The organism is Bradyrhizobium sp. SZCCHNGR1005 (genome assembly GCF_032489995.1).
GTDB lineage: Bacteria > Pseudomonadota > Alphaproteobacteria > Rhizobiales > Xanthobacteraceae > Bradyrhizobium.
Genome location: NZ_JAUEZC010000004.1, coordinates 623374 through 738716, shown reverse-complemented (window position 1 = coordinate 738716; position 115343 = coordinate 623374). Strand labels below are relative to the sequence as shown.

The 115343-nt window shown below is 64.5% G+C and carries 94 protein-coding genes and 4 pseudogenes; 50 read left to right on the top strand and 48 right to left on the bottom strand.

Annotated features, from left to right (window positions below):
- The first annotated feature begins 119 nt into the window (after window positions 1–119).
- The 3 genes and pseudogenes from QXZ85_RS21190 to QXZ85_RS21180 all read left to right on the top strand — a co-directional run.
- The gene (locus QXZ85_RS21190) at window positions 120–1013 is read left to right on the top strand and encodes a glycosyltransferase family 9 protein (RefSeq protein ID WP_315744790.1); all 894 of its coding nucleotides are present in this window, start codon (window positions 120–122) and stop codon (window positions 1011–1013) included.
- A 31-nt stretch (window positions 1014–1044) separates the two neighbouring features.
- Window positions 1045–2424, top strand: coding sequence for a glycosyltransferase family 9 protein (locus tag QXZ85_RS21185; RefSeq protein WP_315744788.1), 1380 nt, complete (start codon window positions 1045–1047; stop codon window positions 2422–2424).
- A 182-nt stretch (window positions 2425–2606) separates the two neighbouring features.
- A pseudogene (locus tag QXZ85_RS21180) lies at window positions 2607–2788 on the top strand (TrbI/VirB10 family protein); the annotation flags it as partial.
- 235 nt (window positions 2789–3023) lie between these two features.
- Here the strand turns inward: QXZ85_RS21180 and QXZ85_RS21175 are convergent.
- The 3 genes from QXZ85_RS21175 to QXZ85_RS21165 form a co-directional block, all read right to left on the bottom strand.
- Window positions 3024–6797 carry a vitamin B12-dependent ribonucleotide reductase gene (locus tag QXZ85_RS21175; protein WP_315767910.1) on the bottom strand — a complete coding sequence of 1258 codons (3774 nt, stop codon included), beginning with the start codon at window positions 6795–6797 and terminating at the stop codon, window positions 3024–3026.
- 569 nt (window positions 6798–7366) lie between these two features.
- Complete coding sequence (locus tag QXZ85_RS21170) at window positions 7367–9634, bottom strand: CHASE3 domain-containing protein (RefSeq protein ID WP_315703704.1); 2268 nt, start codon at window positions 9632–9634, stop codon at window positions 7367–7369.
- A gap of 272 nt (window positions 9635–9906) precedes the next feature.
- The gene (locus tag QXZ85_RS21165; protein WP_315703705.1) at window positions 9907–10536 is read right to left on the bottom strand and encodes a BA14K family protein; all 630 of its coding nucleotides are present in this window, start codon (window positions 10534–10536) and stop codon (window positions 9907–9909) included.
- A 181-nt stretch (window positions 10537–10717) separates the two neighbouring features.
- On the opposite strand from QXZ85_RS21165, the gene QXZ85_RS21160 reads away from it, so the two are divergent.
- Entirely contained in the window at window positions 10718–11128 is a 411-nt protein-coding gene (locus QXZ85_RS21160; protein WP_315703706.1) for an NADH:ubiquinone oxidoreductase subunit NDUFA12, read from the top strand.
- 380 nt (window positions 11129–11508) lie between these two features.
- Here QXZ85_RS21160 and QXZ85_RS21155 read toward each other — a convergent pair whose 3' ends face one another.
- A complete protein-coding gene (locus QXZ85_RS21155) occupies window positions 11509–12210 on the bottom strand; it encodes a DJ-1/PfpI family protein (RefSeq protein WP_315703707.1) in 702 nt (233 codons plus the stop codon).
- 116 nt (window positions 12211–12326) lie between these two features.
- Here QXZ85_RS21155 and QXZ85_RS21150 point away from each other — a divergent pair, with 116 nt between their 5' ends.
- From QXZ85_RS21150 to QXZ85_RS21130, 5 genes and pseudogenes are all read left to right on the top strand, one after another.
- On the top strand, window positions 12327–13265 hold the full coding sequence (locus QXZ85_RS21150) for a GlxA family transcriptional regulator (protein ID WP_315703708.1): 939 nt from the start codon (window positions 12327–12329) through the stop codon (window positions 13263–13265).
- Between the two features lie 39 nt (window positions 13266–13304).
- A complete protein-coding gene (locus QXZ85_RS21145) occupies window positions 13305–13574 on the top strand; it encodes a hypothetical protein (RefSeq protein WP_315764898.1) in 270 nt (89 codons plus the stop codon).
- A 212-nt stretch (window positions 13575–13786) separates the two neighbouring features.
- Complete coding sequence (locus tag QXZ85_RS21140; protein ID WP_315744783.1) at window positions 13787–14545, top strand: SDR family NAD(P)-dependent oxidoreductase; 759 nt, start codon at window positions 13787–13789, stop codon at window positions 14543–14545.
- Window positions 14546–14558: 13 nt separating this feature from the next.
- Window positions 14559–15815: an FAD-dependent oxidoreductase gene (locus QXZ85_RS21135; protein ID WP_315744782.1), complete on the top strand. Its 1257-nt coding sequence runs from the start codon at window positions 14559–14561 to the stop codon at window positions 15813–15815.
- Between the two features lie 46 nt (window positions 15816–15861).
- A pseudogene (locus tag QXZ85_RS21130) lies at window positions 15862–16509 on the top strand (amino acid ABC transporter permease); the annotation flags it as partial.
- A 6-nt stretch (window positions 16510–16515) separates the two neighbouring features.
- Here QXZ85_RS21130 and QXZ85_RS21125 read toward each other — a convergent pair.
- The 4 genes and pseudogenes from QXZ85_RS21125 to QXZ85_RS21110 all read right to left on the bottom strand — a co-directional run.
- A pseudogene (locus tag QXZ85_RS21125) lies at window positions 16516–17478 on the bottom strand (Na+-dependent transporter); the annotation flags it as partial.
- A 157-nt stretch (window positions 17479–17635) separates the two neighbouring features.
- Window positions 17636–18700 (bottom strand): hypothetical protein, encoded by a 1065-nt coding sequence (locus tag QXZ85_RS21120; RefSeq protein WP_315703715.1) that lies wholly within the window; start codon window positions 18698–18700, stop codon window positions 17636–17638.
- Between the two features lie 143 nt (window positions 18701–18843).
- Complete coding sequence (locus QXZ85_RS21115) at window positions 18844–19821, bottom strand: alpha/beta hydrolase (protein WP_315764884.1); 978 nt, start codon at window positions 19819–19821, stop codon at window positions 18844–18846.
- Window positions 19822–19850: 29 nt separating this feature from the next.
- A complete protein-coding gene (locus tag QXZ85_RS21110) occupies window positions 19851–20624 on the bottom strand; it encodes an SDR family oxidoreductase (protein WP_315703717.1) in 774 nt (257 codons plus the stop codon).
- Between the two features lie 237 nt (window positions 20625–20861).
- Here QXZ85_RS21110 and QXZ85_RS21105 point away from each other — a divergent pair, with 237 nt between their 5' ends.
- The gene (locus tag QXZ85_RS21105; RefSeq protein WP_315764882.1) at window positions 20862–21911 is read left to right on the top strand and encodes a DUF2155 domain-containing protein; all 1050 of its coding nucleotides are present in this window, start codon (window positions 20862–20864) and stop codon (window positions 21909–21911) included.
- 69 nt (window positions 21912–21980) lie between these two features.
- Here QXZ85_RS21105 and aat read toward each other — a convergent pair whose 3' ends face one another.
- From aat to QXZ85_RS21055, 10 genes are all read right to left on the bottom strand, one after another.
- The gene (gene aat / locus QXZ85_RS21100) at window positions 21981–22661 is read right to left on the bottom strand and encodes a leucyl/phenylalanyl-tRNA--protein transferase (RefSeq protein WP_315703719.1); all 681 of its coding nucleotides are present in this window, start codon (window positions 22659–22661) and stop codon (window positions 21981–21983) included.
- A 70-nt stretch (window positions 22662–22731) separates the two neighbouring features.
- On the bottom strand, window positions 22732–23823 hold the full coding sequence (locus QXZ85_RS21095; RefSeq protein ID WP_315703720.1) for a sensor histidine kinase: 1092 nt from the start codon (window positions 23821–23823) through the stop codon (window positions 22732–22734).
- Window positions 23820–24257, bottom strand: coding sequence for a response regulator (locus QXZ85_RS21090; protein WP_315703721.1), 438 nt, complete (start codon window positions 24255–24257; stop codon window positions 23820–23822). Before QXZ85_RS21090 ends, QXZ85_RS21095 begins: the two co-directional genes overlap by 4 nt.
- A complete protein-coding gene (locus QXZ85_RS21085; RefSeq protein ID WP_315703722.1) occupies window positions 24254–25774 on the bottom strand; it encodes a sensor histidine kinase in 1521 nt (506 codons plus the stop codon). Before QXZ85_RS21085 ends, QXZ85_RS21090 begins: the two co-directional genes overlap by 4 nt.
- Window positions 25775–25891: 117 nt before the next feature.
- On the bottom strand, window positions 25892–27241 hold the full coding sequence (accC, locus tag QXZ85_RS21080; protein WP_315703723.1) for an acetyl-CoA carboxylase biotin carboxylase subunit: 1350 nt from the start codon (window positions 27239–27241) through the stop codon (window positions 25892–25894).
- A 76-nt stretch (window positions 27242–27317) separates the two neighbouring features.
- A complete protein-coding gene (gene accB / locus QXZ85_RS21075; RefSeq protein ID WP_315703724.1) occupies window positions 27318–27797 on the bottom strand; it encodes an acetyl-CoA carboxylase biotin carboxyl carrier protein in 480 nt (159 codons plus the stop codon).
- 47 nt (window positions 27798–27844) lie between these two features.
- A complete protein-coding gene (gene aroQ / locus QXZ85_RS21070; protein ID WP_316174831.1) occupies window positions 27845–28324 on the bottom strand; it encodes a type II 3-dehydroquinate dehydratase in 480 nt (159 codons plus the stop codon).
- 246 nt (window positions 28325–28570) lie between these two features.
- Window positions 28571–29383 carry a DUF1236 domain-containing protein gene (locus QXZ85_RS21065; RefSeq protein WP_315703725.1) on the bottom strand — a complete coding sequence of 271 codons (813 nt, stop codon included), beginning with the start codon at window positions 29381–29383 and terminating at the stop codon, window positions 28571–28573.
- Window positions 29384–29625: 242 nt separating this feature from the next.
- Window positions 29626–30387, bottom strand: coding sequence for a DsbA family protein (locus QXZ85_RS21060; protein WP_315703726.1), 762 nt, complete (start codon window positions 30385–30387; stop codon window positions 29626–29628).
- Window positions 30388–30483: 96 nt separating this feature from the next.
- Window positions 30484–31890, bottom strand: coding sequence for a M48 family metalloprotease (locus QXZ85_RS21055; protein ID WP_315703727.1), 1407 nt, complete (start codon window positions 31888–31890; stop codon window positions 30484–30486).
- Window positions 31891–32044: 154 nt separating this feature from the next.
- On the opposite strand from QXZ85_RS21055, the gene QXZ85_RS21050 reads away from it, so the two are divergent.
- Together QXZ85_RS21050 and dctA are read left to right on the top strand one after the other, a co-directional pair.
- A complete protein-coding gene (locus tag QXZ85_RS21050) occupies window positions 32045–33244 on the top strand; it encodes a pyridoxal phosphate-dependent aminotransferase (protein WP_315703728.1) in 1200 nt (399 codons plus the stop codon).
- A 132-nt stretch (window positions 33245–33376) separates the two neighbouring features.
- The gene (dctA, locus tag QXZ85_RS21045; RefSeq protein WP_315703729.1) at window positions 33377–34714 is read left to right on the top strand and encodes a C4-dicarboxylate transporter DctA; all 1338 of its coding nucleotides are present in this window, start codon (window positions 33377–33379) and stop codon (window positions 34712–34714) included.
- A gap of 88 nt (window positions 34715–34802) precedes the next feature.
- Here the strand turns inward: dctA and QXZ85_RS21040 are convergent, their stop codons facing one another.
- The gene (locus tag QXZ85_RS21040) at window positions 34803–37997 is read right to left on the bottom strand and encodes an Rne/Rng family ribonuclease (protein ID WP_315764874.1); all 3195 of its coding nucleotides are present in this window, start codon (window positions 37995–37997) and stop codon (window positions 34803–34805) included.
- Window positions 37998–38732: 735 nt separating this feature from the next.
- Between QXZ85_RS21040 and QXZ85_RS21035 the strand changes: the two genes are divergently transcribed.
- The 4 genes from QXZ85_RS21035 (at window position 38733) to QXZ85_RS21020 (ending at window position 45019) form a co-directional block, all read left to right on the top strand.
- Window positions 38733–40121, top strand: a complete 1389-nt coding sequence (locus QXZ85_RS21035) for an N-acetylmuramoyl-L-alanine amidase (protein ID WP_316174795.1) — start codon at window positions 38733–38735, stop codon at window positions 40119–40121.
- Window positions 40122–40372: 251 nt separating this feature from the next.
- The gene (locus QXZ85_RS21030; protein ID WP_316174829.1) at window positions 40373–42877 is read left to right on the top strand and encodes a penicillin-binding protein 1A; all 2505 of its coding nucleotides are present in this window, start codon (window positions 40373–40375) and stop codon (window positions 42875–42877) included.
- Window positions 42878–43005: 128 nt separating this feature from the next.
- A protein-coding gene (gene prfB / locus QXZ85_RS21025) for a peptide chain release factor 2 (RefSeq protein WP_315703732.1) occupies window positions 43006–44140 on the top strand; the annotation gives its coding sequence in 2 pieces (ribosomal slippage) (window positions 43006–43074 and window positions 43076–44140; 1134 coding nt in all).
- A gap of 3 nt (window positions 44141–44143) precedes the next feature.
- Complete coding sequence (locus QXZ85_RS21020) at window positions 44144–45019, top strand: NAD(P)-dependent oxidoreductase (RefSeq protein WP_316174793.1); 876 nt, start codon at window positions 44144–44146, stop codon at window positions 45017–45019.
- Here QXZ85_RS21020 and QXZ85_RS21015 read toward each other — a convergent pair.
- From QXZ85_RS21015 to QXZ85_RS21005, 3 genes are all read right to left on the bottom strand, one after another.
- Window positions 45016–47163, bottom strand: coding sequence for a carbamoyltransferase C-terminal domain-containing protein (locus tag QXZ85_RS21015; RefSeq protein WP_315764925.1), 2148 nt, complete (start codon window positions 47161–47163; stop codon window positions 45016–45018). The genes QXZ85_RS21020 and QXZ85_RS21015 overlap by 4 nt on opposite strands.
- Window positions 47164–47182: 19 nt before the next feature.
- Window positions 47183–47818: a uracil phosphoribosyltransferase gene (gene upp, locus QXZ85_RS21010; RefSeq protein ID WP_315703734.1), complete on the bottom strand. Its 636-nt coding sequence runs from the start codon at window positions 47816–47818 to the stop codon at window positions 47183–47185.
- Between the two features lie 96 nt (window positions 47819–47914).
- Window positions 47915–49642 (bottom strand): cation:proton antiporter, encoded by a 1728-nt coding sequence (locus tag QXZ85_RS21005; RefSeq protein ID WP_316174791.1) that lies wholly within the window; start codon window positions 49640–49642, stop codon window positions 47915–47917.
- A 64-nt stretch (window positions 49643–49706) separates the two neighbouring features.
- Here QXZ85_RS21005 and QXZ85_RS21000 point away from each other — a divergent pair, with 64 nt between their 5' ends.
- The gene (locus QXZ85_RS21000) at window positions 49707–50225 is read left to right on the top strand and encodes a DUF3124 domain-containing protein (protein ID WP_315703736.1); all 519 of its coding nucleotides are present in this window, start codon (window positions 49707–49709) and stop codon (window positions 50223–50225) included.
- A gap of 23 nt (window positions 50226–50248) precedes the next feature.
- Here QXZ85_RS21000 and QXZ85_RS20995 read toward each other — a convergent pair whose 3' ends face one another.
- On the bottom strand, window positions 50249–50443 hold the full coding sequence (locus QXZ85_RS20995) for an SRPBCC domain-containing protein (RefSeq protein WP_316174789.1): 195 nt from the start codon (window positions 50441–50443) through the stop codon (window positions 50249–50251).
- Window positions 50444–51258: 815 nt separating this feature from the next.
- Between QXZ85_RS20995 and QXZ85_RS20990 the strand changes: the two genes are divergently transcribed.
- The 8 genes from QXZ85_RS20990 to QXZ85_RS20955 all read left to right on the top strand — a co-directional run bounded on the left by QXZ85_RS20990 (window position 51259) and on the right by QXZ85_RS20955 (window position 57173).
- The gene (locus QXZ85_RS20990) at window positions 51259–51543 is read left to right on the top strand and encodes a hypothetical protein (protein WP_315703738.1); all 285 of its coding nucleotides are present in this window, start codon (window positions 51259–51261) and stop codon (window positions 51541–51543) included.
- 141 nt (window positions 51544–51684) lie between these two features.
- Entirely contained in the window at window positions 51685–52032 is a 348-nt protein-coding gene (locus QXZ85_RS20985) for a DUF2946 family protein (RefSeq protein ID WP_315703739.1), read from the top strand.
- Between the two features lie 208 nt (window positions 52033–52240).
- The gene (locus tag QXZ85_RS20980; RefSeq protein ID WP_315703740.1) at window positions 52241–52441 is read left to right on the top strand and encodes a hypothetical protein; all 201 of its coding nucleotides are present in this window, start codon (window positions 52241–52243) and stop codon (window positions 52439–52441) included.
- Between the two features lie 14 nt (window positions 52442–52455).
- Window positions 52456–54039 carry a cytochrome ubiquinol oxidase subunit I gene (locus tag QXZ85_RS20975; protein ID WP_315704273.1) on the top strand — a complete coding sequence of 528 codons (1584 nt, stop codon included), beginning with the start codon at window positions 52456–52458 and terminating at the stop codon, window positions 54037–54039.
- 10 nt (window positions 54040–54049) lie between these two features.
- Entirely contained in the window at window positions 54050–55201 is a 1152-nt protein-coding gene (gene cydB / locus QXZ85_RS20970; protein ID WP_315767901.1) for a cytochrome d ubiquinol oxidase subunit II, read from the top strand.
- Window positions 55201–55323: a cytochrome bd-I oxidase subunit CydX gene (gene cydX / locus QXZ85_RS20965; protein WP_409977487.1), complete on the top strand. Its 123-nt coding sequence runs from the start codon at window positions 55201–55203 to the stop codon at window positions 55321–55323. The genes cydB and cydX overlap by 1 nt, the downstream gene beginning before the upstream one ends.
- Window positions 55324–55599: 276 nt before the next feature.
- Window positions 55600–56301: a glutamine amidotransferase-related protein gene (locus QXZ85_RS20960; RefSeq protein WP_315703742.1), complete on the top strand. Its 702-nt coding sequence runs from the start codon at window positions 55600–55602 to the stop codon at window positions 56299–56301.
- Window positions 56302–56417: 116 nt separating this feature from the next.
- Entirely contained in the window at window positions 56418–57173 is a 756-nt protein-coding gene (locus tag QXZ85_RS20955; RefSeq protein WP_315742008.1) for a class II aldolase/adducin family protein, read from the top strand.
- A gap of 76 nt (window positions 57174–57249) precedes the next feature.
- Here the strand turns inward: QXZ85_RS20955 and QXZ85_RS20950 are convergent, their stop codons facing one another.
- The 4 genes from QXZ85_RS20950 to QXZ85_RS20935 form a co-directional block, all read right to left on the bottom strand.
- On the bottom strand, window positions 57250–59559 hold the full coding sequence (locus QXZ85_RS20950) for a TonB-dependent receptor (protein ID WP_315767900.1): 2310 nt from the start codon (window positions 59557–59559) through the stop codon (window positions 57250–57252).
- 196 nt (window positions 59560–59755) lie between these two features.
- Window positions 59756–60154 carry a DUF2946 family protein gene (locus QXZ85_RS20945; protein WP_315767899.1) on the bottom strand — a complete coding sequence of 133 codons (399 nt, stop codon included), beginning with the start codon at window positions 60152–60154 and terminating at the stop codon, window positions 59756–59758.
- A gap of 196 nt (window positions 60155–60350) precedes the next feature.
- Window positions 60351–61715 (bottom strand): M23 family metallopeptidase, encoded by a 1365-nt coding sequence (locus tag QXZ85_RS20940; RefSeq protein ID WP_315742010.1) that lies wholly within the window; start codon window positions 61713–61715, stop codon window positions 60351–60353.
- Window positions 61716–61815: 100 nt separating this feature from the next.
- Window positions 61816–62532 carry a redoxin domain-containing protein gene (locus QXZ85_RS20935; protein ID WP_316174785.1) on the bottom strand — a complete coding sequence of 239 codons (717 nt, stop codon included), beginning with the start codon at window positions 62530–62532 and terminating at the stop codon, window positions 61816–61818.
- A 592-nt stretch (window positions 62533–63124) separates the two neighbouring features.
- Here QXZ85_RS20935 and QXZ85_RS20930 point away from each other — a divergent pair.
- Window positions 63125–66850 (top strand): DUF3971 domain-containing protein, encoded by a 3726-nt coding sequence (locus QXZ85_RS20930; RefSeq protein WP_316174783.1) that lies wholly within the window; start codon window positions 63125–63127, stop codon window positions 66848–66850.
- Between the two features lie 8 nt (window positions 66851–66858).
- Here the strand turns inward: QXZ85_RS20930 and QXZ85_RS20925 are convergent.
- The 3 genes and pseudogenes from QXZ85_RS20925 to tyrS all read right to left on the bottom strand — a co-directional run.
- Window positions 66859–67158: pseudogene (locus QXZ85_RS20925) on the bottom strand (chemotaxis protein); the annotation flags it as partial.
- A gap of 306 nt (window positions 67159–67464) precedes the next feature.
- Window positions 67465–68712 carry an MFS transporter gene (locus tag QXZ85_RS20920; RefSeq protein WP_315703749.1) on the bottom strand — a complete coding sequence of 416 codons (1248 nt, stop codon included), beginning with the start codon at window positions 68710–68712 and terminating at the stop codon, window positions 67465–67467.
- A gap of 56 nt (window positions 68713–68768) precedes the next feature.
- Window positions 68769–70022, bottom strand: coding sequence for a tyrosine--tRNA ligase (gene tyrS / locus QXZ85_RS20915; RefSeq protein WP_316174781.1), 1254 nt, complete (start codon window positions 70020–70022; stop codon window positions 68769–68771).
- Between the two features lie 170 nt (window positions 70023–70192).
- Between tyrS and QXZ85_RS20910 the strand changes: the two genes are divergently transcribed.
- A complete protein-coding gene (locus QXZ85_RS20910; RefSeq protein WP_315704275.1) occupies window positions 70193–71296 on the top strand; it encodes an anhydro-N-acetylmuramic acid kinase in 1104 nt (367 codons plus the stop codon).
- Window positions 71297–71378: 82 nt separating this feature from the next.
- Window positions 71379–72056 (top strand): glutathione S-transferase family protein, encoded by a 678-nt coding sequence (locus tag QXZ85_RS20905; RefSeq protein WP_315742014.1) that lies wholly within the window; start codon window positions 71379–71381, stop codon window positions 72054–72056.
- Window positions 72057–72238: 182 nt separating this feature from the next.
- On the opposite strand, the gene QXZ85_RS20900 is transcribed toward QXZ85_RS20905, so the two are convergent.
- Entirely contained in the window at window positions 72239–72886 is a 648-nt protein-coding gene (locus QXZ85_RS20900; protein ID WP_315703752.1) for an alpha/beta hydrolase, read from the bottom strand.
- A 301-nt stretch (window positions 72887–73187) separates the two neighbouring features.
- Here QXZ85_RS20900 and QXZ85_RS20895 point away from each other — a divergent pair, with 301 nt between their 5' ends.
- The 8 genes from QXZ85_RS20895 to QXZ85_RS20860 all read left to right on the top strand — a co-directional run bounded on the left by QXZ85_RS20895 (window position 73188) and on the right by QXZ85_RS20860 (window position 80860).
- Entirely contained in the window at window positions 73188–74348 is a 1161-nt protein-coding gene (locus QXZ85_RS20895) for a cysteine desulfurase family protein (RefSeq protein WP_315742015.1), read from the top strand.
- 84 nt (window positions 74349–74432) lie between these two features.
- Window positions 74433–75929, top strand: a complete 1497-nt coding sequence (gene sufB / locus QXZ85_RS20890; protein ID WP_315703754.1) for a Fe-S cluster assembly protein SufB — start codon at window positions 74433–74435, stop codon at window positions 75927–75929.
- Window positions 75930–76045: 116 nt separating this feature from the next.
- Window positions 76046–76798, top strand: coding sequence for a Fe-S cluster assembly ATPase SufC (sufC, locus tag QXZ85_RS20885; RefSeq protein WP_315703755.1), 753 nt, complete (start codon window positions 76046–76048; stop codon window positions 76796–76798).
- Between the two features lie 20 nt (window positions 76799–76818).
- Window positions 76819–78135 carry a Fe-S cluster assembly protein SufD gene (gene sufD / locus QXZ85_RS20880; protein ID WP_316174779.1) on the top strand — a complete coding sequence of 439 codons (1317 nt, stop codon included), beginning with the start codon at window positions 76819–76821 and terminating at the stop codon, window positions 78133–78135.
- Window positions 78132–79379 (top strand): cysteine desulfurase, encoded by a 1248-nt coding sequence (locus QXZ85_RS20875; protein WP_315730014.1) that lies wholly within the window; start codon window positions 78132–78134, stop codon window positions 79377–79379. The genes sufD and QXZ85_RS20875 overlap by 4 nt, the downstream gene beginning before the upstream one ends.
- On the top strand, window positions 79376–79747 hold the full coding sequence (locus QXZ85_RS20870; RefSeq protein WP_315703758.1) for an SUF system Fe-S cluster assembly protein: 372 nt from the start codon (window positions 79376–79378) through the stop codon (window positions 79745–79747). Before QXZ85_RS20875 ends, QXZ85_RS20870 begins: the two co-directional genes overlap by 4 nt.
- A 63-nt stretch (window positions 79748–79810) precedes the next feature.
- Window positions 79811–80215, top strand: coding sequence for a HesB/IscA family protein (locus QXZ85_RS20865; RefSeq protein ID WP_409977488.1), 405 nt, complete (start codon window positions 79811–79813; stop codon window positions 80213–80215).
- A gap of 120 nt (window positions 80216–80335) precedes the next feature.
- Complete coding sequence (locus tag QXZ85_RS20860; protein ID WP_315703759.1) at window positions 80336–80860, top strand: TfoX/Sxy family protein; 525 nt, start codon at window positions 80336–80338, stop codon at window positions 80858–80860.
- Between the two features lie 13 nt (window positions 80861–80873).
- On the opposite strand, the gene QXZ85_RS20855 is transcribed toward QXZ85_RS20860, so the two are convergent.
- Window positions 80874–81944: a diguanylate cyclase gene (locus tag QXZ85_RS20855; protein WP_315703760.1), complete on the bottom strand. Its 1071-nt coding sequence runs from the start codon at window positions 81942–81944 to the stop codon at window positions 80874–80876.
- Between the two features lie 360 nt (window positions 81945–82304).
- A complete protein-coding gene (locus QXZ85_RS20850) occupies window positions 82305–83729 on the bottom strand; it encodes a DEAD/DEAH box helicase (RefSeq protein ID WP_315703761.1) in 1425 nt (474 codons plus the stop codon).
- A gap of 531 nt (window positions 83730–84260) precedes the next feature.
- On the opposite strand from QXZ85_RS20850, the gene QXZ85_RS20845 reads away from it, so the two are divergent.
- Complete coding sequence (locus tag QXZ85_RS20845; RefSeq protein ID WP_316174776.1) at window positions 84261–85757, top strand: caspase family protein; 1497 nt, start codon at window positions 84261–84263, stop codon at window positions 85755–85757.
- Window positions 85758–85778: 21 nt separating this feature from the next.
- Here QXZ85_RS20845 and QXZ85_RS20840 read toward each other — a convergent pair whose 3' ends face one another.
- The 4 genes from QXZ85_RS20840 to parE form a co-directional block, all read right to left on the bottom strand.
- A complete protein-coding gene (locus QXZ85_RS20840; RefSeq protein WP_316174774.1) occupies window positions 85779–86546 on the bottom strand; it encodes a glucose 1-dehydrogenase in 768 nt (255 codons plus the stop codon).
- A gap of 17 nt (window positions 86547–86563) precedes the next feature.
- Entirely contained in the window at window positions 86564–86749 is a 186-nt protein-coding gene (locus QXZ85_RS20835; protein WP_315703764.1) for a hypothetical protein, read from the bottom strand.
- Between the two features lie 184 nt (window positions 86750–86933).
- Window positions 86934–87713, bottom strand: a complete 780-nt coding sequence (locus QXZ85_RS20830) for an outer membrane protein (RefSeq protein WP_316174772.1) — start codon at window positions 87711–87713, stop codon at window positions 86934–86936.
- A gap of 239 nt (window positions 87714–87952) precedes the next feature.
- Window positions 87953–90028: a DNA topoisomerase IV subunit B gene (gene parE, locus QXZ85_RS20825; protein ID WP_315703766.1), complete on the bottom strand. Its 2076-nt coding sequence runs from the start codon at window positions 90026–90028 to the stop codon at window positions 87953–87955.
- A gap of 257 nt (window positions 90029–90285) precedes the next feature.
- On the opposite strand from parE, the gene QXZ85_RS20820 reads away from it, so the two are divergent.
- From QXZ85_RS20820 to QXZ85_RS20805, 4 genes are all read left to right on the top strand, one after another.
- A complete protein-coding gene (locus QXZ85_RS20820) occupies window positions 90286–90816 on the top strand; it encodes a DedA family protein (protein ID WP_315703767.1) in 531 nt (176 codons plus the stop codon).
- A 255-nt stretch (window positions 90817–91071) separates the two neighbouring features.
- Window positions 91072–91740, top strand: coding sequence for an FMN-binding negative transcriptional regulator (locus QXZ85_RS20815; protein WP_316174770.1), 669 nt, complete (start codon window positions 91072–91074; stop codon window positions 91738–91740).
- Complete coding sequence (gene argC / locus QXZ85_RS20810) at window positions 91737–92726, top strand: N-acetyl-gamma-glutamyl-phosphate reductase (RefSeq protein WP_315742021.1); 990 nt, start codon at window positions 91737–91739, stop codon at window positions 92724–92726. The genes QXZ85_RS20815 and argC overlap by 4 nt, the downstream gene beginning before the upstream one ends.
- 110 nt (window positions 92727–92836) lie before the next feature.
- Window positions 92837–94075, top strand: a complete 1239-nt coding sequence (locus tag QXZ85_RS20805; protein ID WP_316174767.1) for a threonine ammonia-lyase — start codon at window positions 92837–92839, stop codon at window positions 94073–94075.
- Between the two features lie 15 nt (window positions 94076–94090).
- Here QXZ85_RS20805 and QXZ85_RS20800 read toward each other — a convergent pair whose 3' ends face one another.
- Together QXZ85_RS20800 and QXZ85_RS20795 are read right to left on the bottom strand one after the other, a co-directional pair.
- On the bottom strand, window positions 94091–94489 hold the full coding sequence (locus QXZ85_RS20800; protein ID WP_315703771.1) for an MAPEG family protein: 399 nt from the start codon (window positions 94487–94489) through the stop codon (window positions 94091–94093).
- Window positions 94490–94562: 73 nt separating this feature from the next.
- Complete coding sequence (locus QXZ85_RS20795; protein WP_315742022.1) at window positions 94563–96368, bottom strand: class I poly(R)-hydroxyalkanoic acid synthase; 1806 nt, start codon at window positions 96366–96368, stop codon at window positions 94563–94565.
- Between the two features lie 295 nt (window positions 96369–96663).
- Between QXZ85_RS20795 and QXZ85_RS20790 the strand changes: the two genes are divergently transcribed.
- The 5 genes from QXZ85_RS20790 to QXZ85_RS20770 all read left to right on the top strand — a co-directional run bounded on the left by QXZ85_RS20790 (window position 96664) and on the right by QXZ85_RS20770 (window position 101622).
- Window positions 96664–96924 (top strand): hypothetical protein, encoded by a 261-nt coding sequence (locus tag QXZ85_RS20790; protein WP_315703773.1) that lies wholly within the window; start codon window positions 96664–96666, stop codon window positions 96922–96924.
- Window positions 96925–97137: 213 nt separating this feature from the next.
- Window positions 97138–98358 carry an LL-diaminopimelate aminotransferase gene (locus tag QXZ85_RS20785; protein ID WP_315703774.1) on the top strand — a complete coding sequence of 407 codons (1221 nt, stop codon included), beginning with the start codon at window positions 97138–97140 and terminating at the stop codon, window positions 98356–98358.
- 24 nt (window positions 98359–98382) lie between these two features.
- Window positions 98383–99699 (top strand): homoserine dehydrogenase, encoded by a 1317-nt coding sequence (locus QXZ85_RS20780; protein ID WP_315703775.1) that lies wholly within the window; start codon window positions 98383–98385, stop codon window positions 99697–99699.
- 186 nt (window positions 99700–99885) lie between these two features.
- A complete protein-coding gene (gene glpX, locus QXZ85_RS20775; RefSeq protein ID WP_315703776.1) occupies window positions 99886–100887 on the top strand; it encodes a class II fructose-bisphosphatase in 1002 nt (333 codons plus the stop codon).
- Between the two features lie 15 nt (window positions 100888–100902).
- Complete coding sequence (locus tag QXZ85_RS20770) at window positions 100903–101622, top strand: haloacid dehalogenase type II (RefSeq protein ID WP_315806134.1); 720 nt, start codon at window positions 100903–100905, stop codon at window positions 101620–101622.
- Window positions 101623–101630: 8 nt separating this feature from the next.
- Here the strand turns inward: QXZ85_RS20770 and QXZ85_RS20765 are convergent, their stop codons facing one another.
- Window positions 101631–102719: a methyl-accepting chemotaxis protein gene (locus QXZ85_RS20765; protein ID WP_316174765.1), complete on the bottom strand. Its 1089-nt coding sequence runs from the start codon at window positions 102717–102719 to the stop codon at window positions 101631–101633.
- 267 nt (window positions 102720–102986) lie between these two features.
- Between QXZ85_RS20765 and recJ the strand changes: the two genes are divergently transcribed.
- Window positions 102987–104828 (top strand): single-stranded-DNA-specific exonuclease RecJ, encoded by a 1842-nt coding sequence (gene recJ, locus QXZ85_RS20760; RefSeq protein ID WP_315767895.1) that lies wholly within the window; start codon window positions 102987–102989, stop codon window positions 104826–104828.
- Window positions 104829–105641: 813 nt separating this feature from the next.
- On the opposite strand, the gene QXZ85_RS20755 is transcribed toward recJ, so the two are convergent.
- A complete protein-coding gene (locus QXZ85_RS20755) occupies window positions 105642–106949 on the bottom strand; it encodes a hypothetical protein (protein ID WP_315767893.1) in 1308 nt (435 codons plus the stop codon).
- A 121-nt stretch (window positions 106950–107070) separates the two neighbouring features.
- Complete coding sequence (locus tag QXZ85_RS20750; protein ID WP_315764844.1) at window positions 107071–107736, bottom strand: O-methyltransferase; 666 nt, start codon at window positions 107734–107736, stop codon at window positions 107071–107073.
- 93 nt (window positions 107737–107829) lie between these two features.
- Between QXZ85_RS20750 and QXZ85_RS20745 the strand changes: the two genes are divergently transcribed.
- Window positions 107830–108459, top strand: a complete 630-nt coding sequence (locus QXZ85_RS20745; RefSeq protein WP_315703782.1) for a TetR family transcriptional regulator — start codon at window positions 107830–107832, stop codon at window positions 108457–108459.
- 63 nt (window positions 108460–108522) lie between these two features.
- Here the strand turns inward: QXZ85_RS20745 and QXZ85_RS20740 are convergent, their stop codons facing one another.
- From QXZ85_RS20740 to QXZ85_RS20730, 3 genes are read right to left on the bottom strand one after another with little or no spacing between them, the layout of a single operon-like run.
- Window positions 108523–109530 (bottom strand): hydrolase, encoded by a 1008-nt coding sequence (locus QXZ85_RS20740; protein WP_315767892.1) that lies wholly within the window; start codon window positions 109528–109530, stop codon window positions 108523–108525.
- On the bottom strand, window positions 109530–110750 hold the full coding sequence (locus QXZ85_RS20735; protein ID WP_315703784.1) for a lytic murein transglycosylase: 1221 nt from the start codon (window positions 110748–110750) through the stop codon (window positions 109530–109532). The genes QXZ85_RS20740 and QXZ85_RS20735 overlap by 1 nt, the downstream gene beginning before the upstream one ends.
- Before the next feature lie 50 nt (window positions 110751–110800).
- Window positions 110801–111346, bottom strand: a complete 546-nt coding sequence (locus QXZ85_RS20730; protein WP_315703785.1) for a MarR family winged helix-turn-helix transcriptional regulator — start codon at window positions 111344–111346, stop codon at window positions 110801–110803.
- Between the two features lie 53 nt (window positions 111347–111399).
- Between QXZ85_RS20730 and QXZ85_RS20725 the strand changes: the two genes are divergently transcribed.
- Together QXZ85_RS20725 and QXZ85_RS20720 are read left to right on the top strand one after the other, a co-directional pair.
- Window positions 111400–111876, top strand: a complete 477-nt coding sequence (locus QXZ85_RS20725; protein WP_315703786.1) for a carboxymuconolactone decarboxylase family protein — start codon at window positions 111400–111402, stop codon at window positions 111874–111876.
- Between the two features lie 36 nt (window positions 111877–111912).
- Complete coding sequence (locus QXZ85_RS20720; protein ID WP_315764838.1) at window positions 111913–112425, top strand: cupin domain-containing protein; 513 nt, start codon at window positions 111913–111915, stop codon at window positions 112423–112425.
- A gap of 31 nt (window positions 112426–112456) precedes the next feature.
- Here the strand turns inward: QXZ85_RS20720 and QXZ85_RS20715 are convergent, their stop codons facing one another.
- From QXZ85_RS20715 to QXZ85_RS20705, 3 genes are read right to left on the bottom strand one after another with little or no spacing between them, the layout of a single operon-like run.
- Window positions 112457–113251 carry an amidohydrolase family protein gene (locus tag QXZ85_RS20715; RefSeq protein WP_315703788.1) on the bottom strand — a complete coding sequence of 265 codons (795 nt, stop codon included), beginning with the start codon at window positions 113249–113251 and terminating at the stop codon, window positions 112457–112459.
- A gap of 7 nt (window positions 113252–113258) precedes the next feature.
- Window positions 113259–114506 (bottom strand): MFS transporter, encoded by a 1248-nt coding sequence (locus QXZ85_RS20710; RefSeq protein ID WP_315703789.1) that lies wholly within the window; start codon window positions 114504–114506, stop codon window positions 113259–113261.
- Window positions 114507–114565: 59 nt separating this feature from the next.
- Window positions 114566–115297 (bottom strand): GntR family transcriptional regulator, encoded by a 732-nt coding sequence (locus tag QXZ85_RS20705; RefSeq protein ID WP_315730021.1) that lies wholly within the window; start codon window positions 115295–115297, stop codon window positions 114566–114568.
- Window positions 115298–115343: the final 46 nt, after the last annotated feature.

Genomic DNA, 115343 nt, shown 5'->3' with positions numbered 1-115343 from the left:
GCGGTGCGTTCCAATTCGTCATCGCCTGCAATGACGAGGCGAGATCGTCCTGGATATACGAAGCTGTGCCCGGGTTTCGGGGGTGCTTGAGTGCGAGTCTGTTTGGCAAGAGCGTCGATATGTTCTCGCATGCGCTCAGGGTTGATCAGATGGTCCAGGTGATGGGGGAGACTGCTTCAAATGTGGGTTGCGGGCAGTTCGAGGAGAAGTTCGGAAAAGTCCGTGCCAACATTGCCGCGTCGTTGACGCGGAATGAATTGCTCTTGAAAGGAGTTCCCTACACGTGGGGAGATCTCGCCAGGCGTGCAGTGTTCGTCAACGCGACGCGTGCCACTTATCTGCATGCACAGGCGGGCATCGATTACGGCGGCGATCAGTTGAGGTTGCGGACCGAGCCCGATGCCATCACGCGTTTTGGCCTCCGTGGAATCAATTTCGTAACGGTGCACAACGGGTTCGATCCGGCCTTCATCGTCAGCGGCAACTCGTCCACAAAATGTTACGGCAGCTTCGATCGCGTCGTTTCGCGCCTGACCGAAATCTGCCAAGGAATCAGGTTCGTTCAGCTCGGATCGCCGCGCACCAGCAGAGCAATTGCGAGCGCTCAGGTTGACCTGATCGGAAAGACCAGTCTGGCCGAGGCAGCGGCGATCATCTCCGCCTCTCGGCTGCACATCGACGTAGATAGCGGCCTGGTGCACGTCGCCGCTTGTTTTGGAGTTCAGTCGCTTGTCCTATTCGGACCGACGGATGCCGACTATTTCGGCTACAGGAGTAACATCAATCTTCGCCCGCGCTTCTGTGGCGGATGCTGGTGGATCAGTGAGGCCTGGATGGATCAGTGTGTCAGGTCCTTCGAAGAAGCTCGATGCATGAGCTCCCACGCGGTGGAAGACGTCGTGGCTCACGTTGTGGAGGCACTTGAGCGGCCTCCCGCTGGCGGTAGGGCACTCGGGCCGGAGCGCAAGGCTATGCGCGCGAGGTCCGGCTCGGCAATGGGGACGGATCGTTGAGGTCATGATGCCAATGCGGCTGAGGAGGTACATGCCGGGGGCGCGCCTCATCGGAGAGGTTGTCCGCGTAGTACAGCAGATCGGCATTTTTCACCGGCAGAACGGAAGCATGCCGCGCACGGGCAGATTTGCGATGCAGTTGCTCAAGCGGGCGTACGGGCGCCTCCGCGCGAGCGCGTCAGCGAAAGTGGAAGCACCCGAGATAGCTCCGCACATCTCGGCGGATTTGAGCGCCTTTGCTCCGAGGCCGCTCATCGCAGTCCTGGTTACAGGCGGTCTGGGCGACTATATCGTGGTGGCGCGCTTCATGCGCGATCTTGCGGCGGCGGTTGAGGACTTTCGATTTGACCTCTATTGCCCGAACCCTGAGATTGGCCGCTGGGCGTTCGCTCCGCTGACAGGCTTGAACAAGGTCTATCACGAGCTTCTGTTTCATCGTCTTTTTTCGCACTATCCCCTGGCCCTGCGGGCGAACCAGATCGTTTGGATCCACGATTCGGTCGCTCGTTGGGACTTGCTGGCCGCCAACGATCGATTGATAAAGGCATGCGCACATCTGATGAAAACGCGTGCGGAGTTCGAGATTTGCATCGATCGCCATCCCTACATGGACCATCATCTTGCCAACAGAGTCGTGTTCATGGGGCGTCGGCGCGATAACTTCCTTCATAGCCTTGCGAGAATTCCCTATCGCGGTGCGCTCTATCCGTTGCCGATGGAGCCGGACGCCTTGAGCCGCTACGGTCTGCCCGCACGTTTTGTCACGATCAACAACGGCTTCGACACCGGCTTTATCGTCACCGGGCGATCTGCCACCAAGTGCTATCCTCATGGAGACGAGTTGGTCCGGTTGTTCAAACTCCGCTTTCCGGATATCGCCGTCGTGCAGCTTGGCTCGAAGAACTCGGTTCCAATTGCTGGATCAGACCACGACCTGATCGAGAAAACGACGCTTCCGGAAGCTGTGGCCATTCTGCAGCGGGCGCTTCTGCACATCGATAACGAAGGCGGGCTCGTGCACATCGCCGCAAGCGTGGGGACTGCCTCCGCCGTGCTGTTTGGGCCGACTCCGATCGACTATTTTGGCTACCCCGAGAATATCAACATCGCGCCCGCTGGGTGTGGCAATTGTTGGTGGATCAACAAGACCTGGATGGACATCTGCCCGCTGGGACATCAACAACCGCCTTGCTTGTATGGACGATCGCCCGAAAGCGTAGTTGATCGCATCGCTCTGTCGCTGGCGGATGTGTCGTCGAGCGACAAGAGCGGTGCGGACGCGGTGCAGATTCAGAGCGAGCCTGCTGATCGCGCCGGTCGCACGCGGTCCGTCGACAACAGCGGTGCCCCGCGGCCGGCTTGCACTACCGATACCCCGCGCTCCCTGACCAGCTTGACCGGTCGACCTTGAACTCGCGACTAAACGTCCGTCTCTTCATCCCCGACCTCCGGCTTTATGAAAAACCTAATCTCGGTGTTCATCAAACCAGCAGCAGCTCATCTTGGCATTTTGAATTTGAGTCCTGACCTGCCACCGAAGTTTCATCCAGCCGCAGTTAGAGTCCTGTTGGGTTGTACGCCGACGGCGCGGGTGTGCTTCTGGTCTGGACCCGTCTGATCATGCCAAATGGCCGCTTGATCGTGCTCGAACGGCAGCCGGGCGCCGATGCCGGCGGCCATTCGGGGCTATCGGACGAGGTCGACAATCATTGGAGGCAGAGGGCGCAGCCTTGCTGTCAACGCTGCTCTCGGTCGGCAGCGAGGTGAATGCCGGTGTCGTCGCCTTCGCTACCGCCGTCGACCGGTAAGCGACGTACGCGGTCCACAATAAACGAAAACCCCGCCGTCGCCGGCGGGGTTTTGGGGGGCTACGAAAGTAGAGGTTTTAGTAGGGGGCGTTTTATGCCCGTCGTGGCAGGGGCTAAGTCATTGAAATCTCGACACCTAGTTCGGAACTTTGGCTCATAAGTACAGAACTTTGGGTTTCCCACCAGCTAAGTCGTCAGCCTCTCACGAACACCCCGTCGTGCTTCCGCACGTATCGCACTTCATGCACGTGCCATTCCGTACCAGCGTGAAGTTGCCGCACTCGCTGCACATCTCGCCTTCGTAGCCTTTGGCCTTGGCTTCGGCGCGGCGCTCGGCCTTGGTGGCGGTCTGCTGCGCGGCGGTGCCGGGCTTGCTCCATTGCAGGGCTTCCAGCTTCTCCGTGGGGGAGAGGTCGTGCTGCGCGTCCTGCTTCAGGGCGACGGCGCCTTCGAGGGCGTCGCCGGTCCTTGAAGAGGAGAGCGAGGTGACCTTGGACCCCCCTCCCTGACCATCAAGGGGGGAGGGGACGGAGGCAGCGTGGCCGCCTGACGAAGTGCCGCCGCGCATGACGACGAGATTGTCGGTGCGCGAGCGGGTGAGGCCGCGCGAGAGATACTTCGCCGCCTGCTGGCTCGGGCCGTCTTCCGACATCTTGCCTTCGTCGACGCCGCGGCCGAGCGCGTCGAAGTTGCTTTCGCTGGGATCGACATGCGCGAGGTCGAAGCGGGACAGGTAGCTCACCGCGAGCTCGCGGAATACGTAGTCCAGGATCGAGGTGGCGTACTTGATGCTGTCGTTGCCCTGCACGGGGCCCGCCGGCTCGAAGCGGGTGAAGGTGAAGGCGTCGACATATTCCTCCAGCGGCACGCCGTACTGGAGGCCCAGCGACACCGCGATGGCGAAGTTGTTGATGAAGGAGCGCAGCGCCGCGCCCTCCTTGTGCATGTCGATGAAGATCTCGCCGAGCCGGCCGTCGTCATATTCGCCGGTGCGCAAGTAGACCTTGTGGCCGCCGACCACAGCCTTCTGGGTGTAGCCCTTGCGGCGGTCCGGCATCTTCTCGCGCTCGCGCATCACCACGATGCGCTCGACCAGTTTCTCGACCACGCGCTCGGAGATCTGCGCCGCGCGCGCCGCCATCGGCTTCTCGTAGAGCGCCTCGACCGCATCGTCCTCGTCCTCATCGTCGCTGATGAGCTGCGAGTTCAGCGGCTGCGACAGCTTGGAGCCGTCGCGATAGAGCGCGTTGGCCTTCAGCGCCAGCTTCCAGGACAGCATGTAGGCCGCCTTGCAGTCCTCGACCGTGGCGTCGTTCGGCATGTTGATGGTCTTGGAGATCGCCCCGGAGATGAAGGGCTGCGCCGCCGCCATCATGCGGATGTGGCTCTCGACCGAGAGATAGCGCTTGCCGACCTTGCCGCAGGGATTGGCGCAGTCGAACACCGGATAGTGCTCCGGCTTCAGGTGCGGCGCGCCTTCCACGGTCATCGCGCCGCAGATGTGGACGTTGGCCGCCTCAATCTCGCGCTTGGTGAAGCCGATGGCTGCGAGCAGGTCGAAGCCGGGGGCTGCGATCGCTTCCGCCGTCACGCCGAGCTGCTTCAGGATGAAGTCCTCGCCCAGCGTCCACTTGTTGAAGACGAACTTGATGTCGAAGGCGGTGGGCAGCGCCTTCTCGACTTTTGCAGTGGCTTCGTCGGTGAAGCCCTTGGCCTTCAAGGTGGAGGCGTTGATGCCGGGCGCGTTCGACAGCGAGCCGTGGCCGACCGCATAGGCCTCGATCTCCGCGATCTCGCTTTCGCGATAGCCGAGCGCGCGCAGCGCCTCCGGCACGGCGCGGTTGATGATCTTGAAGTAGCCGCCGCCGGCGAGCTTCTTGAACTTCACCAGCGCGAAATCGGGCTCGATGCCGGTGGTGTCGCAATCCATCACGAGGCCGATGGTGCCGGTCGGCGCCACCACCGTGACCTGCGCGTTGCGGAAGCCGTTCTTCTCGCCGAGCTCGAGCGCATCGTCCCAGGCCTTTGTGGCATGGGCGATGATCGATCCTTGCGGGCAGGAGGCGTGGTCGAGCGGCACCGGGTTGACCGAGAGCGCCTCATAGCCGGTCGCCTGGCCATGCGCGGCGCGGCGATGGTTGCGGATGACGCGCAGCATGTGCGCGGTGTTCTTCTTGTAGCCGGGGAAGGTGCCGAGCTCGCCCGCCATCTCCGCCGAGGTCTTGTAGGCGATGCCGGTCATGATGGCCGACAGCGCGCCGCACAGCGCGCGGCCTTCCTTGGAGTCGTAGGGCAGGCCCATGGTCATCAAGAGACCGCCGATATTGGCGTAGCCGAGGCCGAGGGTGCGGAACTCGTAGGACAATTCCGCGATCGCCTTGGACGGGAACTGCGCCATCAGCACGGAGATCTCGAGCACCAGCGTCCAGAGCCGGCACAGATGCTCGTAAGCGCCGACGTCGAAATGCTTGGTGGTGGTGTTGTAGAACGTCAGCAGGTTGGCCGAGGCCAGGTTGCACGCCGTGTCGTCCAGGAACATGTATTCCGAGCACGGATTGGACGCGCGGATGTCGCCGGACGCCTTGCAGGTGTGCCAGTCGTTCATCGTGGTGTTGAAGTGCAGGCCGGGATCGGCCGACGCCCAGGCGGCGTAGCCGATCTTCTCCCAGAGGTCGCGCGCCTTCAGCGTCTTGGTGATCTTCTTGGTGGTGCGGCCCACGAGGTTCCAGTCGCCGTCGGTCTCCACCGCGCGCAGGAAGTCATCCTTCAGCGACACCGAGTTGTTGGAGTTCTGGCCGGAGACGGTGAGGTACGCCTCCGAGTCCCAGTCGGTGTCGTAGACCGGGAAGTCGATGTCCTTGTAGCCCTGCTTGGCGAACTGGATGACGCGCTTGATGAAGTTGTCGGGCACCAGCGCACGGCGTGCCAGCTTGATCTCGCGGCGCAGGGCAGGGTTCTTCTCGGGGTCGAAGCAGTCGTCGCCCGAGCCCTCGCAATTGACGCAGGCCTTCAGCACCGCCTTGAGGTGCTTCTGGTTGATCTTGGAGCCGGTGACGAGGGCGGCGACCTTCTGCTCCTCCTTCACCTTCCAGTCGATATAGGCCTCGATGTCCGGATGGTCGGCGTCGACCACGACCATCTTGGCGGCGCGGCGGGTGGTGCCGCCCGACTTGATCGCGCCGGCGGCGCGGTCGCCGATCTTGAGGAAGCTCATCAGGCCGCTCGAGCGGCCGCCGCCCGACAGCCTCTCGCCTTCGCCGCGCAGGCGCGAGAAGTTGGAGCCGGTGCCGGAGCCGTATTTGAACAGGCGGGCCTCGCGCACCCACAGGTCCATGATGCCGCCGTCGTTGACGAGGTCGTCATCGACGCCCTGGATGAAGCAGGCATGCGGCTGCGGGTGCTCATAGGAGGATTTCGAGCGGGTCAGCTTGCCGGTCTTGTAGTCGACGTAATAGTGGCCCTGGCCGGGGCCATCGATGCCGTAAGCCCAGTGCAGGCCGGTGTTGAACCATTGCGGCGAGTTCGGCGCCACCATCTGCCTGGCGAGCATGAAGCGCAGCTCGTCATAGAACGCCTGCGCGTCCTCCTCGGCGGTGAAGTAGCCGCCCTTCCAGCCCCAATAGGTCCAGCAGCCGGCGAGGCGGTCGAACACCTGCTTGGCGGACCGCTCGCTGCCATAGCGCTCGTTCTCGGGGACCGCATTGAGGGCGTCGGTGTCGGGCACGGCGCGCCACAGCCAGGACGGCACGCTCTCTTCCTCGACCTTCTTCAGCCGCGCGGCGACGCCGGCTTTACGGAAATATTTCTGCGCCAGCACATCGGAGGCGACCTGCGACCAGAACTCGGGCACTTCGACATTCTCGAGCCGGAACACCACCGACCCGTCGGGATTCTTGATCTCCGACGTGGTCAGCCGGAAATCGATCCCGGCATAGGGTGACTGGCCTTCAGTGGTGTGTCGCCGTTCAATCCGCATCGGTCGTGCCCCAATCAAGTTCCCGGGCTGCCGCTTGCGCGAGACCCGGATCATTTTCCTTTGCCGCGCCGCTGTCCACCCCGCCGGGCCGGACGCGAACGCAACCGTGAGAACCGGTGAACCCGGTCCGCTCTCTTCAACGCTCCAACTGCCCCATGGACCCTGTGCCGGGCCCCTCATCAGCGCGTTCCAGATCCGTCCCGAAAACAGGGCAGACAAGCCCTTCACCCGGAGCCCAATGGCCGGCGGAGTATCATCTCGGAACGCGTCGGGAGGTGCCGGCGGGACCCGAACAGAACTCGCGCCGACGGGATGGAAGCTAGGACGACTCCGTCGCGCCCGTCAAGAACTAGTGCGAGTTCCTGAATCAAACACTAAATATGGGGGAAAGTGCGGGAAAACCAGGCCGCGTGCCGGCTTTGTGAACAGGGTAAGTATCGGTGAGTCCGAGCGGATTCCAAACCTGAAAATATTTCGAGGGGCGCCGTCCACAGCCCTTCATCCCGCTGTTCACAGGGCAGCCATCCGCACCCGTCCGACTACGGCATTTGCCCTTGCATCGGCGAGACTCACGGAGCGGTCCTGCCCGCGCCGTCCTCGGGCCCGCGCAGCGCCTGCCGCACCACCTGCGCCAGTTCCGATTTGCGGTAGGGCTTGCTCAGGAGCAGGGCGCCATGCTCGAGGCGGCCGTGTTCGGCCATGACGTTGTCGGTGTAACCGGAGGTGTAGAGCACCTTGGTGTCCGGCCGGCGGGCGCAGACCGCCTCGGCGAGCTCCTTGCCGTTCATGCCGCCGGGCATGATGATATCGGTGAACAGCAGGTCGAACTGCGCGCCGGAATCGATTTTCGCCAGCGCCTCGGCCCCGGTCGAGGCCGTGATCGTGGTATAGCCGAGCGTCTTCAGCTGGACGACGACGAAGTCCTGCACCAGCTGGTCGTCCTCGACCACGAGGATGGTCTCGCTCCCGCCCGGCACCGGCGGCTCGATCGCGTCGCTGAGCGCCGCGCTGCCCTTGGCCGGCGGCAGATACATCCGCACAGTCGTGCCGCGTCCTTCCTCGCTGTAGATATTGATGTGGCCGCCGGACTGCTTGACGAAGCCGTAGACCATGCTGAGGCCCAGTCCCGAGCCTTCGCCGGCCTTCTTGGTGGTGAAGAAGGGCTCGAAGGCGCGGTCGCGCACCTCGGGCGGCATGCCGGTCCCGGTATCGCTCACGGCCACCATGATGTAGGGCCCGGCGGTGACGCCGGCATTAGCGGCCGCATAGGCCGCGTCGAGCACCGCCTTTCGCGTCTCCAACAGCAGCTTGCCGCCGTTCGGCATCGCGTCGCGGGCATTGATCGCGAGATTCACCAGCGCATTGGCCAGCTGGGCGGAATCGATGTGCGCCAGCAGCACGTCGTCTTCGATGATGGAGTTGATCTCGATCTGCTCGCCGAGCGTCGGACGCAACAGCTTGGCGATGTCGAGCACGGTCACGTTCACGTCGCTGTCGCGCGGATGCAGGGGCTGCTTGCGCGCGAAGGCGAGGAGGTGGCGGATCAGCTCCGTGCAGCGATCGGCCGCCTGGCTGATCAGCCCGGCCGTCGCTGCCGCGGCCGGCCGATCCTTGGTCTCGTCGATCAACAATTCGATCGTGCCGGTGATGATGGTCAGCATGTTGTTGAAGTCATGCGCGACGCCGCCGGTCAGCTTGCCGATCGCGTCCAGCTTCTGCGCCTGGTGCAGCAGCCGCTCGGCTTCGTGGACGGCCGTGATGTCGTGATAGACCATCGCCGCTCCCGTGATCCGGCCATCGGCGCTGCGCAACGGACGGCCGCTGATCATGAGGCGAAGGGCGTCGCGGCTGTCGCGGCGATAGACCACGACTTCGCAGCGATCGAAGGACTCGCCGCGGAGCGCCCGCGGCGTCGGCAGCTCCGAGGCCGCGATCGGCGTGGTCCCGTCGCTTTCGAACACCTGGATCTGGCTGCGAACCTCTTCGAGGCTTTTGCCCTGGCGATAACCGAGCAGGTGCTCCACGGCCGGATTGGAGAACATCACCTCGTTGGCGGCGTCGACGACCAGCACGCCTTCGGCCATCGTGTTGAAGGTGTTCGCGAGCACCTCGGCCGAATGCCGCAGCTTCTCATGCGCCGCAACGAGATCGGCATGCTGCTGTTCGCTCTTCTCGGCCAGCGAGCTCGCTTCGGCCTCGGAACGAACCAGCGAGGCGCGCAAGGCGCAGTCGGTGACATAGGCGCGGCGCAGCAGCAGGCCGGCGATGAGTAGCACAAGGCCGACGCCGGCCAGATCGATCCCGAGCAGCAGCGATCCGGTCCGTTGCGAAGTTGCGGACCGCAATGCGAGCAGTCGTCGTCCCTCCGCGGTGAAACGATCGAGATTCTCCGAAACCCTCGCCATCGCCGCGCGGCCTTCGGCCGAGTTCATCAGCTCCTTGAGCCCTGCATCGTCGCGCGCGATGTGGAGGTCGATCATGTGGGCACTGATCTGCAGCTTATGCGCGATCAGCGGTTCGGTCTGCCCGAGCAGGGCAAGCTGACCGGGATTGTCGCCGGTCGCCCGTCTCAGTTGGGCAAGCGCCGCGGGGATCTTTGCTCTCGCTTCGCTGAATTCGGTGCGAAAGCCCTCGATGTCGGTCAGCACGAAGCCGCGCGCGGCGCCTTCGGCTTCACGGACGAGCAGACGCAAATCCGACGCCTGCTGCAAGACTTCGAGCGTGCGATCGACCCGTTCGGCATCGTGCCGCGACTTCAGGTCGAGCGCGGTCGATGCAGCTCCGATGGCCAGGAGGGTTCCCAGCCCGAATACGAGTCCCAGCCGTTGTAGGATCATCGTCCGTCCCGATCATTCCGCATCGCAAGACGAACGACGGCCGCGGCCCTGGTCTCGCTGCGTATCCGGAAGACGATGTCCATGAATCGATGATCTGCCGAGACGGCTTGCGCCGCAAGGACGGGTATCCACGGTGTCGTCCTATGACGGAAGCGACCGTGCCCGCACGGTGTGAATCAGAGCAGCTGCGAAAAGCGCGCGACAGGTCAGCATGAGAAAGGCGGCGCTGGGAGGCGCCGCCTTTGGTCACCGAACGGGTATTGCGTGCGTGGTTACGGGCAGGGATGCCGCAGACCGTCGTAGCCGAGATAGGTGCCTGAGGCCGGATCGTAGGAGCGATAGCGCCGCGCGCAGTAGCTCGCATCGCCGCCGACCACCGCAACCGGTGCACTGTCGTCATAGTAGGAGTAGTCGGTGTAATAGTCTGGACCGTAATCCCAGTAATAGTCCGGGCCGCCATAATAGGCATATGAGCCCAGCGCGGCGCCGACGGCGACGCCCGGCCAGAACCCGCCACCGCGGTGGTGCCATCGGCCGCCGTGCCAACCACCGCCGCCCCAGCCGCCACCGGCCCAGCTGCCGCGAGGTCCCACGGTCGGACCGGCCGCGATCCTGGCGCCGGGGCTTGCCACAACGCCCGGTCCCGGACCGCCCATTCCGCCGCGCGCGGCGAAGCCACCGCCGCCGATCGCAGCAGCATGGCCGCCCGCGAAGCCGCCACCACCAACACCCGGGCCGCCGCCGATTCCGCCGCCATGGCCTCCACCGCCACCGACTGCGCCACCACCCCCAACAGCGCCCCCCCCAGGTGCGCCGCGCTGGGCGAAGCTCGCCGTGGACATCGCCAACGGCAGAATCAGCGCCACAGCCAATGTGGCGCTCATTTTCTTCAGACTGGTCATTGATGAGACTCCATCAGGGGAAAAGGACCTAACCGCAACCGGGGAGGGAGGTTCCCGATCGGGACCCACACCTTGACGTGCGTTGCGAGTGAACCGCCGTCGGCTCCCGAGCGGGGCAGTACTGGACAAGTCGGTGACGGGGTGGCATCAGGGCCCATCCGTCCCAACTCGGCTCCCGCGCATGAAACAGTTCCTGCTCAAGTTCTTCACCTGGTGGAACGGTCAGACCTTCGGCACGCAATTGTGGACCTGGCGGTTTGGCGAGCTGGTCGGGCAGGACGAGCAGGGCAACCGTTATTACCGCACCGCTGGTGGCAAGATCGATCCGGTGCTGCATTTCGAGCGTCGCTGGGTGATTTATAACGGACTGGCCGAAGCGAGCCGCATTCCGCCGTCCTGGCACGCCTGGATGCACCACACGGTCGACGTGCCGCCGACCCAGGACGGCTACCAGCCCCGCGAATGGGAGAAGCCGCATCAGCCGAATCTGACCGGGACGCCGTTGGCCTACCGGCCCTCCGGTTCGACGCTCGCCAGCGGCCGCCGGCCGAAAGCGACCGGCGATTATCAGGCCTGGACCCCCGGCAACTGATTCCTGTCCGATCCGGGGCACCTTGCGCCGGGGTGCTCTCTCCGTTTGCGCGGATGTTGTCCTGCCTGTGAATTGCGGGACTAACGGGGATGGTGTGTGCTCCGGGAGCCGGCGATCTCTTGATGACCACCTGAAGTTGTGGCCAAATGTTCCCGTCTTACGGAGGTGGATCATCCACTGCGTCGGTTCGGGCACAGAATCGCGACTGTCCCCGATATGCAGCGGCACCCGAGCCAGGACCTCGCGCCCCCCCAGGAGATCAGCCCTCGGCGGCGCCTTCGTCCGGCAATCGCCCGCAAGATGTGGTGCCACCGTAAGAACAGGAAAGGCCGCCAGGATGCCTTCGGGTGATCCGGCGGCCTTTTTCGTTACGCGGCGAATCAGGCCGGCGAGGCCTGCTTCAGCCGTTCGGCTGCCCTTCTGGCCACCGCAACGCGGCGCTCTCGCGCCGGCGCGATTCGCTCCAGCATCGTCGCGAGCACGTCGGCCGGCGCCGTATCAGGCCCCCCTGCGTTGAACGGCGGGGCAGGGTTATATTCCAGCCGGAGCTGGATCAATTCGGCCATCCGGCGCTCGACCAGATGCGCGACCAGGGTCAGCGCGAAATCGATGCCTGCGGTTACGCCGCCGCCGGTGACGCGGTTGCGGTCGATGCAGACGCGCTCGGTGCTGGTGGTTGCGCCGAACAGGGGCAGGCACTCGCGCGCGCTCCAATGTGTCGCAGCACGATAGCCGTCCAGCAGGCCGGCGGCACCGAGCGCCAGCGAGCCGGTGCAGACCGAGGTAATGTATTTGGCGCCGCCGGCCTGCCGGCGCAGGAAGCCGATCACCTCAGCGTCATCGAGGATCTCGTCCACGCCGAAGCCGCCGGGCACGCAGATGACGTCCGCCTGCGGGCATTCCGCGAACGTCGTGGTCGGCATCAATGTGAGAACGGAATCCGTTGGCACCGGCTCGATCCGCTTCCACGCCAGATGGATGCTTGCACCGGGAATGCTGGAAAACACCTGCAGGGGACCGGTGAGGTCGAGCTGGGTGACGCGCGGAAACAGCACGAACACGATCGAAAGCGACGCAGCCATGAGAGGCCTCCGGGACATTTGAGCGACGGGATGCTTGACCGCGCCAATTATGCGTGGTCCGCTCGATGTCCAAAATGTCTAAAATCCCTCGTTTTCCGACATAGGAGGGAGACCCGATGATCGGCGTCCTCATCTTTCCTGATTTCCAACTGCTGGACGCGGCTGGTCCGATCTCGGCCTTCGAGATCGCCGGACGCTATGCGCGCAAACGTGCATCGATCCGTGTGATCGCCGCCCAACCGGGGCCGGTGCGCTCCTCATCGAGTGTGGAGATGCTGGCGCGCAAGTTCGGATCTGCGGCCGCGCTCTCGACCTTGCTGATTGCGGGCGGCGATGGGGTTGATGCCGCCTGCCGCAATCCATGCGTGATCCGCTTTGTGCAGTCGGTCGCGAGGCGCGGCGTTCGCATCGCCAGCGTCTGTTCGGGGGCCTTCGTCCTCGCCGAAGCCGGTCTGCTGGAGGGCAAGCGCGCCACCACGCATTGGCAGCGCACCCGGCAATTCCTGGCCACTTACCCCAATGTGAAGCTCGAACCGGACAGCATCTATATCCGCGACGGCAACATCTGGACATCGGCCGGCATCACCGCGGGAATCGATCTCGCGCTCGCGATGGTCGAGGAGGATCATGGCGATGCCATCGCGCGGGATACGGCGCGGCAACTCGTGCTCTATCACCGCCGCAGCGGCGGGCAGTCGCAGTTCTCATCGCTGCTGGAGTTGAAGGCGCCGAACGGCCGCTTCGGTCAGTTGCTGACCTGGGCACGCGAGAACCTCGGCGCGCCGCTGACGGTCGACGATCTCGCCGAGCGCGCCGGGATGAGCGCGCGGCATTTCACGCGCGCCTTCATCGCGGAGACCGGCAGCACGCCGTCGAAGGCCGTGGAGCGGCTGCGCATCGAGGCGGCGCGACAGCGCGTGCAGGCCTCGCACGAGCCGATCGAGCGCGTGGCCGAATTGACCGGCTTCCGCGATCCGGAACGGATGCGCCGTGCCTTCATCCGCGCCTTCGGCCAGCCGCCGCAGGCGTTGCGCCGCGCCGCGCGGGCGGGATAGAGTCGCGGCCGATGCGCCAGGAGGTCGAGAAGATCGCACATGGCCACCTCCATGAGTTTCGGAGCTCTGTTTCCATCGCCCTATGTGGTCGAAGTCGCCAGGCTGCGGCAGCAACTGGACGAAGCGCATTTCGCCTGGGCGAAAGAATGGAAGCGGCAACAGCAGGCCTTCGTGATCGAGAACATCCGCTTCACGCATGATCCGCATTGGAACAAACGCTTCTTCAGCCTGCAGGCCGCGCATGATGGCGGGACCTGGTTCTGGCAGGCCGCGAGGATCGTCGTGACCTGCGGAGGATTGTCGGTCTAGTCCTGTCTGTCTGGCGCAGCGGATTGGGCGTTCGGATTCCTCCTTGCCGCGGGACCGCCACTCAAACTCAAGGCCGCACGTGCTTCGATGTGCTGTGCGGGCGCTCTTCGAACTTCCCGGGCGCGCATGGACCAATGCCGGCGCGATTGTTGGCATTCGCGGACGCGAGACCTATAGTCCGGCCAAGATAGATCGTTTGCGATTTGGGGGTCATGGGCATTTCCATCGTCACCGGCGGCGGTGCCGGCATCGGCGCGGCTGTGGCGCGCCGGCTGGCTGCGCCGGGCCAGCATCTCGTGCTGCACGGACAGGGAGCGGATGAAGCGAGCCTGGAGCGGCTTGCCGCCGTGGCCGACGAATGCCGACAGGCCGGTGCCGAGGTTGTCTGGCGCTGCGGGGATCTCGCCGTCGCGGGCACCGCGTCCGAACTGGTCGCCGCTACGCGCGAGAGGTTCGGCGCCGTCGACGCGCTCATCCATGCTGCGGGCTTCGCCGATCGCCGCAGTTTTCAAGATCTCACCCGCGAGAGACTCGATCACTCCTTTGCCGTGATGCCGGGCGCCTTTCATGAACTTGCGAGCGCCGCATTGCCCGATCTCACGCGCAGCGCGCAGGGACGCGTCGTCGCGATCTCGAGTTTCGTGGCGCATCGTTTCGTGCCCGGCGGCACTTTTCCGGCCTCCGCGGCAGCCAAGGCTGCGCTGGAAGCTCTGGTGAAGTGCCTCGCCATCGAGCTTGCACCGTCAGGCGCGACGGCCAATGTCGTCGTACCCGGCTATACGCGCAAGGATGCCGGACGACTCGGCTCGCTCGATCCGGCCGCCTGGGAGAGAGCGGCCAAGCTCAATCCGCTGCAGCACCTTGCTGAGCCCGTCGATATCGCTGCGACGGTGGCGTTCTTGGTGTCGCCGGAAGCCCGCCACATCACCGGTGCCGTGCTGCCGGTCGATGGCGGACTGACCTTGATGTAGGTATGCAGAACTGATGATGGGCGAGGCGGACGAGCAAGCGACAGATGTCGTCGTGTTGGGGGCGGGCATCGTCGGTACATCGACGGCCTATGCGATCCGCGAACGCGGTTTCTCCGTCGTTCTCGTCGATCGCAAGCCGCCGGGAGAGGAGACCTCCTACGGTAATGCCGGCATCCTCTCGAGCGCCTCGATCCTGCCGCTCAACAAGCCGTCGCTGTTCAAGTCGCTGCCGTCCTACCTTACCAACCAGAATGCGGCCCTGCGCTGGAATCCGGCCTGGACGCTGCGCAATCCCGATTGGGTGCTGCGCTTCCTCGCCAACGCGGCGCCGTCGCGGGTGAAGCCGCGGGCGACGGCGCTGCATGGCCTGATCGGCGCCTCACTGAAACTGCACCGCGACTGGATCGTGAAAGCGGGGGAGCCGCAACGCATCCGCGAGACCGGCTGGCTCAAGGTCTGGCGCAGCGATGCCATCGCGGCCGCCAAAGCCGAGCACGATTTTCTGGCGGAGTACGGCATCAAGAGCGAGTTGTTGGATCGCCAGGCGATCTCCGCGCTCGAGCCCCGCATCATCCCGGCCTACAAGGTCGGGCTGCTGCACAGCCAGACGGCTTCGGTCGATTCGCCGGGCAACGTCACCAAGGCCTATGCGCGGATGTACGAGGGACGAGGCGGCATATTGCTGATGTCCGAGATCAAGTCGCTGCTGACGGATGCCGAGGGCTGGCGCGTGGTGCTCGCCGACCGCGCGATCCGGGCCCGCCACATCGTGGTCGCGCTCGGACCGTGGTCGCCGGATATCCTGAGGCCGCTGGGCTACAAGGTGCCGATGGCCTTCGAGCGCGGCTATCACCAGGAGTTCAAGCCAAACCCGGCACGCGGCCTGGGCCGTCCGATCCACGATGCCGAGGGCAGCTTCGTGATGACGCCGATGGAGAACGGCATCCGCGTCAGCAGCGGCGTCGAGCTGACGGACCGGGACGCGCCATCGAACCTTGCCCAGCTCGAAGAGGTGGTGCCGCTGGCGCGTAGCGTCGCGGAATTCGGCGAGGCGGTGGCCGTCCCATGGCGCGGCGCGCGACCGACCTTGCCGGACTCGCTGCCGATGATCGGCCCGGCACCGCGCCATGCCGGCCTGTGGTTTGCATTCGGCAACCAGCATATCGGCTTCACCACGGGGCCGGCGACGGGGGCTGCCATTGCCGCGATGATCGCAGGCGACACGCCAGCGATCGACGCCGCGGCGTTTTCCCCGAGCCGCTACCTGTGAGAGCCGAAACAGTATCGGCGCGCGATCGCGCCACCGCGGAGAGGGCATGAACTACGTCTGGGATTTCGCGATCCTCACCAAATATAGTCGGCTGTTCTGGATCGGAATCGGCTGGACCATGGCCTACACGGTCGGCACGATCTTTCTCGGCACGATGATCGGGCTGATCGTCGGCATGGTCAGGCTCCGGCGACTGCCGGTGATCGACTGGTTGCTGCTCGCCTATATCGAGCTGTTCCGCTGCACGCCGCTGCTCGTGCAGATCATCTGGTTCTACTATGCTTTCCCGGTGCTGATCGGCGTCAACATCCCCGCGCATGTCGCGGCGATCTCCGTGCTGTCGCTCTATGGCGGGGCCTTCTACGCCGAGATCATACGCGGCAGCATCGAGAGCGTGCCGCGCGGGCAGTGGGATGCGGCACGCGCCCTCGGCCTGAAATCATGGCGCATGATGCGGCTCATCATCCTGCCGCAGGCGCTCAAGCCGATGCTCGCGCCTTACGTCAACCAGTCGGTCACCCAGCTCAAGAACACCTCGCTGGTGTCGGTGATCGCCGTACCGGATCTCGTCTACAACGCGACCCTGATCAATGCCGACACCTACCGGCCGCTCGAAGTCTACACCATCGTGGCCGTGATCTATTTCGCGATCCTGTTTCCCGCGACCTGGCTCGGCCGGCGGTTCGAGCGCGGGCGCGCCGGCGCGCAGCCGATTGGCCAGCGGCTGCAACAGCTGTGGTGCCAGATAAATCGGAAACTGGCTCATCGCGAAATAGAGCCAGGTGGTGCCGGGCAGCGCGCCTTCGGTCGCGGCCAGCATGAGCCCCATGTTGCGCTGTGACACCATCAGCCCCAGCGCCATGGCGCGATCGTATCCTCGGGTGCGGAACAGCAGAATGGTGAGGCCAAGCAGCAGGAAGAACATCGCAAAGGCGAGCGCGGCGAGTGCCAGCATATGTAGGGGATCGGCCATGACGTCGGCGAGGACATGGCCCATCACCGCGGCCACGAAGACGTACAGGATCAGCACGTTCAGCCCGTCGATCGGGGCGCGATGGCGGCGGATCACCTCGATGCCGGCGACGAGGCGGATGATGACGGCGACGACAAGTGCGCCGGCGAGGATGCCTGCAAGCTTCAGCCCGAGCGCGAGCGGTGACAGGGTCAGGATCTGCCGGAGGAAGATGGAGGCGAACAGCGGAGCGGTGAGCGGCACCAGCGCTGTCGAGGTGACGAGCGTGATCAGCACCAGCGTCGCATCGAGCCCCATCAGCGCGGCGAGCGCGGGCGATGCCATCATCGGCGAGGCCATGGCCTGCAGCATCAGCGCCAGGAACAGATCAGGCGTGTGGGTATCGGCTGCGGCGAAATGCGCTGATAGGCCGACCAGCGCGGGGACGGCGATCGTCGTCCAGCCGGTCGCCATCAGCACCAGCGCTGGCCGCCGCAGATGCGCGCGCAGAGCCGAGATATCGACCCGCATGAAGGAGATGCAGAGCAGGAGGAAGATCGCCTCGGTGACGTAGGGCCGCAGCAGATCGCCAAGCGGCGGCAGCGCGATCCCGAACAGCACGAGGGCTGCGATCGCGCGGGTGCCCTGGTTGCCGAGCCAGGTCAGGGCCTGAAGAGGAAGGGCGAGGGCGCCGCGCAGCGGAGACAACATTCGAACGTCCGGAGCAACGAGATGAAGGAACGGCGCGACCATGCGTCAGCAGGGTTTCAGCGCAAAGTCACATCTCGTTACCGACGATGTCAGCGATCGTCCGCCTAGCCGGGCGCGCGAGGTCTCAGCGCGCGCCCGCACGTCGTCGTGGCCCGCGCTACTGGGCGCTGGAGCCGCCCACCACGATCTTCTCGTTCAGCTTCTGATCGACGATCTCGACCGTGCGGTCGATCTCGGCGCTGGGCATGCCGAGCTGATGCGAGATCAGCTTCACCAACAGGTCGACCCGCTCGATGAAGGGCGCGCCGCTGGCGACGGCGCGAGCCGCCGATGACGGCTTCAGCAGGCTTTCGGCCGCCTTCGCATATTTCTCGAACGGCACCTGATCCTTCGGGTCGGCGCCGAGACGGCGCGCGATCGCGTCGACATGGTCATAGATCGATTGCGAGAGCTTCAGGTCGCCATGCACGGCCTCGCGGATCGGCCGCGGCTCAGACGGCGTGATGCAGCGGTAATTGCCGGTGAGCAGCATCGACCATTTTGCCAATGGCACGAACAGCGAATCGAACACCTTGAGCTTGACCGGAACGTCCTTGCCCTCCAGCGTCACCGCATCGATGTCGGCCTCGAGCTCGCGCAGCAGTGCGTTGTGTTTCTCATCCGCGAATGTCGCCGCCTTGAAGTTCGTCGGCAGGCCGACATGCAGCACGTTTGGACCCTCTTCCGGCGGCCGGAAGGCCTGAGGATCGGGCGAGCAGAGCGTCACCAGGCCCGGGGTGAAGCGTTCCCACACCTGGGCATTGGTGTAGGCTTCCTCCAAATCCATGTTCGCCAGCGCGGGGATGCGCTTGAGGTAGGGCAGCGGCGGCATGTTCATGATCGACAGGCAAGGGAGCTTCGCCTCGGCGATCTTGACCATCAGTACCCGGATCGTGTGGTTGGTATATTGCGGCTCCTGCATCGCAAGCGCGACCAGATCGTAGCGGGAGAGCTCGACCTCGTTCGGCGCCTTCGCATCCAAGGTCCCCGGCAGGTCGCGGGAAAAGATCGAGCGGTGGGCCGGCTCGTCGCGCAGCTTGATGCGGACCTCGGTGCCGTCGCGATTGATGAGATCCGCGGTCTTCTTCCGGCACACCAGGGTGACGTTGTGGCCGGCCATCAGGAGCTTGGTCGCCAGCAATGAGCCGTATGAGGCTCCCAGGATCAGAATGTTGCGCGCCATACCTTGGTCTTCCCCAGACTATTTGTTCGAATTTTCAGTCACGCCGCGACGGGGATCGGCCCGAAGTCTTCGGTCAGACGCCCCGAAAGGACGGCGCAAAGATCGTCGTTGCGCCTCTGGCATGATGCATACCAGGGCGTACATCACACGGAACGGCCTGTCTGGCAAGACGCATCCCGCTCGTTCAACGCTCTCAGCCACGCCCCGATCTCGACGGCTGCGACATTCGCCTGATCCAGCAATTTGCCCATGGTGAAGAAGCCGTGGAACTGGCCCGGGAAATGCCGGTACGTGACTGCCACGCCGGCCTCTCGCAAACGCAACGCATAATCGTTGCCTTCGTCCCGCAAGGGATCGGCGCCTGCCGTCAGTACATACGCGGGCGGCAGGCCGACCAGCGTCTCCGCCCGCGCCGGGGATGCGCGCCAATCATGCACGTCGGCGGCGCTGCCGAGATAATGGTCGCGAAACCAGCGGATCACCGAATGCGTCAGCAGCACGCTGGTCTCGGGCTCGCTGTGCGAGGGATGGCTCATCGTGAAGTCGGTGGCGGGATAGATCAGCACCTGGCCCGCAATCTTAGGTCCTTTGCCGTCGCGTGCGGCGAGCGCGACCACGGCGGCGAGATTGCCGCCGGCCGAATCGCCACCGACGCTGAGCCGCCTCGCGTCGATGCCGATTGCAGCTGCGTTGTCGGCGATCCACTGCGCGGCTCCCACCGCATCGTCGACCGCCGCCGGGAATTTGTGCTCGGGCGCGAGGCGATAATCGACCGAGATCACGATCAGTTCGCCTTCATGCGCGAGCTTGCGGCAGACGATGTCGTGGGTGTCGAGATTGCCGATTACCCAGCCGCCGCCGTGGAAGAACTCCAAGACTGGCGCGGGCCCGTCCGGCAGCCGCATCGGCCGATACAGCCGTGCCGGGATCGCGCCGTGGGGAGCAGGGATGGCAAACTCTTGCACCTCGGCGAGTTCGGGCGGTTCCGGATTGGTGACAACGCGCGCGGCGAAGTAATAGGCGCGCGCTTCGTCCGGCGTGAGCGTTTCATATGCGGGCCGGCCAGCCTCCTGGAAGGCCTTGTAGACGGCGGCGGCATCGGCATCGAGCGTAACGGGCATTGGCTAGTGACCTCTTGAATGAGCTGCTGTCACGCGGCGGTGCGTCCGCCATCGACAGTGTAGGCGGAGCCGTTGACGTAACTCGCCTCGTCGGAGGCCAGGAAGGCGATGATGGAGGCGACCTCCGAAGCTTGTCCGAGCCGGCGGGCTGGAATTCGCTCGACGAGCTTGTCATGCGGCACCGATCCGCCACCGCGGCCTGCGACGATCGCGCTCAGCATGCGGCTGTCGATCAGGCCGGGACAGACACAGTTCACGCGGACATTGGTGCCGCTGCATTCGAAGGCCGCGCTCTTGGTCAGGCCGATCACGGCATGTTTGCTGGCGCTGTAGACTGCGATCTGCGGCGAGCCGATCAACCCCGCAATCGAGGCCGTGTTTATGATCGCGCCGCGGTTCTGCGCCAGCATCACCGGCAGCACGTGCTTCAAGCCGAGGAACACGCCGACCACGTTGACGTCGAGCACACGGCGGAAGGCGTCCAGCGGATAGTCGGTGATCGGCTTGATCTCGCCTTCGACGCCGGCATTGTTGTAGAAGACGTCGATCGTGCCGAAGCGGTCGCACGCGGCGCGGACATAAGCGGCTACATCCTCCTCGCGAGTCACGTCGGCGACGACCGCGAGAGCTTCGGCGCTCGCCGGCAGTTCGGCGATCGCGGCTTGCAGATCGGATTCGCGGCGGTCGACCGCGACGATGCGGGCGCCGCGCGCGGCCATCAGCCGCATCGTTGCGGCGCCGATCACGCCGGCAGCACCGGTGACGACGGCAACCTTGCCGTCAAGGCCAAGGGAAGCGGGCATTGTTTCCTCATTCTGCACCCGCTTGAGCCGGATGCTTCTTGTTGCCGCAGGTGGAACTTGCGGTTTGGCCGACTATCTCATCTGTGCAGGCGCCCGGCCAGCCCGCGGTACGCCGGGAAGTCGCCCTTTCGTCGCCTTATTCGGCATGTTAACGGGGTACCCGATCGAGAGCGGCGGATGGGACATGACGCCATTAGACTGTCCAAGACCCCGATTCGCCTGATAAAGCCGCGCGAGATGCATCGATTCATTACTGTCACCGGTCTCGCGGCCTTGCTGGCCGCCACCTCCCTCGCGCTGCCTCTGCCGGCGCGGGCGCAGATCGGCACGATCTTTTCTGACCCTGTTCCGCGTCCTCCAGGCAATATTCCGCGCCGTGGAGAACCGATGCCGCCTCCGGACGAGGAGGAAGAGGTGCCGGAACTGCCGCAAGGCCGGGTGCTGCCGGCGCCGACGCCCCGGCTGCCGCCAGGGCAGGGCGCCGCGCTGCCCGGTCCGGTGCAGTCGCAACCCTTGCCGCCGCCGCCTGGAAGCACCGTCGCGCCGCAGACCAACCCGCCCGTGGCGGCGGTGCCGCCGAACGGACAGCCGGGTGCAGCGCCGGCTCCGGGCGCCAATGCGAACCTGCCGGGTCTGCCACCCGGCCAGCGGCAGCCGAGGGGCAATCCGCCGGCCGGCGCGCCGCAGAACGCGGCCGTGCCGCCGAACGGCAACGTGCCTCAGACGCCGGCCACCCTGCAGCCGGGCGACGAGGTCGTGACCGAGCCGCCGGCACAGAAGATCGTGAACAAGAAGGCGACGTTCTCGGGGCTCGACAAGATCACCGGCCGGATCATCAATTTCGACGAGGATATCGGCGAGACCGTGCAGTTCGGTGCGCTGCGGGTGAAGACCGACGCCTGCTATACGCGGCCGGCGACGGAAGCCGCCAACACCGACGCCTTCGTCGAGGTCGACGAGATCACCCTGCAGGGCGAGGTGAAGCGGATCTTCTCCGGCTGGATGTTCGCGGCGAGCCCGGGCCTCCACGGCGTCGAGCACCCGATCTACGATATCTGGCTGACGGACTGCAAAGATCCGCAGACCACGGTGGTCAGCGCCGCGCCCGACCCGTCGAAGCCGGCCGCGACGCCCGCCTCGCAGCCGGCGCAGAGACGGCCGCAGCGACAGCCACAGCCGCGCGCGCAAGCACCGGTGCCTCCGCCGCCGCAATATCAGACCCAGCAGGCCGCGCCGCCTCCACCGCCTCCGCAGTCGGGCGGCGGCCCGTTCGGGATTTTCCGCTAGCTCTGTTCTCGGCCGTCGTTGCGGACGCAAGCGACCAGATGCGATTGCATCGCGGCGAATGGAAGCGCGCTATCCACGCTCGGCGATGATCGCGAGCGCCTCGGCGCCTGAAATGGGGCGGTCGACCGGCAACCTGGCGAAATTGGCCGCAGGTCCCGCCAGCGCCTTCTCGAGCAGCGCGGTGTAGCGGCGGCGCGGGATCTCGACCGCGCCAAAGGTCTTCAGGTGCTCGGTGACATATTGGGTGTCGAGCAATTCGAAGCCGCCGGCGATCAGCCGGGCCACCAGGTGCACCAGCGCCACTTTGGACGCGTCGCGCGCGCGGTGAAACATGCTCTCGCCGAAAAACGCCCGGCCCAAGCTGACGCCATAGAGGCCGCCAACCAATTCGTCATTTTGCCAGCACTCGACGCTGTGGCAGTGCCCGATCGCGTAGAGGCCGGTATAGAGCTCGCGGATGCGCTTGTTGATCCAGGTGTCCTCGCGGCCCACCTGCGGCTCGGCGCAGCCGTCCATTACCGCCTTGAACGCCTTGTTGACGGTGACGGTGAAGACGTCCGAGCGCACCGTGCGCGCCAGCCGCGAGGCGACGCGGAAACCGTGGAGCGGGATGATGCCGCGCAGCTCGGGCTCGACCCAGAACAGGCTCGGATCGTCGGCGCTCTCGGCCATCGGAAAGATGCCGCAGGCATAGGCGCGCAGCAGAACTTCGGGCGTGATTTCGGACGCAGCAGACTCGCGCGAATTCATGGTTGAAGCATAGCAGGCGGCGGCCGCGTAGGCGACCGGCCATCACCGCATCTTGTGCGCCGGCCGCTTCTCAGCCCACTGCGGCGGCGGCCGGCCGCGGTGTCTGCTTGGTGCGGCTGAATCGCACGACGATCTTGGTGCCTTGATGGCTTGGATCGGGCTGTACGGTCGCGTCGAGCTTGGTCGCCATCGCGTTGACGATGCGCTGGCCCATGCCGGTCGAGCGTGGATCGCTGCCGGCGCCGTTCAAGCCCACGCCGTTATCGGCAATCGACAAGACGATGTCGTCGCCTTCGAGGCCCAGCTCCACATGGATGGGGCCCGGGCAATCCGGATAGGCGTATTTGACCGCGTTCATCACCAACTCGTTGACAATGATTCCGATCGCGACCGCGCGATCGGGATCGATCTCGATCGGCTCCGCCTTCAAGGTCAGCCGCGACATCCGGTTGCCTTCCGCGGAGCGGCGGAGGTCTTCGAGCAACGCCTCGAGATATTGATTGAGTAGCACGCTCTTCAGGTCGTGCGACGTGTAGAGACGGCGATGCACCTGTGCCACGGCCGCGACGCGTCCCATCGCATTGGTGAGCGCTGCCTTGACGTCTTCCTGGGCGCTGCTGTTGGCCTGCAGATGCAAAAGCGAGGCGATGATCTGCAGCGAGTTTCCGACGCGGTGATTGACCTCGCGGAGCAGCACCTCGCGCTCGGCAGCGAGCGCGGCATAGCGGTCACGGGAGGCCCGCACCTCGGCCTCGGCTTCGTCGCGAGCCTTCTGCAGGCGCGCTTGGCGCAGCGCGCCTTCGGCAGCCACCTGCAGGAGCGGAACGAACTCGCCCTGAACGTCCTTGACGAGATAATCGGCGGCGCCGGCCTTCAGCGCCGTCACCGCGATCTTGGAGTCTTGCGAGGCGGTGACGAACACGACCGGGGGTGGATCGGGCAGCGCCAAAATGCGCTCCAGCGTCTCCAAACCGTCGAACCCTGGCATGTACTGGTCCAGCGCCACCACGTCGATGCCGCCCTGTTCGAGGCGCGCCAATCCTTCAGCGCCGCCGGGCGCGTGTTCCACCTTGAAGCCCGAGCGCGTGAGGCCGCGTTCGACCAGCCGCGCCAGCGCCGCGTCGTCATCGATGTAGAGCAGGGTGGGAGAGGGTGACGTCATGCCGTGGGTGGAACCTGGATGACCGAGAAGAACAGGCCGAGCTGGCGAATGGCGTTGGCGAAACTCTCGTAGTTCACTGGCTTGGTGATGTAGACGTTGCAACCGAGTTCGTAGCATCGCTTGATCTCCTGCGAGTCATCGGTCGTGGTCAGGATCACGACCGGCGCGCTCTTCAGGAACTTGTTTTCCTTGACCGTCCGCAGGATCTCGATGCCGGTCATATCAGGCAGATTGAGATCGAGCAGGATCAGGAGCGCGCGCCCTTTGTGCGCAATACCGCTGCCGTCGTCCCCCAACAGATACTTCACGGCATCTGTACCGTTGCTGAACGGGATGATCTCATTGTTCACGCCGGAGCGGCGGATGTTCCGCTCGATCAGGCGGGCGTGTCCCTCGTCATCCTCGATCATGATGATCGTCACGGGCATGGTCATCGATCTAAGTTCCGGTTGCTGGCGTTCCAGTTGATCGGGAGCGTGATGGTGAACGTGCTGCCTTGCCCGAGGTCCGATGCGACCGACATGGTTCCGCCCAAGCGCCGAACCAATGCGCGCACATGTGCAAGTCCTATGCCCTGTCCAGGCCGGTCCTGGGCTCCCGCACGGCGGAACAGCTCAAAGATACGCTGATGATCCTTCGGATCAATCCCCCGGCCGTTATCGGTGATCTCCAAAATCGCAAAGCCGAGCTTGGTGCGCGCCCGGATCGCGATGTCGCCGGGCATGTCTGGCTTTAGATATTTGATCGCATTGTCGATGAGGTTGGAGAAGATCTGCTCCAGCGCAAGGCGATCGCTGACGATGGTCGGCAGCGGCTCGACCCGGATCGTCGCATTGGCCTCGGCCGCCTGATGGGCGAGCGTCGTCACGATCGTCTCTATCAGCTCGCGTAGATCGATCCGGGTCGGCACGAATTCGCGGCGGCCTTCGCGGGTGAGGTTCAGGATCGCCGTGATCAGGCGATCCATCTTGGCGATCGACGATTTGATGAAGCCGAGCGCTTCGGAAAAATCCTCCGAGAGCTGCTTGTCGGTGTCCCCGAGCTCGGGCTCGGCTCCCTCCGGGGGCGGCGGGGAGGCTGAGGCTGCCCGCGCCAGCGTGGCGAGCCGCCGGAAGATGTCGTTGCGCAGTTCCTCCAGCTCGCTGGTGAAGCCCATGATGTTCACTAGCGGCGAGCGCAAATCGTGGCTGACGATATAGGCAAAGCGCTGGATTTCGTCGTTGGCCTCGCGCAAGTCCGCGGTGCGCTCGTCGACGGTGGCTTCAAGGTTGAGATTGTTCTCCCGCAGCCGCGCTTCGGCCTCGTCGCGGGCACGGGTGGAACGGCGGACCAGGAGAACCGAAATGCCGGCAAGCAGCACCACCAGGCCTGAGCCCGTGATGGTCACGAGCGTCGCGAGGCTCTGGCTGGAGTCGGCGCTGGCCGCCCGCAGTGCAAACAGCCGTTCCTCCTCGGTGCGCATCTGCCCAGCGGTGTCTTGGATATTCGTGTTGGTATTGCTCGATGCCGCGCTGCGGACCAACGCGGCGGCTCCTGCCGCATCACCTTGTGCAGCCAGCGCCTTCTCACGCTCGAATTGGCCGAGCCGGGTTTCGATCTCCCTCCGCAACCTAGCCAGATGCGTCACCTGCAGCTGATTGTCGGCCACCAAGCTCGCGAGCTTATCGAGGTCGGGGTGGATTGCAGCCACAGCGGCGTCGTGCGCCGCCAAGAACTCGTCACCGCGGGTCAAAAGGTAGCCGCGCGCATTGCTCTCGGCGCGGCGGACATCGAGCAGTAGCGTGTTCAGCTGGTTTTCGACCTCGATGGTGTGGACCACCCGGCCGCTGTCGTCGCGGGCCTTGTCCACCAGCAACACGGAGGCCGTGCTGATCACGACCAGCACCAAGAAGCCCGCCGACAGCAGCAGGATCTGACCCAGCGTACGCCTGTGTCTCACCTCAGGCGCCACGATCTACGCTCATCGTCCACGGAAAAATTGATGGCCCCCGCGGGGAACGTTCCCCGAGCCAAAACGCTGATGTGCTGATTTGGTTCCGTGGCGGCCTTTAGAAAAGAGCGGAGCGCCTCAATCCGCCTTCTGCCCCGCGAGATACTGCTCGAGCCAATGGATGTGGTAGTCGCCGTCGATGATCGCCGGCTCGCGCACCAGCGCGCGGAACAGCGGCAGCGTCGTCTCGACGCCTTCGACGACCATTTCGTCCAGCGCGCGCCGCAACCGCATCAGGCATTCGACACGGGTCTTGCCGTGCACGATCAGCTTGCCGACCAGCGAGTCGTAGAAGGGCGGGATCACGTAGCCCTGGTAGACGGCGGAATCGATCCGGACGCCGAGGCCGCCGGGTGGGTGATATTGCTGGATCTTGCCGGGCGATGGACGGAAGGTGACCGGGTTCTCGGCATTCACGCGGCATTCGATCGAATGGCCGTTGATGACGACCTCGTCCTGGGTCATCGGCAGATCGCCGCCGGCGGCGATGCGAATCTGCTCCAGCACGAGATCGATTCCGGTGATCATCTCGGTGACGGGATGCTCGACCTGGATGCGGGTGTTCATCTCGATGAAATAGAATTCGCCGTCCTCGTAGAGGAATTCGACGGTGCCGACGCCGAGATATTTCAGCTCCTGCATCGCCTTCGCGACCGTCTCGCCGATCTTGGCTCGGCCTGCCGCGTCCAGTGCGGGCGAGGGGCCTTCTTCCCAGACCTTCTGATGGCGGCGCTGCAGCGAGCAGTCGCGCTCGCCAAGATGGATGGCACCACCGCGGCCATCGCCGAGGACTTGGATTTCGATATGCCGCGGCTTCTGCAGATATTTTTCCAGATAGACCGAGGCGTCGCCGAAGGCCGATCTGGCCTCGTTGGCGGCGGTGGTCAGCGCGAGCGCAAGATCGGCCTCGGTGTGCGCGACCTTCATGCCGCGACCGCCGCCGCCGGCTGCCGCCTTCACCAGCACCGGAAAGCCGATCTCCTTGGCGATCGCCATCGCATCCTGATCGGGCGCGACCGCGCCGTCCGAGCCCGGCACCACGGGAATGCCAAGGCGCTTGGCCGTCTTCTTGGCCTCGATCTTGTCGCCCATCAGGCGGATGTGCTCGGCCTTGGGGCCGATGAAGTGCAGGTTGTGCTCGGCGAGAATTTCCGCAAAACGTGCATTTTCGGACAGGAAGCCGTAGCCCGGATGCACTGCGTCGGCGCCGGTGATCTCGCAGGCGGCCAGCAGCGCCGGAACGTTGAGATAGCTGTCCTTCGAGGGCGGCGGTCCGATGCAGACGCTCTCATCGGCGAGCCGCACATGCATGGCATCAGCGTCGGCGGTCGAATGCACCGCGACGGTGGAGATGCCGAGCTCCTTGCAAGCCCGCAGAATGCGAAGGGCGATTTCGCCGCGATTGGCGATCAGAATCTTGTCGAACATGTTGCCTCGATGGGCGAGTGGCGAATAGCGAGCAGGGAATGAACAACTTCGCTATTCGCCCGTTCGCTCTTCGCTCCTATTCAATGATCACCAGCGGCTCGCCGAACTCGACCGGCTGGCCATCCTCGACCAGGATCTGCGTCACAGTCCCCGCGCGCGGGGAGGGGATCTGGTTCATCGTTTTCATGGCTTCGATGATCATCAAGGTCTGGCCGACCGTGACCTTGGCCCCGACCTCGACGAATGGCTTGGCGCCGGGCTCGGGTGCCCAATAGGCGGTGCCGACCATCGGCGACGGAACCACACCGGGATGTTTCGACAGATCGGCGCCGGCCGCAGCCGCCGCGACGACGACCGGCACGCCGGCCGCAGCGGCGGTCACGGCCGAGGGGACGGCCGCCGCCACGGTCACGTTGCGTGCCACGCGGACGCGCAATCCCGCGCGTTCAAGCTCGATCTCGGTCAGGCTGGTTTCGTCGAGCAAGGCCGCGAGTTCGCGGATCAGCTCGCTGTCGTCGGATTTCATCGGTGTCTTGTCATTGGGCTGGCGCGCCATGATGGTGATCCAAAACTCTTCTTGCTGTTCTGCCGGGCGGAAAGGCCTTAGGCCGTTGCCTTGTTGGTATTTCCGGCGCCAATTCTCTCGGCAAGCCCGGCGATGGCCAATCGATAGCCGTCGATGCCGAACCCGCAAACGGATGCAAACGCCGCCTTCGCGGTGAAAGAATGGTGCCGGAAGCTCTCGCGGGCGTGGATGTTGCTGATATGCACCTCCACGGCGGGGATTTTGACCGCCATCAACGCGTCGTGCAACGCGATCGAGGTGTGAGAATAGGCGCCCGCATTGATGATGATGCCGACCGCCTGCTTGGCCCGGGCCTCCTGGATGCAGTCGACCAGCACACCCTCATGGTTCGACTGGCGACACTCCGCGGTCAGGCCGTACGCCGCCGCCGTGTCGATGCACAGCTTCTCGACGTCGGCGAGGGTTGCATGGCCATAGGTTTCCGGCTCGCGGGTGCCCAACAGGTTAAGGTTGGGTCCGTTGAGAACGTAGATCGTCTGCTGAGGGGCTTCGGCCATCCCAATCCCGGCAATGTGGCGGCAGGTGGCCGGGGTTATATGTAACAAAACTGCGAAGGGGAAGCCTTTCGCAGGGCAGGATGTTACCCCAGATCGCTCAACCGGCTTATAAAAACGTGCGCCGAAGCTGTGGAAATCGCAGGTTAACCACCATGACGGCGCTGCAGCGGAAAAGCGATGAGCCCAGCCACGAAAATGGGCGGGCATTGCTGCCCGCCCTCTGTCTCTTCACGCGCCGGGTCGCAATCAGGCGTCCAGAACCGCGACGATCTCGTAGGTGTTCGGATCGATGACGACGATCCGGTCATGGACCACGATGAAGTCAAATCCGCGCCATTCCGGGTAGATGCTCACGACTTCCGTCGGAAGCGGACGGAAGTGGATGTCGCGCGGCACGCGTGTGCCGACGGAGACCGAGAAGTTGACGTTGTTCAGCGACTCGACGTGCTGGCTGCGGATCACGCTCGAGATCTTGGTGCGCTGCTCAGTCGAGAGCTTGGCGCCGGCGCCCGCCTGGCCGGTGGTGACCTGCGAACGATCGGTGCCGGTCTTGGTCTGCGCGTTCATGTTGGCGCCGCTGCCACCCTCTCGGCTCTGCGCGTTCATGTTGGTGCCGCTGGCGCCCTCTCGGCTTTGCGCGTTCATATTGGTGCCGCTACGGCCCTCGCGATTCTCAGCGTTGCTGGTGCCGGTCTTGCTGTCGCGGCCTTCAGCCTTCATCTCCTTGGAGCCGCCCTTGGTCTCGTTCTCCGAGCTCATGCTCTTCGACTTCTGACCACGCATGTTGTCTTCGGCATGCTGCCCCTTGGCGCTGCCCTTCTGCTCGGACTGGCTCGACTTCATCTCCTTGGAGCCGCCCGCGGACGGGGATGTGCCGTCGCGGTTCATTGTAGCGCTGCCACTCGAGCCGGGGCCCGACGTCGTGCCACCCGTCGCGCCGCCCTGCATTGCAGCACCACTGGATTCGTGGCCACCGGTGCCCGCGCCCTGCGCGTGCGCAAATCCGGCACCGGCGATCAGCGCGATCGCCGCAACGGATACCATCAAGCGATTAGTCATTCTCAATCCTCCTCGTGTTATCGGCATTGCCCGCGCCGACAACTGCAGGAGATTGGAGATGTTCCGTACGCTGCGATTGGTTCCAGGATTTTGTTGTCGCTCGCGGCTTTCTGAACGGATGCTCAGCTTGCTGAACACAAGATGACCGCACGATCATCAGCCGTACAAACAACAAGGGCCGGTTGCTTCAACCGACCCTTGCGAGTGTTAGTTGGCTCGACGTGAGATAGCAGGCGCTTCAATCAGCAAGTTGCCTTGCCGCAGCGGGCGTTGCTGATCTTCTCCTTGAGGCCCTCGAGTCCGACGGCACCGATCACGACCTTGTTGCCGATGACGTAGCTCGGCGTGCCGTTCATCCCCATGTCCTCGGCGAGCTTGAAATTCTCCTCGATCGTCGCCTTGGCTTCCGGGCCTGCCATGTCCTTCTCGATCTTGTTCATGTCGAGGCCGAGGTCCTTGGCCACCGCGAGCGCGTGCGCCTTGTCGGCAGGGCCGCGGCCGCCCAACAGCTTCTGGTGGAAGTCGAGATATTTCTGCGGCGCCTGCATCCGCACGGCGACGGCGACCTGCGCCGCCTCGACGGAGCCCTGGCTCAGCACCGGGAATTCTTTCAGCACCACCTTCAACTTGCTGTCGCTCTTCAAGAGGTCGAGCATGTCGGCCATGGCGCGTTTACAGTAGCCGCAATTGTAGTCGAAGAATTCGACGAAGGTGACGTCGCCGTCCTTGTTGCCGAGCACGACGCCGCGCGGCGAATTGAAGATCGCATCCGCGTTCTTGGCGATGCTCGCCTCATGCTTGGCGGCTTCCGCGGCAGCCTGGCGCTTGCCGAGTTCGGTCATCGACTCTTCCAGGACTTCGGGATGCGAAACCAGATAGTTCTTGATGATGGTCTCGATCTCGCCGCGCTGAGCGTCGGAAAAGCTCTCTGCAGACACCGCCTGCGGCGCGGCACACAACGAAAGCGCGACCAGCGCAGGGAAGAGGGGGCGGAGTGACGACATGTACGTGGCTCTCTGGGTCAAAACGATCGTGTCCTTATCGTTGGTCGTGGTCGGGTCTGCAAGGCGAGACTATACCGAGATTTGTAACCGAGATTTCTATTCGCCTTTTTGGCCGGGAAGCGGCTTTGTCGAAACGATGTCGTCGGCCTTCACCCAGCCGGGCGAGCCGACTGCAAACCGCGTCTTGGCGCGCGAGGCGAGCTCGCGTGCCGTCTTGTTGTCGCCGCGCAGGAAGGCTGCTTGTGCCGATGCGAGATCAGCTTCCGCATAATCGCCCTTGCGGCCATAGGCCATCGCGAGCTGGCTGTAGCCGAGCGGCGCTTCGGTTTCGCGCGACACCGCGGCGCGCAGGATCGTGATCGCTTCGTCGGTGTAGGCCTTATTATCCGTGGCAACCAAAGCCTGCCCAAGTAACATCTCGATGAGCGGAGCATGGCCCGAGAGCTGGACCGCCTTGCGCAGCGGCGCGATGGCCTCGGCCGGCCGGCCGCCCTCGAGGAGGGCCTGACCCCGCACCTCGTAGAAATAGGGATTGTTCGGCTGGACCTGGATCAGGGTGTCGATCTGGGCGAGGGCGCTGCGCAGGTCGCCGTGCAGGTAGGTCGAAATGGCCCGGGCATAGCGCGCCGGTAGGCTGTTGTCGGTCTGCGGGTAGCGCCGGGCGACGGTGTCGGGCCGCTCCATGAAGGCCGAGATCTTGGCGCGGACCATGTCGTGGCGGAGCTGGAGCGCGGGATCGTCCTTCTTGTCCCAATACGGGCTCTGCCGGGCCAGCCCCTCGAGGGCCTCGACACGATCGGCCGGCATCGGGTGGGACTGCAGATAGGGATCGGCGCCTCGCGCTGCGAACAGGCTCTCGCTGGTGAAACGCTTGAAGGTCTCGTACATGCCCTTCGGCGATTGGGCGGTCGCGGTCAGAAACTTGACGCCGGCGCGGTCGGCGTTTTCCTCCTGTTGGCGCTGGTAGGACAGCAGCGAACGCCGGATCATCTCGCCGGGGCCGGCGAGGGCTGCGGCACCGGCATTGGCGAGCCCGTTGCCGGCACCGCCGCGTGCGCCCATCGCAAGCGCACCGGCGCCGAGCACGGTGGCGATGATCATCTGGGTCTGCGCGTTCGCCAGTTGCTGGCGCAGCTTGGCAAGATGGCCGCCGGCCAGATGGCCGGTTTCGTGGGCCAAGACGCCGATCAGCTGGTTCGGCGTCTCCGACTGCATGATCGCGCCGTAATTGACGAAGATGCGGCGGCCGTCGGCAACGAACGCATTGAAGGACGCGTCGTTGATGATGACCATCTGAATGTTCTGCTTCTCAAGCCCCGCAACGCGAAGAATCGGGCGCGTATATTCGCGCAGCAGTGCCTCGGTCTCGGTGTCGCGCAGGATCGGCGGGCCCTTGCCCTGCTGGGCGGCGGCAGGCATCACGGTTACGAGCGCCATCGCGCCGGCGACCACGGCGGAGATCAGGCCGGAAAGGTTCTTGCGAAGCACGATACGGAGCAACATCAGGCGATCTTTGCAATTGGCGCGGGGCTCGATACGGGCTATTGCCCACCAAACCGCGGAATGCGGCTCAACTGCGGCGCAAAACACCTGTCCCGGCACGCGCCGCCAGGTTGAGAAGCCGGGTCAGAACAGCCGGGGTCAATAGCAGATATCCATGGGCGACGCGACACTCACGAGACAAATGGAACAGCGGATTGCCGGCTTGCTGACGCCTTCGCGCCGCAGCGAGGTTCCGCCGTTCATGGTGATGGATGTGATGGCGGCGGCCGCGCGGATCGAGGCCGCCGGCGGCCATGTCATCCACATGGAGGTCGGCCAGCCGGCCGCACCGGCGCCCCGGGCAGCGATCGCCGCTGCCCATACCGCGCTGGAAACGGCGCGGATCGACTATACCTCGGCCCTGGGGATCAGTTCGCTGCGGGAGCGGATCGCGCGGCATTATCGCGAGACCTATGGCTGCGCGGTCGATCCGGCCAGGATCGTGATCACCACGGGATCGTCGGCCGCATTCATCCTGGCATTTCTCGCCATGTTCGAGCCGGGCGACCGTGTCGCGGTGACGGTGCCGGGCTATCCGCCCTATCGCCACATCCTGACTGCGCTCGGCTGCGAGCCGGTGCTGATCGAGACCACAAGCGAGACGCGCCATGCGCTGACCGGCGAGGCACTGCTTGCGGCGCACCGCAAAACGCCATTGAAAGGCGTTCTCGTCGCCAGTCCGGCCAATCCTACCGGTACGATGATGTCGCGCGAGGCTTTGGGGGGCGTGATTGGCGCTGCCCACGATGCCGGCATCCGCTTCATCTCCGACGAGATCTATCACGGGTTGGACTATGCATTTCCCGCGGTGACCGCGGCCGAACTCTCGCCCGATGCGCTCGTCATCAATTCGTTCTCGAAGTACTTTTGCATGACGGGATGGCGGATCGGCTGGATGGTGGTGCCGGACACGCTGGTCCGCCCGATCGAGCGGTTGCAGCAGAATCTCGCGATTTCCGTGCCGACACTGTCGCAGATCGCGGCCGAAGCCGCGTTTGATGGCCGGACCGAGATGGACGCCATCAAACATGGCTATCAGGAGAATCGCCGGATCCTGATCGAGGGGCTTCCGAAGGCGGGACTGACGAAGTTTCTGCCGGCCGACGGCGCGTTCTACCTCTATGCCGACGTCTCCGGCTTCACCTCCGACAGCTTCGAATTCACCAAACGAATGCTGGAGGAAATCCACGTTGCGGCGACGCCGGGGGTCGATTTCGACCCCATTCATGGCCGCAGCTTCGTGCGTTTTTCCTATGCACGATCGGCTGACGACATGCGGGAAGCCGTGGCGCGGATCGCGCGCTGGCTGGCCTAGCCCTCCAGCGACGGTAGCTCGCTGCACCTCCTCGGCCATTGACTCCGGCCTGACAATTTGCGTGAGGTGGAATGAACGAGGGCTGGCGGAAGCCAGCCTGGATGAAGCTCACGGAAGGGAGAACGAAGCGTTATGGGGGCAGTTACGGGAACCGCAGCGCAGGCTGCGCCGCAGCTGGCGGCGAAGAAGCCCTGGTACAGGATACTCTATGTCCAGGTCTTGATTGCCATTGTCATTGGTGTTGTGGTCGGTTGGTTATGGCCTAATGTCGCCACCAACGAGTGGGTCAAGGCCCTCGGCGACGGCTTCATCAAGCTGATCAAGATGGTGATCGCGCCGATCATCTTCTGTACGGTGGTCTCGGGTATTGCGCACATCCAGAGCGCGAGCAAGGTCGGTCGGGTCGGCATCAAGGCGCTGGTCTATTTCGAGATCGTCTCTACCTTCGCGCTCGTCCTCGGCCTGATCGTTGGCAATCTGGCTCCGATCGGGCACGGCCTTGCCGCCAAGCCGGATGCTGCCGCTGTGGCCAAGTATGTGACGCAGGCGGAGTCCCAGAAGACCGTCGACTTTATCCTCAACATCATCCCCGACAGCGTCGTCGGCGCGCTTGCCCGTGGCGACATCCTTCAGGTGCTGTTGTTCGCGATCCTATTCGGCTTTGCGCTGATGGCGCTCGGCGAGCGCGGCCACCGCCTGCGCGACGTGATCGACGACGCCGCGCACGCGGTGTTCGGCGTGATCGCAATCGTGATGAAGGCCGCGCCGCTCGGCGCCTTCGGTGCGATGGCCTATACGATCGGCAAATTCGGTCCGGCAGCGCTCGGCAACCTGATCGGCCTGATCGCGCTGTTCTATATCACCGCCGCCTTGTTCGTGGTGATCGTGCTTGGGCTGATCGCGCGCTTCATCGGTTTCAGCATTTTCAAGTTCATCGTCTATATCAAGGACGAGCTCCTGATCGTGCTCGGCACGAGCTCATCCGAAAGCGCGCTGCCGCAGCTGATGGAGAAGCTGGAGCGGCTCGGCTGCTCGAAGCCGGTGGTCGGCCTGGTGGTGCCGACCGGCTATTCCTTCAACCTCGACGGCACCAACATCTACATGACGCTGGCGACTCTGTTCATCGCCCAGGCGCTCGGCGTCGACCTGAGCTTCGGCCAGCAGCTGACCATCCTGGTCGTTGCGATGCTCACGTCCAAGGGGGCGAGCGGCGTCACCGGTGCGGGGTTCATTACGCTTGCGGCCACGCTGTCCGTCGTCAGCCCGGCGCTCGTTCCGGGCATGGCGATCGTGTTCTCGATCGACAAGTTCATGAGCGAGGTGCGCGCGCTGACCAACATCACCGGCAACGGCATCGCCGCGGTGTTCGTGTCGTGGTGGGAAGGCGAGCTCGACCATGAGCGCCTCCTGAAGCGTCTGAACCAGGAGATCGATCCCTCGGACGTCGAGACCGCGGTTACCACCGGCTAAGCTCTGCTCTGTTCAGGACTGCACGAAAAAACGCCCGGCCAATGGCCGGGCGTTTTGCTTGCCAGGAATTCTCAGTCGGGCCGCTTGGTTACTGTCCGCCCCCGAACCTCCGCGACCACCAGCCGACACGGCGTGGCGCAGGTGTCTCCGTCGCGGCTTCCGGTGCCGGCGCCTCCGCGGCAGGTGCAGGAGCGGCTTCGGGCGGCGCGCTCGCGCCGGCATCGACGATCGGAGCAGGGGACTCCTGCTTCGGTTCGGCGAGGAAGCTGACCTTTTCGCGCACGGTCGAGCGCCGCGGCGCCTTCTCGGATTCGGTCTTCTGCGGCTCGGCCTTCTCCGGCTCCGACGCGACCGGCTGCTCGGCAGGCTCGGTCGCGGCCGGGCGGATCTCCGCCGTTACGGCGGCAGAGATCGGTTCGGCGCCCGGCTCCTGGGGCAAGCTCGAGCCGTTGCCGTCGAAATCTGCGACCGCACCTTCGACCTCGGAGGCAACGGGCGGGTTGAGCTCGTCGGCAATCGAGGCTGCGAGTCCATCGTCGCCACCGCGCCGGCGTCGCCCACCGCGCCGTCCGCGGCGCCGCGGCCGACGTTCGCCGCCGGGCTGATCGCCCTGCGCCTCGCCCTGGGCGAAAGCGGGCAGCTCGTCGGCTTCCTCGTCGTCGGCTTCGGAATCTTCGGCCGTCAGCTCCGCGGTCTGGCCGGCCTCGAGCGGATGCACCGCGACGGTGCCCTCGTCGGACTGGGTCTCTTCGCGCGGCGCCTCGCCGCCTCCGCGGCCACGCCGGCGCCGGCGCCGACGGCGCCGCGTTCCTTCGCCAGCAGCGGCGTCACCGGCGGCCGCCTCGTCGGACAGTCCTTCGGTCTCATCCGTCTCAACCTCGGATTCGGTCTCGATATCGAACGGCTCGTCCTCATCGTAGACCTCATCCACGACCATCGGCGCGGAGGCCTGCGCCGCGACAAGCGCCTTGGCCGCTTCGAGCGTATGCACCTGCTCGCCACGATCGATGATGAATGACTGCTGCCCGCTCACGGTGGGATCCGCGATGATCGAGAGCGTGACCTTGAAGGTGTTCTCCAGGTCGCGCAAATGACCGCGCTTATGGTTCAGCACATACAGCGCGACTTCGGTGCGCGTGCGGACCACCAGATTGTGGGTCGCGCCCTTCATCAGGGCTTCTTCGAGGCTGCGCAAGAGCTGCAGCGCGACCGACGACACCGATCGCACATGGCCGGTGCCGCCGCAATGCGTGCAGGGCTCGGTCGAACTCTCCAGCACGCTGGCGCGGATGCGCTGGCGCGACATTTCCAGCAGGCCGAAATGAGAGATGCGGCCGACCTGGATTCGCGCTCGGTCCTGCCGCAGGCAGTCTGACAGCTTGCGCTCGACCGCGCGGTTGTTGCGCTTCTCATCCATGTCGATGAAGTCGATGACGATCAGGCCGGCGAGGTCGCGCAGCCGCAGCTGCCGGGCGACTTCCTCGGCGGCCTCGAGATTCGTCTTGAGCGCGGTATCTTCGATGTGATGTTCGCGGGTGGCGCGGCCGGAGTTGACGTCGATCGAGACCAGCGCCTCGGTCTGATTGATGACGATATAGCCGCCGGAGCGCAGCTGCACGGTCGGCGTGAACATCGCATCCAGCTGGCTTTCGACTCCCATGCGGGAGAACAGCGGCTGGCCGTCGCGATACTGCTTCACCGCCCGCACATTGGACGGCATCAGCATCTTCATGAAGTCGTGCGCCTCGTGATAGCCGGCCTCGCCAGCCACGAGGATGTCGTCGATGTCCTTGTTGTAGAGATCGCGCAAGGAGCGCTTGATCAGCGAGCCTTCCTCGTAGACCAGCGTCGGCGCCTGCGACTTCAGGGTCATGTCGCGGACGGTTTCCCATAGCCGCAGCAGGTACTCGAAGTCGCGCTTGATCTCCGGCTTGGTCCGGTTGGCGCCTGCGGTGCGCAGGATGACGCCCATGCCCTCTGGCACGTCGAGATCCTGCACGACCTCCTTCAGGCGTGAACGATCCTGCGCCGAGGTGATCTTGCGGCTGATGCCGCCGCCCCGCGCGGTGTTGGGCATCAGCACCGCGTAACGGCCGGCCAGCGACAGATATGTCGTCAGCGCCGCACCCTTGTTGCCACGCTCTTCCTTGACCACCTGGACCAGCATCACCTGCCGGCGCTTGATCACTTCTTGAATCTTGTACTGCCGGCGCGGTCGGAAGGTGCGTTCCGGCACCTCTTCCAGCACGTCGTCGCCGCCGACGGACTCGACGAGTTCTTCCTCGGCTTCTTCGCCGTCCTCTTCCTCGTCGTCATGATCATGGGCCGCGCCATTCTCGTCCTGCGGAACGATGGTGACGCCGCTACCCTCGTGCTCGGTCACCAGTTCGGCATCGGCCGGAGCGACCTCATCGGCGTGCTCGTCATGGTCGTGAAGGTCGGTGTGCTCCACGTCGCGCGCGCGTTCAGTTTCGCCCTCGTAATGCTCGGTCCCGGGAGCGGTCGGAAGGTCCTCAGACGGGACGACGGGGACTTCGGAAGACGCCTCTGCCTCGGCGTGTTCGGCGGCGTCCGCCGCTGCCACAGGCGAGAGATCGTCACGATCGTCATCATGACGGTCGTCATCGGGATGATCATCATCGTGATGGTGATCGTCATCGGCATGATGGTCGGTCGCGGGTGCCTCGTGGGGCTGGGCTTCGCTGAAGCCATGAGCCTGCGCGCTATCGGAGTCGTCGTCGCCGTAGCTCTCGTCATGGGGGCCGAAGTCGCCAGGTGAGCCCTGCGCCTCGTACCCCTCGGGCTCAAATCCCGCGGCCTCGTGCGCATGCGATTCGAGATCATGGCCTTCGGTCTGCGGCAGCCCTGACGCCGTGTCGGCTCCTTCGATGATCTCGCTCTGAACGCGCTCACCGCTGCCGCGCCGCCGCGAACTGCGGTGGCGATTGCGTCGCCGGCTGGCCCGGTTCTCGTTTTCCTCCTCGGCCTCGCGATGCGCGCGCTCTTCCGCTTCGATCAGCGCTTGCCGATCGGCGACCGGGATCTGGTAATAATCGGGATGGATTTCGCTGAATGCGAGAAAGCCGTGGCGATTGCCGCCATACTCGACGAAAGCGGCCTGCAGCGAGGGTTCGACCCGCGTGACCTTGGCGAGATAGATATTGCCGCGCAGCTGCTTGCGTTGGGCAGTCTCGAAATCAAACTCCTCGACGCGGTTGCCGCGGACGACGACCACCCGGGTCTCTTCCGGGTGGGTAGCATCGATCAACATCTTGTTGGGCATATTGGAACTCTTGAAGGCGACGGACGCGGTTGGCCGCGAGCGCGTGGCGCGCTGTCGGATGACGCGACGGTCCACCTGATTCGGGGGTGAGGGGAAGACCTAAACGCCTGACGTTGCGCTGTGCCGAAGCCGGAACCTGCGGAGTAGTCCGCCGAACGAGGACTTGGCCTCGGATCGGAGCGGCTGTTCCGCTGGTCTTGGTCGGCAATACAGTATGGCGCATCAAGCGTCGGCCCGTCTGAACACGTGGGCGGCATTGGGTGCCGCCGGTCTCCTGCTGAAGGCCAGATTGCGCCGAAACGCTTGCCTTGGAATTCGATACCGACCCCGTCCGGGGCACAATATCGGGCTATGCCGTGTCTGGCGCAGCACCTCGGGCGGCTCGAGAATGAGTGGCCCTGGGAACCGGCCCCGCTCGGGCTTGTCACCGGCCCCGACTGAACCGCGCGGGACGCGCTGGCTCCGAAGAGGAACGGAAGGTCGCTGGAAGCTTCGCGGATTTCGATCAAGTCGAATACGAAGGCTCCGGCGTTGCACCGGGAGGCTGAACGCGACACAACCGGCAGTAAGTATATGGGTCTTCAGCCCCTTGTTCTTACGTGGATTATCGAGTGGGTGCAAGGGAAGCCGTCGCTGGTCCGCAACAATCGCCTCAATTTAAGGGAAATGACAGAAGTAGCGATTTAACCCTGTGGTTTGATTGCGCTAAAGAGATCGCGCGGAGGCACGGAATCGTTGGCTGACCGGGCAAATCAATCCTTTTGGCTGGGATGCGCATTGCTGTGCGTCACGGAAACGTTATGTGCTGTGCCTACCCGGGTACAGGCGCAGACGGCTGTGCCGCCCATGCAAGCGGCTCTGCCGGCTGCCCAGGCTCCGGCCTTTCCGATCGTTTCGGACGCCCGTTTGGCGGGCGATTCCCGGCAGACGCGGTTCGTGCTCGATTTGGACAAGGCGGTTCCGTTTCGAGCCTTTGTGCTCGGCGACCCTTATAGGGTCGTGGTCGATCTCCCTCAGGTCAGTTTCCATCTTCCGACCGGTTCGGGTACCGCCGGCCGCGGTCTGATCAAGGCATTTCGGTATGGCTTGGTCCTGCCGGGGGGCTCGCGCATCGTCTTCGATCTTACCGGTCCGGCCCGAATCGCCAATGCGTCCGTGCTTGATTCGGCGAACGGACAGCCGGCGCGGCTGGTGCTGGAACTGGAGGAAGTCGATCAGGCCAGTTTCGCACAGTTGATCGGGACTGAAAGCCGCTCGCAGCCGAGGGCGAATGTCGCGGATGCGGGCGCAACCGCCACCGCACTGCCGCCCGGCACTCCGCCCGCAATTCAGGCCCCTGCGGCCACGACGCCGGCCGCGCCGCCCGGACCTCCCGCGCCGCCCGATGGCAGGCCCGTCGTCGTGATCGATCCCGGCCACGGCGGCATCGATAACGGGACCCAGACCGGCGAAGTCCCGGAGAAGAACCTGGTGCTGGCTTTCGCCCAGGCGCTCCGCGATCGGCTGGAGAAGACCGGCAAATACCGTGTGGTCATGACCCGCGACGATGACACCTTCATTCCGCTAGGGGACCGGGTACGCATCGCGCAGAAGCAATCGGCCGACCTGTTCGTCTCGATTCACGCCGATGCGCTGCCCCGCGGCGAAGGTGATGCGCAGGGCGCCACGATCTACACGCTATCCGACAAGGCCTCGGACGCCGAAGCCGAGCGGCTGGCGGAAGATGAAAACCGCGCGGATGCCATCGGCGGCGTCAATCTGACCGAGGAGCCGACGGATGTCGCGGACATCCTGATAGATCTGGCTCGGCGTGAAACCCGAACCTTTTCCAACCGTTTCGCCCGCCTTTTGATGAATGACATGAAAACTGCGGTGCATATGCATAAGAGGCCACTCAAATCCGCAGGGTTCCGAGTGCTCAAGGCGCCCGACGTGCCCTCTGTGCTGGTCGAGCTCGGTTATGTCTCCAACAAGAGCGACATGGGCAATCTGATCTCCGAAAGCTGGCGTTCCCGCACCGCTGACGCGATGGCCCGCGCGGTCGATTCGTTCCTGGCCAAGCGCATCGCCACCGCGGCCGGGCCGCGTCCTGAGACCAAGACGCCCGCCCGGGCAAAGCCCTAGTTTGGCCACAGCCGCCGCCCTATAAGCGTACCGCGAGGCAGTGGGAATCGAGAAAGATTCAGCCGCGTGGCAGCACTGCAGCGAATGCCAGATCCGCCACGCTGGCGAACTTATGGTAGGCTTGCCCGTGCAAGGTTCCTGAACGCGGCTCATGCGGCATCATTGCCGCCGAATGATTCTGACCAAGGCGCCCTTGGAGGAGCTGCATGTTCGAGCCGAGAGTCGAACGAGAGTTGAAACGGATATTGCCGATGCGCTTTCTGGTGCGGTTTTTGGGCTTCCTGTTCGCCGCCGGGACAGTCGTTTTTCTGGTGGGAGTGGCCGCGGTCGCCGGACTGATTTGGCATTTTTCCAAGGACCTGCCGGATTATTCGCAGCTCCAGGATTACGAGCCGCCGGTCATGACGCGTGTCCATGCCGTGGATGGTTCGCTGGTCGGCGAATACGCGAAGGAGCGCCGGCTCTATCTGCCGATCCAGGCGGTTCCCAAGCTGGTCATCAACGCGTTCCTCGCCGCCGAGGACAAGAATTTCTATGAGCATGGCGGCATCGACTTCACCGGCATGGCGCGCGCCGCTGTCGTCTACGCCCAGAATTTTGGCTCGAACCGCCGTCCCCAGGGCGCCTCCACCATCACTCAGCAGGTCGCCAAGAACTTCCTCCTGACCAACGAGGTCTCGTTCACCCGCAAGATCAAGGAAGCGCTGCTGGCGATGCGCATCGAGCGCACCTATTCCAAGGACAAGATCCTCGAGCTGTATCTGAACGAGATCTACCTGGGGTCGGGTGCCTATGGCGTGGCGGCTGCGTCGCTCGTCTATTTCGACAAGTCGGTCAACGAACTCACCGTCGCCGAGGCGGCCTATCTGGCGGCTCTGCCGAAGATGCCGGGCAGCCTGCATCCGATCCGGAACCATGATCGCGCGATCGAGCGTCGCAACTACGTGATCGATCGCCTCCTCGAGAATGGTTGGATCAAACAGGCCGACGCCGACAAGGCGCGCAAGGATCCGCTGACGATTGCCAGCCGCAACACCGGCGCCCACATCTTTGCCGGCGAATATTTCGCCGAGGAGGTCCGTCGCGACATCTTCGAGCGCTATGGCGAGAAGAAGCTCTACGAGGGTGGGCTGTCGGTGCGCACCACGCTGGATCCAAAGGTCCAGGTCATGGCGCGCAAGGCGATGGTCGCAGGCCTCGTCAAATATGACCAGGAGCAGGGCTGGCGTGGCCCGGTCAGCAAGATCGACATCTCCGGCGATTGGGGGGTGAAGCTCGCCGACATCAAGTCGCTCGCGGATATTTCGCCGTGGCGGATGGCGGTGGTGCTGGAGACCAGCGACCAATCGGCGCGAATCGGCTTTCAGCCTGGCCGCGAACTCGGTGGCGCCGTCAGCAAGGAACGGCAGACCGGGCTGATCACGCTCGATGGCGTGAGGTGGGCACGCGCGGCATCCGGCACGCGCAGGACGCCGACCGCGGTCACGCAGGTGTTGCAGCCCGGCGACGTGATCTACGCCGATCCACTCTACAAGGAAGGCAATCCGGTCGAGGGGCAGTACCGCCTGGAGCAGCTGCCAGAGGTATCCGGCGCGATGGTCGTCATGGATCCGAACACCGGTCGCGTGCTGGCGATGGTCGGCGGCTTCTCTTTTGACCAGAGCCAGTTCAACCGTGCGACCCAGGCCTATCGGCAGCCCGGTTCGTCGTTCAAGCCGATCGTCTATTCGGCGGCACTCGACAACGGCTACACGCCGTCGACGCAAGTGGTCGACGCGCCGATCGAAATCGATCAGGGGCAGGGGGCCGGGATCTGGCGGCCGGAGAATTTCTCGTCCGGCAAGTATCTCGGACCGACGACCCTGCGCAATGCGCTCCGGCTGTCCTTGAACACGGTGACCGTGCGGCTGGCGCAGGACATCGGCATGCCGCTGATCTCCGAATATGCCAAGCGCTTCGGCGTCTATGACGAGCTGCCGAACTATCTATCCTATGCGCTCGGCGCGGGCGAGACGACCGCGATGCGGATGGTGACGGCCTATTCGATGATCGCCAATGGCGGCCGTCGCGTGAAGCCGACCCTGATCGACCGTATCCAGGATCGTTACGGGCACACCATCTTCAAGCACGATACCCGGGAATGCCGCGGCTGCGACGCGCCGGACGGCTGGCACAATCAGCCCGAGCCGCAGCTCGTCGACCGGCGCGAGCAGGTGCTGGACACCATGACCGCCTACCAGATCACCTCGATGCTGGAGGGCGTGGTCAACGCCGGTACCGCTACGGCCCTCAAGGAGGTCGGTAAGCCGATCGCCGGCAAGACCGGTACCACAAACGAGGCCAAGGATGCCTGGTTCGTCGGCTTCTCGCCGGACCTCGCAGTCGCAATCTATATGGGCTACGACAAGCCGCGCCCGCTCGGTCGGGGCAATGCCGCAACGGGCGGCCATCTGGCGGCACCGATTGCGCGCGACTTCATGAAGCTCGCGCTCGCCGACAAGCCTGCGACACCGTTCAAGATCCCTGCGGGCATCAAGCTCGTCCGCGTCGATTCCAAGACTGGTATGCGCGCAGGCCCGGGCGACACCGGCCGCACCATCATGGAAGCGTTCAAGCCGGGTACGGCGCCGCCGGATAACTATTCGGTCATCGGCGTCGCCGATGCGGACCAGCGCGGCGGCATGCCGTCTCAGAATGGCGGGCAGCCTGACACCGGCAACTTCTTCATGCGTCCGGGCACGGGCGGGCTGTATTAGCGCGTGTGAAACCCGCCGTTCGGCGGCGCACGGAGATTGCGCTTTGCGCCGCGCACCGCTACATCCCCACAAGAATTGTTGCTGCGCCTCTCGGATATCCCGTGGAGGTGCAGCTTGAAGAGAGCGATATGCGCGCTGAAATCGAGAAAATTGTAGAAGAGATCAAGCAGTCGGTCGGGCTGCTGAGGAGGCATCTTTGACGTCGAAACATCGACGGCAAGGCTGGCTGAGCTGAACAAGCTCGCCGAAGATCCCAATCTCTGGAACGATCCGCAGAAGGCCCAGAAGCTGATGCAGGAGCGCACCTCGCTGGAGGACGCGCTGAACGGTATCGGCAAGGTGGAGCGCGACCTGAAGGACAACGTCGACATGATCGAGCTCGGCGAGGCCGAGAATGATGACGGCGTCGTCGCGGAGGCCGAGGCGGCGTTGAAGGCGCTGAAGAAGGAAGTGGCGCGGCGGGAACTCGAAGCGCTGCTGTCCGGCGAGGCCGACCGCTTCGACACCTATCTCGAAGTTCATGCCGGCGCCGGCGGTACCGAAAGCCAGGACTGGGCGCAGATGCTGCTGCGCATGTACGCGCGCTGGGCCGAGAAGCACGGCTTCAAGATCGAGTATCTGGAAGAATCGCCCGGTGAAGAGGCCGGAATCAAATCCGCCACCATCCAGATCTCCGGCCATAACGCCTATGGCTGGTTGAAGACGGAAGCCGGCGTGCACCGGCTGGTTCGAATCTCGCCGTTCGATTCGAACGCGCGGCGGCATACCTCGTTCTCGTCGGTGCAGATCTTTCCGGTCATCGATGACAGCATCAAGATCGACATCAAGGAATCCGACGTCCGCACCGACACCATGCGGTCCGGCGGTGCTGGTGGCCAGCACGTCAACAAGACCGAATCGGCGGTGCGGCTGACTCATATTCCGACAGGGGTCGCGGTGGTCTGCCAGGCCGGCCGTTCCCAGCACAAGAACCGCGCCCAGGCGTGGGACATGCTGCGCGCCCGCCTCTACGAGATCGAGCTGAAGAAGCGCGAAGAGAAGGCCGCGGCCGATCAGGCTGCGAAGACCGAGATCGGCTGGGGCCACCAGATCCGCTCCTACGTGCTGCAGCCCTATCAGATGGTGAAGGACCTGCGCACGGGCGTGCAGACCTCTGACACGGCAGGCGTGCTCGACGGCGATCTCGACGAGTTCATGGCCGCGACCCTGGCGCAACGTGCGTTCGGCACCACGCCGGGCGCCGCGGTCGAGGACGTCGACTAGGCAATGCCGCGCGTCGCCTTCATCGGGCTCGGCCGCATGGGTCGTGGCATGGCAGGGCGTTACATCGATGCCGGCTTCGATGTTGCGGTCTGGAATCGCAGCAAGGCCAAGGCAGAGGATCTGATCGCGCGCGGCGCTCGCTGGGCGAGCTCGCCCGCAGACGCCGCGACCGACGTCGATGCGGTCGTGACCATGGTCGCCGATGACGAGGCTTCGCGCTTGGTCTGGCTCGGCTCGAACGGTGCGGCGGCGATGATGAAGCCCGGCACGCTGGCGATCGAGTGCTCCACGGTCTCCTATGACCATGCCCTGCTGCTGTCGCGAGACCTGAATGGGCGCGGTGCAATCTATATCGACTGCCCGGTGACGGGGCTGCCGGATGCGGCCGCCAGCGGCAAGCTGACCTTGCTGGTGGGCGCCGATGCCGTTGCTCTCGACCGAGCCCGGCCGTTTCTCGCGCCGATCGGATCGACGATCCGGCATTTCGGCCCGGTGGGCTCCGGCACGGTCTACAAGCTCATCAACAATCTGATGGGGGCGATCCAGATTGCGGGCCTTGCCGAAGGGCTTGCGATCGCCGAACAGGCCGGCCTCGACATGAAGCTTGTGCTCGAGGCTGTTCAGAGCGGCGTGACTGCGAGTCCGCAGGTCCTCCGCCATGCGCCGCGAATGATAGCGCGGGACTTTTCCGACGCGACCTTCACCGCTGCGCTTCGTCACAAGGATGCCGCCTACGCGTTGCAGCTCGCCGAGCAGCTGCTGCGCGAACCGCCACTCGTAACGCGGGCCGCGGTGGAGGCCTACGCGTACGCGACTGCGGAGATGCCCGACGACGACGAAGGCCGCATGATCGAACTCATTTCGCAGCCGAAGGCCTAACGGCGCGGACATCGAGCTCTCCACCGCGCATACCAATCCGAGAACCGGCCTCCGTCGCGTTCGCCGCCGTGGCGGACGGCGAAGGTGGTGCCATCGCTCGCCACCATGATCACGGCATCCAGCCCTTTGGCGCGGCGCAAGGTCTCGACCGCCTGTTGCGGCGTCTGCGCGATCGGGCCCGCGACGTTGAAAGACGTGTTGACGGACATCTCGACGCCGGCATGGCGCCCCATTGCCTTCAGATAGGCGTAGGTCAGCGGATCGTCGCGCTCGCGCACGATCTGGATGCGTCCGGTACCGTCGGCATGGATCACAGCCGGGATATTCTCGCGCGCCTTTGGTTTCGCATGCGCCGTCAGCACCATGTAGTTGTAGGCATTGTAGTCGGCGTCCGCGCAGCCGTCCTCGAGCACGAAATGGTCGCGCGCGGCCTCCAGCGTCGCCATCGGTGCCAAGGGGCGGATGGCCTCGCGATACTTGACCCGTGCATTGAGCCGCTCACGGGCGTCGGGATCGCAGGGATTGGCGAGGATCGAGCGGTGGCCGAGCGCGCGCGGACCGGTCTCGCCGGCGCCCTGGTAGAGCGCGATGACGCCGCCCTGTGCGACCACGAAAGCCATGAGGTCGGCCACCGCTGCGCGGCCGTCCGGCGTTGCGACTTCGCCGATCTCTTCCGCTGTGACGTTATCGGCGCGAAGGGCGGCTTCGATCTCCGCGCGGGCCGGCGGCAGGCCGCAATAGAAAGCATGGCTGAGCGCTGCGCCGCGCGGCGCGCCCGCCAGATGCGCAAACAGCCAAGCGGCCCCGATCGGCACGCCGGGATCGCCGGGCACCGGCGGCACCCACAGATGGAGCCGCGCTTCGCGACCTTGTGCCGTCGCGAACCACACCGCATCGAAATGTTCGAGCAGCCGCATATTGCCGACCGCGTTCAGTGCGACGCCGCCGGTCAGGATCAGCCGATGGGCGCCGGTCGTTCGCAACAGGTGATCCACGACGTGGACCATCGCATCCTCGAACACGAGCTGCGTGGCGGCAGCCTTGTCGAGCCGCTCTTGCGTATCGGCGCGGTGCTGGATGTCCTCGACGCGCAGCACGGCATCCGGATTCCACAGCTGCGACGGCTTCAGCGGCTCACCGAGGATCTCCGTCAGGGCAGGGTGATAGGGCGCTTCGAACGGCGAGGCGTACCAGCTGGCGAGCGCGCGGTTGAGCCTGATCTCGCCGCCATCTGCCAGCACCAGCACGTCCCTGAGCCGCTGATAGTAACGATTGCTGGCGCGATCCATGTTGCCCCAGGCGGCAGCGCCCATGTAGCGGCCCTCGCAGGAGAGCCAGGTCCAGCCGCCCTGGGTCGAGGCGATCACGCTGTAGAAGGCGCCGAGCGAGTCGAACACGCTGTCATTGCTATAGAGCTTTCGCATCGTGCCGGCCCGCCCCTCATAGAGCGAGACTGAGCCGCGATCACCGGTGCCGTCGAGCACAGCGATGGCGACCGGATCGTCGTCGGCGGCAAAGGGCGAAGCGGCATAGGAGAACCAGGCGTGGTTGTCATGATGCGGCATCATGATCAGCGGCACGCGTTCGCCAAGGCCGAGCTGCTTGGCCAGGATCTTGGGCGTGCGTGTCATCTGGTCCATGCGGCGGGCGTCGAAACCGGCGGCTTCGGTGGTGCGGAGCAGACCCAAGCTCTGCGGTGCTTCTTCCAGAATGGTGCGGGCCAGGGTGCCGGCGAGCGCCGGATAATCCCACGTCGTCAGCCAGGCGAAGATGTCGGAGACGTCGCGGCCCATGCCGCGCAGCGCCGCGATCATGGCGTCGATCGATGCGCGCGGATATTCGCTGGTGTGCTTGTTGCCGGAGAAGCGCTCCTCCTCGTTGTTGAGGATCAGCCGCGGGCCGTTCGCCTGTGTGACCTCCACGAGCGCGACGCCGGAATTGTGTGTCCCGGCCGGCCCGAGGCCAGCGAGATAAAGCGTCTCGCCGCGCGTAAGCCGCTCGTGCGCCTCGGCAAGACGGGCCTCCGCGAAGGCCGAGCCGAGCCGGTGGAAGCCGGCCCGGGCGAACAATCTCGTGGCCAGCCATTCCGCTGCGTGTCCCGCAGCGGCACCGAGCCGTGGATGCTTCGGCCCGATCCGCCGCATCACGGGCACGCGGGTCGGCTCATTTGGTGCCGAACATGCGGTCGCCGGCGTCGCCGAGACCGGGCACGATATAGGCGTGGTCGTTCAGTCTCTCGTCGATCGCCGCGGTCCAGATCGGGATATCCGGGTGCTCGCTCTGAAACTGCGCGATGCCTTCGGGCGCGGCGAGCAGGCAGACGAAGCGGATGTCGCGCGCCCCACGCGATTTCAGCAGCGCCGCCGCGGCGCAGGCGGAATTGCCGGTCGCCAGCATCGGGTCCATCAGGATCACCGTGCGGTCGGAGAGGTCCTGCGGCGCCTTGAAGTAGTATTCCACCGCTTCCAGCGTCTTGGGATCGCGATAGAGCCCGATATGGGCGACGCGCGCCGACGGCAGCAGCGCCAGCATGCCGTCGAGGAAGCCGACCCCGGCGCGCAGGATCGGCGCCAGCGTCAATTTCTTGCCCGCGATCTTCGGCGCCTTCATCGGCGCGAGCGGCGTTTCGATGTCGACCAGCTCCAGCGGCAGGTCGCGCGTCACCTCGTAGGCCAGCAGCATGCCGATCTCGTTCAGGAGCTCGCGGAAGCCCTTCGTCGAGCGGTCGCGCTCGCGCATCAAGGAGAGCTTGTGCTGGACCAGCGGGTGATCGACGACGTGGAGATTGGCGGCTGTCATGGAATATGACTTACCGGCTTTCGCGCAAGTGCGCCAGCGGCGTGGCTGCGGCTGAAATCAGCGTGCCGCTACCGGGGCAAATCCCGCCCAACCGCGTCACGGCAGCACCTCGCTTCGGCCTTCGAGCAGCGCCTCGGTCTCGCGGCGGCGATCCGCCAGCAGGCCCGCGCTGGCCGCCTCGATCAGGTTGAGCAGCACCTGCGCGTCGTTCAGGCGCGGCAGCGCGACGTAATCGGCGCCGGCGTCGTAGAGGTCGTTGACGTCGGCGAGCAGGTCGGCGGTGGCGACGATCTTGGCGGTCCTGTTGATGCTGCGGACGTGCCGCACCAGCTTCTCGTTGCTCGCGCCTTTGAGCAGCGAGTCCGGCACGCTCAGGATGATCAGCTCGGCCTTGCCGACGCCGGCATGAACCAGCGTGTCGGCATTGCTGATGTCGCCATAGGTCACCTGGATGCCGCGCTCGGACAAGGTCCGGAAGACCAGGGGATTGAAATCGATCACGCCGATCTGCTCGATCAGGGCGGGCTGGTTGCGCTCGATCTCGGCCAGGAGCGCGCTGGCCGTGCGGTAGAAGCCGAGGATCACGATTGGCCGGCCGTTGCCATGGCCGGCTTCGTCGCCCGTCTCATGATCCTGCGCGTGATCCAGATCGCGCAGGCCCAGCCGCTTCAGAAGCGGAATCGTCCGGCGGACGATCGGGTCCGAGCGCACGATCACGAAGGTCGACAGCACGGCGAGCACGACGAAGGCAAACGAGGCCGCGCTCGAGGTCGCGCCGCGCAGATGGCCGGCGGCGACGCCGGTCTGGATGATCACCAGCGAGAACTCGCTGATCTGCGCCAGGTTGAGCGCCGGCAGCAGGCTCGCGCGCAGGCCCTGGCGCATCAGATAGAGCGGGGCAAAGGTCGAGAGCAGCCGACTTGCGACAGTGAACAGCGCAACGACCAGCGCCAGGCCGACGACCGACATGTTGGGAACGGGGATGGTCATGCCGAGCGCGACAAAGAATAGCGTGATGAAGAAGTCGCGCAAGGTGGTCACTTTGGCGGTGACGTCCAGCGCATAAGGGAATGTCGACAGCGACACGCCGGCGACCAGCGAGCCCATCTCGCGCGACAAGTGCAGCCGCTCGGCGATCTCGCCGATCAGGAAGCACCAGGCCAGCGCGCCAAGCAGGATCAGCTCCGGACTGCGGGCGACGCGATGAAACAGCTGCGGCAGCACGTAGCGGCTGAGCAGCAGCGCGATCGCGACGAGCGTTCCAGCGCGCGCGAATGACAGCAGGACCACGCCGATCTGCAAATTGTCGAGGCTCGGCTGCACCGCCAGGAACAGGATCGCGAACACGTCCTGCAGCACCAGAACGCCGAGCGTGATGCGGCCGGGCAGGGTGTCGAGCTCACGCTTCTCGTACAGCACCTTGACGATGATCACCGTCGAGGACAGCGCGCAGGCCACGCTCAAATAAAGCGCATCGTAATGGCCCTCGCCCAGGCCCATGCCGATCGCGATGAAGAACAGGAGTCCAAGCAGGGCGCCGCCGATGATCTGCACGCCGCCGGCGAGCAGGATCACCGGGCCGGCGCGGATGATCTTCTTCAGGTCGATCTCCAGCCCGATCATGAACAGCATGAAGATCAGGCCGAGCTCGGAGATGACGGAGATCGATTCCTGGGACTTGACCCAGCCGGTTCCAAATGGACCAATGACGAAGCCCGCGATCAGATAGGCGAGAATCGACGGCTGCCGCGAAAACTGCGCAGCCAGCCCCAGCCCCCACGCAAACAGGATGCTGAGCGTGATGTCCCCAATCAGTTCTTGCATGAATCCGGCCTCACCGCGGCAAACTAGGCGAGGCCGCATTACGCTGAAATGGACAATATGTCACATGCGCATGAAGCTCTGGCTGATCCTGCTTCTGCTGCCGGCTTCGATGGCTCACGCCCAGACGGCAGATCTGAAGCAGACCTTTGCGGCTTCGCTGACCCAGGTTCCAGCGGAGCCGCAGACCGTATCGGGCGCGCTCTATGTCCCGGTGTATTCCAGCGTGGCGATGACGCCGGGCAAGGTGAACGCCGATTTTTCGGTGACCCTGAGCGTGCATAACGCTTCGGAAGCGATGCCGCTCATCCTCAAGCGCATCAGCTATTTCGGTACGTCCGGAGCGTTGGTGCAGGCCTATCTGCAGGAGCCGATTGCAGTGAAGCCGTTTGCCACCGTCGAGATCTTCATCCCCACCAAGGACGTTCGCGGCGGCACCGGGGCCAACTTCGTGGTCGACTGGGCTGCGACCGGTCCGATCGCCGAGCCCGTGGTCGAGGCCTTGATGATCGGCAGCCTCGGCAGCGGTCATTACGCCTTCATCAGCCAGGGCCGCCCGATTCGCACCGTGGGCGGCGGCCGGTAAGCCGGTTTGGACGAGCAGAGCCATCATTCGACGAAACGCGCCAGGTTCTCCAAAGACGACGCCATGCCGAGCTCGTGGTCCGTGCGGCCGATTCCGATCGGCACGTTTTCGGCAAGGATCGAGACGAGCGTACCGTCCGCCGCCGGCGTAAGCGACCAGGTCATGGTCATCGTGCCCGCGAACTCCGGCCGGTCGGAGACAAAATCGATCGCCTGCACGATCCGCTTTCCCGGCACGAGCTGCAGGAAACGACCCCGGACGACGTCCTGGTGCGAGGAGGATTTGCCCGGAGCGGCAAGCAAAGGTCAAAACAAGCTCGAAGCTGCCGCCTTCACGCACATCGAACTGCCTGATCTCGCCTCTTGCCCCCTCGGGCGGAAGCCAGCGTACCAAGCTCTCCGGCTTGATGAAGGCCTCATAGATCGCATCCTCGCTTGCCCTGATGCATCTGGAGACGCTGTGCCTCCGGTCGATCTGCGAAGCGCCATTCATGAGTTTGCTCCGGGGCTAAGGGCTGAGCTCAAAGGACGAATGAGTACGGCTGCGGCCGACATCGGAGCATGCTTGGTCAAACGTGGCATATCTGCCGGAACTCGATTTGACTGGCGAGCAAGAGCAATATGGGCGTGCAAAAACACGTCCCGCGGCGCCGCGCGCCCGAGTTATAAACGAAGCCCTCGGGGAGAGGGCGCAGGGAATGCCGGGTGAAGGCCTCACCCATGGCCCGCCTGCAGCAAAAAAAGCAGGCGGCAGTCACCACAGGATCAGCCGGATCATCCGGCATTCCCTGCGCGATGGGTTACGACTTATACGCGATCTCCCCGGTGCGCCGGGCTTTTTGGCCACCGTATTGCGACAATGCGCGTTTCCGCGCGTTGCGCAGGCATCAGCGTCGGGATGCCAGGACCACGCGACTTCGCCGTCCGCATCGACAGCCGTTCGTCCAACGGCATCAATGCGTCCACCGCATCCCGCGCTCAACGTCCGTGACGACGCGTACGCCCCTCAGTGAGGCGGGACGGGAAGAGTATACATGATTTCTGAAAAAACGAAAGAGAAATTTGTGGAATTGACCTGCCTTCGTGAGGCACTGGCTTTCCTTGGAGCCAAGCGCTCGTTTGAGCAATCATCGATTGCATGCCGGCGTATGCGCGTCACGCCTCGTGCAGAAGACCCGAGTCGGGGTGTCATGATCGTCGTGACCGGGACTTGCACCTTTGCTCGCGCAACCGATCCGTCCGCTGAACGACAATCTGCACTGCTCTCGCAGCACAGGTGGTTTGATCTTTGTCAAACCGAAGAAAGCCGGGAACTATAGTTTCGGGCTCAAGGGCGAGCGGCTTCCGGAGCGCGCGAATTGAGCGGGCGGTACGACACATCCATTGATCGGAGCCGCGAGACGCAGCGCCAGCAACTGGCGGCGACTGTCTGTGCCATCGCCCTGGCGTTCAACACTCTGTTGAGCATCGTTCTTCCGTTCGGGAGTCCGCGCACGGACTTCGCGGCTCGCGCGCTGATGAACGGCTGGAGCCTGATCTGCTCGGCGGCCGGGCCGATCGTCGTCGATGCCGACGGCCATCGGATCGCCGACGACGGGGCAGGCGAGGCCTCCGTACATGCACCCTCCTGCCTGTTCTGTCTTCCGCTCGCCGACGGTCATGCGGCGCTCGCTGCGGCTGCGGGCCTTCCAGCTCCGCTTCGGCACGCGCTGGCGCTGCATCTGAAGCCTCGCGCGATGGTGGTCGTCGCGACATCAACCGCCTCTCCAGCCTGGCCGCGCGCTCCACCTCAGCTGTCTGTCGGATAGCCCGTCTCGCATTGCCGCCGTCGACGAGGCGACGTCACGTGCGACGGGCCGCGCCATCCCATCGGTAAAGACAAGAGACACGTCTATGTCATCGAACCGCATCTCGGCCAGCGCCGACGCGGAAGCCCAAGCTGTTGTCGTGAGGCAGCGGCGACGGGTTCCACCCTCAGCGAAGGCCCGGTCGCGCCGATCGCCACGCGCCTGGCCCGTGCTCGCCTCCCTGCGCGACTTCGCACTCGCGGGTCTGCGCCCAACAACGCCGCTGCAACGCACGATCGTTGCCGCGCTCGTCCTCAAGCTCCTCGTCGTGCTCTCGATGCAGGCCTTCGTCGCCTTCGACGGGCCACGCACCGCGAGCTCCGACCGCGCGATCGCGCGCGTGATCGGCGTCGAGCAACCTCAACCCTAGAGAAGGCTCTCATGTTGGATCTCGATCCCACGAGTCTCGCCCGACTTCAGTTCGGGCTCACGGCTCTCTATCACTTCCTCTTCGTTCCTCTCACGCTCGGCCTGTCCTTCATCCTCGTGATCATGGAGACGAGCTATGTCATGACCGGCCGCGAGATCTGGCGCGACATGACCAAATTCTGGGGCAAGCTCTTCGGCATCAATTTCGCCATGGGCGTTGCGACCGGAATTACCATGGAGTTCCAGTTCGGTACGAACTGGGCCTACTACTCGCATTATGTCGGCGACATCTTCGGCGCGCCGCTGGCGATCGAAGGCCTAATGGCCTTTTTCCTGGAATCCACCTTTGTCGGGCTGTTCTTCTTCGGCTGGGACCGGATGTCGAAGCTCGGCCATCTCGTAGTGACCTGGCTGGTCGCGATCGGGTCGAACCTGTCGGCACTGTGGATTTTGATCGCCAATGGCTGGATGCAGAATCCGGTCGGTGCCGCGTTCAATCCCGATACGATGCGGATGGAGCTGACATCGTTCTACGATCTGATGTTCAATCCGGTCGCACAATCGAAGTTCGTCCACACGGTGAGCGCCGGTTATGTGTGCGGTTCGATTTTTGTTTTGGCGATCTCATCCTGGTATCTGCTGCGCAAACGCCACATCGCCTTCGCACGGCGCTCCTTCATCGTCGCCGCCTCCTTCGGACTCGCGTCGGCGCTGTCGGTGGTCGTGCTCGGCGACGAAAGCGGTTACACGGTGAGTGAGAACCAGCGCATGAAGCTCGCCGCCATCGAGGCGATGTGGCAGACCGAGCCGACGCCGGCCGCCTTCACGGTCTTCGCCATTCCCGATCAGGAGAGCAGGCAGAACCACTACGAGATCCAGGTGCCGTGGGCACTCGGCCTGATCGCCACACGTTCGCTCGATCAGAAGCTGCTCGGTATCGCCGATCTGGTCCGGGACAACGAGAGGCGCATTCGCGACGGGCTCGTGGCTTATAACGCGCTCGATGCCCTGCGCGCTGACCGGACCAACCAGGCCGCGCGCTCGGAGCTTGCGGCGCATGCCAAGGATCTCGGCTACGCGCTGCTGTTGAAGCGCTATGTCAGCGATCCTCGCAAGGCCGACGAGGCCACCATCGCCAAAGCCGCCTGGAGCACGGTGCCTCATGTCGCACCGCTGTTCTGGTCGTTCCGGGTCATGGTCGCGCTCGGCTTCTACTTCATCGCGCTGCTTGGCGCCGCGTTCTGGTCGGCAAGCGGGCGCAACTTCGAGCGGCGCTGGCTTTTGCGTGCGGCGGTGTGGTCATGGCCGTTGCCGTGGGTCGCCGCAGAACTCGGCTGGATCGTCGCGGAATATGGACGGCAGCCCTGGGCGATCGACGGCGTGCTGCCGACCGGCCTGGCGTCGTCATCGCTATCTCTGCCGCAGGTTCTGTTCACGCTGACAGGCTTCGTCCTGTTCTATTCAACCTTGCTCGTGATCGATGTGATGCTGATGCGCAAATATATCGGCATGGGGCCGGTCAAGGCTCTCGCGCCGCCACCGGCGGCCGCCGCCGAACATCCCGCCGCCGCAGTGTCCGCCGCCACGCCCGCCGAATGAGGCTAGAGTCATGCAAATCCCTCTCGACTACGAACATCTCCGTTTGATCTGGTGGTTGCTGCTCGGCGTGCTGCTGATCGGCTTTGCCATCATGGATGGCTTCGATCTCGGTACGGCCGCTGTGCTGCCCTTCGTGGCCCGAACCGATACCGAGCGGCGCGTCGCGATCAATGCGATCGGGCCGGTCTGGGACGGCAACCAGGTTTGGCTCGTCCTCGGCGGCGGTGCGATCTTCGCTGCCTGGCCGATGGTCTACGCGACGGCGTTTTCCGGCTTTTACGTCGCGATGTTCCTGGTGCTGGCAACGCTGATCCTGCGGCCGGTCGGCTTCGAGTTCCGCAACAAGCTGAAAAGCCCAGGCTGGCGCGCGACCTGGGATTACGCGCTGTTTGCGGGTGGGGTGGTGCCGAGCCTCGTGTTCGGTGTCGCCATCGGCAATCTTCTGGAGGGCGTGCCGTTCAGGATCGACCAGGATCTCCGGGTCTTCTATGAGGGATCAGGGCTGTTCGAGCTGCTCAATCCATTCGGGCTACTGTGCGGACTGGTGTCGCTGTCCATGCTGGCTTCCCATGGGGCCGCCTATCTCGCGCTCAAGACGAGCGGGGAGGTTGCGGCGCGCGCAGGCCGAATCGCAACGATCCTCCCGATCGTGACTGCCGGCTTGTTCGTGCTGGCCGGAGTGTGGATCGCCTTCGGCATTTCCGGCTTTGCCATCACGGGCGATGCTGCGGTCGCAGGTCCGTCCAATCCGCTGCTCAAGGCCGTCGTGATGCTACCCGGTCAGTGGTTGGCGAACTATGCGGCCCATCCCTGGATGCAGGCAGCGCCGGGGCTCGGCGTCGCCGGCGCGCTCGGCTTGGCGGTGGCAAGCCGGGCGGGCCTGCGGCTGACTGCGTTTCTCGCCAGCGCGATTTCGATCTTCGGCATCGTCAGCACGGCCGGCGTCAGCATGTTCCCATTCCTGATGCCGTCCTCGATCGAGCCGAAGGCGAGTCTCACGGTGTGGGATGCGTCATCCAGCCAGCTCACCCTGTTCGTGATGCTGCTGGCAACCCTGATCTTCATGCCGATCATTCTGGCCTACACGGCCTTCGTCTACCGGGTCCTGCGCGGCCCCGTGACGGCCGCGCAGGTCGAGGCCGATGGGCACAAGCTCTACTGATGGAGGATGTCACGATGTGGTACTTCACCTGGATTCTCGGTGTCAGTCTCGCGGTCGGTTTCGGCGTGCTGAACGCGCTATGGCATGAGATGCATCTGCCTGACGCACCGCTATCGGAGTGAGCCCTCGTCAGGGCGGAGCCACGGGTTCCGGGGCGTCCCCCCCGGAATCCTGCTTTCGGGGCGCATGAACGAGGCGAATCGCGCAGCTGATTGCAGTCTCGTCACAAGTGAGACATGCGCAATCAATTGGGCGGGCTGCGGCGCGCCCTTCTTGTTTTCAGGTGCAGGTTCGCCGACAAGATCACTTCTCTCAATCGTGTCGGAGCTGTCACTCGCGGGGGGGGGGGGGCACATGCTGCACGTTGTCGGCCCTTGCCCATCCATTCAGGGAATCTCATGCCTCGCATCACGATCATCGAAACCGGGCTGGTCCCAGCGCAATATCGCGCGCGCCACGGCTCTTATCCGGCCATGTTCGAACGGATGTTCCGCGCCGAGGATATCTCGATCGAATGCGAGGTTGTCAGTCTCGCGAATGGGGAGCGATTGCCTGAACCCGGCTCGTTGCAGGCGATCCTTATCACCGGCTCTGCCGCAGGCGTCTACGATGGGCTCGACTGGATCGCGCCGCTCGAGGATTTCGTGCGGGCGGCCGACGCGAAGGGCACGCCGATGGTCGGCGTCTGCTTCGGACACCAGCTGATCGCGCAGGCGATGGGTGGCCTCGTCCGCAAATCGGACAAAGGTTGGGGTCTCGGTCGGCACGTCTATCAGGTCTCTCCGGAGAACGGGATCGTCGCGGACCCCCAGCTCGCCATCGCTTGCTCGCATCAGGACCAGGTGATCGCGGCGCCATCCAGCGCCCGCACCATCCTGTCATCGCCGTTCACGCCCCATGCCGGTCTGCTGTACGAGAGCGGCACGACTCTGTCCGTCCAGCCGCATCCGGAGTTCGATGCGGATTATGCTCATGCGCTGTGTGAACTGCGTGCGGGTGTCGCGCCCGATGACGTCGTCGCGACGGCAAAGGCGTCTCTGAGGGAGCCGTTGGACAGCGCCAAGCTGGGTCGAGCGATCACCCGCTTCCTGATGCGGTGAACGCGTCGGCGCGACCGTGCTCATGGCGGTAGCTCCGGGCTATGGGACGCCGCTCGCTTTTCTGTTAGAGTCGCCGCTTCGTCGAACTGCACAACAAGACTGCCCTGGGAGAGAAAATGAATCAGGACGCCGTATACGCGGCCGAGAAGGCCATTCGCATCGATCTCGCCGCCTGCTATCGGCTGGTTGCCCTCTACGGTTGGGACGACCTGATCTTCACGCATATTTCAGCGCGCCTGCCGGGACCGGATCATCAATTCCTGATCAACCCCTATGGAATGATGTTCGAGGAAATCACCGCCTCGAGCCTCGTGAAGATCGGGCTCGACGGCAAGCCCGTCGGGCATTCCGAGTTTCCGGTCAATCCCGCGGGCTTCACGATCCATTCGGCGGTCCACGAAGTTCGCGACGATGCCGGCTGCGTCATGCATCTGCACACGCCGGATGGCACGGCGGTCTCCACCTCGAAGGAGCGCCTGCTGCCGCTGAACCAGACCGCCCAGCTGGTGCTGCCGGAGCTCGCCTATCACGACTACGAGGGGGTTGCGCTCGACCATGACGAACGGCCGCGCCTGCAGCGGGATCTCGGCTCCAAGAACCTGATGCTCCTGCACAATCACGGCACGCTCGCGGTCGGGCGCACGTGCGCCGAAGCGTTCCTGCGGATGTATTTCCTCGAGCGCGCCTGCACCATGCAAGTGCGCACCCGCATGCTCGGCGACATCTCCATGGATCATCCGACCGCGCCGGAGGTGATCGAGAAAAATGCCAAGCTCGCCATGTCCGGCGGCATGTCGCAGCTTGCGGAACGGCTGGTGTGGCCCGCTCTGCTGCGCAAACTCGACCGGATCGACCCGAGCTTCAGGGCATGAGCCGACCTCCTTGCCACTGACGGAGCTGCTCCCCGCGGCCCGCGCCATCACGGCGGCGCGGGCCGCGGGGAGGCTGTCAGAAGTTCACGCTCAGCCTGGCATTGAACGAGCGCCCCGGACCCTTGACGGCGTAGCCGTAGGCCGCCGACGAGCCCATCATCGAGACCACCTTGTAGTCGACCAGGTCGGCGCCGCCGAGCGGCAGGTAGTAGTTCTGGTCGAACAGGTTGTCGATGCCGAGGTCGATCCGCGCATGCTGCCACTGGTAGCCGGTGCGCAGGTTGACCAGGGCGTAGCCGGGCGTCGTCAACTCATTGTGGACCTGGCTGACGACGTCCTTGGAGCCGACGAGCTGCAGCTCGATGCTGCTGGTCCAGCTGCCGAGCCGGTGGTCGAGCGCGAGCTTCGCGTTGATCGGCATCATGTGATAGAGGTCGATGCCGTCGGTGCGCTTGCCGCGGACGTAGCCGATGAGACCGCGGACCTGACCCTGGCCGTAAATGAGGTCATCCCAGACCGTCAGTCGTCCCTCGACATTGACGCCATAGAGCGTCGCGTCATGATTGGCGAACTGCAGATAGACGAAGCCGTTGTTCGCTGTCAGATTAGCCGGATTGTTGGCAAGACAGCTTGCGGTGCCGCAGCGGTCGACGTCGATATAGTCCTGCACGTAGCTCGCATAGGGCGTCACCTTGACGTCCCAGATCTTCTGCGCCGGATCGTGCCAGCCGGCGGCGAAGCTCACCGTGTGCGCCTTCTCCGGCTTGAGGTCGAGATTGCCGACATAGCCGTTGCCGTCGCCGAACCAGCCGATCATCTGCATCGCCATCGCGTCGGTCGACCAAGCGTATCGCTCATAGAGGTTGGGCGAGCGGGTCTTGCGCGCGAAGCCGAGCTCGTACTGGCTGACGTCGTTCGGCTCGTAGCGGAGCAGCGCGGAGCCGTCGAGATGGATGTCGGTGCGGGCGCGGTCGCTGCCGTTGAAAGCGGCGGCGTCGGCGCCGGAGGTCATCGCGTTGTAGCCCTGCACGTTGCCGGTGTTCATCCACACCACGTCGTTGCGCAGGCCGATGATCGAGGTCCATTGCCGGTCCCAGTGCCGCTCCCATTCGACGAAGGTGCCGACGCGGTCACGGGTGCCGCCGTTGATGTTGATGAAGGTGTTCGGGCCCATCATCATCGATCCCGCGACCGGACTCCACCAATCATCCAGCCGGTTCAGCGCGAGCTCGTTGCCGACCCGCAACAGGTCGTGGCCGGAGACCGGAATCGTGGCCTTGACGGCGTAGCCGGTGTCGAGCCCCTTGGTGTCCATCGGCATGTCCGCCACCTTGTCGGGTGCGATGAAGCCCATGGTGTGCCGGATCTGGTGAACGAAGGCGCTGGCCTCGAGCTTGCCCCAGTCGAACACGCCCTCGTAGCGGCCGTTGGCGAACAGACCTCGGTTGTAAACCATGTCCATGTACTGGTTCACATAGCCCTGATACGGGATGAACTGGCCGCCGACCTGGAAGGTGAAGAGGTTGCCGAAGGTCTGCTTGGAAACGCTGATGGCGTGGTTCTGCGTCTCGTACAGCGTCGACTTGATGGTCGAACCGTCGCCGGCCTTGTAGTTGCCGGAGCGGACCCAGCCGCCGGTATAGGTGATGCTGGTGTCGCGGTTGGCGACCGTGGCGCTCGCATCGACGCCGTAGGCGTTGCCGTTGCTACGGAAGAAGCTCGACAGCTGTGTGCTGGTGATCCAGCCCGCGGTCTCCGGCGCGAAAGCCGGTGGCGCTGTGGTGACGTCGATGCGGCTGCCGACATAGTCGCCACCGACCGAGACCGGACCGATGCCGAGATAGGCGCGCATCTTCGCGACCATCGCCGGATTGACGAAGGACAGCGGCGGATTCATCTCGTTGGGGCAGGCCGGGCTGATCAGCATCGAGTTGATCGCGACCTGCAGACGGTCGGCGCCGAAGCCGTTGATCGCGGGCAGGCTGGAGACACCGCCGGCGCCCCAGGTGGCGCCGCCGGGAAGATCGGTGACGAGGGACGCGGAATCGCTCGACGACAGCGCGCGCTGGACGCCGGCCTGCGGCGGCAGCGTGGTTGCGCCGATCGGCGGCGCGGTACGCTCGTCCCGTGTGGCCGTGGTTGCGGCGGGCGCCGTGGTGGGCTGCGCGTTCGCCGCCGGGTGCGGCTTGCGCTTGGCCCGGCGCGGCTGGGGCGCATTGACGGTCACCGTCGGCAACCGGTCGGCGGTTTGCGCGCGGGCAGCCGTTGCAAGCGGCGGCACCAGCGCGGTGGTCGTGAGCAGCGCCGGCGCGAACAGCGCGGCGGTGGCGAGCAGGAGCGGGCGTCGATGGCCCGTGGATGGATATGACATAAATGGATGTGACATGGACGGACTTCGAAAAGCTGTCGCGCAAGGTGCTTGCGCATCGGAACGGGGCCGGGCGCGCGATGGGCCGCGTCCGGCGGATGAAACGGGAACGTGGTTGCGGCGCGTGCAGACGCATGCGGCACCGGCGGGGTGCCGCTGTCGGCTGCGAGGCGAACGCTGGATGGTGAGATGATGGCGGGAGCGGTCCGTCCGCTCAGGCCCGCTCTGGCACCCTTGCAGGCGGCGCGCGGGCGCGATGCGAGGAGTGGACCTCGGCGAGCTCGATGCGCGGCGCGGCGACGATCTCGAAGACGATCCCGAGTGTGCGGCGGAGCGTGACTGCGGGCGCATCCGGCGGTGGCAGCAGCGCAAAGGCCGGCATGACGCAGAGCGGGCAATGCGCGGCGCCCTTCACCGGCCCCGGTTCGCGGGAGGATGCGTCGTCACCGGCCAGCGCCTGGGTGTGGCAGATCTCGCCGAACGCGTAGTTCAGGTCTGGCGGCAGCCAGGCATTCAGGGTCAGCGCGAGCGTGAGCTGCAGCGCGATCACATAGGCCATCGCGCAGGCGATGATGCCCGCGCCCAAGCGCTGATGTGAATGATGATGACGCACAGCCCTAATCCCCTGGCGGGAATGATTAGCACATCTCGGAGCGGAGACGCGTCGCGTGCGAGGTTCGACCGGCGAAGGTCGCAGCTTGTGGCCGGATCGCCACAGGCGTTCGTCCCCCGCAAAGCTGTATAGCTGTGCAGTCCGGCGTAACGAGACGGAGCTGGATGGTTGAGGATGGTCGTTCGGAGCAGAGCCGCTATCCCGCGCTCAGCCGCACGCCGGCGCGCAGGAATTTCTGCGGGTCGACCGCCTCGCCGTCGATGCGGGTCTCGTAGTGGAGATGCGGGCCGGTGGAGCGGCCGGTCGAGCCGACCTCGCCGATCACTTCGCCGATTCTGACCTGCTGGCCGATATGCACGTTGATCTCGGAGAGATGTCCGTAGCGCGTGGACAGGCCGTTGCCGTGATCGACCTCGACCATGCGGCCATAGCCGCCGGCCCAGCCGGCCGACACCACCTTGCCGTTGGCGGTGACGCGCACGGGATCGCCGGTCTGGGCGCGGAAGTCGAGGCCGGTATGCATCGCGGGCCGTCCGAGGAAGGGATCTGAGCGAACGCCGAAGCCCGAAGTGAACTCGACCTCGCCGACCACGGGCTTGCGATAGGGCACCAGCGACAGCGTGCGGTTGAGGCGCTCGACCTGGGCGCGGGTGATGTTGATGCGGTAGAGCTGGCGCTCGAACGGGCCGGACTCTGCGTTGAGCTTCACGGGAACGAAAGGCCCGCCCATCGGCGGGCCCTTGGGAGCGGCGGCTTCGAGTTGTGCCATGTCGAGGCCGAGATCGGTGATCACGCCGCGCATCCGTCGCAGCCGCGATTCCATGCTCTCCTCGGCCGTGTTGAGCATCGCGATCTGCCGCGCCTCGACCTGGTCGAGCGAGCGCTGCAGCTTGGTCAGGACATTCTCGACGCCGTTCAGCTTGGCGAATTGGTTCGGCTGCGCGTTGGGCATCAATGGTGTGCGGGATTCGAGCCGTGCCTCGCGGTCGGGCGGCGCCCTGAAGATCACGGTGTCGCTGATCGGCGATGGTTTCGGCGTCGCGTTCGCCGGTGTCGTCTCGGACGCGCTGCTGCGCGCCTGCGGCCGGATCGTGCCGGTGATATCGGGAATGCTGCCGAGCGTCGCGGCGCGGCTCTCCAGCGCGGCCTGGCGCTTCAGGATCTGGTCGAGCTTCTGGTCGAACTGCTCCTGGTCGAGCAGTTGACGGCCGGTCGCACGATCGACCTTGGCGCGCAGGTCGGCGATGCGATCCTCATAGGCGTATTGCATCTCAGCCTGACGGGCGATCAGGCGGGTCAGCACGTCGTCGCGGAAGGCGAAATAGGTCGCGGTGGCTGCCGACCACAGACCGAGCAGCGTGACGGTCCCGACCACGATCCAGAACACCACCGGCCCGATGCGAACCTGCTTGCCAGCATGCAGTAGCGTGTAATCGCTCTTGGACGCGGCAGGGGCGGACGCCGGCTGACTTGTCGGAACGCGCCGCGCTTGCAGGGCGCGACTGCGATCATGGGCATGATGATGGGGGTATTCGGCATGATGGCCGGAACGATGCGACATCGGCACTCCCGCGCCGGTCGGATCGTGCAGTCCTACGGCTTTACAGCTGCCGATTTGACCCACCCATGGTTAATATTATCTCAATGGAGCCGGGCGGGTCTTAAAGCTCCTTCGCTGCGGCGAGCACTGCATCGGCATGGCCATCGACCTTGACGTTGCGCCAGACCTTGGCGATGCGGCCGTCGCGGCCGATCAGCACGGTGCTCCGGATGATGCCGAGGAATTTGCGGCCGTAGAGGGATTTCTCGCCCCAGGCGCCATAGGCCTCGAGCATCTCGTGACGTTCGTCGGAGACGAGCGGAACCGAAAGGGCGTGCTTGTCGCGGAAATTGTCCTGCGCCTTCACGCTGTCGGCGGAGACGCCAAGCACCACTGTTCCACTGTCGGCGAACGCCTGGGCCAGGCGGGTGAAGTCGATCGCCTCCTTGGTACAGCCGGGCGTATTCGCCTTGGGATAGAAGAACAGCACCAGCTTCTGGCCGGCATAATCGGCGAGCGAGGCGGTTCCGCCGCCATCGCGCGGCAGTTTGAAGCCAGGCGCCTTCATGCCGGGTGCCAGACCCGCTGGGCTCGGCGCGGATTCGCTGGTCGGCTTCGCGGCGGAGGTCTTTTTGACAGTGGCCTTGACGGGCGGCATGGCGGCCTTGTTACCGGCCTTGGCCGGCGTTTTCGAAGATGCGCCGGACTTCGCGGCAGACTTGACGCCTCCGGACTTCGCGCTGCCGGACTTGACCTTGCTGGACTTGGCGACCGCCTTGGCGGCGAATCTGGCAGGGCCCGAGGTTTTTGAAGATTTCTTACGTGATTGCTTTGACATACGCCTTCCTTTCGACGCTTTCCGCGGATCAATCATGGCCGTGTGCGAATCCTTGTCCGGCGCGCTGGCGCGGATTGGCACGCGCTTTCCGAAGCTCGCGAGAATCACTGCCGCGGATTTTAATCGAACTTCGGAGAGTGGACCTGGAACGTGGCCCTCGAAAGTCGTCCTGGGACAGTCGTCCTTGGAAATCGTCCTTAAAACATCGGCCTAGAAACGTCGTCCTTAAGTCGTGGTGCCCACAACCGTCTCGCTAAACCATCTCGTTCCGCTCACCGATCGGAGTTCCCGGGACGACGCAGCCAAGTGAAGCCGAGTGAGGGCTTCCGGGGAACTTCGGATCGATGGCAGGAGTCGCTGGGCAAATCTGACGCCGGCGAGGTATGGTGACAAGGATTTCGGCGCCTTGCCGGCCGCGCTCGTCGAGCGGGCCGTCGGCACCCGGCGAATGAGCAACAGGACCAGTCAAGGATCGGGGGCGATGTCGGCAGAGAACCCCTCGCTACCTGTCAACGGGCGAGGCCGAACCTGCGACCGATCTGGTACGTACCAGGCTGGTTGCGACTCAACTGACACGCGACGCCGAGAGGCAATGGCAAGGAATACGTCTCCCCAACGGCCCCATCTGCAGGCGGAGACCCAGGCCGGGCACTGGAACGATGCCGGCTGGGATCACGCGCATGCGCCGGACGATCATCCGGTCGAGGACCGCGACCACGACGACGTCGTGCGCCACCACCGCGCGCGGCGCCTGCTGGCGGGCTCGAACTCGCGACTGCGTTTGCTGACGAGCGGACCCGCGGCGCTGCGCCGCTGGACCGGCGAAGGCGGCTGGGGGCGGCGGCTCCTGGCCGCGATCACCACGCTGATCGTGTTTTTCTCCGTAAGTTTCGCCGGCCTGTGGTGGCGCTTGGGGATGGGGCCGATCAATCTCGACATCGTCACGCCCTGGCTCGCAACCGCGATCGAGGACAATATCGGTCATGGCAACACCGTCGAAGTCGGCGGCACCCAGATCGAACGCGCAGGGCGGGTCCATATCGCGGTGCGGATCCGTGATGTCGTCGTGCGCGATCAGGATCATGCCGTGGTCGCGAGCGCGCCCAAGGCCGAGGTGCGGCTCTCCGGTGCGGCGCTGCTGATGGGCCAGCTGCGCGCCGAGAGCCTGAAGCTGGTCGACGCCGAGCTGGCGGTCCGCATTGCGCCCGACGGCACCGTTACGGTGTCGACCGGGTCCGCCAACAAGCCGCTGGCGACCGGCGTCGCCTCCAAGCGCGATGCTGGCCTGCCGCCGACCTTCTCGCGCGTGGACAGCGGCGCGGCGAGCGCACCCGGGGCTGCGGCGGCCTCGCAAGGCGGGAACGAACCGGCGGCCGCCACGCCACCGGCAGGCGCTGCGCAGGCCAATGCGCCGAGCGGGATTTTGGCTGGGCTCGACTGGCTGGACAGCTTGAGTCTCAGCGGGCTCGACGGGCAGAACCTCAACGAGATCGGGCTGAAGAACGGCGTGCTGGTCGTGGACGACCAGCAGCGCGGCAACAAATGGACGTTCGAGAACATCAGCCTGAGCCTGCGTCGGCCAGCCGGCGGCGGCGTCGCGCTCAGTGTCGGCGAGGAGGGCGCCAAGCCCTGGTCGCTGCGTGTTACCATCGGTGCGCCGTCGAACGGCGTGCGCACGGTCGACGTCAAAGCCGACCAGGTGTCGACCAGCAACATCCTGCTGGCGCTGCGGCTGAAGGACCTCACCTACATGGCCGATCTGCCGCTGTCCGGCGAGGTCAAGGGTGAGCTCGGCCGTGACGGGCTGCCGACCTATCTGGGCGGCAAGCTGACGGTCGGCGCCGGCACCGTCATCGATACCGATACGCCCGATTATCCGATGCCGATCGATTCGGCGGAGCTGAACCTGGAATGGGATGCTGGCCGCCGGGTGCTGGTCGCGCCGTTCAAGATCGTGTCCGGTGCCAATCGCATCACCTTGCTCGGCCGTCTCGAGCCTCCGGATGGCGCGGTCAACGACTGGCGTCTCGGCCTCTCCGGCGGGACGATCCTGCTCGGCGGCATCGAGAACGAGCCGCCTTTGATCTTCAATCGCATCTCGATCGGCTTCCGATTCGATACCCAAGGCAAGCGCGTATTGCTGACGCAGGCCGACATCTCCAACGGAGAGATTGGGGTCGCCGGCACCGGCAGCATCGACTATTCGGGCGAGCCGCAGATCAAGCTCGGCTTCGCCGGCACGCCGATGTCGGCGACCGCGATGAAGCGGCTGTGGCCGGCGTTGATCGTCCCGGAGGTTCGGGCCTGGGTCATCGACCGCATCGAGCGCGGCTCGCTGCAACGTATCGACGTCGCCCTCAACTCGCCGGTGAAGAATCTGCCGCGCAAGGGGCCGCCGATTCCCGACGACGGTCTCGAGATCAACATCTTCGCCACCGGCGTGAGCGTGCTTCCCGTCGACGGTCTGCCTCCGGTGCACGACGCCGATCTGAGGGCGCATGTGACCGGCCGCACCGCGACCGTCACTATCGGCCAGGGCGTGGCGGACACGCTCGCCGGCCGCAAGATCAATTTCTCCGACGTCGTGTTCGAGGTGCCGGACATGGCGCCGAAGCCGCCGCCGTCGCGGCTGCGCATGCGCGTCGACGGCCAGGTCGCCGCTGCGGCCGAGATTCTCGCGTCCGACCGGCTGAGCGATTTGTCGGCGACGCCGATCGATCCGAACACCAGCAAGGGAACCTTCTCGGCCAACATCAATCTCGCGATGCCGGTGAAGGGCGAGCTGACCAAGACCGACACCAGCTACGTGGTGACGGCCGATCTGACCAACTTCTCCGCCGAGAAGGTGGTGATGGGCCAGAAGCTCGAGGCGAGCACGCTGAAGATCGCCGCCAACAACCAGGCCTATCAGGTCAAGGGCGACGTCAAGATCAACGGCCAGCAGGCCTCGCTCGACTATCGCAAGCCGGCCGACGGCGACGCCGACATCAAGCTGCAGGCGACGCTCGACGATGCCGGCCGCGCGCGGCTCGGCATGGATTTCGGATCGGCGCTCAGCGGCAACATCCCGCTCAAGCTCAATGGCAAGATTGCTTCCTCCAGCGATCACGACAGCAAGATCGCTGTCGAGGCCGATCTGACCCAGGTCAAGCTCGACAACGTTCTGCCCGGATGGGTGAAGCTGCCGGGCAGGGCCGGCCGTGCCACCTTCAACGTGGTGAGCAAGCCGCAATCGACGCGGTTCGAGGACATCGTCATCGACAGCAGTGGCGCCTCGATCAAGGGCTCGATCGAGGTCGACCAGAACAGCGATGTGACCAACGCCAATTTCCCGACCTATGCCCCTTCGGACGGCGACAAGGCGCAGCTCAAGGCCGAGCGAGGCCAGGACGGCGTGCTCAAGGTGACGATGCGTGGCGACGTGTTCGACGGCCGCGGCTTCATCAAATCGACCATGTCCGGCAAGGACACCGACAAGACCAAGTCCAAGGGCATCGACATCGACGCCGACGTGAAGCTCGGCGCGGTCGCCGGCTTCAACGGTGAGGCGCTGCGCAGCGTCGACGTCAAGCTGTCGCGGCGCGGCGGAGCTTTCAAGAGCTTTACGCTTGCCGGCAAGATCGGGCGCGATACGCCGGTCGCTGCGGATCTGCGCGTCGGCCGCGACGCTCCGGTTTCAAGTCAGCGTGCCGGCCGCGCGCAAGGCCGCGAGGTGATCTATCTGCAGACCAACGACGCTGGCGCGTTCCTGAACTTTACCGACACCTATACCAAAGTGATCGGTGGACAGCTGGAGCTCGCGATGGAGCCGCCGACCGCTGATACCAGCCCGAAGGAAGGGCTGATCAACATGCGCGACTTCACCGTCAAGGGCGAACAGGCGCTCGACCGCGCAGTCGCCGGCGGCGGCATCGGCAGCGGGCAGGGCATCGGCTTCAGTGCAGCGCGTGCCGAGTTCACGCGGCAACCGGGCCTGTTGCTGGTCAAGGACGGCATCGTGCAGGGGCCAACGATCGGCCTCACGATCGAGGGCAATATCGACTACAACGCCAACCAGGTGCGGATGAACGGCACCATCATCCCGGCCTATGGGCTGAACAACATCGCCGGCCAGATTCCGTTGTTCGGGTTGTTCCTGGGCAACGGCAACCGGGAAGGTATGTTCGGCGTGACCTATGAGGTGGTCGGTACGCCCGGCAAGCCGGTGGTGCGCGTCAACCCGATCTCGGCGATCGCCCCCGGCGTGTTCCGCAACATCTTCCGGTTCGATACCGGCAAGCAGCCCTACGCGCCGCCAGAGATCCCGCCGAACAATTGATCGCGCTGCTACGCGGCACGCACGCCGGCGAGGAAGGTGTTCACCTCGGCTGCGAGTTGCTCGGCCTGCTTGGACAGATTGGTGGCCGCACTCAGCACGTGACCGGCGGCACCGCCGGTCTCGTTGGCCGCGGTCGAAACGCCGCCGATATTGGCGGTGACCTCGCGCGTCGCCTGCGCCGTCTGCGTCACGTTGCGGGCGATCTCGGCAGTGGCCGCGCCCTGTTCCTCGATCGCCGAGCCGATGGTGGCGGCGATCGCCGAGACCTCCTCGATGGTCGAGGTGATGCCGTCGATCGCACCGACCGCGGTGTGCATTTGCGTGATGCGATCCTCCAGCATGCGGGTGCGGCTGAGCCAGACCGAGACGGCAACGATCGCGAGTACGGTCAAGGCAGCGAGGATCACCATGCTCGCGAGCTTGGTGCGGATCTTCATGCGGCTGAGCAGAGCCATGGCTTCCTCGTCAAGATTATTTTGACGAACGAACGACCATCAATCCTCTTACTAATCGTGAATGTGGCCCACTTCTTGCGTGTCCATTAGACGGACGCTGGGCCGTACTGCGGATGCGGCGCGCAATTCCTTGTGCGGCTCACACGTGAGTCGTCCGAACTAATTGCGCAAGGCCGGAACGACGAGAAACGGGATCATGCCTATGACGACGCTGACCAATGCGAGCACGAGCAGCGTATTGTAGCTGTGGGTGACATCGTGGATGACGCCGCCGGCCCAGGAGCCGAGTGCTGCACCGAGACTCGAACCGATGGTGATGGTGCCGTAGATCGTGCCGAGCCGCTTGCCGCGAAAGATCTTCATTGCAGTTGCTGACAACAGCGGACCGCGTGAGCCGATCATGCTGCCGAAGCAGATGACGAAACCGGTCAGCAGCCAGATGTTCGGCGCCCATTGCAGTGCCCACAGCATCAGGATGCCGGAGATGGACAGCGCGTAGGAGAACAGAACCGACGGCCTGCGCCCGATCACGCCGTCGAGCCAGGAGACGCCGAGCATGCCGAACAAGAGCGCCACGCCGGAGAAACCCCAGGCGGTCGCGGCGTGCAGCGGCGGAAAGCCGGCGTCGATCAGATAGGCTACGACCTGCGGCGCGATCGAAAACATTCCGATCGCCGTGAAGAAGAAGGTCGCGAACAGCGCCCAGAATGCGTGATGACGCAGCGCCCGCAGCAAGGTCCAGCCGTCATCGCCCAGTTCGATGCTCATCGGACGCGTGATATGCGAGGCGCCCCTGGCGAACACTCGCCACGGCAGCAGCAACAGCGGCACGAGCAGGGCGAGCGCGACGGCGCCAAACAGGTGATAGGCGCTGCGCCAGCCGATGTGGTCGATCAGGAGCTGCGACGCAGGCAGCAGGATCAGCACGCCGGCGCCGGTGGCTGAATAGATCACCGACATGGCTGTCGGCAGTTTCGGTCCGAACCAGCGCCCGAGCAGGATCGAGTTCGGCACCAGTCCGATCAGCGCGACACCGGCGCCGACGCAGAGGCCGAGCGAGAGCTGGAATTGCCAGAGTTGCCAGGCGGAGGCGGCGATCAGGAAGGCCGTGCCGAGCAGCAGCAGGCCGAGGGCGTAGACGGCGCGAGGGCCGGAATGATCGAACAGTCGGCCGATCAGCGGCGCAGCCAGCCCGCCGGTCAGCGCCGCGAGCGAATAGATCGAGACCACTTCGGCGCGGTCCCAGCCCAGGCTTTCGGAAATGGGCTTCAGGAAGACGGTGAAGCTCTCGGCGAGCCCACGTCCAAGCACCGACAGGGCAAAGCACAGGGCCAGCACGACGAGCCCCACGCGCGCCGGCTGCGCCGGGGCTGGCGATGCGTCCTCCCCAAAAGCTTTTGTTTTCATGGCTGCCAGGGGGCCGCAGATTGGGCGCCCTGGCAAGCCGCGAAAAGCGAATGCGCCTATGCAGGCTTGATCAGGACGTGGCGCTTCTTGCCGAGCGAGAGCTTGATCACGCCCTCGCTGGTCAGCTCTTTCGGCGTCAGCACCATCTTCTCGTCCGTCACCGGCGTGTCGTTGACGCGCAGGCCGCCGCCCTTGATCTGGCGCCGCGCTTCGCCGTTGGAGGCGACAAGGCCGGCCTTGACGAATGCCGCCAGGACGCCGAGCCCAGCTTCGAATTCGGCTTGCGGAACCTCGACCGTCGGCAGGTTCTCGGCGATCGCGCCTTCCTCGAAGGTGCGGCGCGCCGTCTCCGCCGCGGTCCGCGCGGCCTCTTCGCCGTGCAGCAGAGCGGTGGCGGCGTCCGCGAGCGCCTTCTTGGCCTCGTTGATCTCGGCGCCCTGCAGCGCGGCGAGCTTGTCGATCTCGGCGAGCGGCAAGGTCGTGAACAGCTTGAGGAAGCGCGCGACGTCGGCGTCCTCGGTGTTGCGCCAATATTGCCAGAATTCGTACGGGCTGCATTGATCCGCATTCAGCCAGATCGCGCCCTGCGCGGTCTTACCCATCTTGGCGCCCGAGGCCGTCGTGAGCAGCGGCGTGGTCAGTGCGAACAGCTGCGGCGTGCCCATGCGGCGGCCGAGCTCGACGCCGTTGACGATGTTGCCCCACTGGTCGGAGCCGCCCATCTGCAGTCGGCAGCCGACCCGGCGCGACAGCTCGACGAAGTCATAGGCCTGGCAGACCATGTAGTTGAACTCGATGAAGCTCATCTCCTGCTCGCGCTCAAGCCGCAGCCGCACGGAGTCCATGGTCAGCATGCGGTTGACCGAGAAATGCCGGCCGATGTCGCGCAGCATCTCGATCCAATTCAACTTCGTCAGCCACTCCGCATTGTCGAGCATGGCTGCATCGGTCGCTCCGTCGCCGTAGCGCAGCACCTTGGCGAACACGCCGCGGATGCTGGCCTTGTTGGCCTCGATCTCCGCGACTGTGCGCATCGCACGGGTCTCGTCCTTGCCGGAGGGATCGCCGACCATGGTGGTGCCGCCGCCCATCAGGGTAATCGGCTTGTTCCCGGTCTGCTGCAGCCAGTACAGCATCATCATGGTCAGGAAGTTGCCGATATGCAGCGACGGCGCGGTACAGTCGTAGCCGACGTAAGCGGTGGCTTCGCCCTTGGCCGCGAGCGCGTCGAGGCCCTCGAAATCCGAGCACTGGTGAATGAAGCCGCGGCTCTGCAGCACGTTGAGGAAATCGGACTTGAACGCAGTCATTTATCGACGACTCTGAAGAATGTTGTTTACGCTGATCTGCGCAAATCGCGGCGAGATTTGCGGCGGCGGCGCGTGCCGTGGGCTTATAAGAAGCGGGCGGCTTGCACAAGCCGCGACCTCGATTTGGCCGTACTCGGCGCAAAAGGTGGGCCTTTTCAGGTTTGATGACGATGATTCTGACAACGCTGGGTCTGATGAGCGGTACCTCGCTGGACGGGGTCGACGTGGCCCTGCTCGAGACGGACGGCCGCCGGATCAAGGCGTTCGGCCCAACCGGCTACCGGCCCTATAGTGGGAGCGAGCGCAGCCTGTTGCGGCAGGCGCTGGCCGAGGCCGTGCATCTGGAGCGACGCGAGGCGCGCCCGGGTGTCCTGCGTGCCGCCGAGCATGCCGTGACCCTGGCGCATGCGGAGGCGGTGGCCGCCTTCCTTGCGCAGAACCGCCTGACCGCCCAGGACCTCGACATTGTCGGCTTCCATGGCCAGACCGTGCTGCATCGGCCGGAGCGGCGGCTGACCGTGCAGATCGGCGACGCGCAGGCCCTGGCCAAGGCGATCCATATTCCCGTCATGTCCGACTTCCGCGCGGCCGATGTCGAGGCGGGCGGGCAGGGCGCACCATTCGTGCCGGTCTATCACCGCGCCTTGGTGCAGTCGCTGCAGCGTGAGGGCCCCACGGTCGTCGTCAATATCGGTGGGGTCTCCAACATCACCTATATCGATGGCGACCAGACGCTGATCGCCTGCGATACGGGGCCGGGCAATGCGCTGCTCGACGACTTCATGTTCCGGCGCGTCAGCCAGGCCTTCGACCAGGACGGCCGGATGGCCGCGCAGGGCACGGCCGACGAGGCATGGGTAGCGCGCGCGCTGGCGCTGCCGTTCTTCAGGCTGCCGCCGCCGAAATCGCTCGACCGCAATGACTTCGCGGCGCTCACGCTGGGTGACGTGTCGCCGGCCGATGGCGCCGCCACGCTGACGGCCTTCACCGTCGCGGCGATCGCAGCAGTCGTGCCGCTGCTGCCGAAGGTACCGCAGAGTTGGATCATCTGCGGCGGCGGCGCCCGCAACTTCACCATGATGCGGATGCTGCGCGAACGGCTAGCGCCCGCCACGGTAGAGTCCGCCGACGCGTTCGGCTGGTCGGCGGATGCGATCGAGGCGCAGGCCTTCGGATTTCTCGCCGCGCGCGGTATGAAAGGCCTGCCGCTCAGCTATCCCGCCACGACGGGCGTGCCGATGCCGATGACCGGAGGCGTGATCGCACGGCCGTGATTTTGATGTCGATGCATCCTTCTTGACCATTTCATGCGAATGCATTTAATTTGATGCATCTGCATGAAATGCGAGGATCAAAATGGCCGCCGCGCTGAAGCTGATCAGCCACAAGCTGTGTCCCTATGTGCAACGGGCGGTCATCGCCCTGACCGAGAAGGGCGTCGCCTTCGGGCGGATCGATATCGATCTCGCCGACAAGCCGGACTGGTTCCTGAAAATCTCGCCGCTCGGCAAGGTGCCGGTGCTGACGGTGGCGACCGCGACTGGCGAGGTGGCGCTGTTCGAGAGCAACGTGATCTGCGAGTACATCGAGGAGACGCAGCCGGGACCGAAGCTGCACCCGGCTGACGCACTCGATCGGGCCCAGCACCGCGCCTGGATGGAATTCGGCTCGGCGATCCTGTCCGATCTCTGGGGACTGGAGACCACGACGGACGCCGCGATTTTCGAGGCCAAGCGGCAGGCCCTGGTTGCGAAATTTGCACGGGTCGAAGCGGCGTTAGATGCGGGACCGTTCTTCGCGGGTGAAAGTTTCAGTCTGGTCGATGCGGTGTTCGCGCCGATCTTCCGCTATTTCGACGTCTTCGATGAGTTCGGCGATCTTCACGTGTTTGCCGATACGCCGAAGCTGCGGGCTTGGCGTGCTGCGCTGGCGCGACGCCCCAGCGTGAAGGCAGCCGTCGGCGCCGATTATCCGACGCTGCTGCGCGCCTTCCTCGTTCGCCACAACGCCTATCTGTTGCAACGGGCGGCGTAACGCAGCGTTGCGTCTCGACGTGTTGGCGATCACCCCCAACTGTCATCCCCGGCTTGACAGAGGCGATCCATTATTCCGAGACGGCGGTGACCAACTGTGATGCGTATTGGATCAACCGCTTTCGCGGGTGATGAGAGCGGAGGATGCGGCGCTCGTGAGTATGACCGCCGCTCCGCCCGCGCTCAGCGCACGTTGGCGAGCCGCATGTCGAGATAGGCCGTGATGGTTTCCATCAGCGGCTCGAGCTTGCCGTCGAAGAAGTGATTGGCGCCGGGAATGATCTGCTGATCGATGACGATGCCCTTCTGCGTCTTCAGCTTCTCCACCAGCGTGTTGACGTCCTTCGGCGGCACCACGGCGTCCTTCTCGCCATGGACGATCAGGCCCGACGAGGGGCAGGGCGCCAGGAAGGAGAAGTCATAGAGGTTGGCGGGCGGGGCGATCGAGATGAAGCCCTCGACCTCCGGGCGGCGCATCAGAAGCTGCATGCCGATCCAGGCGCCGAAGGAGAAGCCGGCGACCCAGCAGGCACGCGCCTCGGGGTTGATGGTCTGCGCCCAGTCCAGCGCCGAGGCGGCATCCGACAACTCGCCGGTGCCGTGGTCAAACGCGCCCTGGCTCCGGCCGACGCCGCGGAAATTGAAGCGCAGCACCGAGAAGCCGCGATGAGCGAAGGCGTAGTAGCACTGGTACACGATCTGATGGTTCATCGTGCCATGGAACTGCGGATGCGGATGCAGGATCATCGCAATCGGCGCGTTCTTCTGCTTGGCCGGATGATAACGGCCTTCGAGACGGCCCGCCGGACCGTTAAAGATGACTTCAGGCATCGGTGAACCCTTGAGAACCCTTGGCAAATATCGCGCGACGTCGTGCTAGCTTCGGCCGGCGCGACCGCCGACGAATGTTGCAGGAGAGCGGCGACTGAAGCGCCATCCGGTTGCGGATTGCGGAGGGCGCTGTCGTGAATAGAAGGACGCCTTCTAGCATGCTGGCAGGGGCCAAAAGCAAGAATTTTCAACATCCGGCAATGCATTCAAGGCGTTAGCTCCCCAAATAGGCAGAGCGTGTCGAATGCGACGAGCCGCATGAGCCGGTGAGTTGGAGTCGCAGCGGAAGATGGAATGCGAAATGCCCGAGCGCGTCTATTTCGATTGGAACGCCACCACGCCCCTGCGGCCCGAGGCCCGGGCCGCGATCACGGCGGCGCTCGATCTCGTCGGCAACCCCTCCTCGGTGCATGCCGAGGGACGCCAGGCGCGCCGGCTGGTGGAGGAGGCGCGCGAGTCGATCGCGCGGGCCGTGGGGGGCTTGCCGCGGAACGTGGTCTTCACCTCCGGAGGCACCGAGGCCAATGTGCTGGCGCTCAGTCCCGGCTTGCGGGCGCCGGCTGGACCGGTTCAGCGGCTCCTGGTGTCGGCCATCGAGCACGCCTCGGTCCTGGCTGGCGGCCAGTTCGACCCGGGAGCGATCCGCACCATCCCGGTGGTCCCGTCCGGTGTCGTCGATCTGGAGCGGCTGCGCGCCATGCTGGCTGGGCCGCCGGCTCTGGTCTCGGTGATGGCCGCCAACAACGAGACCGGCGCGCTTCAACCGATTTTGCAGGTTGCGGAGCTCGTTCGTGAGGCGGGCGGGCTGCTGCACGTCGATGCGATCCAGGCATTTGGCAAAGTTCCTTTTCGTATCAACGATGTGGGGGCGGACCTTGCGACGGTTTCTGCGCACAAGATCGGCGGGCCGAAGGGCGTCGGTGCCCTCGTGCTGGGGGCCGGGATCGATGGGCCGCCGGCGCTGTTGCGCGGCGGCGGCCAGGAGCGCGGGCGCCGGGCCGGAACCGAAAATGTAAGTGGAATCTTAGGGTTTGGGGCGGCGGCGAAAGCGGCGATGGCGGCGCTCGAAACGGATCAGGCGCGCATTGGCGCCTTGCGCGATCGCCTCGAAAGCGGCTTGCGGCAGACGCCTGGCGTGACGGTATTTTCGTCCGATACAGCGCGGCTGCCGAACACCACGCTGTTCACGGCCCCTGGTCTGAAGGCGGAGACGGCGGTGATTGGCTTCGACCTCGCCGGCGTCGCGGTGTCTTCCGGCTCGGCCTGCTCCTCCGGCAAGGTCCAGCCATCCCACGTCCTGGAAGCCATGGGCATCAGTTCCACTTTGGCACAGGGAGCGGTGCGCCTCAGTCTGGGCTGGTCCACGCGAACCGATGACGTGGATCGGTGCCTGGAGGCTTGGCGAAGGCTTGCCGGGACCTTACTTAAACTGAGTAGCGAAACCCAGCTTGAACGATTCTAGGCAGGTGATTTCGCCCGCGAAACGTCGTAAGACGGTTCCGTAAGATGTCCACCGCGGTCCTTGAAACCGCGAGCGGAGGAATGAATGGCAGCCGTGCAAGAGACGGTCGACCGCGTCAGGCGGATCGACGTCGACCAGTATCGTTATGGGTTTGAGACCCTGATCGAGTCCGAGAAGGCCCCCAAGGGGCTTTCGGAAGACACCATCCGCTTCATTTCGGGAAAGAAGAACGAGCCGGCCTGGATGCTCGAATGGCGGCTGGAGGCGTATCGCCGCTGGCTGACCATGACCGAGCCGACCTGGGCGCGCGTCGACTACCCGAAGATCGATTACCAGGATCTCTATTATTATTCGGCGCCGAAGCCGAAGAAGCAGCTCTCCTCGATCGACGAGATCGATCCGGAGATCCTGAAGACCTATGAGAAGCTCGGCATTCCCCTGCGCGAGGTCGCGATCCTCGAGGGGGTCGAGCCCGTGCCCGGCGCCGGCAGCCCGGAGAGTCGCAAGATCGCGGTCGATGCCGTGTTCGACTCGGTCTCGGTCGCGACGACATTTAAGGAGGAGCTGAAGAAGGCCGGCGTGATCTTCATGCCGATCTCCGAGGCGATCCGCGAGCATCCGGAACTCGTGCAGAAATATCTCGGCAGCGTGGTGCCGACCTCCGACAACTTCTTTGCGACGTTGAACTCGGCCGTGTTCTCCGACGGCTCGTTCGTCTACGTGCCGCCGGGCGTGCGCTGCCCGATGGAGCTGTCGACCTATTTCCGCATCAACGAGCGCAACACCGGCCAGTTCGAGCGCACGCTGATCATCGCCGACAAGGGCTCCTACGTCTCCTATCTCGAAGGTTGCACCGCGCCGCAGCGCGACGAGAATCAGCTGCATGCAGCCGTGGTTGAGCTGGTCACGCTCGATGACGCCGAGATCAAATACTCGACCGTGCAGAACTGGTATCCGGGCAATTCGGAAGGCAAGGGCGGCATCTACAACTTCGTCACCAAGCGTGGCGATTGCCGCGGCGCCAACTCCAAGATCTCCTGGACCCAGGTCGAGACGGGATCGGCGATCACCTGGAAATATCCGAGCTGCATTTTGCGCGGCGATAATTCGCGTGGTGAATTCTACTCGATCGCGATCTCCAATGGCTATCAGCAGGTCGATAGCGGCACCAAGATGATCCATCTTGGCAAGAACACGACGAGCCGGATCATCTCCAAGGGCATCGCGGCCGGCAAATCGCAGAACACCTATCGCGGCCTCGTCACCGCGCATCGCAAGGCGAGCGGCGCGCGCAACTTTACCGCCTGCGACTCGCTCTTGATCGGCGACAAATGCGGCGCGCACACCGTGCCCTACATCGAAGCCAAGAACTCCTCTGCCGTGTTCGAGCACGAGGCGACGACCTCGAAGATCTCCGAGGACGTGCTGTTCTACTGCGTCCAGCGCGGCTTGAGCCAGGAGGAGGCGGTCGGGCTGGTCGTCAACGGCTTCGTCAAGGATGTGCTGCAGCAGCTCCCGATGGAGTTCGCGGTCGAGGCGCAGAAGCTGATCTCGATCTCGCTCGAAGGCTCGGTCGGATAGACCTTGTTGCAGGACGGCGCGGCCGTCCCGCACATACTTTCACATAGATCTCGCGACCTTCGTCCTTTGAGACCGCCTCCGGCGCATGCAGGACGAGGAACAGACGGAAGACAACGATGCCATTGCTCGAAATCAAGAACCTGCAAGTCCGCGTCGAGGAGCGTGAAATCCTCCATGGACTGTCGCTGACCGTGAACGAAGGCGAGATCCACGCCATCATGGGGCCGAACGGCTCCGGCAAATCGACGCTCAGCCATGTGATCGCAGGTAAGCCCGGTTATGAGGTTACCGGCGGCGAGATCCTGTTCAAGGGCGAGGATCTGCTTGCGATGGAGCCGGACGAGCGCGCCGCCAAGGGCGTTTTCCTGGCCTTCCAATACCCGGTCGAAATCCCCGGCGTTGCCACCATGACCTTCCTGCGCACGGCGCTGAACGCGCAGCGCAAGGCGCGCGGCGAGGAGGAGTTCTCGACCCCGGATTTCCTGAAGAAGGTGCGCGAGACCGCGAAGTCGCTCGGCATTCCGCAGGACATGCTCAAGCGCGGCGTCAATGTCGGCTTCTCCGGCGGCGAGAAGAAGCGCAACGAGGTGCTGCAGATGGCGCTGTTCCAGCCCTCGCTCTGCATTCTCGACGAGATGGATTCCGGTCTCGACATCGATGCGCTGCGCATCGCCGCCGACGGCGTCAACGCGCTGCGCTCGCCCGAGCGCGCGATGATCGTGATCACGCACTACCAACGGCTGCTCAACTACATCGTGCCCGACGTCGTGCATGTGATGTCGAAGGGCCGCGTGGTGAAGAGCGGTGGCAAGGAGCTGGCGCTTGAGCTCGAGGCCTCCGGCTACGCCCAGTTCGAGGACGCGGCGTAAACCGCGCGAATAGGTTTGTGATGACCGTTGCTTTGGTAAAGAACGACTCCGGCAATGCGGCGAATGGCATCTTTGCCGCCGCGCAAAACCGGCTGCCCGGGACGGGCAGGGTCGCCGATCTCAGGCGTGACGCTTTCGCCGCGTTCGAACGCGCGGGCCTGCCGCATCGGCGCGTCGAGGAATGGAAATATACCGATCTGCGCGCGCTGATGCGCGAGTTGCTGCCGCTCGCGCCCACGCCTGACGCGGCCGCTCTGGCGCGCGCCAAGGCAGCGCTGGCTCCTGTTGCGATCGATGGCGCGATCAAGTTGGTGCTGGTCGATGGCGTTTTCGCAGCCGAGCTGTCCGACAACGTCGCGGCGGGCGTCAGCCTGCGGACGCTGCATAAGGTGCTGGAGAACGAAGCCAACGAGGCCCGCGGCGATCTGTTGCTGACGACCTCGACCGATCCGATGATCTCGCTGAATGCGGCGCTGGCGACCGACGGCGTGGTGGTTGGAATCGCTGATGGCGTACAGCTGCCGGGGCCGTTGCAGATCATCCATGTCGCGACGGCTGCGAAGTCGTCGCGCTCCACCCGCTCGCATCTGCAGATCGGCAAGGGCGCACGCGTGACCCTGGTCGAAACCTGCGTGGCGGCCGAAGGCGCCGCCGCCTATCAGGCCAACGATGTGGCCGTGATCTGGGTCGGCGACGGGGCGGAGCTGTCGCATATCCGGCTGATGCGCGATGCCACTGACGCGGTCAATATCAGTTCGGAACTGATCACCGTCGGCGCCAAGTCCAAGCTGAACCTGTTCAATATGACCAGCGGCGGTGCCGTGAGCCGGCTGCAGGCCTTCATCACGCTGGCAGGCGAGGGCAGCGAGCTCACGATCAACGGCGTCAACCTGCTGCGCGACAAGCAGCACGGCGACACCACGATCGTGGTCGACCACGCCGTGCCCGGCTGCACCAGCCGGGAGAACTTCCGCGCCGTGCTCGACGACCGCGCGCATTCGGTGTTCCAGGGCCGCATCATCGTGCGTCCGGATGCGCAGAAGACCGACGGCAGGATGATGACGCGGGCGCTGCTTCTGTCCGACGAGGCCGAGGCCGACAACAAGCCGGAGCTCGAGATCTTCGCCGACGACGTCTCGTGCGGCCATGGCGCGACCTCCGGTGCGCTCGACGAGAGCCTGTTGTTTTACTTGCGCGCGCGCGGCCTGCCCGAGAAGCAGGCGCAGGCGCTGCTGGTCCAGGCCTTTGTCGGCGAGGCGATCGAGGCCATCGAGGACGAGGGCTTGCGCGAGCGTATCATCGATGCCGCGCAACATTGGTTGGAGGCCCGCGCATGAGCACGCATCCGGCGGTCGCCAATGGCGCCTATGACGTGAATCGCGTGCGCGCCGATTTCCCGGCGCTGTCGCTGCAGGTCTACGGCAAGAAGCTCGTCTATCTCGACAATGCGGCCTCGGCGCAAAAGCCTGCCGCTGTGCTCGATCGCATGACCCAGGCCTACACGTCCGAATATGCCAATGTGCATCGCGGCCTGCACTACCTCGCCAATGCGGCGACCGAAGCCTATGAGGGCGGCCGCGCCAAGGTCGCGCAATTCCTCAATTCGCGCCGGCCTGAGGAGATCATCTTCACCCGCAATGCCACCGAGGCGATCAACCTGGTCGCCTCGTCCTTCGGCGCGCCGAATATCGGCGAAGGCGACGAGATCGTGCTCTCGATCATGGAGCATCACTCCAATATCGTGCCGTGGCACTTCCTGCGGGAGCGGCAGGGGGCGGTGATCAAATGGGCACCTGTAGATGACGACGGCAATTTCCTGATCGACGAGTTCGAGAAGCTTCTGACCGATCGCACCAAGCTGGTTGCGATCACCCAGATGTCGAACATGCTGGGCACCCTGGTGCCGGTCAAGGAGGTCGTCCGAATCGCGCACGCCCGCGGCATCCCCGTGCTGGTCGATGGCAGCCAGGCTGCCGTGCATCTGGCGATCGACGTACAGGACATCGACTGCGACTTCTACGTCTTCACCGGCCACAAGCTGTACGGTCCGACCGGCATCGGCGTGCTGTACGGAAAATACGATCTGCTCGCCGCGATGCGTCCCTATAACGGCGGCGGCGAGATGATCCGCGAAGTCACGCGTGACTGGGTGACCTATGGCGATCCCCCGCACAGGTTCGAGGCGGGCACGCCGGCGATCGTCGAGTCGGTCGGGCTGGGCGCTGCGATCGACTATGTCAATTCGATCGGTAAGGACCGCATCGCCGCGCATGAGCACGATCTGTTGACCTACGCCGAAGCGCGGCTGCGCGAGATCAATTCGCTGCGGCTGATCGGCACGGCCAAGGGCAAGGGGCCGGTCATCTCGTTCGAGATGAAGGGGGCGCATGCGCACGACATCGCCACCGTGATCGACCGCCAGGGCGTCGCGGTGCGTGCGGGCACGCATTGCGTGATGCCGCTTTTGGAGAGATTCAACGTCACAGCGACCTGCCGGGCGTCGTTTGGGATGTACAATACGAAAGAAGAAGTCGATCAACTGGCGCAGGCCCTGATGAAGGCGCGGGATTTGTTTGCATGAGCGACACAGCCGAAGTCAAAACCCAGTCGGTGGAAACCCATTCGGCCTTGCCGCCGGAAGAGACCGAGCGGCTCTCGCGCGAGATCATCGCGGCGTTGAAGACGGTATTCGACCCGGAAATTCCGGCCGACATCTATGAGCTCGGCCTGATCTACAAGGTCGATATCAAGGACGACCGCAGCGTCGATGTGGTGATGACCTTGACGACGCCGAATTGTCCGGCGGCCGGCGAGTTGCCGACCATGGTCGAGAACGCGATCGCGAGCGTGCCGGGGGTCGGCATCGTGAGCGTCAACATCGTCTGGGAGCCGCAATGGACGCCGGACCGGATGAGCGACGAAGCGCGGCTCGTCCTCAATATGTGGTGAGGCGTAATCAGGCACGGACTTTGAATGAACAGGCGGGATTGATCGACCGCCGGGATTGAGCACATGAACACGATGACGAACACACAAGCGAGCCTTGCCGGGAAGCCGAAGCCGCGGCCCCGCCCGCAGGTGATGAGGCTGACGGACGCCGCGGCGGCGCGCATTCGCGAACTGATGAGCCGAAGCGATTCCGAGATCGTGGGCCTGCGCGTCGGCGTCAAGAACGGCGGCTGCGCCGGACAGTCCTACACGGTTGAATATGCCCATGAGATCCGGCCCACCGACGAGGTGGTCGAGGACAAGGGCGTCAAGATCCTGGTCGATCCGAAGGCGGTGCTGTTCCTGCTCGGCACCGAGATGGATTACAGGGCCGACAAGATGCAGGCCCAATTCGTGTTCAACAACCCGAACCAGATCAGCGCCTGCGGCTGCGGCGAGTCGGTGCAGCTCAAGCCGGCCGAGGTGTGACGCGTCAGGGCGGATTCCCGCCTTGTCGTGTTTCGGACATTGACAATCGCTCATCGTGGAGACGACAACCGCAGCAGGGGCCGGTATCGCATGCCCGGCGCGCAATGAGCGGTGGACGCGATGGACCGCGAATTCCTGGCTGATCTGTTTGCCAGTTTTGGGCCGGTGACGATCCGGCGGATGTTTTCAGGTTTCGGCATCTCCGCCGATGGCATCAATTTCGCGCTGGCTTTGCGCAGCGGGCTTTATCTGCGCGCGGACGAAGAGACCATCGGAGCGTTCGAGGCGGCCGGCTCCAAGCCGTTCCAATATCAGACGCGGGCGCGCACCATGACCGTGGGGTCATATTGGGAGGTGCCGGCCCATCTGTTCGACGATGTCGAGGAATTCGCCACATGGGCAAAGGCGGCCTTCGCCGCGGCACAACGGGCCGCGCTGAAGAAACGGAGCAGGGCGCGCCGGCCCGCTGCGAAGAAGGATGGGGTGAGCGCGAAGAGCCGGCCGGCAAAGAAGGCGGCATCCGGACGCGCGGGATCCGGCAAGGCACGCACGACGAAAAAGGCGGCCGAGCCACCAAAAAAGCGGTCAGCCAAACGATCCCCGACGACGAAAGCCGCGAAGCGAGCTCGCAAATCCGCTTCTTGAGGCGATCATCTGCTCAACAGGCGACTTGGCCCTGCGTTTGAGCGACATATTCCGGATCGACTTCGCAGATCACCCGGTTGCGGCCACTGCGCTTGGCGGCATAGAGGCAGGCGTCGGCGCGTTCGATCAGAGCGTCGGTGTCGTCGCCCGGCTTGAGCATGGACACGCCGACCGAGATGGTGACGCGGCCGAGAACCTCCCCGGTCGATTTTTTCTTCAATTCCTTTGCCATGACCGCGCGGCGAATCTGGTCCGCGACGGTGAGGGCCTGCCGGAGGGCTGTATTCGGCAGCACCACTGCGAATTCCTCGCCGCCATAGCGCGCCGTGATGTCCTGGCCCTTGATCGCCTGTTTCAGCGACAAGCCGACCAGGCGAAGCACCTGATCTCCGGTGAGGTGGCCGTAGGAATCGTTGAACGACTTGAAATGATCGATGTCGAACATCAGCAGCGAGAGCGGCAGGCAGGTCGCCTGCGCCGTCTCCACGGCCATGTCGATCATGCGGTCGAAATATTTGCGATTGCCGAGACCGGTGAGCGGATCGGTCAGGCTCTCGGCCCTGATCGCTTCCAGACTTTGCTGCAGGTCGCTGATCTCGGTCTTCGAGAGCGACAGGCGTTGTTCGAGCGCCCGGTTCGTCTCGCGCATTTCGCGCGTCGATCGGGCGAGCGCTTCGACGATCTCGAACAGCTGCTCGCGACTGGTCACGGAAGCAAGCTTCTGGTCCGCCTCCGCAAGGCTCGCATCATAGCTCGCGGTGATCCCGAGCGTATCCGTGATCAGGTTCATCACATCGTCGATCTCACCGATCACGCGTGCGCCGACCTTGTCGATGCGGTCGGTGGTCTTCTGCTGGGAAAGATAAGTCTCGTAGAGCTGTTCGAGCTCCGGCTCTCCCAGCTTGCCGCTGCGGGCCAAGGTCTCGTTGATGATCTGGTTGAGCGAGGCGTTGTAGCCGGTGGCGTAGACGTACCAGATCTCATAGTTGCGCGGCGTAGCGGTGTGGCGCAGCAACTTGATTTGGCTGAGCGCGACATCGGCGAAGGCCAGCGTGCGTTCGTATTCGTCAAGCACATTGACCACTACGAGTCCCTCACAATTCGCCTGCCGCGAGCAATCAATAAATATGCAGGCAAGTTAGTGGACGAGAGTGAATCAGGGGTAAACAGATGCCGGGGTGCTTCCAGGCATTATCGCGCGATGGAATGGCGCGCGCCAAACCGGCGCCGCGGCCAGCGCGGTTGGCCTATCACGTTCAAGCTGCAACGGAAGCGAGCGGAGCGCGGCTGAAGCCGAAACCTGACGACTATAACATAAGTTAGTCCGCGCCTCTGGTCAGATGACGCGCTCAGGTGTTCGGCCGCTTGGCTCCTCGGAGATGATCCGGACAAGTCTCATCGGACGGTGTCGGCGTGCGATGCGTCGATGTGGGACGCGCGCGGCTCAAACCACCGGCGCGCGCACCGGGCGCAGCAGAAAGGCAGGAAGGTGAGAATGATCTGCCGGCTCGTTCTCGACCTCGCGGCGCACGCGCCGCGGTTCGCTGCGCGGCTGGGAAGTTGCTGCGCGGGGTTGGGGAGCGTGCGAAGGCCGGTCGTCTTTATGTGCGTGCTTCGGTGTCTCGCGCTCCCGCTGAGGCTTGCGGTCGTGGCGGTCGCGTGAAGGCTTGCGCTCGCGCCGAGCGCCGTCGCGCGGGCGATGCTCACGCGTGTCTTCGTGATTCGACGAAGCCTCCTGAACGGTGTAATCGCCTTCAGCGCGGGGGATTCCTTGCCCGATCAGCTTTTCGATGGCCGCGACGGATTTCTGGTCGGGTGACGTCACGATCGAAATCGCAGTGCCTGAGCGTCCGGCGCGTCCCGTACGACCGATGCGATGGACATAATCATCGGGATGATGCGGCACGTCGAAATTGAAGACGTGGCTGACCTCGGGAATGTCGAGCCCGCGGGCCGCGACGTCCGAGGCGACGAGGAGCGGCAACTCGCCCTTGCGGAACTGATCGAGCGCGGCCATGCGTGCCGACTGATCCATGTCGCCATGCAGCGCGCCGACGCTGAACCCGTGCTTCTGAAGCGATTTGTAGACGATGGCCACGTCACGCTTGCGGTTGCAGAAGATGATCGCGTTCTTGAGGTCTTTCGCCTCGCGCAAGAGGCGCCGCAGCACCTCGCGCTTCTGATGCGCCTCGCGCCCCGAGGGCACTTGCGACTGGGTCACCGTGACGGCCGTCGTAGCAGGCTTGGAGACTTCGACCTTCTGCGGATTGTGCAGGAAGGCCTCGGTGACGCGCCGGATTTCCGGCGGCATGGTGGCAGTGAACAACAGCGTCTGCCGCGTGAAGGGGACCAGCTTGCAGATCCGCTCGATGTCCGGGATGAAGCCCATGTCGAGCATGCGATCGGCTTCGTCGATCACCAGCAGTTCGACGCCGGTGAGCAGCAATCCGCCCCGTTCGGTATGGTCGAGCAGGCGGCCGGGAGTTGCGATCAGGACGTCGACGCCACGCGTCAGCTTGGAGTCCTGGTCGCCGAAAGAGACGCCGCCGATCAGAAGCGCGACGTTGAGTTTTTGGCCGGCGCCGTAGCGATCGAAATTCTCTTTGACCTGTGCGGCGAGTTCGCGGGTCGGCTCCAGGATCAGGGTGCGGGGCATACGTGCCCTGGCGCGTCCCTTTTCCAGGATGGTCAGCATCGGAAGCACGAAAGCGGCCGTCTTGCCGGTGCCGGTCTGGGCAATGCCGAGAACATCGCGGCGGGCCAGGACGTGAGGGATGGCTTGTTCTTGAATGGGGGTCGGTGTGGTGTAACCGGTCGCCGCCACTGCGGCCAACACCTTGTCGGATAAACCGAGATTGGAAAAGGACATCGAGCCTCTGTTTGGCGGGGCCCCTAGCTGACGAGGCCTCTATTCGACGCCGCCGTTAGGAATCGAGGGGAACGGGCTGTGGTCGCGTTCAACCCCAAACGGCGTGCTTTGGATAAGCTGGGGGCTCTCTGACTTACGCTGACCCCGCGGTTGCTCATATAGGAATCGGATCGATCCTGAGCCGCGTTACACGGGAAGATAGGGTCAAATTGCCCAAAGTCAATGGAGGAGAAGCGCGAAGTATCGAAAAAGCCTAATGTTTTTGCATTATTTGCAGGCATCCTGTCGCAAACTTGTTGCACTTCGTCGCCGCCCCGATCGACCTTGAGCGGCATATCGGCTTATGCCCTGGGGTAAGATTCGCCTGCAGTGGCCGGATACCCTGCTCGGGTCGGAGGGGGGCGCAAGACGGCCGCACCGGGCCCACCCGAAGCAGGTGCTCGGGCTTGAACCAGTGACGATCGATGGCCGACTATGGCGAAGCGGATCGCATTGGGCCGATCGGTGCAGCTCAAGTGGGACAGGGGATCGATGCGGACATTGTTGAGGGGCCTTCTGGTCTGCAGTCTTGCCGCGACCGTTCTGGTTCTCGCGCTGCCGGCGCATGCGGAGAAGCGCATCGCGCTGGTGATCGGTAACAACGACTACCGATTCGTCCCGAAGCTGCAGAAGGCGGTCAATGACGCTCGCACGATGGGCGACACGCTGAAGCAGCTCGGCTTCGAGGTCATGGTCGCCGAGAATCTGAATCGTCAGCAATTCAGCCAGGCGCTGCTTGCCTTCGATAGTGCCGTCGCGCCCGGCGACACTGCGTTCTTCTTCTATGCCGGCCACGGCTTCGAAATTGCCGGCCAGAATTTTCTGCTGCCGACCGACGTGCCGGCTGCGACCGAAGGGCAGGAGGAATTGGTTCGCGATGCCTCGATTCTGGCGGACCGTGTGATCGAGCGGCTGCAGAACAAGAAGGTGCGGACCTCTATTCTGGTGTTTGACGCCTGTCGCAACAACCCGTTCGAACGGCCAGGGACACGCGCCATCGCGGGCGGTGGCGGATTGGCACCGATGACGCAACTGCCTGAAGGCGTGTTCTCGGTCTTTTCTGCGGGGCCGCGGCAAACCGCATTGGATCGGTTGTCGAATGAGGATGCCAATCCGAATTCAGTGTTCACGCGCGCCTTCGCCAAGGAGCTGACCCAGCCCGGCATCAACCTGGTGCAGGTCGCGCAGCGTACGCGCCGCGTGGTCAGCGAGATGGCGGAGGCCGTGCACCACAAGCAGGTCCCGGTCTATTTCGACCAGATGGTCGACGATGTCTTCCTCAACGGCCTTGCCGCGGGCACAGCACAGGACAAACCTGCCGATCCGCCGCAGAAGCTAGCCGCGCTGCCGCCGGTCTCGGCGCCGCACCTGCCGCCGGCCAATGAGAGCGTCAATGCGCCGATCGCGATGTTCTCGCGCCACAATGGCGGCTGGACCATCACATTCTCGATCGCCGATCCGACGCTCGGCATCTCCTGGCGGATGGGAGACGCCGGCGACTTTCGTGAGACCGGATTCATGGATGTGCTCGATCCGCGCACCCGCAAGCGCATGCCCAACCCGTCGATCGAACTGCCCGCTGACGCGCCGGCCGGGACGATCCAGGTGCGCTATGTCGATGCGGGCGGCGAGATGCAGGGCCCGTTTCCGATCAGGTTCGAGCCGGAAGCTGCGCTGATCCGCGACCAGCGCAAGATCCTCGACATGACTGCGACGAGCTGGTTGTCATTTCGCGAGTTCAACGGATTGCTCGTCTACTACACGCATCTGATGTCGTATCGCTGCGCGATCCGCCAGGTGCGGATCGGCATCGATACGGCCGTGCCTGACAAGGTCCTGAACCTGCCGGCCTGCGACATGAAGGACCCGATCGCGATTCCTTCCAATGCAACGCCGTATCTGAAGCTGCCGCCCGCGACGCAGTTCGTGTCGGTCGAACTGATCTATCGCGACGGCAGCGTGTCGGAGATCAAGAGCTTCCGGCGCTGAACATCGCTTATTGCTTATTGCTTACGCCGACACCGAATATCCGCCGTCGACGGGAATGGCCGTGCCCGTCAAGAAGTCGGATGCTGCTGAGCTCAAGAAAACCGCGATGCCGGCAAAGTCGCCGATCTCGCCCCAGCGCGCCGCGGGCGTCCGCGCCAGCACCCGTTCATGCAGCCCATCGACCTGCTGGCGCGCGGTGCGGGTCAGGTTGGTATCGATCCAACCGGGCAGGATCGCATTGACCTGGATGTTGTCGACGGCCCAGGCGCACGCGCAGGCGCGGGTGAATTGCACGATGCCGCCCTTGCTGGCGGCATAGGCCGGGGCGAAGCTCGCGCCGAAGATCGACATCATCGAGCCGATATTGATGATCTTGCCGCCGCCTGCAGCCTTGAGCGCAGGGTAGGCGGCCTTCGAGCACAGGAACGCGCTGGTGAGGTTGGTCTCGATGACCTCGCTCCATTCATCGAGCTCGAGCGCCTGTGGCGGCTTGCGGATATTGATGCCGGCGTTGTTGATGAGAATATCGATGCGTCCGAACGCGTCGCCAACGCGCGCGATCATTGCCGTCACCGCGTCCTTGTCGGTGACATCGGCCGTCACCGCGACAGCGCGGACGCCGCGCGCCATCATATCGGCTGCGACGGCATCGCTCTTGGCCTGATTGCGGCCTACGATCGCGATATCGGCGCCCGCATCGGCCAGCCCTCGCGCCATGCCGAGACCGATGCCGCCGTTGCCGCCGGTGACGATCGCGACCTTGCCGCGGAGATCGAATGGTGAAGTCATGGCGCGTGTCCCTTTTGTCAGCAGCTACCTTGCCAGATCAGGACCAGGCCAAGCGCAGCAGTGCCCGCACCATATCCGGCCCATTGGATTTGATTGATCATGAAGCTCGAGCTTGGCCAGGCGACAACGCCCGTGCCCTGGCCGATCCAGAGCAGGCCGACGCCGAGCAGCAACAGGCCAGCGATGAGAAGAAATCTGCGCATCCCGCCTCCCTCCCGGCCGACGCCGCCATATGTGCGACCGCCGCATCTTGTTGGCGCGATCTGCTACGCGCGGTACGGGACCGTAGCGGCCGGGTGCGATGATGGCCAGCGTGGCGGGCACGCCGCGGACAAACAAAAAGCCCCGGCAGAGCCGGGGCTTTTCTCATCCGATCCTTTGGATCGATTAGTACTTCGCGACCACCGGGCCGGTCCAGTTGAACCGGTAGACGAGCGAGGTGCTGATGGTCTGCACCCACGGCTTGAAGCTGACCGAGTCGGTGGTCAGGGCGTTGGTACCGTCGAGACGAATAGCGATGTCCTTCCGGTCGTAATAGGCGGCACGATATTCGGTCTTCATGAACCAGCCCGGCGCCGTGATGCCGAAGATGTTCAGGTTGTTTTCGACGCCGCCGCCGACGAACCAGCCGTTGCGATTGAACGAGTCGGTGTGGGAGCCTACGGGCGCGTTAGTGAAAATCGAGGTCAGGGTCGTGCCCGACCAGTGCGATCCGGAGTAACCGGCGTTCACGTAGGACAGCACATTCGGAGCAACCAAGTAGCCAACGCGGACACCGGCAGCCCAGGAGTCCTGCAGCTTGATACGGCCAGTCAGGCTAAAGAGCTGGTCCTGGACGGTGCCACGCAGGCTGCCGAACTGGCCGTCGCCGAACAGGCCGACAACCCAGCTCGGGGCGACCTGCCAGTCGTAGCCGACACCGACGGTGCCGAACCAACCGTCACCGCCAACGCGCTGGTCGATCGTCACCGGGGCGCCCAGGAAATTGGTGTGCGAGTCGGCATCCCAGATGCCGCCGCCGGCGCCGCCGAAGATGTAGAAGCCGGTCCAGCTCGGAGCGGCCGGGGCGATCGGGGCCTTCACATAGGGGCGGGCGGCCAAATCGGCGGCCGAAGCGGCTCCCGTCATCGCCACCACTGCGGTCAAAGCCAGCAAAAGCTTTTTCATAATTCTAATCCCCAAGTCGACGTGCCGCCCGTGGCAGACAATCTGTCGGCGATTCCCTCGCCTGATGTGCCCGAACTATAGCCGATTGGTGCCCAAAAGCTGTTGCCTGACGGGCACACCGTCCGGAAAACAACGGGGCGGCTTGCTCGTCGAATGTGCAAATTATTGAATCAACTGCCAGAAAACGGCTGTGGCGAGTTGCGTGGAACTTGCAATTGTGGCTCGAAGGCGTTTTGAGGTCAGACGTCGAGGAGTTCGTCGCTGGCAAATTCCGCCTTTTCCGAAATGAAGGCGAAGCGTGCCTCGGCCTTGGTCCCCATCAGTCGCTCCACCGAATCGGCCGTGCCTTCCCGATCGTCGGCCAACAGGACGACACGGAGCAGGGTCCGCTTGGCGGGGTCCATGGTGGTTTCCTTGAGCTGCGCCGGCATCATTTCGCCGAGGCCTTTGAAGCGGCCGATCTCGACCTTGGCGTTGGCGTTGAACTCGCGTTTCAAGAGCTCGTCCCGATGTGCGTCGTCGCGGGCGTAGAAGGTCTTGCTGCCGTGCGTCAGCCGGTACAGCGGCGGCACCGCGAGATAGAGATGCCCTTCGTCGATCAGTCCCCGCATCTGCCGGTAGAAGAAGGTGATCAGGAGCGAGGCGATATGGGCGCCGTCGACGTCGGCGTCGGTCATGATGATGATGCGCTGATAACGGAGGTCCTCCTCGCGATAGGCGGTGCCGGTGCCGGCGCCGATCGCGAGGACGAGATCGGACAGCTGGGCATTTGCGGTCAGCTTGTCTTTGCCTGCCGAGGCGACATTGAGAATCTTGCCGCGTAGCGGCAGGACCGCCTGCGTCTTGCGATCACGCGCCTGCTTGGCGCTACCGCCGGCCGAATCGCCCTCGACGATGAACAGCTCGGAGTTGGCAGTGCCGGCATCGGAGCAGTCGGACAGCTTGCCCGGCAGCCGCAACTTCTTGGTTGCGGTTTTGCGCTGTGTTTCCTTTTCCTGGCGGCGGCGGATGCGCTCTTCCGCCCGCTCGATCACGAAATCGAGCAGCCGGTTGGCCTGCAGCGGATTGCCGGACAGCCAATGGTCGAACGGGTCCTTCACGGCCTGCTCGACGATGCGCTGCGCCTCGGCGGTTGCCAGGCGATCCTTGGTTTGGCCCTGGAATTCCGGTTCGCGCACGAACACCGACAGCATGATGGCGGCGCCCGCCATGATGTCCTCGGAGGTGATCGAGGCGGCGCGCTTGCCTTGGCCGGCGCGCTCGGCGTGGTCCTTCAGGCCACGCAGCAGGGCGCTGCGGATCCCCGATTCGTGGGTGCCGCCGTCGGGGGTCGGAATGGTGTTGCAGTACGAGGACAGGAAACCGTCAGCATCCGCGGTCCAGGCCACCGCCCATTCGCAGCCGCCATGGCCGCCGGTGCGGCCGGATTTGCCGGCGAAGATGTCGGGGTGGACCAGCGTGTCGGCATGGATCGCGGCGGCCAGATAATCCTTCAGGCCGCCCGGGAAGTGGAAGGTCGCCTCCGCCGGTACATCCTCGAGGCCCTTGAGCAGCGACGGATCGCATTTCCAGCGGATCTCGACGCCACCGAACAGGTAGGCCTTGGAGCGGGCCATCTTGAACAGGCGCTGCGGCTTGAACGCTGCCTTGGCGCCGAAGATGGTCGGGTCGGGCTGAAAGCGGACCTTGGTGCCACGGCGGTTCGCCACCTTGCCGAGTTCTTCCAGCTTGCCCTTGGGGTGACCGCGCTCGAACACCATCCGGTAGAGCTTCTGGTTGCGGGCGACCTCGACCTCGAGCCGGGTCGACAGCGCGTTCACCACGGAGATGCCGACGCCGTGCAGGCCGCCGGAGGTCTCGTAGACCTTCGAGTCGAACTTTCCGCCCGCGTGCAGGGTGCACATGATGATCTCGAGCGCGGACTTCTTCGGGAATTTCGGGTGCGGATCGACCGGGATGCCGCGACCGTTGTCGGTCACGGTCAGGAATCCGTCGGTATCCAGTTCCACCTCGATGAACGTGGCATGGCCCGCCAGCGCCTCGTCCATCGAGTTGTCGATGACCTCGGCGAACAGGTGGTGCAACGCCTTCTCGTCGGTGCCGCCGATATACATGCCGGGGCGCCGCCGGACCGGCTCCAGCCCCTCGAGAACCTCGATGTCACGGGCGGTATATTCGCCCTCCGCGCTCGACGCGCGGGCAGGTGCCTTGGAAGCTGCCTTGGCCGGAGCCTTGCCCTTGGCTTGCTGCGCCGCAAACATGTCGTCGGCGGGTTTGGCTTTCTGTTTTGCAGCGGATTTCAATGGCTTACCCATGGAATCTGACAATCTTGGTGCGCGAAGCGGAACGAATCGCTGGGCCTGACTATGCCATGGACGGGCGTAAAACAATGACCGGACAGAGGTTCCGGGCTGCTACGGACCCCAAAATCGCCCCTGGAACTCGTTTCACGCGCCGGGAAGGTGTTTGTGACTTGAAGTCCTGAAGGCTGCCGGCGTACCAGTCGCGCCGATGGGAACCGTAATAGCCTTCAATGGCTTAGGTTACGGAGCGCGGGAAAGGCAAATCGGAGATGGAAGACGTTGGGCGCGCGGTCGCCGACTTCGTGCGCGACCACCAGGCCTGGGCCGCTCCGATCGTGCTGCTGCTCGCTTTCGGTGAATCGCTGGCCTTCATCTCGCTGCTGATCCCCGCCTGGGGCGCACTGGTCGCGATCGGAGCGCTGATCGGGGTGACCGGAATCAGCTTTTGGCCGGTCTGGCTCGCCGGCGGCCTTGGCGCCGCCCTCGGTGATTGGGTCTCCTATTGGTTCGGCTATCGATACAAGGACCATGTCGCGCAGATTTGGCCGCTGACCCGTTATCCTAATATCCTCCTCCGCGGTGAGGCCTTCGTCCGCGCCTGGGGTGTGCCGAGCATCTTCATCGGCCGCTTCTTCGGGCCGTTGCGTGCTTCGGTGCCGCTGGCAGCCGGCATTTTCGAAATGCCGTACCTGCAGTTTCAGATCGCCAATTTCCTCTCCGCCCTGGTCTGGTCCGCGGTGCTGCTGCTGTTCGGCGACGGCATCGGACGCGTCGTCGAATGGCTCTGGCGGTCGGCTTGAGCGCGTTCAAAATAATAATGGCCGACGTTTTAGCGAGCTGCGCTCGGTCGCTTGACGGCGGAACCGGGCGGTCTTATAGCCATGCGCCCATGATCAACGCCCGGACCATTATGTTCGCTCGTCGCCGTCGCGCATTCGCGGTACGGGCGGTCGGCTGAGTCTGGACCAAAGCCCTTGCCGCCGGATCTGATCCCGCGGCAATCTCCATGCAGCGTGATCTGATCAGGCGGCTCCTCGCCACGCAGGAGCCTTTCGATGTACACGCCACCGCCCTTCAAGCCTGATCGTGCCGCAAGCCTCGGCTTCGCGGATGCGCGCGGCTTCGGCACGGTCTGCGCGTGGGACGGCGACAAGCCGATCGCATCATCCCTGCCGTTCTATCTGAGCTCCACCGACGACGGTACGCCGCAGGCGTTCTTCCATGTCGCGCGCGGCAATCCGCTCGCGAAGTTCGCGGACAGTACAACGTCCTGGCTGCTCGCGGTGCTCGGTGCGGATGCCTATGTATCCGCCGACTGGTACGTCTCACCAGATCAAGTCCCGACCTGGCTGTACCAGGCCGTGCATCTGACAGGACCGGTTCGCTTGCTGTCGGAGACCGAACTCGCTGTGCAGGTGGATGCCCTGAGCGCAAAGTTCGAACAGCAGTTGTTGCCGAAGACGCCGTGGACGTCCGACAAGATGACGGCAGGACGGCTCGAGGCGATGAAGAAGGCGATTGTTGGCCTGATGATGACGGTCGAGCAGGTGGAAGGCAGCTTCAAGCTCAATCAGCACAAGTCCGAAGCTGACTACGCGGCGGTCGCGGCCAGGCTCGGCGAACAGCCCGACATCGGTTCGCAACGCATCTGCACTCTCATGCGACAGGCGCGGCCCCAGGCCTTCGCCGGTGAAACTCTGACGTCGACAAGGAGCGTGTCATGACCGTGATCGAGACCAAGCAGCCAAAAGGCCAAGCGGCCGGTGCCGCCGTGCGCTCCGTCTTCGTCGACGGCGGGTCGGGGACGACAGGCCTCGGCATCGCCGAGCGGCTGAGCCGGCAGAGCGACATCGCGGTGAAGACCATCGCCGAGGACAAGCGAAAGGATCCGGGCGCCAAACGGGCGCTGATGGAGGAGGTCGATCTTGTCATCCTCTGCCTGCCCGATGACGCCGCCAAGGAAACGGCGGCGTTGATCGACAGCATGGGCAACGCTGCACCCAAGGTGATCGACGCCTCGACCGCGTTCCGCGTCGCGCCCGATTGGACCTATGGCTTCCCCGAGCTCGCCACCGACCAGGCGGACAAGATCCGTAGCGCGCGGAAAGTCTCCAATCCCGGCTGCTATCCCACCGGCGGAATCGCGCTGCTGCGGCCGCTGGTCGATGCCGGCCTGCTGCCGGCGGACTATCCGGTGACTGTGAATGCGGTCAGCGGCTATTCGGGCGGCGGCAAGTCGATGATCGCGTCCTTCGAGAACGGCACCGCGCCGGCCTTCGAACTGTACGGTCTGGGCTTCGAGCACAAGCACCTGCCGGAGCTGCAGCTTTATTCGAAGCTGACGCGGCGGCCGATCTTCGTGCCGTCGGTCGGCAACTACCGGCAGGGCATGCTGGTCTCGGTGCCGCTGCAACTGGACACGCTGCCGGGCAAGCCTGGCGGAGCCGACCTGCAGGCAGCGCTCGCCAAGCATTACGCCGGAAGCAAATACGTCTCTGTCGTGCCGCTCGACAACGAAGCCGCGAAGAGCGGTCGGATCGAGCCGGAAGCGCTGAACGAGACCAACCAGCTCGAGCTCTATGTGTTTGGCAGCGACAAGCACCACCAGGCGGTCCTGGTGGCCCGCCTCGACAATCTCGGCAAGGGTGCTTCGGGCGCAGCGGTCCAGAACCTGCGGCTGATGCTCGGGCTTCCCGATCTCGCGAGCTGAGACTACAAAACGGCTTCGCTCAGCGGCGAGCGCCGCTGAGCGTTCGATCGCGGACGAGCCGGTTCTGCCGGCAAGCGCGATGCATCACCAATCAACGATACGAGCGACCGATGGGCGGACATGACACCGTATTCGATATCAGCCGCCTGCCGGTCCAGCCGTCAGACATCAGGGCCGCCGCCGCGGCCATCCAAGGCGCGGTGCTGGCGACCGACTGCCACAAAAGCCGGACGCTCAGCGATATCTGCGGCTGCAACATCTGGCTGAAGTTCGAGAACCTGCAGTTCACCGCCTCATTCAAGGAACGCGGGGCGCTGAACCGCCTGCAGGCGCTCTCGGCCGAGCAGCGGCAGCGCGGTGTCATCGCGATGTCGGCGGGCAATCACGCCCAGGGCGTCGCCTACAATGCCAGGCGGCTCGGCATTCCGGCTGTGATCGTGATGCCGATCGGCACGCCGATGGTGAAGATCGAGAACACGCGCAGGCTTGGCGCCGAGGTCGTGGTCTCCGGCGCGACGCTGGAGGAGGCGGGAGCGTTCGCCCGCAGCCATGGCGAGGCAAGGGGGCTGACCCTGATCCATCCTTACGACGATCCGTTGATCATCGCCGGCCAGGGCACGGTTGCGCTCGAGATGCTCGAAGCGATCCCGGATCTCGATACGCTCGTGGTGCCGATCGGCGGTGGCGGCCTGATCTCCGGGATGGCGATCGCCGCGCGCGCGCAAAAACCGGGCTTGCGCATCATCGGCGTGCAGGCCGAACTGTATCCGTCGATGTACAATGCAGTCTATGGCAAGGATCTGCCGATGCGCGGCGACACCCTGGCTGAAGGTATCGCGGTCAAAGCGCCCGGCAGGATCACGACCGAGATCATCCGGCAGTTGGTCGACGACATCGTGCTCGTTACCGAGCCGCAGCTCGAGCGCGCAGTGGCGACGCTGATCTCGATCGAGAAGACGGTGGTGGAGGGGGCCGGCGCCGCAGGGCTTGCTGCGGTGCTTGCTTATCCCGAGCGATGTGCCGGCCGCAATGTCGGCCTGGTCCTCACCGGTGGCAACATCGACACGCGGTTGATCGCCTCGGTACTGACCCGCGAGCTCGCGCGCGAGGGCCGGCTGACCCAACTGTCGATCGACATCGTCGATCGACCCGGCCAACTTGCCGCGGTCTCGACCCTGCTCGCCGAGGCCGGCGCCAACATCATCGAAGTCTCGCACCAGCGCACCTTCTCGGATCTGCCGGCGAAGGCAACGCTGCTCGAGCTCGTCATCGAGACGCGTGACCAGGCGCATCTCGACGAGGTGATGGCAAAGCTGGTGGCGGCCAATTTCAAGGCACGTTGCACCTAACCGTCCGGCGCGGGCTTACACCCAGCCGAAGATTGCGAGTGCGAGCACGGCCTGGGCGAGGAAGCCGATCGTGAAGGCAATGGTCCGGAACACTGGCAGGCCCAGCGTGTAGACGATGACGTGGGCGACTCGCGTCCAAAAATAGACCGCACAGGCGATCACGGTCCATTTGGTCGAATAATCGATCGCGTTCAGGATCAGGACCAGGGGCGCGAAGATGACGAGGTTCTCGACCGCATTGTCATGGGCGAACATCAGCCGCGTCGCCCAAGGCGCATGCGGCTTGTCGTTGCGGGAGGGGTTGGCCATGGCTCCGCCGAGCCCGCGCACCTGGCATCGGTTCAGAATGTAGGGGATCCACAAGAGCCCGGTCAGAATCACCGTGAGCGTCAGCCAGAACAATTCGCGCGTCATCGATTTCCCCTCAACTGATATCGTCCCGTCCCGGCGGGACGCCGAGGGTTATATTTGATCGCCGCATAGCGCGCTATGCGCGGACGCGCACATAGGAGCCGGGCGCATCCTCGATCGGCGGGAAACCTTCGCTGCCGACACTGCGCGCCGGAACCTCTTCCGGATCGAGATTGGCGAGCCATTGGCGCCAGTCCGGCCACCAGGAACCCTTGTGCTCCTGCGCGCCCTTGATCCAATCCTTCAGGGAAATGTCGCGGATCGTATCGTTGGTCCAATACTGGTATTTGCCCGCCGCGGGCGGATTCACCACGCCGGCGATATGGCCGGAGCCGGACAGCACGTATTTCACCGGCCCGCCGAAGAATTGCGAGCCGTAGAGGACGGAATCGGCCGGAGCGATGTGGTCCTCGCGCGTCGCCAAATTGTAGACCGGCACCTTGACCATGGAGAGATCGAGCAGTGTGTTGTCCAGCACCATGGTTCCCGAGGTCAGCCGGTTCTCGAGATAGCAATTGCGCAAGTAGTAGGAATGGTTGGCGGCCGCCATCCGCGTCGCGTCGGAATTCCAGTGCAACAGATCGAAGGCCGCCGGCGACTGGCCCTTCAGGTAGTTGTTGACGACATACGACCAGATCAGGTCGTTCGAGCGCAGCATGTTGAAGGCCATCGCCATCTTGCTGCCCTCGAGCACGCCCGAGGCCTGCATGTCGCGCTCGAGCGCGGAGATCTGATTCTCGTCGACGAAAACCAGCAGATCGCCGGCATGGGTGAAATCCACCTGTGCGGCGAGGAAGGTCGCCGAGGTCACGCGCTGTCGCCGCTTCTCCGCAAGCCAGGCAAGCGTCGTCGCCAGCATGGTGCCGCCGACGCAATAGCCGAGGGTGTGCACCTTCATCTCGCCGGTGATCCGCTCGATGACGTCCATCGCCTTCAGCGGGCCTTCCTTCATGTAGTCTTCCCAGCCCTTGCTTCCGAGCTTCTTGTCGGGGTTGACCCAGGAGATCACGAAAACGGTGATGCCCTGATCGACGCACCATTTGATGAAGGATTTCTCGGAGCGAAGGTCGAGGATGTAGAACTTGTTGATCCAGGGCGGCACGATCAGGAGCGGCGTGCGCAGCACCCTCTCAGTGCTCGGCTCATACTGGATGAGCTGCATCAGGTCGTTCTCGAAAACCACCTTGCCGGGCGTGGTCGCCATATTGACGCCGACCTCGAGATTGGCCGGATCGGACTGGCGGATCTTCAGCATGCCCTTGCCGGCCTCGATGTCCTCGGCCAGCATCTGCATGCCGCGTACCAGATTTTCGCCGCTCGAGGACACCGTGTGGCGCAGCACCTCGGGGTTGGTGAAGACAAAGTTCGACGGCGCCAGCGCGTTGGTGATCTGGTTGACGTAGAATTCGGCCCGCTTGCGGGTCTGCGGATCGAGACCTTCCGCATTGTGCACGAGATCCTGCGCCCATTGCGACGTCAGCAGATAGGCCTGCATCACGAAATCGAAGAACTGGTTCGACTTCCACTCGGGATCGGCAAACCGCTTGTCGCGCGGGGAGGGCGAGATGGCCGGAGGGGCGTCTTCGCCGGCGAGCCGTCGTGATGCAGAACCCCACAGATCGAGATAGCCCTTGGCGATCTTGGTCTGGATATCCGCGGCGCGCTCGCTGTCCGAAAGCCAGTAATCGGCCACCGCGGTGAATGCCTTCACGACCTCGGCGAGTTCGGTCGGCGGCCGGTCTTGGACCTCGCCGCTCTCGCGCGGCTTGAGGTAAGCCGCAAGCGCCTTGCCGCTGCTCTCCAGTGCCTTTGCGATGTTCCTCGCAAAGGCTTCGGAATCGAATGTCTTGATCGGCTGGGTCTCGGTGGGCACGTCGCTCATGGCGCAACAACACTACCGTGTCGTGCGCGGTTCGTCACCGCGCGAGATCAACAATCCGCGAGTTTGCGGTTAATTCCAACGCACCCTGTTGCGTTGCCGCAAAGCATCTTGCTTCCGACATATTGGGCTTCTACCCGCGAAAATTGCTGTTCAGGTTGTAAATGTTTCCGGTGACATTTGGTTGTGCTGCGGCAAAAATATGCCGCGCTGCGGAGCGGCATAGAGCGGGGATCGTGAACGTGGAGGATGAACGCGGGTGAGATCGGTGGAGCGTTACGGCAGGCGGAGATCTGGGTTGCTGGCCGTCACGCTGTTCGCCGGCGCGCTCGTCCTTTCCGGCTGTTCCACTCCCATCGCCGATATGCAACCATCGGCCAACTCTGCCGATCCGCAGAGTGGGCCAAGTGGGCCGGGCGCCTATCTTCCGGTCAACGAGCCGCCGCCGGTGCGGGATACTGCGATCATCTCCCCGGAAGAACGTGCCAAGATCGAAAAAGAGCTGGTGGCGGCGCGCGACCGTCAGGCCTCGGCAAGTGCCAAGGACGCAGGCAAGTAATCGCCCTGGCCGGGGCAGTAATCTTCTGGCGCGGCGCGGTGTCCGTGCTAAAAGGCTGGAATCAACCGTAAAGTTTTGAGGGTGAGGCGGGCTCGTCGGTCCGGAACCCGTGCTAAAATCGTGATCTGGCACGTGTTTCTGGCAGACAGGCCCGCAGGTAAATCCGCCTCGAAGGGAAGGCGAGTGCCCACCGGTTGCCGGAGCTAGAGACCCATGGAAGAGTTCTATCGTATCCGCCGTCTGCCGCCTTACGTGTTCGAACAGGTCAACCGGGCCAAGGCGGCCGCGCGGAACGCCGGAGCCGATATCATCGATCTCGGCATGGGCAATCCGGATCTGCCGACGCCGCCGCATGTGCTGGAGAAGCTCAAGGACACCCTCGGCAAGCCGCGCACCGATCGCTATTCGGCCTCCCGCGGTATCGGCGGCCTGCGTAAGGCGCAAGCGGCCTATTACGACCGCCGCTTCGGGGTGAAGCTCAATCCGGAGACCCAGGTCGTCGCTACGCTCGGCTCCAAGGAAGGGTTTGCCAATGTCGCCCAGGCGATCACCGCGCCGGGCGACGTCATCCTGTGTCCCAATCCGAGCTACCCGATCCATGCCTTCGGTTTCCTGATGGCGGGCGGCGTGATCCGCTCGGTGCCGTCGGAGCCGACGCCGCAATTCTTCGAGGCGGTCGAACGGGCGATCGTTCACTCGATCCCGAAGCCGCTGGCGATCGTGGTCTGCTATCCATCCAACCCGACGGCCTATGTCGCGAGCCTGGATTTCTATCGCGATCTCGTCGCCTTCGCGAAGAAGCATGAGATCTTCATCCTGTCCGATCTCGCTTACGCCGAGGTCTATTTCGACGACAAGAACCCGCCGCCATCGGTGCTGCAGGTGCCGGGCGCGATGGACGTCACCGTCGAGTTCACCTCGATGTCGAAAACCTATTCGATGGCCGGCTGGCGCATGGGTTTTGCGGTCGGCAACGAGCGGATCATTGCAGCGCTGGCCCGGGTCAAATCCTATCTCGACTATGGTGCATTCACTCCGATCCAGGTGGCGGCGACCGCCGCCCTGAACGGGCCTGACGACTGTATCCGCGAGATGCGCGAAACCTACCGCAAGCGCCGCGACACCTTGGTCGAGGCATTCGGTCGCGCCGGCTGGGAGATCCCGGCTCCGGAAGCTTCGATGTTCGCCTGGGCGCCGTTGCCCGAGGCCTTCAAAGGGTTGGGCAGCATGCAGTTTGCCACTTTGATGGTCGAGAAGTCCGGTGTTGCGGTATCGCCGGGGGTCGGCTTCGGCGAGTACGGCGAGGGCTTTGTCCGTATTGCGCTGGTGGAAAACGAGCAGCGAATCCGGCAAGCCGCTCGTGGCGTCCGTCGCTTCCTTGAAAGCGGCATTGAAACGTTGCACAACGTGGTTCCCCTCGCCAACCGGCGGTAATATTTCCGGCAGGTTCTTTTTGTGATGGTTGCACCCCTGAGAGTGGGTATCGCGGGCCTCGGCACCGTGGGTGCCGAGGTTGTCCGCCTGATCGCGCGCCAGGAGCGCGCGCTGGCCGAACGTACCGGCCGCGGCGTTCGCGTGGTCGCGGTGACCGCGCGTTCCAGGGCCAAGAACCGCGATATCGATCTGTCCGGAATCCGCTGGGTCGAGGACCCGGTGGCGCTCGCGGGTGATCCCGAGGTCGACTGCCTGGTCGAATTGATGGGCGGCGTCGGTGATCCCGCGCTGTCGGCGATCGAGACCGCGCTCAAATCGGGCAAGTCGGTGGTGACGGCCAACAAGGCGTTGATCGCCAAGCACGGTTTGCGCCTTGCGAGGACCGCGGAGGCGCATGGTGGCGCGTTGAATTTCGAGGCGGCCGTCGGCGCCGCGATTCCGGTGGTGAAGACCTTGCGCGAAGGACTCACCGGCACCGGAATCGATCGCGTCTATGGCATCCTCAACGGTACCTGCAATTACATCCTGACCCGCATGGAACAGGAGGGACTCTCCTTCGCAGAGTGCCTGAAGGATGCGCAGCGCCTCGGCTATGCCGAAGCCGATCCGTCCTTCGACGTCGATGGCCACGATACCGCGCAGAAACTCGCCATCCTCGCAAGCCTCGCTTTCGGGACCGAGGTTGCGGAGAACGCCATCTATGTCGAGGGCATCTCCTCGATCGCACCGGAGGATCTGCGTGCCGCAGCCGAACTCGGCTATCGGGTCAAGCTGCTCGGCGTCGCCATGCGCACCGCCAAGGGCATCGAGCAGCGCGTGCACCCGACCATGGTGCCGAAGTCGTCCTCGATCGCGCAGGTGATGGGTGTGACCAATGCGGTGACCATCGATGGCGAGGGGATTCCGCCGATCACCTTGGTCGGTCCCGGCGCGGGCGGCGCAGCCACTGCGTCTGCGGTCGTGGCCGATATTGCCGACGTCGCGCGCGGCGTAAGGGTCGCGCCCTTCGGGCGGCCGGTGGAGACGCTGCGCGCCACCGAGAAGGCACCGATGGAGCGCCACGAGGGCGGCTACTACATCCGCCTCATGGCACGCGACCACGTCGGTACGGCCGCCGCGATTGCAACCCGGTTGGCCGAGCAGAAGATATCGATCGAATCGATCGTGCAGCGCCATCCGGACGGCGGCGGACCGGCCTCGTCGGGTGAGGGCGCGCCGGTGCCGGTGATTCTGATCACCTACGCGACCCACGAGGATGCGGTGCATCGGGCGCTGCAGGCGGTACAGGACGACAAGGTGATCAGCGGCCGGCCGCAGGTCATCCGGATCGAGAAAAATTAGGGCATTCGCCGTGCCTAAACAAACACATGGCGTTTGCGGAAAGATCATGCTCAAACCGGGCGATCGAAGGGCGGGGCGGTGCGACGGGCGCCGATCGCGCAGCGGGTGCGGCGTCCGGGGGACGACGTTGAAGTGAAGAGTTTGCGGGCATTGGGTGCCCGCCGTGATGTCTTGAGGAGTTGACCGATGTCGACGCAGATTTCTGTCCCGCAGCAGTTGTTGCTTGAGCGCATTCTGACGCTGGAGATCGTGCGCGTGACCGAACGTGCCGCGGTGTCGGCGGCGCGTCTGCGCGGCCATGGCCAGGAAAAGCCGGCCGACCAGGCGGCGGTGGATGCGATGCGGCGCGAGCTCAACAAGCTGCCGATCGAGGGCACCGTCGTGATCGGCGAGGGCGAGCGCGACGAGGCGCCGATGCTCTATATCGGCGAGAAGGTCGGCTTGAACGCAGGGCCAAGGGTCGACATCGCGGTCGATCCGCTCGAAGGCACCACGCTGTGCGCCAAGAACATGCCGGGCGCGATCGCGACCATGGCGATGGCCGACGGCGGTACGCTGTTGCATGCGCCCGACGTCTACATGCAGAAGCTCGCGGTGGGCCCGGGCTATGCCAAAGGCGTAGTCGACCTCGATGCGACCCCGGCCGACAACGTCCGCCGGCTCGCTAAGGCCAAGGGCGTCGATCCCTCGCAGATCACCGTGCTGGTGCTGGATCGTCCGCGCCATGCCGACATTATTCAAGGCGTGCGCTCGACCGGCGCTGCCGTCCGCCTGATCACCGATGGCGACGTCGCCGGCGTGATCCACTGCGCAGATCCCGACAATACCGGCGTCGATATGTATCTTGGCACCGGTGGCGCGCCGGAAGGCGTGCTGGCAGCCGTCGCGCTGCGCTGCATCGGCGGCCAGATGCAATGCCGCCTGATCCTCGATACCGAAGAGAAGCGCGAGCGCGCGGCCAAGATGGGCGTCGGGGATCCCAAGATGATCTACGGCATCGAAGACATGGCCCGCGGCGACTGCCTGTTCGCGGCAACCGGCGTCACCACCGGCTCGCTGCTGTCGGGCGTCAAATTCCGCAAGGACGGAGTGATCGAAACCGAGACCGTGGTGATGCGCTCGGTGACCGGGACGGTGCGCTATATCAGGGCCGAGCACCGGCAGCTGGAAAAATTCCACCTCGACTAAGCCAGAGGCGCGGTGATGTCCGATCTCTCCGCCGTCAAGGCGCTGGTGTTCGACGTGTTCGGCACAGTCGTGGACTGGCGCACGAGCCTGATCGCCGATTTCACCAGATGGTCGGAGAGCCGCGGCATCAAGGGCGACTGGACGGCGCTGGTCGACGGTTGGCGTGGCCTCTATGTCGGCTCGATGGACGAGGTACGCAGGCATCCCGAACGTGGCTACGTCATCCTCGATGTCCTGCATCGCCGCTCGCTGGAGCAACTGGTCGCACAGCTCGGCATTGTCGGCTTGACCGACGCCGACCTCGACTATCTCACCAGGGGCTGGCACCGGCTGCACCCGTGGTCGGACAGCGTCGCCGGGCTGACGCGGCTGAAGCGCAAGTTCATCATCGCGCCGCTCTCGAACGGCAATGTCGCGCTGCTCACCAACATGGCGAAGTTCGCGGGGCTCCCCTGGGACCTCATCATGTCGGCCGAGTTGTTCGCCCACTACAAGCCGGATCCCGAGACCTATCTCGGTGCCGCGCGTCTGCTCGGTCTCGCGTCCGGCGAGGTGATGATGGTGGCCGCGCACAACAATGATCTCCAAGCCGCGCAGCGGTACGGCCTGAAGACGGCGTTCGTGGCACGGCCGACCGAATATGGCCCGCTGCAAAACCGCGACTTTGAGGCGACCGGCACCTGGGACATCGTCGCCAAGGATTTCGGCCAACTTGCCGACAGCCTGGGCTGCTGAGTCCGCCCTTAAGCACTGGATACGATCACGCCATACCAGCCGAGCCCCTGATAGGTTTCGTAACCGGGCGTGGCGTGAAACGCGATCAGCCGGTTCGAGGTGTCGTGATAGAAGCCGCTTGGCTTGCCATCGAGCTTGAGAGCGAGATGCTCGCTCAGAATGCCCTGGCCGTCGGACGCGGCGATGATGCGGAAATTCGAATCGACCAGCAGCACGCGCGCGTTGTCGTCGGCGCCGACCCGCACGCCCTGCACGATCGCACGCGCCTGCGCTTCCCAGTCGAAATGGATCGCGAGCACGCCGAGCGGCTTGCCATGGGCCTTGCCGTTCTCGCGTACGCTGGCGCAGTAGGTCGCGACCTGGGCGTTGCCGAGCAGCGGCTGGCATTCGATGTCTCCGGCGACGTAGTCGTCGCCTGAACGCAGGCCGCGTGCTTCGCGATACCATTTGGTGTCGGCGACACTCTGGCCGACCACCTTGAAGCGGTCGGCGCGGCCATTGGCGATGACCTTGCCGTCGAGATCGCACAGCCAGAGATCGAGATAGACGGTGTAGGCTGAGAGGATCACGGCGAGCCGCTCGGAGACGTGGGACATCGTCGCAGCGTTCGGGGTCGCGGCGCAGTCGACGACAGCGGAATCCGTTGCCCACCAGCGCACGTCACAGGTGCGCTCATAGAGATTACGATCGATCAGCTCGATCGCATTCAGCGACAGATCGACCATGCGCTCGCCACGGGCGCGGTCGGTCATCCGCTCGATCGAGCTTTTCAGGTTGCCGGTGCGGGTGGTGAGATGGCTCTCCAGCTCGCGTGCGATGGTCTCGACCTGCTGGCCGACCGCGCGCACCTCCTGTGCGACGACGGCAAAGCCCGCGCCTTGCGCGCCGACCCGCGAACTCTCGATCAGCGCGTTCAGCGCCAGCATCTTCATCTGGTTGGTGATCTGCTGGATCGACTTGGTCTTCTCGCAGGCGATCTGATTGACCTCGCCGGTCAGCCGCGCGATCAACGCGGCGATATCGGTTTCATCCTCGGTGTTTGCTGCTTGCGAAGGGGCGAGAGGGGACGATTTCTTGGAATCAAGCGCAATCAACATCGGCAAAAAGCCTCCACGTTGCAGCGCGCGTCTCATCCCGGCAAGGAGAGCGCGATGAAAGAAATTGAGCAATATTTGACGAAATTTGTCGCGGATTTCGCCTAACGGCCGCTTAATGCCACTCGCTGGAAGGGCGGCTGATTTGCCTGTAATTTGAGCAACCCCCATCTTTTGCCAGTTCCCACAGCGATCTCGGCCTGTGCGCCCCCCTGCGGTCTTGATGGTGTAGGTTCGGGGTAGACTTCCGAATCGAATCAATCGGACCTCATGCCCCTGTCCGCCACCGCAATGCCCATCGAAGCCCCGCCGGCGTTTCTCGGCGTGCGGCTGTCGTTGACCGGCAAGCTGTGGCGCAGCCGGCTCGACGCGCGCGGCGCGGCACGCGCGCTTGCCATCGTGCAGCGCTATCAGCTTCCCGAGATGCTGGCGCGGGTGCTGGCCGGCCGCGATGTCGAGATCGACCAGGTGTCTGATTTCCTCGATCCGACCATCCGCAAGCTGATGCCCGATCCGTTCACGGTCACGCAGATGGAAGCGGCGGCCAAACGGATCGCAGATGCCGTGATCAAGCGCGAGAAGATCGCGATCTTCGGCGACTACGATGTCGACGGCGCGACATCCGCGGCGCTGCTCGCCTGGCACCTGCGCCATTGCGGGCTTGATCCGCTGATCCACATTCCTGACCGGATTTTCGAAGGCTACGGCCCCAATGTCGAGGCTGTCAGGGCGCTCGCCGCCAAGGGGGCCACGCTGCTGGTGACGGTCGATTGCGGCACCACCAGCCTGGAGCCGCTGGCCGAGGCGCGGCGGCTCGGCATGTCCGTGGTCGTGATCGACCATCATCAATGCGGCGAAGATCTTCCGGAGGTCGATGCGCTGGTCAATCCGAACCGCCCCGACGATCTCTCCGGCCTCGGCTACCTCGCCGCTGTCGGCCTGACGCTCGTGACGCTGGTTGCGGTCAATCGCGAGCTGCGCGGGCGCGGCTTCTGGACGGCCGAGATGCCGGAGCCTGATCTCCTGGGCATGCTGCATCACGTCGCGCTCGGCACCGTCGCCGACGTCGCGCCGCTGGTTGCGCTCAACCGTGCGTTCGTGGCGAAGGGCCTGATCGCAATGCGCCGCCGCGACCATGTCGGCCATACCGCGCTGATGGACGTGGCGCGGCTGAACGGTCCGCCGGAGGCCTGGCATCTCGGCTTCATGCTGGGGCCGCGCATCAATGCCGGCGGCCGCATCGGCCGCGCCGATCTCGGCGTGCGACTGCTGCTCGAAGGCGACGTGTCGGAAGCGGCGCGCATCGCGGCCGAACTCGACCGGCTCAACAGCGAACGGCGCGTGATCGAGCAGATGGCGGAGGCGCAAGCCGAGGCCGAGGCGCTGGCCTCGCTCGGCCTCGAGGACAAGGGCAATGTGATCGTCACGGCGTCCGAAGGCTGGCATCCCGGCGTGGTTGGCCTCGTCGCTTCCAGGCTGAAAGAGAAGTTCGCGCGGCCGGCCTTCGCGATCGCGCTCGAGCCCGGCGGCATCGGCACCGGTTCGGGCCGCTCCATCCTCGGCGTCGATCTCGGCAAGGCGGTGCGGCAGGCAGTGGAGCAGGGTATCCTGATGAAGGGTGGTGGGCACGCGATGGCCGCCGGCATCACCCTGCGCAAGGAGAAGCTCGCGGAGTTCCGCGCCTTTCTCGAAAGCACGCTCGGGCCTGACGTGGCCGATGCGCGTCATGTCAATGAGATCCTGATCGACGGCGCGATCAGCGCCCGTGCGGCAACGCCTGAGCTGGTTGCGACGCTCAATCGCGCCGGGCCGTTCGGCAGCGGCAATCCCGAGCCGGTGGTGGCGCTGCCGGCGCATCAGCTGGTCTATGCCGATGAAGTCGGCCAGGCGCATCTGAGGCTGCGCTTCAAGGCCGGCGACGGCGCTACGGTGAACGGCATCGCCTTTCGTTCCGTCGGGCAGAAGCTCGGCAACGCCCTGACGCAGCATCGGGGGCAGGTGCTGCATGTTGCGGGAACGCTTGCGGTCGATCGCTACCAGGGTGTCGAGCGGGTGCAGCTGCGCGTGCTCGATGTCGCGGTGCCCGACCAGGGGCCGGCGGTGATCAGGTAGCAAGACCAACACTGATGTCGTCCCGGACAAGCCTGCCGACGCGCCGCGGGTTGGCATGCGCCGATCCGGGCTCCATACTCCGAGGCAGATGGTGCGACGATGCGATGCCGACCTTGCCTCATACGACGACCGCGGCGTATGGGTCCCGGCTCGGAGGCCGGGACGACAGCGGAGTGTTTGGCGACCGTTGCGTCTCTCATTGAATGGCGTGTCGTTGTGTTCTCGCGGCGCATCTGCGTCCGAGCTATCCATGATCGTGCCCCTCTTAAAATGAAGAGGGGGCAGGGAATGCCGGGTGAAGGCCTCACCCATGGCCCGCCTGCAGAAAAAAAGCAGGCGGCAGTCACCACAGGATCAGCCGAATCATCCGGCATTCCCTGCGCGATGGTCTTAACGGCTGCTTCGCGTTCTCCTCGGTGCGCCGGGCTTTTTGGCCACCTCCGCGCGAGGCAAAGCCTCGTCGCCTACGCGACAACGCGTTACACGCGCTGCGCGGTGATACCAGCGTCGGGGTATCAGGACCGCGCGACTTGACCGTACGCATCGGCCTGTTCGTCCGCATGAATGGTCATGCTGCAAGCCGATACGTCCACCACATCCCGCGCTCCACGTGTCGTGACGATCGCGATACGTCCCTCTCATGAGGGCGGGACGGCGCAATAAGAACATGATTTCCGAAAAAACGAAAGAGAAGAATTTTCGGCAGATGGCCTCGAGAGAGCGATGTGCCTGAAGCGGTTCGCGAAAAGACTGTTTGCGCGCATGTCCTTTCCGGTCGCAAATCGCTCCAGCGATCAGAGCAGTCGGGCAAGTTCATGCGACGTGAGTCGGCCGACGGGCAGGGCGCGTCGTGCCCTGAGGGGCGGACCACCAGTTCGCGATCGCGTCGGCGAGGTCGTCCCAAAGCGCGGTCGGAAGATCCGGAACGGCGACGCGGACGCTGTATCGATCGGTTGCGGCGCTGTGAAACCATTCCGTCGCGGCGAAATCGAAACCGAAGCTGCCGGCATGGCGGATCGGCAAGCCCGCCGCGGCCAAGTCATCGCTCATGGAGGCGGCGGCCCGCCGCGCTGTCGTCTCATCCAGCGGCTTCGTACTGCCGAGCGTGACATAAAGAGCGTGAGCGAAGCGAAGCTCCTCGGTCAAGCCTGGGAGCGCCGAGGCGAAATATCGGGCAGCGCGGCGGGTGTTGTGCAGGATGGCGGCCATCCGCCTGTTGGTGAGTTCGCGATAGGCGGATGTGCCGACATAGGGTGGGAAGTGCGCCGGCAGCGCCGCACCACCCAGGAGCCGAACAGCATTGCGCATTTCAGCACTCAGCTGCTCGAGCTTCGATGCGATCGGCAGGGAACCGTCACTTTTCCGATGAAGGAAAACGGCAGAGCCGAGACGGCCATATTCCGCTCCGAGCGAATCCAGTTTGGTATGGCTTCGCACCATCACGACCGGAATGTCCCACCGACGAGCCCAATTGAGGACACGCCGGATGCGCCCCGAGCCGGTGGAAAGACAGGTGCTGTCGAAGATCAGGAGCTCAAAGGCAGGACGCCTGCAACGAAGCGCTGCTTCGAACGAGGCTGCCGGGGCGCATGCATCGAGCAACATCAGGCGGGGAGATGATGTCGAAGCAATCGTCTCTTCCAGAGAGCGCTTCGCGGTCACCAGGTGCAGGTGGCGGGCATAGCCTTCAATCAGTTCGAGCGTCTCACCATAGGTGCCGGGCAGGACGATGAGGTCGGCCTGACTGATCACCTGGGCCGACGCCAACAGGAGCGCCGAGATCGCGGCCATCCCGGAGGCGGTGTAGAGTGTCTCGCACGTGCAGTCGGCGTCGAGGTCGTAAAACGAGGGCCCGTGCACGTCGAGATCGGCACGCTGGTAGTCGTAGTCGAAAGCGAACGGGCCGCTACGGGGCTGGCCCGGATGCGCCCAAGCCGTCTCCGTGATCGCCCAATGCGACAGCGCATGCTCCGCCTTGAGCCTGGCCGTAAGCTGGAACTCGTCCAGGATCACTTGATCCACGGAGCGCGGCTGCACCAGCGCCAAAGGGCTTCTCAGGCAGCCATTCAGGAGCCTGAGTTCTGCTCCTTTCCGGTTGAGGTACGCCTCGATCGTCTCCATGCCTGTCTTCGCTGGTGCGGGTCTCACACAACGTTTGAGAGCCGCATTGGGTCCATCCGTCAGACTGGCGCCAACTCACCGAATGAGATCGTTGGTGAGACTCTGGCGCCGCGCGCTGTGCTCATCCGATCCGCATCGACAGCTCGACGTCATCTCCGAACGGCACCGATGTGTAGCCGTTCGCCGGCGAACGCACGTAGGCGAGATAGTCGGGACTGTCATCGGCATTGTCGGCGACGATGAACGCGCCCGGTCTCAGGCGGTTCTCCAGCAAACGCAGAATGTCAGGATAGAGCGGCTTGGCGCCATCGAGCAGCACGAGATCGATCATCGCCGGGAGATCGACGCTCAGCGTCTTCAGCGCGTCGCCTTGACGGATCTCGACGAGATCGATCACGCCGCCGGCGGCAAGGTTGGCGCGCGCCCGTGCCACTTTGGACGGCTCGAACTCGGATGTGATCAGGCGGCCGCCGCCATTGTCGCGCAAGGCTGCGGCAAGGTGGAGGGTCGAGATGCCGAACGACATCCCGAACTCGATGATGTTGCGCGCGCGGCAGCCCCGCGCCAACATATAGAGCAGGGCGCCGGTCTCACGCGAAACCGGCAGCGGAACATCCTTCAACCGGGAATACAGATCGATGTAGTCGGTCCTGCTTTGCAGCAGCTGCGATACCTCGTCCTCGGAGAGATCGGCAAAGACGGGGCTCGCCTCCGGCCGATTTTGGGCGGCGTGTTCGAACAAGCTGTCCAACAGGGGCGCGAGCGGGGGTGATGTCAGGGTGGTCATGGAGGTCTCCACGGCAGGTGAGGGCGCTGTTGCGCGCGAGAAGAAATATGACTAATTCGTCGCGTTTCCTATTCGCATTCCCCGGAGGCGATCATGGCCGCTCGCCGAAGTGCTTCAGTTTCCTCGCGAAAACAGCCCAAACAGGCGCGATCGACCGAGCTCGTTACGGCCATTCTGGAAGCTGCTGTTCAGGTTTTGGCGAAGGAAGGTGCGCAGCGTTTCACCACCGCGCGTGTCGCGGAGAAGGCTGGCGTCAGCATCGGATCGCTCTATCAGTATTTCCCCAACAAGGCGGCGATCCTGTTCCGCCTGCAGAGCGACGAGTGGCGGCAGACGGGCGACCTGCTGCGCGAGATTCTCGAGGACGCGGAGCAACCGCCGCTGGAGCGGCTGCGCAGGCTCGTTCATGCCTTCATCCGTTCGGAGTGCGAAGAGGCCGCAATACGCGTCGCGCTCCACGATGCAGCGCCGCTTTACCGTGATGCGCCCGAGGCGCGGCAGCAACGGGCTTCGAGCGGCCGCACGATGCGGACCTTCATGCAGGAGGTCCTGCCCAGAGCTTCTGACCAGACGCGCAAATTGGCCGGCGAACTCATCAAGACCACGCTCAGCAAGGTCGGCGAGCACTTCTCACAAGCGCCGCGAAAGCCCGCAGAGATCGACGCCTATGCCGAAGCGATGGCCGACATGTTCTGCGCTTATCTTCGAAGCCTCGAGTCCTGAGAACGACGCGAGGAAAGGACGCAGGGCAAGCGCACGCCAACCTCCGGGGCAAGCTCGGCGTGCTCATTCGATCTTGTTCATGTCCGGAAACTGCGCCCGAAACTCCTTCTCGTCCAACAATTGATCGAGAATCTTGACCATGCCGTCGTCCGAGGGATGGTAGGCATCAATGAAGTTGAGCGGATCGGTCCCGACCGACGAATGCGCCATGTCGAAGAAGGTGATGCCAAGGCCGCGGAGCCAGCTGGCCGTCTGTTCGCTCTCGAACTCGCGCCAGACGCCGGACCAGGGCCGATAGGACTCCTCGTAGTCCAGGTAGTCCACTGCGCTGCGAATATAGGGAAGCTGGATGGCGATCAGCTTGATCCCGCGCTGTTGCGCCAGCGATGCAAGCTGGACGATCGGGGCCATCTGGCGCTCGGACATATGCGCGGCGCCTGGCGTTGACTTGAGGAAGTACTCGGCCGACTGGAATTGCTTGCGTGCCACCTCGATGAATCCAGCCGGATAGGCATAGGACCCGTCCCGTCGAAACCCGTCCTGGCGCCGATCGTCCTGGAATGGGGCGAGCGAGGGCAGCGAATGGGTCAGATAGCGGAACTTGAACAGGACGTAGCGAAGCGGCTCGTAGATCATCGTCCGTTCGGTCCCGTTGGCCTTGTCCCAGGTGTCCGTGAACAGGAAATAGTCGATTGCGAGGATGACGACCCGCGGCCGCACCTCGCGCGTCGAGCGCTCGAACACATCCAAGAGCTGAGACGTGGTCCAGGCCGTGAAGGATGCGTTGTAGAAGCGGTACGGCTTGAACATCCAATCGCGGAACGTGCCTGGACGCGAGGTGCCGATACAGATGACATCCGGACGCGCCTGGCCGATGCGTGCGAGCTTGAAGGCCGCGTTGTAGCGGAGGTCGGCGGGCAGGATGATGTTGTCTACGTCCCTGACCTGCGATTGCGCAAGATCGGCCGGGGTTGCCAGGACGTGGAAATGGTATGCGAAGCCGAGTACGCCCAGCGCGAAGGCCGATAGGAACACAAGCACGGCGACGAGGTAGCGGCGGGCCGTCGGCATCAGCCGCCCTGCCTGAGCTTTGCCAGCACCTTCAGCCCACCATAGCCGTCGGCGGGCTGAATGCCGGCCTTGACCTGGAAATCGCGGATCGCCTTCATCGTGTCGTTGCCGACGCGGCCGTCGGTGCCGCCGGTGTCGAAGCCGGCCTGGGTAAGGCGCCGCTGCATCTCCTGGACCTCCGCGAGCGTCAGCGCGCGCTCGGATCCCGGGAACGGTTGAATGAAAGGCGGTCCGCCGAGGATGCGGTCACCGAGATGGCAGATCGCGAGCGCGTAGCTCATCGCCGGATTGTAGCTCTTCACCGAATAGAAGTTCGGACCCAACAGAAAAGACGGTCCGCCGGCGACGGGACTCCAGAGCTGCGCCGAAGCGTTCGGCTGCGGGAAGGCTTCGCCATCGGCGCGCCTGACCCCGGCCGCCTGCCATGCCGCATAGGTGCGGCTGCCGGACATGCTGCCGGGGGCGCGCACCTCGTAGCCCCAGTGCTCGCCACGGCGATAATGGCCGCGATTGACGAGGTAGCGCGCGGTCGAGCCCAAGGCATCGTCGGGCCTGCCGAAGGGGGAAATCTTGCCGTCGCCGTCATAGTCGAAGCCGACATTGAGCCAGACCTCGGGCATCCATTGGGTATGGCCCATCGCCCCGGCCCAGGATCCCCGCATCTCCTCCGGCGTGCTCCAGCCGCGATCGACGATTTTCAGCGCATTGATCAGTTCGGCTTCCCAATAGGCCTTGCGGCGCGGCTCGTTCCAGGCGAGCGCGGCCAGTGCAGGAAACACCGGGCGCATGTGGTTCTTCTGCACCAAGGGATCGCCATAGGCCGACTCGACGCCCCAGAGCGCCAGCAAGGTGCCGCGCTCGACGCCGAAATCCTTCTCGATCCGCGCGAATAGCGCCGCGTTCTCCTTGAGCGCGATCTTGCCGTTGATGATGCGCCAGTCGGAGACGCGGCGGTTGATGTATTGCCAGAGCTCCTCCTTGAACTCCGGCTGATTGCGCAGCTCCTTGAACACGCTCATGTCGGGCTCGACATCGGCCATTGCGCGCTTCCAGGTCGCGGGCGAAATGCCCTTGGCCAGCGCGCGCGTGCGGAACGACTCGCGCCAGGCCTCGAAGCCCGCAGGGACGGCGGTTGCGGTGAGCGGCGCAGCCAGGAGCACCGCGGCACCGGCTCCGGTGCGAAGCAGCGCGCGGCGGGTCAGGGAATCATGCTGTCTCATGCGATCGAGTTTACCCCGCTCCGAGGGCGTGCCGGGAAAGTTCTCGCGTTTTAGCCCTCCTGCAGGTCGATCGCAATTTTGGCGAGCCAGCGGCGGATGGTCGCGAGTTCCGTAGCATTCATGTCCTTCTCCAGACGCCGTTCCAGCGCCATGGCATGCCGCCGGCAGGCCTGCAGCAGATGGAGGCCGCGTTCGGTCAGGCTCCATTGCAGCATGCGGCCGTGGACCGGGTGGGGGGTCTTGGCGATCGCGCCGTCGCGCTCGAGATTGCGGATGATGACGCCCACCGTCTGCGGGGTCAGCAGCGCGACGCGCGCGAGGTCGGCGCCCGATAAGCCCGGATAGGCCTTCAGCATCGTCAGCACCACGAATTGCGGTGGCGTCACCCCCAATTCCCCGAGCGCGCGTTCGAGGCTCAACCGCGCCGCCGCCTGCGCCTGCCGCAACAAATAGGCGAGATAACCCTGTTCGCCGCGTTTGCCCTCTCCGGGCAGCGGCGGAACCGCCGGACGAGGAGCCGCCCCGCGACTCTTCCCGCCGGATTGCCGCGTCCCGGTTTCGTCATGGGTCGTTTGCTTGAGCGTCGGCTTGCGCATGATATAAGAGCTCTTATAATTCGACAGTGTTCTTATATCACGGAGAGTGACAGATGCCACATGCGCGCAAGGACTATCCGGATTTCAAGGCGCTGGCGCCTGATGTCTACGAGCGGGTGCTGGCGCTGAGCCAGCTCGCCGGAAAGGCCGGGCTGGAGAAGGATCTGTTGGAGCTGATCAAGGTTCGGGCTTCGCAGATCAACGGCTGCGCGTTCTGCGTCCAATTCCACATCCTGGAAGCCGAGCGGCTCGGCGTTCCCGCCGACAAGCTCAATCTCCTCGTGGTCTGGCGCGAGGCGCCGCAGTTCTCGGCCCGCGAGCGCGCTGCGCTGGCGTGGACGGAGGCGCTGACCTTGTTGTCCGGTGGCGTCGGCGACGCGGTTTATGCGCAGGCGAGCGCGGAATTCTCCGAGAAGGAGCTGGTCTATCTCAGCTCGGCGATCGGCGTGATCAATGTCTGGAATCGCTTCGGCGTCGCCTATGGCTGGACGCCGCCGGTGCGCCCAGCTGCGCGGATTGCCGGATCCTGACAGAGCCCCTGTAAGGCGAATTTTGGGAGGACGATCATGACTTCGCTGGCGACGGTACACTGTCTCCGGCCGATGCGGCCGCACATGCGATCGGTCTCGTTGTCCGTCATGGCGGGTCTTGCCTGCGCCTTGGTGGCGGCAAGGGCGCTGCCGGTGACGACGGACGCGATCTCTGGCGCACTGGCGCCGCTGTGTGTCACCACCGCGGCGGCCGGATCACCGCAGGACAAGGTCGAACAGATCGCCTCTTATCCGCTGGCAAATGTGCCGGGCAAGCGCGTGACCATCGTTCGCGTCTCCTATGGCCCGGGCGGTTTCTCGCCTGCGCATCGGCATTCCGGTTCGGTGACGGCCTACATCACCAAGGGCGAGATCCGCTCGCAGCTGGCGGGAGGGCCGCCTGAAGTGTTCCAGGTCGGCCAATCGTTCTTCGAGCCGCCGGGCTCGACGCATCTGGTGTCGGCCAATGCGAGCGCGACAGAACCCGCAGAATTGATCGCCGTGTTCGTCGCCGACGAGGGGGCGCAGCTCACGACCTATCTGCAGTAGGCGCGGGCGCTAGACGGGTTGCGATGGCGGCTCAGAAGCGAAACAGCGCATATGGCGCGGCCAGGACGCGCGCGCGCTCGTTCGCATCCGGGATCAGCTCATCGAGAAAATTGCGGTTCGTCGTGTAGTCCTGCGTGAGTTCGAACTGGGTGTGGGGCCAGTCGCTGCCCCACATCAGCCGGTCAGGGCCGAACGCATCGCGCAGCAATGGATAGGCCTGCCGGGCGAAGGCGCGGCCCTGTGGTCCGTTCCGATATGGGGCGGACAGTTTGACCCAGACTTGGCCCGATCCGCCGAGCTTCAGCACGGCGGCAAAGGCCGGGTCTGCGATCCCGAGGATCGGATCTGGCAGCGCGAAATGGTCGATGACGACGGTGAGATCGTATTCGACGAGCTGCGTGACCAGATCGGGCAAGTCAGCGGCGCGCCGCTGGATTTCCACCTGCCAGCCGAGATCGGCGACCGCTGCAAGCAACGTCCGCCAACGGCTCTCCGTAAGGTCGGGCAGCGGGCAGCCGACCAGGTTCAACCGGATTCCGGCAATCCCGCCGCGATCCATCGCCTGCAAGTCCTCGCTGGAAATGGAGGGATCGACGACCGCGATCCCGCGCAGCCGGTTCCGAGCAATTCTGATGCAGTTGAGCAGATACCAGTTCTCGGTGCCGAGAAAGCTCGGCTGCACCAGCACGCCATGGCTGATGCCGGCGGCGTTGAGCTGCGCGAGATACTGGTCCACCGGCGCATCATAATCCGGGGCGTAGCGTCGCAGGTCCGCGAGCGCCAGGCCGCGATGAAAGACATGCGCATGCGCGTCGATGCTGACCATCGATGCCTCAAGCGCGCGAGGGTGCGTCGATCGGCTGCTCGAACACCTTGCCGCGCGTCTCGGGCAGCATCAGCACGGCGAGAAGCACCAGCGAATAGGCAAAGGCGGCGTCGATGCCGATCGCGGGTCCGAGGCCGATATGCTCGGACAGATAGCCGACGAGGAACGGGAAGGCGGCCGAGACGACGCGGCCGAAATTGTAGCAGAAGCCGACCCCGGTGCCGCGCACGCCGGCCGGATAAAGTTCGCTGAACAGCGCCGCCATGCTAGCGGGAATGCCGGCGGAGAAGAAGCCGAGCGGAAAGCCGAGCAGCAGCATCTGCGAATTGGACAGCGGCGCGAAGATATAGACCAGCACGGTGGCGATACAGGCGGAGGCGAACAGCGCGACATTGGCGCGGCGGCCGATTCTGTCGCTCACCACCCCGCTTGCGATGCAGCCGCAGAAGAAGGCGATGATGATCACGGCGAGATAGCCGCTCGAACCCAGCACCGACAATTGTCTGACCTCACGCAAATAGGTCGGCAGGAAGGTCGTGAGCGCGGCATAGCCGCCATGGGCACCGATCCCGAACAAGCCGCCGATCAGGGTCGAGCGCAGCACCTCCGGCTTGAACACGCCGGAGACCGTAGCGAGGAACGGCATATCGGCCGCTTTCACCGCGCGTTTCGGCTCCTCGATGCCGCGGCGGATGTAGAGGATCAGCAGCGCCGGCAACAATCCGGCGGCGAACAGCACGCGCCAGGCGATGTCCTTCGCGACGTAAGTGAAGATGACGGCCGATAGCAGCACCGCCGCCCCCCAGCCGACCGCCCACGCACTTTGCACGGTACCAAGCGCGCGCCCGCGATGATCGGGGCGAATGATCTCGGCCATCAGCACCGCGCCGCAGGCCCATTCGGCGCCGAAGCCGAGGCCCTGGATCGCCTTCAGCACGAGCAGCTGGTTGTAATCGGTAACGAAGGCGCAGGCGAAGGTGGCGAGCGCGAAGGTCGCCACCGTGATCTGCAGCGCTTTGACGCGCCCGAACCGGTCGCCCAGCGCGCCGCCGAGCCAGCCGCCGAACGCGCCGAAGAACAGCGTGATCGATCCGAGAAAGCCGGCTTGCGCCTTGGTGATGCTGAATGCCGCGATCAGCGCCGGAATGGCGAGGCTGAACATCTGGACGTCGAGCGCATCGAGCGCCCAGCCGCCAAAACTTGCCCAAAAGGTGCGTCGCTCCAGCGGCGTGGATTCCTGATACCAGTTCGACATTGTTCCTCCCTCGTGATCGTCATTATTGTTTATCGCTGCTGGCGCAGCGAATTTGAGCGCTAGCGGATTTCGGCGTGGTAACGGAAGCGGTCGGCCGGTCCGCGCGAACGGCGCCACTCGATCGGCCGCCGTTCGAGATCGAAAGCGAGCCGTTCGATCACGATCAGCGGCGCGCCGGGCTGCAGCCGCAACAGCCGCGCCTGCATCGCGTTGGCGGTCTCGACCGTGAGCACCTCGTCGGCGGAAACCACCACCTGGCCGCAGCGCTCTTCGTACAGCGGATAGAGCAGGTCGGAGAACTCGCCGCTCTCGATCTCCATGATCGCGGCAAAGCGCGCCTTCTGCAGCCAGATCTCTTCCGCCAGCAGCGGCACGCCGTCGATCAGCCGCAGCCGCGACAGGTGGATCACCGGCTCGCCCGGCGGAATGCGCAGCGCCGAAGCGGCGGCCGAGGGGGCCGGCAGCTCCTTGCGCCTGATGATGCGGCTCTGAGGAACCCGCCGTTCGCCGCTTTCCGACTGGAAGCGGAAGAAGCGGAACAGCGAGGAGTTGAAGCGGGCGCGACGAACGAAGGTGCCGCGGCCCTGCTGGCGCTCCAGAATGCCGTCTGCGACCAGGCAGTCGATCGCCTTGCGCACCGTGCCGATGGAGAGCCCATGGGCGGCTGCGAGCTCGGCTTCGGTCGGGATCGCTTCGCCCGGACGCCAGGCATGGTTCGCAATGCGCTCGGCGAGGTGATCGCGCAGGCGTTGATAGAGCGGCAGGCGGGCGTCGGAGCTGATCTGTGTCATCTAGTCATATATATGACTAGATGAGTTGGGCACGGTCAAGGCGTTT

Excerpts from the sequence above, each read along its gene's own strand:
- QXZ85_RS21190 (WP_315744790.1), top strand. The coding sequence starts at position 120 with ATGTTCTCGCATGCGCTCAGGGTTGATCAGATGGTCCAGGTGATGGGG.
- QXZ85_RS21185 (WP_315744788.1), top strand. The coding sequence starts at position 1,045 with ATGCCGGGGGCGCGCCTCATCGGAGAGGTTGTCCGCGTAGTACAGCAG.
- QXZ85_RS21175 (WP_315767910.1), bottom strand. The coding sequence starts at position 6,797 with ATGCGGATTGAACGGCGACACACCACTGAAGGCCAGTCACCCTATGCC.
- QXZ85_RS21170 (WP_315703704.1), bottom strand. The coding sequence starts at position 9,634 with ATGATCCTACAACGGCTGGGACTCGTATTCGGGCTGGGAACCCTCCTG.
- QXZ85_RS21165 (WP_315703705.1), bottom strand. The coding sequence starts at position 10,536 with ATGACCAGTCTGAAGAAAATGAGCGCCACATTGGCTGTGGCGCTGATT.
- QXZ85_RS21160 (WP_315703706.1), top strand. The coding sequence starts at position 10,718 with ATGAAACAGTTCCTGCTCAAGTTCTTCACCTGGTGGAACGGTCAGACC.
- QXZ85_RS21155 (WP_315703707.1), bottom strand. The coding sequence starts at position 12,210 with ATGGCTGCGTCGCTTTCGATCGTGTTCGTGCTGTTTCCGCGCGTCACC.
- QXZ85_RS21150 (WP_315703708.1), top strand. The coding sequence starts at position 12,327 with ATGATCGGCGTCCTCATCTTTCCTGATTTCCAACTGCTGGACGCGGCT.
- QXZ85_RS21145 (WP_315764898.1), top strand. The coding sequence starts at position 13,305 with ATGGCCACCTCCATGAGTTTCGGAGCTCTGTTTCCATCGCCCTATGTG.
- QXZ85_RS21140 (WP_315744783.1), top strand. The coding sequence starts at position 13,787 with ATGGGCATTTCCATCGTCACCGGCGGCGGTGCCGGCATCGGCGCGGCT.
- QXZ85_RS21135 (WP_315744782.1), top strand. The coding sequence starts at position 14,559 with ATGATGGGCGAGGCGGACGAGCAAGCGACAGATGTCGTCGTGTTGGGG.
- QXZ85_RS21120 (WP_315703715.1), bottom strand. The coding sequence starts at position 18,700 with ATGGCGCGCAACATTCTGATCCTGGGAGCCTCATACGGCTCATTGCTG.
- QXZ85_RS21115 (WP_315764884.1), bottom strand. The coding sequence starts at position 19,821 with ATGCCCGTTACGCTCGATGCCGATGCCGCCGCCGTCTACAAGGCCTTC.
- QXZ85_RS21110 (WP_315703717.1), bottom strand. The coding sequence starts at position 20,624 with ATGCCCGCTTCCCTTGGCCTTGACGGCAAGGTTGCCGTCGTCACCGGT.
- QXZ85_RS21105 (WP_315764882.1), top strand. The coding sequence starts at position 20,862 with ATGCATCGATTCATTACTGTCACCGGTCTCGCGGCCTTGCTGGCCGCC.
- aat (WP_315703719.1), bottom strand. The coding sequence starts at position 22,661 with ATGAATTCGCGCGAGTCTGCTGCGTCCGAAATCACGCCCGAAGTTCTG.
- QXZ85_RS21095 (WP_315703720.1), bottom strand. The coding sequence starts at position 23,823 with ATGACGTCACCCTCTCCCACCCTGCTCTACATCGATGACGACGCGGCG.
- QXZ85_RS21090 (WP_315703721.1), bottom strand. The coding sequence starts at position 24,257 with ATGACCATGCCCGTGACGATCATCATGATCGAGGATGACGAGGGACAC.
- accC (WP_315703723.1), bottom strand. The coding sequence starts at position 27,241 with ATGTTCGACAAGATTCTGATCGCCAATCGCGGCGAAATCGCCCTTCGC.
- accB (WP_315703724.1), bottom strand. The coding sequence starts at position 27,797 with ATGGCGCGCCAGCCCAATGACAAGACACCGATGAAATCCGACGACAGC.
- aroQ (WP_316174831.1), bottom strand. The coding sequence starts at position 28,324 with ATGGCCGAAGCCCCTCAGCAGACGATCTACGTTCTCAACGGACCCAAC.
- QXZ85_RS21065 (WP_315703725.1), bottom strand. The coding sequence starts at position 29,383 with ATGACTAATCGCTTGATGGTATCCGTTGCGGCGATCGCGCTGATCGCC.
- QXZ85_RS21060 (WP_315703726.1), bottom strand. The coding sequence starts at position 30,387 with ATGTCGTCACTCCGCCCCCTCTTCCCTGCGCTGGTCGCGCTTTCGTTG.
- QXZ85_RS21055 (WP_315703727.1), bottom strand. The coding sequence starts at position 31,890 with ATGTTGCTCCGTATCGTGCTTCGCAAGAACCTTTCCGGCCTGATCTCC.
- QXZ85_RS21050 (WP_315703728.1), top strand. The coding sequence starts at position 32,045 with ATGGGCGACGCGACACTCACGAGACAAATGGAACAGCGGATTGCCGGC.
- dctA (WP_315703729.1), top strand. The coding sequence starts at position 33,377 with ATGGGGGCAGTTACGGGAACCGCAGCGCAGGCTGCGCCGCAGCTGGCG.
- QXZ85_RS21040 (WP_315764874.1), bottom strand. The coding sequence starts at position 37,997 with ATGCCCAACAAGATGTTGATCGATGCTACCCACCCGGAAGAGACCCGG.
- QXZ85_RS21030 (WP_316174829.1), top strand. The coding sequence starts at position 40,373 with ATGCGCTTTCTGGTGCGGTTTTTGGGCTTCCTGTTCGCCGCCGGGACA.
- QXZ85_RS21020 (WP_316174793.1), top strand. The coding sequence starts at position 44,144 with ATGCCGCGCGTCGCCTTCATCGGGCTCGGCCGCATGGGTCGTGGCATG.
- QXZ85_RS21015 (WP_315764925.1), bottom strand. The coding sequence starts at position 47,163 with ATGCGGCGGATCGGGCCGAAGCATCCACGGCTCGGTGCCGCTGCGGGA.
- upp (WP_315703734.1), bottom strand. The coding sequence starts at position 47,818 with ATGACAGCCGCCAATCTCCACGTCGTCGATCACCCGCTGGTCCAGCAC.
- QXZ85_RS21005 (WP_316174791.1), bottom strand. The coding sequence starts at position 49,642 with ATGCAAGAACTGATTGGGGACATCACGCTCAGCATCCTGTTTGCGTGG.
- QXZ85_RS21000 (WP_315703736.1), top strand. The coding sequence starts at position 49,707 with ATGCGCATGAAGCTCTGGCTGATCCTGCTTCTGCTGCCGGCTTCGATG.
- QXZ85_RS20990 (WP_315703738.1), top strand. The coding sequence starts at position 51,259 with ATGATTTCTGAAAAAACGAAAGAGAAATTTGTGGAATTGACCTGCCTT.
- cydB (WP_315767901.1), top strand. The coding sequence starts at position 54,050 with ATGCAAATCCCTCTCGACTACGAACATCTCCGTTTGATCTGGTGGTTG.
- cydX (WP_409977487.1), top strand. The coding sequence starts at position 55,201 with ATGGAGGATGTCACGATGTGGTACTTCACCTGGATTCTCGGTGTCAGT.
- QXZ85_RS20960 (WP_315703742.1), top strand. The coding sequence starts at position 55,600 with ATGCCTCGCATCACGATCATCGAAACCGGGCTGGTCCCAGCGCAATAT.
- QXZ85_RS20955 (WP_315742008.1), top strand. The coding sequence starts at position 56,418 with ATGAATCAGGACGCCGTATACGCGGCCGAGAAGGCCATTCGCATCGAT.
- QXZ85_RS20950 (WP_315767900.1), bottom strand. The coding sequence starts at position 59,559 with ATGTCACATCCATTTATGTCATATCCATCCACGGGCCATCGACGCCCG.
- QXZ85_RS20940 (WP_315742010.1), bottom strand. The coding sequence starts at position 61,715 with ATGTCGCATCGTTCCGGCCATCATGCCGAATACCCCCATCATCATGCC.
- QXZ85_RS20935 (WP_316174785.1), bottom strand. The coding sequence starts at position 62,532 with ATGTCAAAGCAATCACGTAAGAAATCTTCAAAAACCTCGGGCCCTGCC.
- QXZ85_RS20930 (WP_316174783.1), top strand. The coding sequence starts at position 63,125 with ATGGCAAGGAATACGTCTCCCCAACGGCCCCATCTGCAGGCGGAGACC.
- QXZ85_RS20920 (WP_315703749.1), bottom strand. The coding sequence starts at position 68,712 with ATGAAAACAAAAGCTTTTGGGGAGGACGCATCGCCAGCCCCGGCGCAG.
- tyrS (WP_316174781.1), bottom strand. The coding sequence starts at position 70,022 with ATGACTGCGTTCAAGTCCGATTTCCTCAACGTGCTGCAGAGCCGCGGC.
- QXZ85_RS20910 (WP_315704275.1), top strand. The coding sequence starts at position 70,193 with ATGATTCTGACAACGCTGGGTCTGATGAGCGGTACCTCGCTGGACGGG.
- QXZ85_RS20905 (WP_315742014.1), top strand. The coding sequence starts at position 71,379 with ATGGCCGCCGCGCTGAAGCTGATCAGCCACAAGCTGTGTCCCTATGTG.
- QXZ85_RS20900 (WP_315703752.1), bottom strand. The coding sequence starts at position 72,886 with ATGCCTGAAGTCATCTTTAACGGTCCGGCGGGCCGTCTCGAAGGCCGT.
- QXZ85_RS20895 (WP_315742015.1), top strand. The coding sequence starts at position 73,188 with ATGCCCGAGCGCGTCTATTTCGATTGGAACGCCACCACGCCCCTGCGG.
- sufB (WP_315703754.1), top strand. The coding sequence starts at position 74,433 with ATGGCAGCCGTGCAAGAGACGGTCGACCGCGTCAGGCGGATCGACGTC.
- sufC (WP_315703755.1), top strand. The coding sequence starts at position 76,046 with ATGCCATTGCTCGAAATCAAGAACCTGCAAGTCCGCGTCGAGGAGCGT.
- sufD (WP_316174779.1), top strand. The coding sequence starts at position 76,819 with ATGACCGTTGCTTTGGTAAAGAACGACTCCGGCAATGCGGCGAATGGC.
- QXZ85_RS20875 (WP_315730014.1), top strand. The coding sequence starts at position 78,132 with ATGAGCACGCATCCGGCGGTCGCCAATGGCGCCTATGACGTGAATCGC.
- QXZ85_RS20870 (WP_315703758.1), top strand. The coding sequence starts at position 79,376 with ATGAGCGACACAGCCGAAGTCAAAACCCAGTCGGTGGAAACCCATTCG.
- QXZ85_RS20865 (WP_409977488.1), top strand. The coding sequence starts at position 79,811 with ATGAACACGATGACGAACACACAAGCGAGCCTTGCCGGGAAGCCGAAG.
- QXZ85_RS20860 (WP_315703759.1), top strand. The coding sequence starts at position 80,336 with ATGGACCGCGAATTCCTGGCTGATCTGTTTGCCAGTTTTGGGCCGGTG.
- QXZ85_RS20850 (WP_315703761.1), bottom strand. The coding sequence starts at position 83,729 with ATGTCCTTTTCCAATCTCGGTTTATCCGACAAGGTGTTGGCCGCAGTG.
- QXZ85_RS20845 (WP_316174776.1), top strand. The coding sequence starts at position 84,261 with ATGCGGACATTGTTGAGGGGCCTTCTGGTCTGCAGTCTTGCCGCGACC.
- QXZ85_RS20840 (WP_316174774.1), bottom strand. The coding sequence starts at position 86,546 with ATGACTTCACCATTCGATCTCCGCGGCAAGGTCGCGATCGTCACCGGC.
- QXZ85_RS20835 (WP_315703764.1), bottom strand. The coding sequence starts at position 86,749 with ATGCGCAGATTTCTTCTCATCGCTGGCCTGTTGCTGCTCGGCGTCGGC.
- QXZ85_RS20830 (WP_316174772.1), bottom strand. The coding sequence starts at position 87,713 with ATGAAAAAGCTTTTGCTGGCTTTGACCGCAGTGGTGGCGATGACGGGA.
- parE (WP_315703766.1), bottom strand. The coding sequence starts at position 90,028 with ATGGGTAAGCCATTGAAATCCGCTGCAAAACAGAAAGCCAAACCCGCC.
- QXZ85_RS20820 (WP_315703767.1), top strand. The coding sequence starts at position 90,286 with ATGGAAGACGTTGGGCGCGCGGTCGCCGACTTCGTGCGCGACCACCAG.
- QXZ85_RS20815 (WP_316174770.1), top strand. The coding sequence starts at position 91,072 with ATGTACACGCCACCGCCCTTCAAGCCTGATCGTGCCGCAAGCCTCGGC.
- argC (WP_315742021.1), top strand. The coding sequence starts at position 91,737 with ATGACCGTGATCGAGACCAAGCAGCCAAAAGGCCAAGCGGCCGGTGCC.
- QXZ85_RS20805 (WP_316174767.1), top strand. The coding sequence starts at position 92,837 with ATGGGCGGACATGACACCGTATTCGATATCAGCCGCCTGCCGGTCCAG.
- QXZ85_RS20800 (WP_315703771.1), bottom strand. The coding sequence starts at position 94,489 with ATGACGCGCGAATTGTTCTGGCTGACGCTCACGGTGATTCTGACCGGG.
- QXZ85_RS20795 (WP_315742022.1), bottom strand. The coding sequence starts at position 96,368 with ATGAGCGACGTGCCCACCGAGACCCAGCCGATCAAGACATTCGATTCC.
- QXZ85_RS20785 (WP_315703774.1), top strand. The coding sequence starts at position 97,138 with ATGGAAGAGTTCTATCGTATCCGCCGTCTGCCGCCTTACGTGTTCGAA.
- QXZ85_RS20780 (WP_315703775.1), top strand. The coding sequence starts at position 98,383 with ATGGTTGCACCCCTGAGAGTGGGTATCGCGGGCCTCGGCACCGTGGGT.
- glpX (WP_315703776.1), top strand. The coding sequence starts at position 99,886 with ATGTCGACGCAGATTTCTGTCCCGCAGCAGTTGTTGCTTGAGCGCATT.
- QXZ85_RS20770 (WP_315806134.1), top strand. The coding sequence starts at position 100,903 with ATGTCCGATCTCTCCGCCGTCAAGGCGCTGGTGTTCGACGTGTTCGGC.
- QXZ85_RS20765 (WP_316174765.1), bottom strand. The coding sequence starts at position 102,719 with ATGTTGATTGCGCTTGATTCCAAGAAATCGTCCCCTCTCGCCCCTTCG.
- recJ (WP_315767895.1), top strand. The coding sequence starts at position 102,987 with ATGCCCCTGTCCGCCACCGCAATGCCCATCGAAGCCCCGCCGGCGTTT.
- QXZ85_RS20755 (WP_315767893.1), bottom strand. The coding sequence starts at position 106,949 with ATGGAGACGATCGAGGCGTACCTCAACCGGAAAGGAGCAGAACTCAGG.
- QXZ85_RS20750 (WP_315764844.1), bottom strand. The coding sequence starts at position 107,736 with ATGACCACCCTGACATCACCCCCGCTCGCGCCCCTGTTGGACAGCTTG.
- QXZ85_RS20745 (WP_315703782.1), top strand. The coding sequence starts at position 107,830 with ATGGCCGCTCGCCGAAGTGCTTCAGTTTCCTCGCGAAAACAGCCCAAA.
- QXZ85_RS20740 (WP_315767892.1), bottom strand. The coding sequence starts at position 109,530 with ATGCCGACGGCCCGCCGCTACCTCGTCGCCGTGCTTGTGTTCCTATCG.
- QXZ85_RS20735 (WP_315703784.1), bottom strand. The coding sequence starts at position 110,750 with ATGAGACAGCATGATTCCCTGACCCGCCGCGCGCTGCTTCGCACCGGA.
- QXZ85_RS20730 (WP_315703785.1), bottom strand. The coding sequence starts at position 111,346 with ATGCGCAAGCCGACGCTCAAGCAAACGACCCATGACGAAACCGGGACG.
- QXZ85_RS20725 (WP_315703786.1), top strand. The coding sequence starts at position 111,400 with ATGCCACATGCGCGCAAGGACTATCCGGATTTCAAGGCGCTGGCGCCT.
- QXZ85_RS20720 (WP_315764838.1), top strand. The coding sequence starts at position 111,913 with ATGACTTCGCTGGCGACGGTACACTGTCTCCGGCCGATGCGGCCGCAC.
- QXZ85_RS20715 (WP_315703788.1), bottom strand. The coding sequence starts at position 113,251 with ATGGTCAGCATCGACGCGCATGCGCATGTCTTTCATCGCGGCCTGGCG.
- QXZ85_RS20710 (WP_315703789.1), bottom strand. The coding sequence starts at position 114,506 with ATGTCGAACTGGTATCAGGAATCCACGCCGCTGGAGCGACGCACCTTT.
- QXZ85_RS20705 (WP_315730021.1), bottom strand. The coding sequence starts at position 115,297 with ATGACACAGATCAGCTCCGACGCCCGCCTGCCGCTCTATCAACGCCTG.